The following is a 104984-nucleotide window of genomic DNA, read 5'->3' as shown; positions in this document are numbered from 1 at the left end:
CGCACCCACCCCATACGACAACGTCGGTCTTCAAGACCACAACCAGGTCTTGAAGACCGACGTCACGCACGGCCCCGGATTAACCAACAGCATCCGGTGGGGCGGTCGGGGCGTAGTGAGGGCGGGCCGGAACCCGGTCAGCGGCTTTCGAGCCGGAGGTGGAGATCCCTCTCCTGATCGCCGGAGGCCGTGCAGGTCTCGTGGACGGTGAACATCGTGTCCAGCGTGTGCCGGAACCGGTCGACGGCCCAGTAGCCGCCCTGCACGTCGGCGAGAACCGGCGAGGACAGCCTGACCGGCGAACAGGACTCGGCGTGGGAGTCCGCGACGTCGTAGGTGCCGAGCCACACCATGGGACGGGTCTCATGGAGCTGCTGGGGCACCTCCTCGGGACCTCGGTCGGAGGAGAAACAGTGGCTCAGGGCGTCGAAGACGACCCGGGCGTCCTCCTTGGAGCACCCGCTGATCTCCACCGAGACGGTTTCCGGATGCGACCGCTCCGCGTTCATTTTGATCGCTCCTTTCGTGGCCGCGCTGCGGTGGAACGGGGTACCCCGCCGAACCGCGTCCATCCTCAGGAAAGCACTACTCGCGCGGGAGCACTACGCCGGAGAGCCGGTGTGGGCGCGGTAGAACGTGCGAGCGCGGTAGAACGTAGAACGGAGAGAGGCGGCACTGGGGAACGCGTGCCGTGCGGACGGCAGGAGGCGGTGCGTGGCATGAGTGCAGCCGAGGCTCCCATGGGCGGGAGCGGGGAGACCCCGCGCGGGCCGGTGCGGCCCAGCGGTCTCCTCGACGTGCTGGGTGTGGCCTCGGTGGTGCTGGACCTCCGTGGGCGCGTCGTGCTGTGGAGCCCCCAGGCGGAGGAGCTGTTCGGCTACTCGGCGCGGGAGGCGCTCGGGCAGTACGCGGCCCGCCTGATGGTGCACGAACAGCACATCGAGCTGGTCGGCGAACTCTTCGCCGACGTGCTGCGGACCGGTCAGAGCTGGGCCGGGGGTTTCCCCGTCCGGCACAAGGACGGCAGCACCCGTCTGGTGGAGTTCCGCAACATGCGGCTGCTCGACGACCGGGGCAACGCGTACGCGCTCGGTCTGGCCGCCGACCAGTCGACGGTCCGCCGGCTGGAGCAGGACCTGGCGCTGTCCCAGCGCATGGTGCGGCAGTCGCCGATCGGTCTGGCCGTGCTGGACACCCGGCTGCGGTACGTCTCGGTCAACCCGGCGCTGGAGACGATCAACGGTGTGCCCGCCGCGGAGCACACCGGACGGACCATGCGCGAGGTGGTGCCGCGGCTGGACGCCGACGCGCTGGAGTCCGCGGCCCGCGAGGTCCTGGACACCGGGACGCCCGTCGTCGACCGGTCCACCGTGGGCCGCACCCCTGCCGACCCGGACGAGGACCATGCCTGGTCGGTGTCGCTGTACCGGCTGGAGGACGCCACGGGCACCGTGCTGGGCGTGGCGGCGTCGATGGTGGACACCACCGAGCAGTACCGGGCGGGCGTCGAGGCCGAGGCCGCCCGGCGCCGCCTCGCCGTGATCGCCGACGCCTCGGCCCGGATCGGCACCACGCTGGACCTGGACCGCACCGCCCGGGAACTGGCCGACGTCGCCGTGCCGGAACTCGCCGACGTGGCCGCCGTGGACCTGCTGGACGCAGTCGTCGAGGGCCGCCGCAGCACGCTCGGGCCGGCCGAGCCGGCGCTGATCCGCGCCCTCGCCGTCCGCGCCGAGGGCGGGTCGGACGCCCTGCGCGCCGCCGACCCGCCCGGGCAGATCGCCCGGTACGCGCCCGACCGGCTGGTCACCGAATGCGTACGGACCGGCAGCCCGGTCCTGGTGGCCCAGGTGAAGGACGAGGACCTGCCCCGCATCGCCCGCTCCGCCGAGGCGGCCGTCCTGCTCGGCCGGGCCGGCCTCCACTCGTATCTGGCGGTACCGCTGATCGCGCGTGGGGAGGTGCTCGGCGCCCTTGATCTCAAACGCACGCGGAACCCGGAGCCCTTCGGCGAGGACGACGTGCTGCTCGCGCGGGAACTGGCCGCCCGCGCGGCCGTGCAGATCGACAACGCCCGCTGGTACCAGAACGCCCGCGACACCGCGCTCACCCTGCAGCGCAGTCTGCTGCCCAGCCATCCGCCGGTGACCACCGACCTGGAGGTGGCCTCCCGCTACCAGCCGGCCGGGGCCACCAGCGAGGTCGGCGGCGACTGGTTCGACGTCATCCCCCTGGAGGACGGCAAGACGGCACTGGTCGTGGGGGACGTGATGGGCAGCGGCATCAGCGCCGCCGCGACCATGGGCCGGCTGCGGACCGCGACGACCACGCTGGCCGCGCTCGACCTGGATCCCGCGGCCCTGCTGGAGCACCTCGACAAGACCACCTCCGGGCTCGACCACTCCATCGCGACCTGTGTGTACGCCGTGCACGATCCCCGTCTGCACCAGTGCCGGATCGCCAACGCGGGGCACCTGCCCCCGGTGCGCGTGCGGGCCGGCGGTTCGCCCGAACTGCTGGAACTGCCGACGGGCGTGCCACTGGGTGTCGGGGGCGTGGGCTTCTCCACGGTCACCGTCGACTTCGCCCCGGGGGACGAGCTCGTGTTCTACACCGACGGTCTCGTCGAGACGCGCCGGCACTCGCTCGACGAGCGGCTGGACGCCCTCCTGGCCCTGCTCGACGGACCCGCCCGTCCGCTGGAGGAGGTCTGCGACCTCCTGCTGCGGACGATGCACCACCCCGACAACCACGACGACGTGGCGATCCTCATCGCGCGGGCGCAGGAGCCGGCGTAGGCCCGTGATGGGTGTGTACACCGATCACGACATGGGCGTACAGCTCCTCCGACACGGCCAGACGCGTGGTCAGACCGGCGCGGGCGAAGGCGTCGACGGCCGCCGGGGACTGGTGTTCGCTCGTCTCGACGAGCAGACAGCCGCCGGGGGCGAGCCAGCCGGTAGCCGCCGCGGCGACCCGGCGCAGGACGTCCAGGCCGTCCGGGCCGCCGTCGAGGGCGACCAGGGGTTCGTGCTCGCGTGCCTCCGTGGGCAGGAGTCCGACGTCCGCGGTGGGGACGTAGGGCACGTTGGCCGCGAGGATGCCGACCCGGCCGCGCAGCTCCCCGGGGAGGGCCGCGAACAGGTCGCCCTCGTGGACGTGACCGCCGTAGGGGACGACATTGCGGCGGGCGCAGCGCACCGCGGCGGGGTCGATGTCGGCGGCGTGCAGCTCCACCTGCCCCAGGGCGGCGGCCAGGGCCGCGCCGACCGCGCCCGAACCGCAGCACAGGTCGACGACGACGGCCGCCTGCGGGGCCTGGGCGAGGGCCTGTTCGACGAGGAACTCGGTGCGACGGCGGGGTACGAAGACGCCCGGCTCCACGGCGACCCGCAGCCCGCTGAACTCGGCCCAGCCGAGGACGTGTTCCAGGGGCAGCCCGGCGACGCGCCGGTCCACCATCGTGGCGAGCTCCTCCGGGTCGCGGGCGGTGGCGAGGATCAACTCCGCCTCGTCCTCGGCGAAGACGCAACCGGCGGAGCGCAGCGCCGTGACGACGGCGGCGGGGGAAAAAGGAGGAAGAGGAAAAAGAGGTGACATGGAAGCAGAGAGCCTTTCGACGGACCTGGGGCCGTAGGGCGCTCTCGCGACGCGGTCACCGGTGGCGGTGACCCGTGCCGTCATCAGGAGAGAGCACCCGGGCTGACACAGCGGTAATGGGTCCCACCTCCTCGACAGCCTGCGGCCGGGGACTGTCCTCGGCCGGACGGCAACCTTACCCCAACGCCCCGGACGGCCCGTCGGCCGCGGCGAGTTCACGCCGGTGCGAAACTGCGTGGCGCGTGCTGCGGGGGCCCGCTACGCTCCCCGCGACGACAACCCACTCCGCTTCCGGATCAGGGGTCCCGTACGCGCGAGGTGAGTGCTGACGCTCACTGCGACCGTGTACGGGGATTCCCGGATTTCCCCGCCGCCGTGCCGGGGATCGGGCGGGGGCGTGCGCCGCCGCCGGTGTCGACGTCGACTTCGATCTGCGTTCCGTCACCCGCCGCCACGGCCGTGAACTCGCGGCTCGGCTCCGGGCCGACCTCCGCCGTCTGGCGCCCGACCTGCTGCGCCGGCACGTGCCGAGGGTCGCACCCGACGGGCTGCTGCGTCCGGGGCTGCCCCTGATGCCGGCCCGGTACGTCGGCACAGGACGTGCCGCGGCCGACGCGCCGCATCTGGTGGCCCGGACCCCGCCGGCCTGGACGGACGCCGGTCAGCGGATCGGCCTGGCGCTGTGGGACGCGCGCAGGTCGGACGAGCTGCGGGTCCGCTCCGGTGCCGACCGGCCACCGCACACCGACGGCGGATCCGCCGCAGCCTGAACCGGGAACCTCCTCCACCACTAGTTGTAGAATGCAACCAGAGTGGCGGAGGAGGTACACCCGTGACAGCAGCCGAGACGGCCGTCGAGACGATCCAGCGCGAGATGACCATCTTCGCCCGCCGGGCCCGGGCCTCGGCGGGGCGCATGCATCCGGAGCTGTCACTGGTGTCGTACACGCTGCTCGGGCATCTCGAGGAGGTCGGCGGCTGCCGGGCCACCGACCTGGCCGCGCACTACGCCCTGGACAAGTCCACGGTCAGCCGCCAGGTGGCCGCGCTGGAGCGGGCCCGTCTCATCGAGCGGCGCCTGGACCCGGAGGACCACCGGGTCAGCCTGCTGCACCTCACCGGGGCGGGACAGGAGATCCTCGCCCAGGTCACCCGGCGTCGCCGGGCGGTCTTCCGGGAACGGCTCGCGGGCTGGCCCGAGGAGGACCTGAGGCGCTTCGCCGCGTACCTGGAGCGGTACAACGCGCGGTCCCCGGAGACCGGCGGCGCCGGGTGAGCGGATCTCCAGGTCACGCGACCGGCACTGCCTCCCGGCCGTCGGCGAGCGGGGCGGGTGCCCGGGCCGCGAGGAAGGCGGTGCGGCGGCGGAGCCGGAAGCCGAGCGACTCGTACAGCCGTATGGCACCGGTGTTCTCGGCGCTGGTGTGCAGGAAGGGGGTCTCGCCGCGTTGTCGGATACCGTGCGCGACCGCGAGGATCAGCCGGGTCGCCAGGCCCTCGCCGCGGAAGGCCGGGTCGGTGCAGACCGCGCTGATCTCGGTCCAGCCCGGCGGGTGCAGCCGCTCCCCCGCCATGGCGACCAGCGTGCCCTCGCGCCGGATGCCCAGGTAGGTGCCCAGCTCGACGGTGCGGGGCAGGAAGGGACCCGGCCTGGTCCGTTCGACCAGGTCGAGCATCTCGGGTACGTCGGCGGGGCCGAGGCGGACCGCCTCCGCGTCCGGTGCGGTGGCCAGTCCGTCGTCGACCAGCTGGACGCCGTCGATCCGGAACGTGATCTCCCAGCCGTCCGGGACCTCTCCCCGGAAGCCGGGCAGCGGCACCTCGGCACCCGGTCCGGCCAGCGCCGCGAGGTCCGCCCAGTCGTCGGCGTCGGGTTCGTCGGGCAGGGCCAGCCACGGGGACACGTCGACGGGGTAGCGCAGGACCCGGCCGCGCCGCTCGGCGAAGTGGGCGTGCGGGCCGGTCAGTGAGGCGAGGGCGGGGTTGTCGAGGACGGCCTGGCCCACGGTGCTCATCGGACGACCTCGATCACGATCTTGCCGCGCGCGTGCCCGCCCTCGACGGCGCGCAGGGCCTCCCCGGCCCGTTCCAGCGGGAAGGTACCGGTGACGTGCGGGTTCAGGTCGCCCTTGATCACGAGTTCGGCCACCGCCTCCAGGACGGCCGCGGTGCGGGCGCGGGCCACCCGGGCGCCACCGAGGTCCGCGACGGTCCGCTCCGGGGCGCCCGCGGTGATCAGCTTCGACCTGTCGGTGAGCAGCCCGGCCGCCTCGGCCAGCACCTCGCCGCCGACCAGGTCGTACACGCCGTCGACCCCGTCGGGCGCGGCAGACCGCACCCGGTGGGTCAGGCCCGGCCCGGAAGACACGTGCACGGCGCCCAGCGACCGCACGAACTCCTTCTTGCCCTCGCTCGCCACGCCCACGACCCGCACCCCGAGAGCGCGGGCGATCTGCACGGCGGCGGCCCCGACCCCGCCGCCGGCGCCGGTGATCAGCAGGGTCGCGCCCGCGGGCAGACCGAGCTGGTGCACACCGTCGTAGGCGGTGGCGGCGGCGACCGGCAGGGTGGCGGCGTCGGCGAAGGAGAGCCCGGCCGGCTTGTGCGCGGTCACCTCGACCGGCAGCAGTGCGTACTCGGCGTATCCGCCGGCGACGGTGTTGCCGAAGACCTCGTCCCCGGCGGCGAAACCGCTCACTCCCTCCCCGGTCGCCTCGACGATGCCGGAGACCTCGTTGCCGAACACGGCCGGGAACACCCGGTCGCCGCTCTCCCCGGGGCGGCGGAAGCCGGTGCGCAGTTTCCAGTCGACCGGGTTCACGCCCGCCGCGCGGACGGCGACCAGGAGCTGACCGGGGCCGGGGCTCGGCCGGTCGACGTCCACGAGTGCCTCGGTCTCCGGTCCGCCGTACCGTGTGAAGACGTACGCCTTGGGCATCTTCTGCTTCCTCACTCTCCTTCGCGCTGCCGACGCCAGGACACCGGCGTCGGCACTCAGCGGCAAGGAGTGGCGCGCGAGGGCTATTCCCGGGCCCGTGCGGAGTTCAGCAGAGTTCATACGGCCGCAATGATCGGCGGGACGGGTCCCGTGGGCGTCCAGCGCCGCTGTAGGGGGCTTTGCCACCCTCACTTCGGTGTGCCTGGCTCAAGTGGTGGTCCGCGAGGTGAGCGAGCTGGGCCGTACGGGGTACGAGAGCGATGTGGACGCTCGCATGCGTGCGACGTGCGCGGGGAGGAACGAGCCGGCTCCGGCGAAGACCGGCCCGCCCTTCTGCTCGGGTGACGGCGAGGAGGTCGAGATGCGGACCCGGGTGCGCGGATGGCGCTGGCGGCGCAATCCGCTACGACGCCGGTCGGACGTCGTGGAGGCGTGGACGGTACTGGCCGTCGCCGTACTGCTGCTGGTGGGCGCGCCGCTGGCCGGAGCGCTGGCGGGGCTGTGGGCCCATGACGAGGCGCGGACGGTGGCCACGGCACAGCGTGCCGAACGCCACCGCGTCCGAGCCGAGGTGATCGGCGAAGCGCCCGAGCAGCTGCCCTCGGTGGGCGACCGGCACGCCTACCTGACCACCGTGCGCTGGACGGAGCCCGGCGGGGAGACCCGTACGGTGTCGGCGCGGGTTCCGGCGGGGGCACGGCAGGGGGACGTGGTGGACGTGTGGTTCGACTCCCGGGGCCGCAGCGTCGCACCGCCGCCGAACGACGTCGCGGTCTGGCAGCACACCGTCGGCATCGGCCTGTGCGTGGCGGGCGGCGCGGCGGCCGTGGTCCTCCTCGGCCACGGCATCGCCCACCGCGTGTCGCTGCGGCACCGCATGGACGAGTGGGAGCGGGAGTGGGCCCGCACGGGGCCGGACTGGACCCGGCGGAGGGCCTGACTCGGGCTCGGGCACCGACGCGTGGGCCTGGCGGGTCCTCCGACCACCCACGTACGGTGTGATCATCCGCACGCTCTCACTCAAAGGCGGTTGTTGATGGCCCTGTTCGACCTGCCCCTCGACGAACTCCGCACGTACCGCAGTGAGTCCGACGCGCCCGAGGACTTCGACGCCTTCTGGTCCAAGACCCTCCAGGAGGCTCGCGAGTACGACCTCGACGCCCGCTTCGAACCGGTCGACACCGGACTGTCTACGGTTTCGGTGTACGACGTGACGTTCGCCGGATTCGGCGGCCACCCGGTGAAGGGCTGGCTGACCCTGCCCGCCGGTGCCGAGGAGCCGCTGCCGCTGGTGGTGGAGTTCCTGGGGTACGGCGGCGGGCGCGGGCTGCCCCACGAGCACCTGCTGTGGGCGTCGACCGGCCGGGCGCACTTCGTGATGGACACCCGCGGCCAGGGCAGCGCCTGGGGCGGCGGGGGCGGCACCGCCGACCCGGTGGGCGGCTCGCCCGCGTACCCGGGCTTCATGACGCGCGGCGTCGACGCCCCCGAGAACTACTACTACCGGCGGGTGTTCACGGACGCGGTACGCGCGGTCGAGGCTGCCCGCTCGCACCCGCTGACCGACGCGGCGCGGACCGTGGCGACCGGCGGCAGCCAGGGCGGCGGCATCGCCCTCGCGGTGGGCGGCCTAGTCCCGGACCTGTTGGCTGTCGCCCCGGACGTGCCGTTCCTGTGTGACTTCCCGCGGGCGGTGACCCTGACCGACCGCCACCCGTACCGGGAGATCGGCCTCTACCTCCAGACGCACCGGGGCCGCACCGAGGACGTCCTGCGCACGCTGTCCTACTTCGACGGCGTGCACTTCGCGGCCCGCGGCGGGGCGCCCGCCCTGTTCTCGACGGCCCTGGAGGACCAGACCTGCCCGCCGTCGACGGTCTTCGCGGCGTTCAACGCCTGGACGGGCGACGACAAGGAGATCGAGGTCTACGACTTCAACGACCACGAGGGCGGTGGCCCGTACCAGCAGGCGGCCAAACTGCGGTGGCTGCGCTCGTACGCCTGAGCCGCCACGCCCCATCGCTTGCCCCGGGCCGCAGTGTCGCGGCCCGGGCTCGTGCTACGGGTGCACGGTGCCGACGGCGGGGTGAGGGCCGCTGCGCGCCACCACGAGCCGGGCGCGGGGGCTGCCGTCCGGGCGCCGCCCGAACCCGGGCAGGGTGTGCAGGTCCACCACGAACCCGGCGCGCTCCAGTTCCCTCAGCAGGTCCCCGAACCGGACGGCGCGGTAGTACATGACGAACGGCGGACGCCACACGGCGTTGCGCACCCGCATCACCATGTCGAAGCCGAGCAGCATCCAGTAGCCGAGGGACGACGGCCGGGGCGGGGCCATGACGGGGAACGCGAACCGGCCGCCCGGGCGCAGCACCGAGTGCACCTGGGCGAACAGACCGGGCAGTTCGCGGGGCAGGAAGTGGCCGAGCGCCCCGAAGCTGACGACCAGGTCGAAGGCGGGACCGAAGGGCAGGGCACGGGCGTCGGCGCGGACCAGCCGGACGGATGCGCCGGTCCGCCCGCGCGCCTCGGCGAGCATGCCCGCGCTGAAGTCGACGCCGGTGACGCTTCCCCGGCACACCTCGGCGAGGACGTCGAGGCCGGCGCCGGTGCCGCAGCACAGATCCAGCCCGTCCTCGTAGGGCGCCGTCCGCCGCAGCGCCGCGGCCACCGCGTCGAGTACCGGGCCGGGAGTGCGGAAGGGGGTGTGGTCGAACTTCGGGGCGAGCAGGTCGTAGCCGCGCTCGACCGACGAGAGCGCCTGGACGGCGAGTTCACGCAGCGTGGGCCCTTCGGGGCTGAACATCCGGGTCAGCCTAGGGCAACGCGCTGCTTCAGGATCGCCAGCACCCGCTCGCACCAGCGGATGTTCTCCTCCTCGAAGGCGATGCCGGCCATCAGGGTCAGGAACGGGCCGATGCGGTCGCCCTCGCTCAGGTACTCGTCCTCGGTACGGCCGTCGAGGAGACGGTCGCGCGTACGCAGATAGCGGTCGAGTTTGCCGCGCGCCCAGGACATGCGCTCCTCGACCAGATCGCGGGTGACGGCCGGGTCCACGCCGTCCATCGCCTGGACCTTGATGAGGAGTTCGTCCCGGAGGGCAGTGGGCCTGCGGGGCGGCTCGGCGGCGAAGGACCGCAGGTCCGCGCGCCCCGCCTCCGTGAGGGTGAACATCCGCTTGTTGGGCCGCCGCTCCTGCTGCACCACCCGGGCCGCGACCAGACCGTCCGCCGCGAGCCGCTCCAGCTCGCGGTAGAGCTGCTGCGGGGTCGCCGGCCAGAAGTTGGCCAGGGAGACGTCGAAGACCTTGGACAGTTCGTAGCCCGAGGCCTCACCCTCCAGGAGCGCGGCCAGGACGGCGTACTTCAGCGACATGTGGACACGGTAACAGCGGGTGTTTATTCTCGTCAGCACCTATTCAATTAATTGACTATGAGGTGGTCCGATGCGTGCGTTCCGCGAGGCGGTCGAGGCGGGCGACATGGACGCAGTGGAGGCGCTCCTGGCCGAGGACGTCGTCTTCACCAGTCCGGTCGCGTTCAAGTCGTACCCGGGCAAGGCGATCACGGCGGCGATCCTGCGCGGGGTCGCACGGGTCTTCGAGGACTTCCGGTACGAGCGGGAGCTCACCGGCGGCGACGGGCGCGACCACGCACTGGTCTTCGCCACCCGGGTCGGCGACCGCGAGCTGACCGGCTGCGACTTCATCCATCTGAACGAGGACGGCCTGATCGACGAACTGACGGTCATGGTACGGCCGTTGTCGGGCGCGCAGGCGCTGGCGGCGGCGATGGGCGCGCAGTTCGAGGAGATCGCGAAGGAGGCGGAGGCCCGGTCGGCCTCCGCCTCCTGACGTCGGACTGGGTCAGCCCTTGAGGTTCTCCAAGGTCGCCTTCGTGTCCGTCTTCAGCCAGTCGGTCACCTCGGCGAGCTGCGGAGGGTCCTTGTCCTTGTCGTACGAGGACAGATAGGCGCTGTAGCTCATGGTGTACGTCATCCAGCCGTCCCGTACGGCCAGCGTGGCGTACCGGGAGCCGCTGGAGGAGCCGCTGGTGGTGTCCTCGGTGACGAGGTAGGCCTCGTCACCGATGCCGCTCACGGCCTCCACGTCGTAACCGGAGTGGCTGTCGTCGTAGTTCTTCCAGGTGGCCGTGAACTCCGGCCCGGGGTCGGTCTTCTTGTGCAGGTCCACCTGGGTGGTCAGGTAGGCGTCCGCGTAGCTCGAACCGGTCTTCTTCAGGCTGAGGCTGCAGTAGCCCTCGTCGAGGGCGGCGGCCTTCAGGGAGTTGTGGGCCGGGGCGGTGTCGTTCTCCGGGTACTCGTCCTTGAAGGAGGAGTAGTCACCGCCCGAGCAGAGGTTCGAGGGCGCGGAGTAACCGCGCAGGTCCGCGCCGTCCTTGGCGCCGACCACGAAGACCCCGACCGCCCAGGCCGCGGACGCCACCACGGCGCCCACCGCGGCCCAGAGAACCGCCCGTCCGACGCCACTGTCGCCGCCGCCGGGCGGCGGGGCCGGCACGGGACCGTAAGGGCCCTGCTGCACATACGGATTGCCGGGCTGCGGTTGCGGCGGACCGCCCGGCTGCGGCTGGGCCGGCTGGCCGACCATGGTCGGCTGGGCGTAGAAGCCCTGGGCCGGGAGCGTCGGGGACGCCGGGGGCGGGAATCCGGCCGGCCCGACGGGCGGCGGCGACTGCGGTGCCGGATAGGGGTACGCGGTGGGCTGACCGGGTGCTTCCGACGGCTGGTCGGGGTGCTGCGGCGGCGTGGACATGACGTGAAGATAGAGCATGTGGCCGGTCAAGTCCCGCCCCGTCCGGGATCGTTATGGTCTGGGGACATCTGGTGCGGACCGGTGACGGCACGGGTGAGGCCGGGGTGTTCACCCGTGCCCCACCGATGCCGCCGGTCTCACGCCGCCCGCATCGACGATGGCGAGCGGGCCGGCGGCCACCTCCAGCCTCGCGTCCACGCCGTTGGCGGTCATCGCGTGGGGTACGGCGTTCCGAACGCCGCGGGCGGGCGCACGGGGAATGGATCCGGTCGACGCCATGTTGACGGACGCGGGACCACTGGTACAGTGCGATCAGCACCGAGGCGCGACCTCTGTTCGGCGCCGGTGCCGGTTCCCTTTCGTTCAGCCGCTTCGCCCGTCGCTCTCCGACCGGCACACCGGCTTCTCCGCACCACCTCGTGAGCAGGGCTTCCGTGCCCCTGGCGCGTCGTTCCCCCAGCCACCCGAGGTGCTGCTCCCACCGCCGAGGCGTGTTCCTGCGCCCCTCCCGCGCGGTCCGATCCCCCCATGCCTTTTTCCCACCGTCCGGAAGGACCCCATGACCACCACGATCGAACACCCTGCCGCACGACAGCGGCCTCAGGCCGACCAGCTCGTCACCGGTGTCCTCGACATCGACGCGCACGGGAAGGGGCACCTGCGCGCCGAGAGCTGCCTGCCCTCGCCCGCCGACCCCCAGGTCTCCCCCGCTCTGATCCGGCGCCACGGCCTGCGCCGGGGCGACCTCGTCGAGGGCGTCCGCGGAGAGCGGCGCGCACTGACCGACGTGGCTCGCGTGGGCGGACGCACCCCGGGTGCGCTGCGCGGACGCCGCCACTTCCGTGACCTGACTCCGCTGCACCCGCGCGAGCGCATCCGGCTGGAGCACCCGGCGTCCGGCCTCGCCGGACGACTCGCCGACCTGTTCACGCCCGTCGGCAAGGGCCAGCGCGGGCTGATCGTGGCCCCGCCGAAGACCGGCAAGACCGTGCTGCTCCAGCAGATCGCCGCCGCCGTCGCGGGCAACCACCCCGAGTGCCGGCTGATGGTGGTGCTGCTCGACGAGCGCCCCGAGGAGGTCACCGACATGCGGCGCTCCGTACGCGGCGAGGTGTACGCCTCGACCTTCGACCGGCCGGCCAAGGAACACACCGCGCTGGCGGAACTCGTGATCGAGCGTGCCAAGCGGCTCGTCGAGGACGGCGAGGACGTCGTCATCCTGCTCGACTCCCTGACCCGGCTGTGCCGGGCCCACAACAACGCGGCCTCCGCCGGCGGCCGCACCCTCAGCGGCGGTGTCGACGCGGGCGCGCTGCTCGGCCCCAAGCGGTTCTTCGGCGCGGCGCGGAACGCCGAGGAGGGCGGCTCGCTCACCATCCTCGCCACCGCGCTGGTGGACACCGGCTCCCGCGCCGACGGCCTGTTCTTCGAGGAGCTGAAGAGCACCGGCAACATGGAGCTCCGCCTGGACCGGGAACTGGCCTCCCACCGGCTGTTCCCGGCCGTCGACCTGGACCAGTCCGGCACCCGCCGCGAGGAACTCCTGCTGTCCCCGGCCGAATCGACCGTCGTACGGGGCCTGCGCCGCGCACTGCGGTCGCGGGACGGCGGTCCGGCGAACCTGGAGACCCTGCTGCGGCGGCTGCGCGAGACCCCCGACAACGCGACGTTCCTGCGGCGGGTCCTGCCGACGCTGCCGGCCGACTGACCCGCGTGCGGCATCCGGGTTGCTCCCCGGCGCCCTCCGGCCCGGGCAACGCGGTCCACGGCACCTCCGTTCCTACGTTGATTCATATGATGATCGGACTCTCTTCCCGGGTGGCCGCCTCGACCTGCGCCCTGTGTGCGGCGGGCGTGCTCGCGCTGATGCCGGCGGTGGCGGATCCCGCCCCGCCCGGCCGGCCGGGGGCGGCGGTCCCGCAGCCGTCGCTCCTGTACCGCTCCGGCACCCAGGTCCGGCCGCACCCCGGGGCGCCCGGGGTGCCGTACGTCTCCGCGCTGTCGTGGCTGGTGGCCGACGCCGGCAGCGGCGAGGTGCTGGCCGCGTCCGACGCGCACCGCCCGCTGCCGCCCGCCAGCACGCTGAAGACACTGTTCGCCCTGACCGTGCTGCCGTCCCTGCCCGGCGGCACCCGGCACACCGTCGACGCCAGGGAACTGGCGGACGTCGGCGAGGGCAGCAGCCTCGTCGGGGTCGTCGAGGGCCACACGTACCGGGTGGCCGACCTGTGGCGGGGAGTCTTCCTCAGCTCCGGCAACGACGCCGTGCACGTCCTGGCCTCGCTCGGCGGCGGCTGGGAGGCCACCGCGGCCCGGATGCAGTCCAGGGCCCGTGCGCTCGGCGCCCTGGACACCAAGGTGGTCTCGCCGGACGGCTACGACATGCCCGGCCAGGTGTCGTCGGCGTACGACCTGGCGGTCTTCGGCCGCGCCGGACTGCGCAACCGTGACTTCGCCCGGTACTGCTCCACCGCCGAGGCCCGGTTCCCCGGTGACGACGGCGGGTCGTACGGCATCGAGAACACCAACCGGCTGCTGACCGGCGAGGACGGCGTGGAGCCGTACCCCGGCCTGATCGGCATCAAGAACGGCTACACCAGCAACGCCGGCAACACGCTCGTCGCCGCGGCGCGCCGGGGCGGACGCACGCTCGTGGTGACGGTGATGAACCCTCAGGAGGGCGGCGGCTTCGCGGTGTACGAGGAGGCGCGGGCCCTGCTGGACTGGGGCTTCGCCGCGTCCGGCCGGGTCGACCCGGTGGGCTCGCTGGACGCCCTGGCTCCGCGCCGGCCCCACCCGGCCGCGTCCGTGCCGCCCCTGGCGGCGCCGACGTCGTCCCCCGTGGACACCGGGTCCGACTGGCCCGACGCCGGCGTCATCGCGGGCGCCGCCGGCCTCGGCACGACGGCCGTGGCGTTCGCGCTGCGCGCGAGGGGCAGGCGGAAGGCGAGCGGCTGACCGGCCGGCAGGCCGAGCAGCAGACCGAGCGTGATCCACGTGTAGGTGTTGCTGCCCAGGAACCCGTCGAGGCCCGAGGCGTCGTCGTACCAGAGCCACACCACGCTGGTGCACATCACGGCGTACAGAGCGCCTGCCAGACGCCGCTGCCCGGCGCGGACCAGCACGGCGAAGGACGGCAGCAGCCACACCAGGTGGTGCACCCAGGTGATCGGGCTGACCAGGCAGGCGGTGAGGCCGGTGAGGGCGAAGGCGGCCGGCCAGTCACCGGCCGCGACCGCCCGGCGCGCCCGCCAGGCCCACACGCACAGCACTAGCAGTACGGCCGTCGCCCACACCGGGCGGCCCGGCTCACCGAGCCGGGCCAGTACGCCCTGGAGGGACTGGTTGGAGACGTAGTCCAGCCGGCCGACCCTGCCGGTGTCCCAGAGCGCCTCGGTCCAGTAGAAGCGGGAAGCGCCCGGATCCGCCCAGGCCGCGAGCGCGCTCGCCCCGGCGGCGACCACCGTCGCCAGCGCGGCGGCCCGCCACCGGCGGGCGAGCAGCAGCAGGCCGATGAAGAGGGCGGGGGTGAGCTTGATCGCGGCGGCCAGTCCGACACCGGCGCCCGCCCAGCGGCCCCGCCCGTTCGCCAGCAGCCATCCGTCGCCGAGCACGAGGGCCAGCAGCAGGAGGTTGACCTGGCCGAAGCCGAAAGTGTCGCGCAGCGGTTCGAACAGCGCCAGCAGACAGACGGTCAGGGACCAGTGGTACCAGCCGTGCCGTCGCCGGCCGGGCCCGGCCAGGATGCGCAGCACGACCGCCAGCGCGGCCAGGTTCAGCAGCACGGACGTGGCGACCGCTGCGGGCAGGCTCATCAGCGCCATCGGCAGCATGACCAGGGCGGCGAACGGGGGATAGGTGAACCCGTACGGCGTGCCCGGCATGCGGTAGTCGTAGATCCGGCCGCCGTGGTGGATCCAGCCGTCCACGGTGCCGTAGTAGACGCGCAGGTCGAACCAGCCGCGCAGCAGCGGCACGGTCGCGGTGAAGACGGTGACCGCGGCGGCGAGCGCCAGGACGAGCAGCAACCGCCCCCGGTCGGTGTCCGGCCCCCTCACGCCGCACGCCCCAGGACCGGTGTCCGGACGGCCTGGTGGGCCTGATGGGCCTGCGCCAGGACGACCACCGCGAGAACGCCACCGGAGACCGCCAGCACCAGTTGCCCGGTGTCCGCCGGGCCGCCGCCCGGCAGGACCGCCAGCGCGAGCACGCCCGTGACGGCCGCCACCCGCCGCCGTACCGAGGTGCTGGGCGCGGCCGCCGCGATCAGGAACAGGCCCCACAGGGCGTACCAGGGGCGGATCGCCGGACCGAAGGCGGCCACCACCGCGAGGCTCAGGCCCAGCGCGTACACCGGGGTGGGCCGCAGCCGCAGCCAGATGAGCAGGACGGCGGCGGCGGTGGCCGCGAGGCCGAGCACGTGCCACGCAGGGACGGCCAGCGGGGCCAGGTCGCTGCCGAGGCGCGCGAGCAGTGCGCCGCTGGCACGGCCGAGCAGACTGGTGAGCGCCCAGTTCTGCGGGGAGACGGGCGTGTCCAGGGCGGCGATCCAGCCGTACCCGGTTCCCGCGACGGCGGTCGCGACGGCAGTGGTCGCACCGGCCGCGAGCGAAGTCGTGAGGACGGCCCGCAGTGGCGTGCACCCGCCGCGCACCAGTACGACGACGACCGCCAGCAGGCCGAGCGCGGCGGGCGCCTTGACCAGGGCGGCGAGGGTGACGAGGACGGCGCCCAGGACGGGCCACCGCCCTGGGGGGCGGCGCAGCGCCGCCACCAGGCCCAGTCCGAGCAGGCCGAGCATGATGGCGTCGTTGTGGGCCCCGGCCACCAGGTGCAGCAGGACCAGCGGGTTCAGGGCGCCCAGCCACAGGGCGGCGGCCGGGTCGGCGCCGCTGTGCCGGGCGAGGCGGGGCAGCGCGGCAGCCATCAGCGCCACCCCGGTCAGCGCCACAAGCCGCATCCCGATCAGCCCGGCGGGCAGCTCGCCCCGGGTCAGCCCGGTCAGGGCGGAGGCCACTGCCATGAAGGCCGGGCCGTAGGGGGCCGCCGTGTTCCGCCACACCGGGGCGACCTCGTCGGCGAGCGGACCGCCGAGGCGGCCCGGGCCGTGCGCGTACACGTCGATGTGGGCGTCGACCATGGCCCCCTGCGCGAGATAGCTGTACACGTCCCGGCTGAACAGCGGCGGCGCCAGCAGCAGCGGGGCCGCCCACACGGCGAGGACCAGCAGCAGGGCGCGCGGGGTGGGCGGACGGTCGCCGCGCACCAGGCGGCCCAGCAGCAGCCAGGCCGCGATCAGCAGGACGACACCGAAGTACACGCCGACCAGGCCGAGGGCGGCGCGGGCGGAGGCGGGGGCGAGGAGGTCCCGGACGGGCAGGGCACCGGCCGTCTCACCGCCCAGCGCCAGGCAGGCGGTACCCGCCAGGCCCAGTGTCCGGCAGCGGCGGAGATCGACGGGAGAAACCATGGCCAACACCGGGGCAGAATCGCAACGCCGGGTGGCCGGAAAACGACGCCTCTCCTTCCGGTGGGCGGCCTGCTCGTGACCGCGGTGTGATGGCTTCCCGGGCCCTGTACGGGATCAGAACACCGAGAGTCCGGTGAGGGTCGTGAACCTGTCGAGGGCGGCCAGACCCGCCACCGAGTTGCCGCGCTCGTCGAGTCCCGGGCTCCACACGCACAGGGTGCAGCGGCCCGGCACCACCGCGATGATCCCGCCGCCGACCCCGCTCTTGCCGGGCAGTCCGACACGGTAGGCGAACTCCCCGGCCGCGTCGTACGTCCCGCAGGTCAGCATCACCGCGTTGACCTGCTTGGCCTGGCTGCGGGTGAGCAGGCGAGTGCCGTCGGCGCGGATCCCGTGCCGGGCCAGGAAGGTCGTGGCGAGCGCCAGGTCGGCGCAGGAGGCGGCGACGGAGCACTGCCGGAAGTACTGGTCGAGCAGGACCGGTACCGGGTTGTCGATGTTGCGGTAGGACGCCATGAAGTGGGCGAGGGCGGCGTTGCGGTCGCCGTGCGCGGTCTCGGAGGCGGCGACCTCCTTGTCGAAGTCGAGGGCCGCGTTGCCGCTCTCGGCGCGCAGGAAGGCCAGCAGTTCTCCGGCCGCGTCGCCGGTACGGGTCTGCAGTCGGTCGGTGACGACGAGCGCGCCCGCGTTGATGAAGGGATTGCGCGGAATGCCGTTCTCGTACTCCAGCTGGACCAGGGAGTTGAACGGGTTGCCGGAGGGCTCCCGGCCCACGTGCTCCCAGAGTTCGTCGCCCTCGCGGGCCAGGTCGAGGGCGAGTGTGAAGACCTTGGTGATGGACTGCGCCGAGAACGGCTGCCGCCAGTCCCCCACTCCGTAGACCGTGCCGTCGAGCTCGGCGACGGCCATGCCGAAGCTGCGGGGGTCGCAGGCCGCGAGCGCCGGGATGTAGTCGGCGGGACGCCCGCGGCCGGGCGTCCGTGCCATCTCCTGGGCGATGCGCTCCAGGACCGGCAGGAAAGCGGGGGACGACGTCGTTGTCATGATCACCATTGTGCTCCGGCCGGTCCGGGTATGTGAACGTGCCTGCGTCGGCGCAGGTCAGGCGAGGGGCGCCCCGCTGCCGGCGAGGACCTCCGGGCGCAGCAGCCCGGCGAGCGTCTCGGCGGGCAACAGGCCCTTCTCCAGGACCAGTTCGGCCACGCCGCGGCCGGTGGCGAGGGCCTCCTTGGCGATGTCGGTGGCGGCCGTATAGCCGATGTGCGGGTTGAGGGCGGTGACCAGGCCGATGGAGTTCTCGACGGTGGCGCGCAGGGCTTCGGTGTTGGCGGTGATGCCGCTCACGCACCGCTCGGCGAGGGTGACGCAGGCGCTCTGCAGATGGGTGATGCTCTCCGACAGGGAGTGCAGGATGATCGGCTCGAAGGCGTTGAGCTGGAGCTGCCCGGCCTCGGCGGCCATGGTGATGGCGACGTCGTTGCCGATCACCTCGAACGCGACCTGGTTGACGACCTCGGGGATCACCGGGTTGACCTTGCCCGGCATGATGGACGAACCGGCCTGCACCGGCGGCAGGTTGATCTCGCCCAGGCCCGCACGCGGTCCGGAGGACAGCAGCCGCAGGTCGTTGCAGCTCTTGCTCAGCTTGACCGCGATCCGCTTGAGCACGCCGGACATCTGGACGAACGCGCCGCAGTCCTGGGTGGCCTCGACCAGGTTGGCGGCGGTGACCAGGTGCAGGCCGGTGATCGCGGAGAGGTGGCGGCGGGCGGACTCGGCGTACCCCGTGGGGGCGTTGAGGCCGGTGCCGATCGCGGTCGCGCCCAGGTTGATCTCGTGGATCAGCTCGACGGCCTCCGCGAGCCTGCTGCGGTCCTCGTCCAGCATCACCGCGTACGCCGAGAACTCCTGCCCGAGCGTCATGGGAACGGCGTCCTGCAGCTGGGTACGGCCCATCTTCAGCACGTCCCGGAACTCCACCGCCTTGCCCGCGAAGGAATCCTGCAGGACGGCCATCGCCTTGAGCAGCCCGCGCACCGCGAAGACCGTGGCGATCTTGACCGCGGTCGGGTACACGTCGTTGGTCGACTGACCGCGGTTGACGTCCTCGTTGGGGTGCAGGTACTGGTACTGGCCCTTTTCGTGCCCGAGCAGTTCCAGCGCCCGGTTCGCCACGACCTCGTTGGCGTTCATGTTGGTGGACGTGCCCGCGCCGCCCTGGATGACGTCCACCACGAACTGGTCGTGCAGCTTGCCGTCGCGGATCTCGCGGCAGGCGGCGACGATGGCGGCCGCCTTCTCCGGCTCCAGCAGCCCCAGTTCCTCGTTGGCCAGTGCGGCGGCCTCCTTCACGGCGGCCAGGGCGTCGACCAGGTGCGGGTAGGTGGAGATCGGAGTGCCGGTGATGGGGAAGTTCTCCGTGGCGCGCAGGGTGTGGACACCCCAGTACGCGTCGGCGGGGACGTCACGGTCGCCGAGCAGGTCGTGTTCGATGCGGGTGGCGGCGGCAGTCATGCGGTGCGGGCCTCTTTCGGAGGTTCGGAGGTGATGATGGGGCTGGGTGGGGTGGGGTGAGTGCGGACGGGCTGTGCGGGCGGGGCTTCGAGAGTGCTGACTCCGGTGAGGGAAACGGAAGGTGGACCGGCCCGGACGCCTCACCCACGACGGACGGCAGCGGGTCGGCTCCGCCGACGGATCCCGGCTGCGGGCCGGTGGGCCGGACAGGCCCCCGCGGGGCCACGCCCCCGACGTGACGGACGGGCACGTCTGCCGGACGGCGGCGGCACGACGGACACCGGCTCGGCCCCGGGCCCGGACCGGCGGCACGGCCCGGCAAGAGCCCGCGACCAGGACGCCATGAAACGGCCATCGGTACGACTCGTCGCGGCCGCACCGGACGGGACCCGGACCGCTCTGTGCGACGGACCCGCGTGCCTGCCGACCGCCGGGCAGCCGCACGTACGGACACCGGCTCGACCGGGGTCCGCGGCATGACGCTGTGGAACGGCAGTCGGCGGCCCTGCCCGGCACGCCATGCACACGACTCGACGCCGTGCGACGCGGTGCCGGGTGGAAGCCGGCCCCGCCCCTGCCGAACCGCCGCGGCAGCGCCCGCACATGCCCGCCGGCGGCGGCATGGCAACCGCCACCGGCGCCACACCCGCCTCCGAGCGGCAGCCCGGGCACCGCCCGGCGACGGCACCCGACCGACACGGCCGGCACCGCACCGCGACGGCACCCGGCCGGCGCATCCGGCGCCGCACGGCGATCGGGCCCGGTCGGCGCCATGAACACCGCCCAACGCGCCGACCACCCCCGCGTCGCGGACACCCGCACCGCAGTCACCGCCGAAACCGAGCGTCGCGGCTACGCGCAGGCGGACAGCAGTGCGACCGGGTCCAGCGCGCGGACCGGCTGTACGCAGCCCACGGGCTCCCCGCCGCCGAGCAACGGCTCACCCGCGAACTCGGTGAGCAGGGCGGGGTCCACACCGGCGCGGACCAGGGCGGCGGCGGTGACCGGGACACGGGCCCGGTTGGCGCCGTCGGAGATCTTGACGGCGACGGCCCGGCCGTCCGGGAGGGCGGCGACCTCGACGCCCTCGAAGCCGTCCTTGGCCAGCAGTCCGGGGACGGCCCGCATCAGGGCGGCGACGTCGCGGCCGGAGCCCGAGGCCATCTCGGCGTGCTCGCGCATGGCGTCGGCGACCTGGCCCTCGGCCGTGCTGGGCGCCGCGGTGGTGATGCGGGCGGCGGCGCGGGCGAGGCCGTTCAGGGAGACGGAGAACAGCGGGGCGCCGCAGCCGTCGACGGTCACCCGGGCGATGCGCTGGCCCGTCAGGTCCTCGACGGTCTGAGCGATCGCCTGCTGGAGGGGGTGCGCCGGGTCCAGGTAGTCGTCCAGGGACCAGCCGTTGAGCTTGGCGGTCCACAGCATCGCCGCGTGCTTGCCGGAGCAGTTCTGGGCGAGCCGGGAGGGCAGGCGGCCCTCCCGGACCCAGACGTCCCGTACGACGGGGTCGAACGGCAGGTCGGGGACGTTGCGCAGGTCGTCCTCGGCCAGCCCGGCGAGCTCGAGGATCTGCCGGGTCCCGGCGAGGTGGTACTCCTCTCCGGAGTGGCTGGCCGCGGCGAGCGAGAGCAGGGCGCCGTCGAGCGGCAGCCCGAGCCGCACCATGGCCACGGCCTGGACGGGCTTGAGCGCCGAGCGGGGGTAGAAGGCGGCCTCGACGTCACCGAGTTGGAAGCGGATCTCCCCGCCGGTGCCGAGGACGACGACGGAGCCGTAGTGGACGCCCTCGACGATCCCGCCACGTATGAGGTGGGCCACGGGAGCGTGGAGCGGCTCGCGGGCGATGGGTGCTGCCAGGGGTGAGCTGCTGTACATCATTGCCTGAATCACTGGTCGGTGGTGTGGTGGACCGGCGCCCGGTTCACGCGTCGGCCCCCGTGGACTGGCGCGCCGTTCGGCCGCGGACGGCGTACCAGCCCGCGACCAGCGCTGCGACGATCAGCGGCAGGCACAGCACGGTGGTGCGTCCGGCGCCGCCGTCGGCGTACATCAGGACCAGGACGGAGGCGAGGAACGCCAGCGTCACGAGTTCGGTCCAGGGGGAACCCGGCAGCCGGTAACCAGGCCGGGTCAGTTCGCCCTTCTGGGTCTTCCGCCAGAAGAACAGGTGGCAGACCATGATCATGCCCCAGGTGGCAAGGATACCGATCGCCGCGAAGTTGAGCACGATCTCGAAGGCGTCGGCGGGGACGACGTAGTTGAGGCCGACGCCCAGCACACAGATACCGCTGGTCAACAGGATCCCGCCGTACGGCACCTGGCTGCGGCTCATCCGCGCGGTGAACTTCGGGGCCGAGCCGCTGACCGCCATCGAGCGCAGGATGCGGCCGGTGGAGTACAGGCCGGAGTTGAGCGAGGACATCGCCGCGGTGAGGACCACCAGGTTCATCACGCCGCCGGCCGCCGGGACGCCGATGTTGGAGAGCACGGTGACGAAGGGGCTCTCACCGGCCGAGTACTTGTTCCAGGGCAGCAGCATCGACAGCAGGACGACCGAGCCGACGTAGAACACGCCCACCCGCCACATGATCGAGTTGATCGCCTTCGGCATGATCTTCTCGGGGTTCTCGGTCTCGCCGGCCGCGACGCCCACCAACTCGACGGAGGCGTAGGCGAAGACGACACCCTGGATGATCAGCAGCATCGGCATCAGGCCGTGGGGGAAGACACCGCCGTGACCGGTGATCAGGGACGGGCCGGGGTGGTGGCCGTCGACCGGGTGCTGGGTGACCAACAGGAAGATGCCGATGCACATGAAGACCACGAGTGCCCCGACCTTGACGATCGCGAACCAGAATTCCAGTTCGCCGAACATCTTCACGGATATCAGGTTCACGGTCAGCACCACGGCCAGCGCGATCAGCGCGATCACCCACTGCGGGATGTCGGAGAACATGCCCCAGTAGTGGGTGTAGGTGGCCACCGCGGTGATGTCGGCGATGCCGGTGGTCGCCCAGTTGAGGAAGTACATCCAGCCCGCGGTGTACGCGCCCCTCTCCCCGAGGAACTCCCGGGCGTACGACACGAAGGCGCCGGAGGACGGCCGGTGCAGCACGAGTTCGCCGAGGGCGCGCACGACGAGAAAGGCGAAGACGCCGCAGACCGCGTAGGCGATGAACAGGGAGGGCCCGGCGTCGGCCAGCCGGCCGCCTGCGCCGAGGAAGAGCCCGGTGCCGATGGCACCGCCGATGGCGATCATGTTCACGTGCCGGGACTTCAGGGACTTGCTGTAGCCCGAGTCGCCGGCGTCGACGTGACGGGACGATGGGCGCGTCTCTTCTTTGAGGTGCTCGCTCACGCCTCGGGTCCGCCTTCCGTGGGGATGTCCGTGCGCGCGGAGCGCACGATGTCGGTGAGGGTCGTCTCGACGCGGTCGAGGTGGTGGGACATGGCCTCCACCGCGTCGTGCTCGCTGCCGTCGGCCAGCGCCTCGACGATCGCCCGGTGTTCGCGGTTGGACTGCTCCCGGCGGCCGCCCAGTTCGTTGAGGAAAGCCGACTGACGCGCCAGTGCGTCGCGGATCTCCTCGATGACCCGGCGGAAGACCGGGTTCTGGGCGGCCTCGGCCACGGCGAGGTGGAAGAGGGTGTCCATCGCGACCCAGGCGGTGGTGTCCGTCTCCCGCTCCATGCGGTCCAGCAGATGGGCGAGGTGGTCGAGGTTCTCCGGGGTGCGGCGCAGGGCCGCGTACCCGGCGACCGGGATCTCGATGTGCCGGCGTACCTCGAGCAGGTCACTGGCCGCGTAGTCGCCGAAGGTGGGGTCCTCGACGGCGTTCGCCACGACGAAGGTGCCTTTGCCCGTCTTGGAGACGGTCAGGCCCATCGTCTGCAGGGCCCGCAGGGCCTCCCGGAGCACGGGCCGGGAGACCTCGAGCGTGCGGCAGAGCTCCGCCTCGGACGGGAGCTTCTCCCCGATGGCGTACTGACCGCGCTCGATGGCGCCGCGGAGGTGGGCGAGTACCGCTTCCATCGCACTGACGCGCCGCGGCCCCGGACCACCTGTCTGGCTGTCTGACAGGTTCACGGGCTCGATCTTGGGGGTTACGGAACGACGCTGTCAAGACACCTGGAAAGGAAACATTCACGGGGTGTGATGCATGAATCTCTGCATCACACCCCGTGGAGATCACGGACGGCCGGCGACCGGACGCCGGTCAGCTGTCGAGCACCCCGCTGCCCAGCAGACCGAAGAGCGCGAGGCCGACGACGATCCGGTACAGCACGAAGGCGTTGAAGGAGTGCTTGGCGACGAACTTCAGCAGCCAGGCGATGGAAGCGTAGGCGACCACGAAGGAGACGACGGTGCCGACGGCCAGCGGGGCGGCGCCCACGCCCGCGCCCAGGGCGTCCTTCAACTCGTACAGGCCGGCGCCGGTCAGGGCGGGGATGCCGAGGAAGAAGGACAGACGGGTGGCGGCGACGCGGTCCAGGTCGAGGATGAGCGCGGTGGACATGGTGGCGCCGGAGCGGGAGAAGCCGGGGAAGAGCAGGGCGAGGATCTGGGAGCAGCCGACCAGCATCGCGTCCTTGAACGAGGTGTCGTCCTCGCCGCGCTTGTGCCGCCCCATCTGGTCCGCCGCCCACATCACACCGGACCCGACGATCAGCGAGCCCGCGACCACCCACAGTGAGGCGAGGGGGCCCTCGATCAGCTTCTTGGCGGCCAGGCCCACCGCGACGATCGGAATGGTCGCGTAGATCACCCACCAGGCGAACTTGTAGTCGTGGTGGTATCGCTCCTGCTTGTTGCGGATGCCACGGCCCCAGGCCGAGACGATCCGCACGATGTCCTTGAAGAAGTACACGAGCACGGCCGCGATCGCGCCGACCTGGATGACGGCGGAGAAGCCGACGACGGACTTGTCGTCGACGGGGATGTGCATGAGCCCCTCAGTGATCTTGAGGTGGCCGGTCGAGGACACGGGGAGGAATTCGGTCACCCCCTCGACGACACCGAGGACGGCGGCTTGACCGACGGAGATGGCGCTCATGGGATCCAGTTCTACTGAGGAGTTGGTCGACAGTGCTGTAGACAGTCTTACTATGCCCGGGTGTGAGTCCCGTGCCTACGCCCATACCGCCTGGGCGAGTGACACGCCGGCGAAGGCCGCACCGAGGCCCACCGCCACACTCGCGACGGCGTTGGCGGCAGCGTAGAGCCCCGCACCGGTCTCGGTCAGCCTCAGGGTCTCGTACGAGAAGGTCGAGTACGTGGTCAGCGCTCCGCACAGGCCGGTGCCGAGCAGCAGCCGCAGGTGCGCGTCGGCGGCGGACGCCCCGGTCAGCAGGCCGAGGATCAGGCAGCCGGTGACGTTCACCACGAACGTGCCCCAGGGGAAGAGCGAGTCGTGCCGGGACTGCACCGCGCGGTCGGTCAGATAGCGCAGCGGAGCACCGACCATGGCACCGAGGGCGACCAGCAGCCAGTTCACAACGACTTCTTACCCTTCCCGTCCGTGCCGCCCGAGCCGCCGCCGCGGCTCATGTACCTGATGACCTCGCATTCGTCGAGGATCACCAGGCCTTCGGTGACCATTTCCTCGAGCTGGGGCAGGAAGGCCCGTACCCGCTCCTCGGTGTCGACGATGACCACCGCGACGGGCACCTCCTCGCTCAGGGACAGCAGCCGTGAGGTGTGGATCAGGGAGGAGGCGCCGAAGCCCTCGATGCCCCGGAAGACGCTGGCGCCCGCCAAACCGGCCGCATGGGCCCGGTGGACGATCTCGCTGTACAGGGGCTTGTGGTGCCAGGTGTCGTTCTCACGGATGAAGGCGGTGACGCGCAGCGCGCCGCCGGTCAGCCTGGTCATGGCTGCCTCCGCAGCAGGACACGGCGGGCCGCCGCCGCGGCGGCCCACACCGCCGTCAGGGCCGCGATCAGGGTCGCGGCGAGATAGGCGAGCGCCGTACCGGGGTGACCGTCGTCGAGGAGCTTCTGGATGTCGACGGCGTAGGTGGAGAAGGTGGTGTATCCGCCGAGCACACCCGTGCCGAAGAAGGGGCGGACGAGGCGGTGGGCGGCCCAGACGTCAGTGATGACCACCATGAACACGCCGATCACGGCGCAGCCGGTGACGTTGGTCCAGAAGGTCGCCCAGGGGAAGCCTCCGGCGGGGGTGGGCAGGCCCAGGGACAGCGCGTAGCGGGCCGTCGCGCCGATGGCGCCGCCCAGGGCGACCACGGCGACCACGGGTCCCTGCGCACGCCAGACCGACGGCCACGCGGGGCCGGACCGGGCACCGAAGCTCTCGGCTCGCGGGGCTGTCATGGTCGTGCGTCTCCTGATTCGGCCCCGTCGTCTCGATCACTGCCGGGCACCAGAGTACCGCCGGACGCCCGCACCGGTCACTTCGCGAGGGGCGTCTCGCAGACCGCGATCCCGCGCTCCCAGAGGCTGCCCAGGACCAGGTGACCGCCGGTCTCGCAGACGCTGGTGACCATGCGGAAGCCGGACCGGCGGCGGGTGAGGTGGTGCACGGTGGTGCCGTCGTCGTCGACGGCCAGGACGCCGGCGTAGCCCGTCGGGCGGAAGGACGCGTGCGCGGCCGCGCGGGCGGCGGCGCGGCGCACTGCGTGCGGGGTGCGGTGCAGCAGGTCCAGCGGGGGGACGGGCGGTGCGGCCAGGGCCACCCAGAGCGGGCCGGACCTCCCGGCGCGCCAGATGTTGTCGGGCATGCCCGGGAGGCCGTCGGCGAGGGGCTCGGCGGTGCCCGCCCGCGGGCCGGTGAGCCGGTAGCGGGTCAGCCGGCGGGCACCGGTCTCGGCCACCACCAGGCAGGACTCGTCCGCGCTCGGGGCGAGGCCGTTGGCGAACTGCAGCCCTTCCAGCAGCACCTCGGGGTTGCCACCGCCGGGCGGGAGGCGCAGCAGGCGCCCCGTGCCGCTGTGTTCGACGAGGTCGGCCATCCAGTGGCGCAGGGGGTGACGGCGGCTGAAGACGGTGAAGCACAGGCTGCCGTCGGACAGGGCCACCACGTTGCTGCAGCCCCGCAGCGGCTCCCCCGACACCGAGTCGGCGAGTACGTCCACGGAGCCGGCGGCACGGCCGCCGAGGCCGACGCGCAGCAGACCGCGTTCGGCGTCGCAGACGACCAGGTCGCCGTCCGGGAGGAGTTCCAGGCCCAGGGGCCGGCCGCCGGTCTCGGCGAGCACCTCGACACGCGCCGTGCCGGGGTCGGCGAGGCCGTCGAGGCGCAGGATGCGGCCGTCCTCGACACCGGTCAGGACACGGCCCCGGTCGTCGGCCACCACGTCCTCGGGTCCCCGCCCGCCGATCGACACGTAGTGGCGGGGTACGAGTTCCCTGGGACGGCCCATGTGCGCCCTGCCCTTCGTGATGGGGTGCCGCGGCCGGGGAGGCCAATGTCGCAGGTGCCCCTACCAGCCCTTCTCGAACATCCGGGCCACCTCGGCGATCCGGACCTCGTCCCGCCGATAGTAGGTGCGGCGCCGGATCCGCTTGGCCCGCAGCAGACCGATCCGGGTCAGCAGGCCGAGGTGGGTGTCGGCGGCCCGGCGGGAGACGCCGAGCTTGGCGGCGATGGCGCGTGCGGTGACACCGTCCTCGACGGGGTCGGCGTGGCGCTCACGTGGGAAGTGCGTGGCGGGGTCCTTGAGCCACTCAAGGATGTCCAGGCGCCGATCGCCCGCGGGAGTCCTCAGCATCGCGTCGCCTCCGTCCGCGCCTCCTCATGTTCCGTCTTCCCACTGTCCCGCGGCCTTTACCGTCACGTACGGGACTCGCCGGCCCTTGTCCGGTACCGAACGGCCTTTCCCCACAGGGGAGTTCTGCTTCCGGCCCAGGCAAGACGCCGAAGGGCCCAGCCGCCCCCACACGGCCGGGCCCCGTCGCGGCGGTTCAGCGGTGGCTGAACCACGACATGGACGACAGCGCCTTGTCGTCGTAGCCGAACAGCGCCTGGTTCTCCCAGCCGTTGCCGGAGCCGGCGTCGGCCGGGTCCCAGCCGTTGCCGGTGACCGCGGTCCAGGTGGCCTCCCAGTAGAAGACGCCGAGGCCGCGGCCGTTCGGGACGGCCTCCACGATGCTCGCCACGTCGTTCATCCACCGGGTCTGACCGGCCACCGTCGCCGGGTAGCCGGTGACGAGCTCGCCCGTGGTGTCGATCTGGTTGGTGAGCGAGTCGTCGCTGTCCAGCCGGAAGGGGTAGGCCGTCTCGGCGATGAACACCGGCTTGCCGTAGCGGGCGGCGGCGTCGTCGAGGGTGGTCTGCGCGGCGGCGAGCGAGCCGTGCCAGTAGCCGTAGTAGGACAGGCCGATCACGTCGTAGTCGATGCCGTACGTCCTGGCGTTGTCGAACCACCAGCGGACGGTGGCGTCGTCACCGGCGTTGGCCAGGTGCAGCGCGACCCGGGTGCCGGAGGAGACCGCCTTGGTGGCGCTGTAGCCGGAGTTGATCAGACCGGCGAGCTGCGGCCAGTTGTCCGTGGAACCCTCGGACCACAGCATGCCGCCGTTGATCTCGTTGCCGATCTGCACCATGTCGGCGGTGGTGCCCTGCGCCTTCAGCGCGTTCAGGACGTCGTACGTGTGGTGGTAGACGTCGGTCTTCAACTGGCTGTAGGAGTGCGAGGCCCAGGCGGCGGGCTTGGTCTGCTTGCCCGGGTCGGCCCAGGTGTCCGAGTAGTGGAAGTCGACCAGCAGCTTCATGCCGGCCGCCTTGATGCGTCTGGCCATGGCCAGCACGCGCGTCTTGTCGTTGTAGCCGTCGGCCGGATCGACCCAGACCTTCAGACGGGCGTAGTTCATGCCGGCGTTCTTCAGGATGGTGACCGCGTCGCCGGTGCTGCCGGAGCTGTTCTTGTACACCCCGCCCTTGGCCTCGCTCTTGGCGAGGGAGGAGATGTCGGCGCCCTTGACGGTCAGACCTGTCCTGCCCGGGGCGAAGCTTAGGTCGTCGACGTTGATCCAGTTGCCCGCGTTGGCGTCCGAGTTGATGCTGATCGTGCACTGGTTGTTCGTCACGGCGATCGAGGTGACGATGCGGACCCAGCTGTTGGTGGACACCGGCAGGTCGGTGCGCTGGGTAGCACTCCCGCAGTTCTTCAGCGCCAGGTAGGCGGAGTTCTGCCCACCGCTGGAGCGCACCCAGGCGGTGAGGGTGTAGGTGCCGTTGGCCAGCCCGGACAGGTACTGGTACGTCTCCACCTTGTAGGCGGACGACGAGTAGTGACTCAGCCGGTAACTGCCGCCGTGGCCACCGGACTCGGTGTACGAGGCGCCGGTGTCGCCGTACTCCGACCAGCCGCGGGGCGTGGCCGCGCCCGTGCCGTCGGACTCGAATCCGCCGTTGGTGAGCGTGCTCGCCGCCTGGGCGGTCTGGGCGGGCAGGGCGGTGAGGGCGAGCCCCGCCGCGAGCGGCAGCAGCAGGGCTCTCAGGGTGCGTCTGGGATGGAACATCGTCGTCCGTCGTCCCTTCGACGTGGTGGGTTGGGGATGTCCTCCCCGGGGGGTGGGAGGAGAGCCCCTCCGCCCACGGCTCGTACGGCTCACGCGGGCGGAGGGGAGCCGGTGGGGCCCCAGGGGATCGCCGGGTCTTCCTCAGCCGTCGAGCCGTACGACCCGGACGGCTCCCGCGGGGACCACCAGGCGGCCCGCGGCACGTTCGCCGGTCAGCAGTTCGGTGCCGGGTGTCTCCAGGGGCACCTTGGCGTCGGTGGCCGTGTGGTTGATCGCGAAGAGGAAGGCGGGGCTGCCCGGCTCGCCAGCGCGGCGCACGACCTCCACGTCCCGGGGCAGGTCGACGCGCGGTGCGATCCGGGCGTCCGCGGCGGCCCGAGCGAGCACCTCGTCCAGGCCGTGCGTGTCGAGGCGGGTGGAGACGTACCAGGCGGTGCCCTCGCCGAGCCGGTGCCGGGTGACGGCGGGGCGGCCGGCGGTGAGGCCGTCGGCGTACGTCCAGACGGTCTCGGCGCCGCGCGGCACCACGAACTCCGTCCACACGTCGGCGGTGAGCTCCGAGCCCTCGGGGCCGGTGACGCGCACCCGCTGGTTCTCCAGCAGGGGTGAGAACTCCTCCACGGTCAGTCCGAGGACGTCGCGCAGCGGACCCGGGTAGGGGCCGTCGTGCACGGCGTCGTGCTCGTCGACGATGCCGGAGAAGTACGACACCACGAGCGTGCCGCCGTTCGCCACGTACTCCTCGAGGTTGTTCCCGGCGGCCTCGGTCATCAGGTATAGCGCCGGTACGACGACAAGGGGATATCTCGACAAGTCGGCTTCGGGGTGGGCGAAGTCGACGGTGAGGTGACGGTCGTACAGGGCCTCGTAGAAGGAGTCGGCGCGCTCCCGGGCGTCGTGGTCCTCGCTGGGGCGCCACTGGAGGTTCTGTGCCCACCAGGAGTGCCAGTCCCAGAGGACCGCCACGTCCGCCTGGGTGCGGGTGCCGCGGATCCGGCTCAGCGAGTCGATGCTCGCGCCGAGTTCGACGACCTCGCGCCACACGCGGGTCTCGGTGCCGCCGTGCGGCAGCATCGCCGAGTGGAACTTCTCGGCGCCGCGCCGGGACTGCCGCCACTGGAAGAACATGGCGCCGTCGGAGCCCCGTGCGACATGCACGAGGGAGTTGCGGGCCATCTGGCCGGGGGCCTTGGCGGGGTTGCGGGGCTGCCAGTTGACGCCCGAGGTGGAGTGCTCCAGGAGCAGCCAGGGTGCGCCGCCCGCGACCGAGCGGGTGATGTCGGCGGCCATCGCGAGGTTGACGTGGGTGCGGCGGCCGTCGGTGATCAGATAGTGGTCGTTGGTGACGAGGTCGACCTCGCGGCCCCACGCCCAGTAGTCCATGGAGTCGCACTGGCTGAGCGCGGTCATGAAGTTGGTGGTGACCGGGATCCCCGGTGAGAGACGGTGCAGGATGTCCCGCTCGGTGCGGAAGTTCTCCCGGACGGTGGCGTCGACGAAGCGTTTGTAGTCCAGCGCCTGGCCGGGGTTGCCGACCGTGGGGGTGGCGCGGGGCGGGTTGATCTGGTCGAGGCCGGTGTAGCGCTGACCCCAGAAGGCGGTGCCCCAGGCCTCGTTGACCGCCTCCACATCGCCGTAGGTGTCGGCGAGCCAGCGGCGGAAGTGGGCGGCGCAGGAGTCGCAGTAGCAGGCGGAGACGGGGACACCGTACTCGTTGTGGACGTGCCACATGGCGAGGGCCGGGTGGCCGCCGTAGCGCTCGGCCAACCGGGTCGTGATGTTCGCGGCGGCGGCGCGGTACTCGGCGTTGCTGTGGCAGATCGCGCCGCGCGAGCCGAACTCGTAGCGCACGCCCTCGGCGGTGACCGGCAGGGCCTCGGGGTGCGCCCGGTAGAACCAGGCGGGCGGCACCACGGTGGGCGTGCCCAGGTCGACGCGGATGCCGTTCTCGTGCAGCAGATCCAGGATCCGGTCCAGCCAGCCGAAGTCGTACTCGCCCGGTGAGGGCTCCAGCAGGGCCCAGGAGAAGATCCCGGCGCTCACCATCGTGACGCCGGCCTCCCGCATCAGCCGGACGTCCTCGAGCCAGACGCTCTCCGGCCACTGCTCGGGGTTGTAGTCCCCACCGAAGGCGAGCCCGGTGAGGCCGCTGGGGGTGGTCTCCGGCATGGATGTCTCCCGGGATGTCGATCATTTGGGAACGTGCACACACATCATCGGCGGTGCGAGGCCAACATAACCGCACAGCAACAACCATTGACAAGTGTCCGGGATGTTTCTCTACTGTGAACGCTCACAGAAGCAGACAGGGCCTCGCGACGGGCGGGGACCCGGGTCAGCGGGCTTCTGCAGGGCAGGTTCCCGCAGCGGGCGGGGACCCAGGTCAGGGGAGAGTTCCATGCCGCACACGAAGCGCCGTCGCCTCGTGACAACCGCCGTCGCCGTCTCGCTCGGCGCCACCGCCCTCGCCGCCTGCGGCTCCGAAGACGGCAGCAAGGCCGAGTCGGGCCCGGTCTCACTCACGTACTGGACCTGGACGCCCGGTATGGACAAGGTCGTCGACCTGTGGAACAAGGGGCCTGGGAAGCAGGACAAGATCACGGTCACGGTGAAGAAGCAGGCGTCCGGCGACACGCTGGTCACCAAGATCCTCACCGCGCACAAGGCGAAGAAGGCGCCGGACCTGGTGCAGGCCGAGTACCAGGCGCTGCCGACGCTGGTGAGCAATGACGCGCTGGCCGACATCTCCAAGGAGGTCGGCGACGTCAAGGGCAAGTTCGCCGACGGTGTCTGGCAGCAGACCACGCTCGGCACGGACTCCGTCTACGCGGTCCCTCAGGACATCGGGCCGATGATGTTCTACTACCGCGAGGACCTGTTCAAGAAGTACAAGCTGAAGGTCCCCGCGACCTGGGAGCAGTTCGCCGAGACCGCCCGCGCGTTGAAGAAGGTCGCTCCCGACAAGGACCTGACCACGTTTTCCGCCAACGACTCCGGTCTCTTCGCCGGTCTCGCCCAGCAGGCCGGCGCCAAGTGGTGGACCACCTCCGGTGACAAGTGGAAGGTCGCGATCAACGACACGGCCACCCAGAAGGTCGCCAGGTTCTGGGGCGACCTGGTCAAGGAGGGCGCCATCGACAACCAGCCCATGTACACCCCCGCCTGGAACAAGGCGCTCGACACCGGCAAGCAGATCGCCTGGGTCAGCGCCGTGTGGGCGCCGGGCACGCTGACCACGGCCGCGCCCGACACCAAGGGCAAGTGGGCCATGGCCCCGCTCCCCCAGTGGTCCGACAGCGAGAACGTCACCGGCAGCTGGGGCGGCTCCTCCACCGCCGTCACCACGGACTCGGCGCACCAGGAGGCGGCCGCGAAGTTCGCCGAGTGGCTGAACACCGACCACGACGCGCTCAACGCGCTGGCGAAGGACAGCGGCATCTACCCGGCCTCGACCTCCGCCCAGCTCTCCGGCGCCTTCACCAACCCGCCGGCGTACTTCTCCAACCAGGCGGACTTCTACACCGAGGCCGCCAAGATCGCGAACACCACCGCGCCGTCCGCGTGGGGCCCGAACGTGAACGTCGCCTACTCGTCCTTCAACGACGCCTTCGGAGCGGCCGCGAAGAACAAGTCGGACTTCGCCGCCGCCCTGGACAGGATGCAGAGCGACACGGTCGCCGACATGAAGAAGCAGGGCTTCGAGGTTTCTCAGTGACCAGCACAAGCCGGAAGGCGTACGGGGTCAAGGGGGCCCCGTATGCCTTCCTCCTTCCCGCGACGATCCTCTTCGCCCTGTTCTTCGCGCTCCCCATCGGGTACGCGGTCTGGCTCAGCTTCCGCAAGGTGCACGTCTCCGGGCTCGGCCTGGGCTCGGGTGCGCGGAAGGAGGTCTGGGCCGGGCTGGAGAACTACTCCGACGCCCTGCGCGACCACGAACTCCTCGACGGCGCCCTGCGCGTGCTCGGCTACGGCTGCATCGTCGTCCCGGTGATGCTGGGCCTCGCCCTGCTGTTCGCGCTGATGCTCGACTCCGACAAGGTCCGCCTCGCCCCGTTCACCCGGCTCGCGATCTTCCTGCCGTACGCCATCCCCGGCGTCGTGGCGGCGCTGCTGTGGGGCTTCCTGTACCTGCCGGACGTCAGCCCCTTCTACTTCGTGCTCGACAAGCTGCACCTGCCGCAGCCGAACCTGCTGGACGGCGGCCCGCTCTACTTCGCCCTGTCGAACATCGCGGTCTGGGGCGGCACCGGCTTCAACATGATCGTCATCTACACCGCGCTGCAGGCCATCCCTGCCGAGGTGTACGAGGCGGCGAAGCTGGACGGGGCCACCCCGCTGCAGGTCGCGCTGAAGATCAAGATCCCGATGGTGGCGCCCTCGCTGGTGCTGACCTTCTTCTTCTCGATCATCGCGACGCTCCAGGTGTACAACGAGCCGACCACCCTCAAACCGCTCACCAACTCCCTCAACACGAGCTGGAGCCCGTTGATGAAGGTGTACCAGGACGCCTTCCACCGCAACGACATCTACTCGGCGGCCGCCGAGGCGACGTTGATCGCCCTGGTCACGCTGGTCCTGTCGTTCGGTTTTCTGCGGGCCGCGAACCGCCGCAACAAGCAGGAGGAAGCAGCATGAGTTCTCTTGCCGTCCGCAACGCCGCCCAGGCCGCCGACACCACCCCCGGCACCGCCCAGGGCCCGCCGCTGCGCCGCCGGATCGCGCTGGTCCCGACGGTCACTCTGCTGCTCGGCGCGATCTACATGCTGCTGCCGGTCGCCTGGGTGGTGATCGCGGCCACCAAGTCCGGGCACGAGCTGTTCTCGACGTTCACGTTCCTGCCGGGCACCGGTCTCGCCGACAACCTCAAGGACCTGACCGCCTACCGCGGCGGCATCTACTGGAGGTGGCTGGGCAACTCCGCCCTGTACGCCGGTCTCGGCGCCCTGCTGTCGACGGTCGTGTCCGCGATCAGCGGCTACGCGCTGGCGACCTACCGCTTCCGGGGCCGCGAGACGATCTTCAACGTCCTCCTCGCGGGCGTGCTGATGCCGCCGGTGATCCTGGCCGTCCCGCAGTACCTGCTGCTGGCCAAGGCGAACCTCACGGATTCCTATCTGTCCGTGCTGCTCCCGCAGATCCTCTCCCCCTACGGCGTCTACCTCTCGCGTATCTACTCGGCCGCCGCCGTCCCCGGTGACGTGGTGGAGGCCGGGCGGATGGACGGCGCGAGCGAGTGGCGGATCTTCACCCGGATCGCCCTGCCGATGATGGTGCCCGGCCTGGTGACGGTGTTCCTCTTCCAGTTCGTCGCCGTCTGGAACAACTTCCTGCTGCCGTTCATCATGCTCAGCGACGACGAGAAGTTCCCGATCCCGCTCGGCCTGTACACGCTGCTGGAGCAGGGCTCCAACACCCCGGCGCTGTACACACTGGTGATCACCGGCGCCGGACTGGCCGTCCTGCCGCTGATCGCCCTCTTCCTGGTCATCCAGCGGTTCTGGAGCCTGGACCTGCTGTCCGGGGCCGTAAAGTCATGACCATGAGCAGCAATGCGGCGGGCCGGCGCAAACCGCCGACGATCCACGACGTGGCGCGCGAGGCAGGGGTCTCCAGGGGCACCGTCTCCCGGGTGCTCAACGGCGGGCACTACGTCAGCCCCGCCGCCCAGGAAGCGGTGAACGCCGCGATCCGCAGGACCGGGTACGTCGTCAACCGGCACGCCCGCTCGCTGATCACCGGACGCTCCGACTCGATCGGCTTCCTGCTGACCGAGCCGCAGGAGCGGTTCTTCGAGGATCCCAACTTCAACGTCCTGTTGCGCGGCTGCACCCAGGCACTGGCCGCACACGACATCCCGCTGCTGCTGATGCTGGCCGGTACGGAGGACGAACGGCGGCGCATAGCGCGGTACATCACCGCCGGGCACGTCGACGGGGTGCTGCTGGTCTCCAGCCACTCCGGCGACCCGGTGGCCCAGGAACTGCGCGAGGCGGGCGTGCCTCTGGTCGCCTGCGGCAAGCCGATCGGCCTGGGCTCGAAGGTGAGTTACGTGGCCGCCGACGACCGTGACGGCGCGCGTGACATGGTGCGCCATCTGCTGTCGATCGGACGCCGCCGGATCGGCGTGGTCACCGGCCCGCTCGACACACCCGGTGGTGTCGAGCGTCTCGCCGGCTACAAGGAGGTGCTCGCCGAGGCGGGCGTCGGCCTCGACGAGGACCTCGTCGTCTCCGGCGACTACAGCCGGGCCAGCGGTGAGACGGGCGCGGAGCGGCTGCTGGCGCAGGCCCCGGACCTGGACGCCGTCTTCGTCGCCTCCGACCTGATGGCGCAGGGCGTGCTGGCGGCGCTGCACCGGGCGGGGAAGCGGGTGCCGGCTGACATCGCTGTCGGCGGTTTCGACGACTCGCCGGCGGCGACCGCCGTCACCCCGGCCCTCACCACCATCCGCCAGCCCTGGGACCGGATCAGCAGCGAGATGGTGCGGGTGCTGCTCGCCCAGATCGGTGGCGAGGACCCGGCCGCGGTGATCCTGCCGACGGAGCTGGTCCGCCGGGAGTCGGCCTGACGGCGCCCGGGACGCTCACCGCTTCCCCGCTCTGACCAGCCCGGTCTCGTAGGCGAGGACGACCGCCTGGGCGCGGTCGCGCAGGTGGAGCTTGGCGAAGATCCGGGCCACGTGGGACTTGACGGTGGCCTCGCTCAGGGTCAGCTCTGCGGCCAGTTCGGTATTGGACAGGCCGCGGCCCATCAGGGTCAGCACCTCGCGCTCCCGGGGTGTGAGGGCGGCGAGCTCGGCGGGCACGCTCTCGGGTGTCCGCCCGGTGTCGGCCGCGTACCGCTCGACCAGGCGCCGGGTGATCTGCGGGGCGAGCAGGGCGTCGCCGGTGCCGACGAGCCGGACGGCCGCCGCCAGATGCTCCGGGGTGACGTCCTTGAGCAGGAAGCCGCTGGCCCCGATCGACAAGGCCCTGTAGACGTACCGGTCCAGGTCGAAGGTGGTCAGCATGAGCACCCGGCAGTCACCGGCCCGCTCCAGGATGCGCCGCGTTGCTTCCAGGCCGTCCATGGTGGGCATGCGGATGTCCATGAGCACGACGTCCGGGTGCAGCTCCCGGGCGGCGGCGACCGCCTCGGCGCCGTCGGCGGCCTCCCCCACGACCTCGATGCCCCGGGCGGTGAGGATCAGCCGGAAGCCGGTTCGGATCAGGGTCTGGTCGTCGACGATCAGGACACGGGGCGCCCGCTCGGGCGCGCCCGGGGTCACGGGCGGTCCAGGGGTATGCGGGCGCGGACCCGGTAGCCACCGCCGAGTCGGCGACGGGCGTCGAGGTCGCCGCCGTACACGGCGACCCGCTCGCGCAGCCCCAGCAGGCCGCGGCCCGCGCCCTCATGGCGCCGCGACGGCACGCTGCCGCCGGTGCCGGTCAGCACGCTGGGGCCCGTGTTGAGGACCTCCACGCGCAGCGCGTTCTCGGTGTAGCGCACCGTCACCTCCGCCTTGCCGCCGTCACCGTGCCTGAGTGCGTTGGTGAGGGCCTCCTGGACGATGCGGTACGCGGTGACGTCTATGCCCTGAGGCAGTGGGCGGGGGTCACCGGACATCCGTACCTCTACGGGCAGTCCGGCGAACGATATCCGGTCGACGAGGGGGCCCAGGCGGTCGAGGCCGGGTTGCGGGGTCAGGTCCGCATAGACGCCGGCTGGGCCCGGATCCTCGTCCTCGCCGCTCGCCGACGGCGCCAGCAGCCCCAGCAGATGGCGCAGATCGGTCATCGCGCCGCGCCCCGCGTCCTCGACGGCCCGCAGCGCGGTCGCGGCCTCCTCCGGCATGCTCCCCAGTACTTCCCGGGCTGCGCTCGCCTGGACGACCATGAGGCTGACGTTGTGGCTGACGATGTCGTGCAACTCCCGGGCGATCCGGTCGCGTTCGGCGGCGATCGCGGACTCGGCGGCGCTCTCCCGCTCACGCTCCAACAACCAGCCGCGCTCCCCCACGGCCGCCTGCCACCGGCGCCGGGTCCGCAGCAGCGCCATGGCCAGCCCCGCGACGACCGCGCACGCCACCCCCAGCAGCACCGTCAACAGCTCCAGTTCCCCCATGCCCTCACTCTGGCAGAAGCCTCTGGCCTCCGCATCGACCTGTGGATCCAGCCTTCTGCATCTACGGGATGAGACGTGGGCCGAGGTGCGATCCGGAGGGGGATGCCGGGCGACCGGTCACGCCCTTAGCGTCCTCACCATGGTCACTGAGGTGCGAACGAAAGAGGCCGTCGTGCGACTCGACGGCGTACGCAAGGAGTACGGCGAGACGGTCGCGTTGGACGGTGTGTCGCTGGAGATCCGGGCCGGGGAGGCGGTCGCGGTGATGGGGCCGTCGGGGTGCGGCAAGTCCACGCTGCTCAACATGATCGCCGGGCTTGACCGCCCCACGGGCGGCTCGGTCGTCGTGCACGGCGAGAACGTCGGCGAGTTGAGCGAGACGGGGCTCGCGCTGTACCGGCGGCGCCGGATCGGCATGATCTTCCAGTTCTTCAACCTCATCGACGACCTGTCGGCTCTCGACAACGTGGCGCTGGCCGCCCAGTTGACCGGTGCGCCTGCCCGGCAGGCCCGTCGGCGTGCGCTGGAGCTGTTCGACGAGCTGGGCATCGCGGACCGCCGCAACGCCTACCCGGGCGTGCTCAGCGGTGGTGAGCGGCAGCGCGTCGCCGTGGCCCGGGCGTTGATGAACCGGCCGGCGCTGCTGCTGGCCGACGAGCCGACCGGCGCGCTGGACAGCCGGGCCGGGGAGCAGGTGATGGACCTGCTGATCGATCTGAACCAGATCGGCCAGACGCTGATCATCGTCACGCACGACGAGCATCTCGCGCAGCGCTGCGCGAGCCGGCTGGTGCGGTTGGCCGACGGCCGGGTCACCGGCGAGCACACCCTGGAGCCGTCCGCATGAGGGCGGTGTGGAAGGCCGCTCGGGCGGCCGTACGCAGGCGGAGACTCCAGACGCTGGTGATCTGGCTGGTCACCCTGGTGTCGACGGGGTCGATCGTGGTGGCGCTGGGGCTGGTGGACGCGGCGTCGGCGCCGTTCGAGCGGGTCTTCGGCGCGCAGCACGGACCGCATGTGGTCGCCGAGTTCGACCGGGGCAAGGCGACGAACGCCCAGTTGACAAATGCGTCGCGGAAGCCCGGTGTCGAGGCGGTGGCCGGCCCGTTCCCGGAGGCCACGGTGGACGTTCCGCGCGGTATGGAGGACCTGGTTCTCGGCGGCGAGGCCACGGTCGTGGGCCGGCCCCGGCCCGGCGGCGCGGTGGACCGGGTGGATCTGTGGGCGGGCCGGTGGCCGGCCCGGCCCGGCGAGATGGTCCTCAACCGCCAGTCCGACTGGTCCCGCAACGCCATCGGTAAGACGTTCCGTCTGCCGTCCGGGCCGACCCTCACCATCGTCGGATTCGCCTTCGATCTGAGTCACACGGCGGACGTGTGGGTCACTCCGGACCAGGCCGCGGCCCTGCACCCGAACGCCACTCAGATGCTGTACCGGTTCCGGGACGCGTCCTCTCAGGACGCGCTGCGGGCGGGGCTGGCCCAGGTGACCGAGGGGTTGCCCAAGGGCTCACTGAGAGGATCGCACAGCTATCTGACGCTCAAGGACAAGGTCGGCGGCAGCGCGCGGGCGTACGCCCCGTACCTCATGGCATTCGGCGTCCTCGGCATTCTGGTGGCGGTGCTGATCGTCGCCAACGTGGTCGGCGGCGCGGTGGTGTCGGGCTTCCGGCACATCGGCATTCTCAAGGCCCTCGGATTCACTCCCGGGCAGGTGCTGGGCGTCTATCTCGTGATGGTCTGCGTGCCGGCCGTGCTGGGCTGCGCACTGGGCACGCTCAGCGGCAACCTGCTGGGCAAGCCGTTCTTCCGGTTCGTGTTCTCGGGGCCCGGTGCGGGGGTGCTGCACGAAAGCGTCGGCATCGCGCCCTGGGTGAACGTGTTGGCTCTGTGCGGCATGCCGCTGGTCTGTGGGCTCGCCGCGCTCGGCCCGTCCGTGCGCGCCCAGCGGCTGTCCGCGGCGCGGGCGATCAGCGCGGGCAGCGCGCCGCGTGCCGGGCGGGCGCTCCGTGTGCAACGGCGGCTCGCGGGGCTGCGGTTGCCGCGGTCGGTGAGCCTGGGGGCGGGGCTGCCGTTCGCCCGGCCCGCGCGCAGCGCGCTCACGCTTGCCGCGGTGGTCCTGGGAGTGACCGCGGTGACGTTCGCCACGGGGCTGGCCACGACGATGACCCTCTTCGGAGACGGCGGCAGGGATGCGTACGACGTCACGGTGTACGCGAGCGACCACGTCCATGGCAAGCAGGTGCTGCCGGTGCATGGCGACCGCCAACTCCAGCATTCGCTGGGCTCGTTGCCGGGCGTGGCACGGGTGACGGCCCGGGGTGACGAGGACGCGCGACTCGAGGGTTCCACACAGCGGGTCGTCGTCGAGGGCAGGCGCGGGCCGGACCCGTCCCTGGGCGACGTGCTCGTCCGGGGACACTGGATGCACCGTCGTGGAGAGGTCGTGGTCGGTACGTCCTTCCTGCGCCACAATGGAGTGCACATCGGTGACCACCTCCGGCTGCGCAAGAGCGGCCACGAGGAGGAGGTCACCGTGGTCGGTGAGCTGATGCAGGACAACGACGCGGTGGTCGTCGGCACCTGGCCGACGTTCACCGCGCTCATCCCGGACGGGAAGGCGTTCGCCTATCACGTCGAGCTGCGCAAGGGCGCGGATCCGGCGGCTTACGCGCGCGCCGCCAGAGCCCTCGACAAGGGGCTCAGCACCCAGCTGACCGGTCCGAGCAGCGGCGCCGAGACCATCATCGGCTCGGCGACCGGCCTCACCCTGATGCTGGCCCTGGTCGCCTCCCTCGGCGTCTTCAACACGGCCGTCCTCAACACCCACGACCGGCGCCGCGACCTGGGCATGCTCAAGTCGATCGGTATGACCCCGCGCCAGGTGACGGTGATGACGGTGACGTCGATGGCGATGCTCGGTGTGATCGGGTCGGTGCTCGGCGTCCCACTGGGCGTCGCCGCGTACGAGACGGTGGTCCCCCGCATGGCCGCGGGCATCGACATCACCCTGCCGTCGTACATGACGGACGTCTGGCACGCGGCGAGACTGGCGGAACTGGCGCTGACGGGGGTGGTGATCGCCGTGGCGGGCGCACTGGTCCCTGCCAGGCGCGCGGCCCGTCTCACCGTCGCGGAGGTGCTGCACAACGAATGACGGCAGTGCGCGGAACCGCAACCGGTCAGGATCGAAGAAGCCCGGACGGGCTCCCCGGCCCTAGCGTGAGAGCACCGACGGGGAACCCGTCGGACCGCCCACCCAGAGGAGTGAGTCTCATGACCGCCGGCCTGCAGACGATCATCTACCCCGTCAAGGACCTCGCCCGGGCCAAGGCCCTGTTCTCGGCCCTGCTGGGCGTCGAGCCCTACGCGGACGAGCCCTACTACGTCGGTTTCAAGGCCGCCGGGCAGGATGTCGGCCTCGACCCTAACGGGCACGCCAAGGGCATGACCGGACCGGTGCCGTACTGGCACGTCACCGATCTGCGGGAGCGGCTCGCCGCCCTCCTGGAGACGGGCGCCGAGCTGCTGCAGGACGCGCAGGACGTGGGCGGCGGCAGACTGATCGCCTTCGTCAAGGACACCGACGGCAACCTCGTCGGGCTCCTCCAGGATCCGGCTGCCTGAGTACCGTACGACTGCTTGGCACAAGCACTAGTTGCACACTCAACTATTGGCCGGATCGGTGTTACCGTGCAGTCATGGCAGTCAAGACGGCCGAGGCTCGGCTCGAGGAGCGCTGGCGGGACATCCTGTCCGTCCACGCGCGCACGATGTGCGAGATCGACCGGGCCCTGCATCCGCACGGGCTGGGCGCCAGCGACTTCGAGGTGCTGGACCTCCTGGTCTCGGAGTCGGGCGAGCAGGGCGACCAGTGCCGGGTGCAGAACCTGGTCGGGCGGGTCCATCTCAGTCAGAGCGCGCTGTCCCGCCTGATCGCGCGCCTGGAGAGGGACGGTCTGGTCGAGCGCTCGGTGTGTGCGGAGGACCGGCGCGGCGTCTGGGTCGCGCTCACCCGCAAGGGCCGCGAACTGCACAAGGCCGTGCTGCCGCTGCAGCGGGCGGTGCTGGCGCGGATGCTGGAGGAGCGGCGGGACTGACGGACGGCCGGGGTCGCCCCGGCCGCCGAAGCCTGCCCGCTCAGCCCGCGGACCGGGCGAGCAGGGTGCGCACCCCCTCGGAGGTGAGGGTCAGGCTGTGCTCCGAGCTGCCGTCTATGGTGAGCGAGATGTCGTCGGCCGGCCACTGGGAGGCGAGCGCGCCCAGGGGCACCAGACGGTAGCGGGAGACGAAGGGCAGCAGTTCGGCCATCGTCGTCTCCGAGGTGAACACGGGCACGACCGGGTTGTCCCCCGGCCTCTCCAGAACCGGCAGCGCCACCGCTGAGGGGTCGGTGGCGTCCTCGGCGGCGGCGTCGTCCGGCACGGGGAGCAGCACGTCGCTGCTGGCGAGCGTGTGCAGCGCGACCGAGTCCTCGGCGTTCTCGGCCAGCGCGTCAAGCGCCCGCTGGGCCGGCGTCGGCATGTCGTCGTACGCGGGTGTCTCCATGGCAGATCCCCTGCTAGCGGCGGTCTTACGTCCGCCCGGGGCAACCCGGCCCCGGGCGCGGTCCTGAGCGCGTACCCCAGTCGGCCCCGCCGCATGCCGACCGGACGGCGCCGAGTGGGTGACGGAACGGTGAACCGTGCGTCGTCCCCCAGGGTGGGCCTTCACGCCGATCCCATGGTCGGCGCCCGGGTGGCGGACTTCGTAGTCCACGATTCCCTGCTCGTACGTACCCACCGCCGAGCCCGTGGTCGTGCACGCGCGTTCCCGCAGTCGGCCGGGACGCCGCCAACCCGCTTGGACCGCCCGGCCGGCCGGGGTCTCAGCCGCCGAGGAGTTCGGCGAACCGCTGGGCGCCGATGTTGCCGCCGGAGAGGATGACACCGATCCGGCGGGGCAGCGGATCCAGGCGGTGGGACAGCAGGGCGGCCAGGGCGCTCGCGCCGCTCGGTTCCACGACGGTCTTCAGACGCTCGAAGGCGAATCGCATCGCCTCGCGGATCTGGTCGTCGCCGACCAGCGTGATGCCGTCGAGCAGCCGCCGGTTGATGGAGAAGGTGAGTTCGCCGGGGATGTCCGCGGCCTGGCCGTCGGCGATGGTGCGGGGCACGGGGATGGACACCCGCCGGCCGGCCTCCAGGGACCGCTTGGTGTCGTCGCCGGCCTCCGGCTCCACGCCGATCACCCGTACGCCCGGCAGGAGTCCCTTGGCGGCGGTCGCGCTGCCGGCGATCAGTCCGCCGCCGCCGACCGGCACCACCAGGGCGTCCAGCTCGCCGGCCTCCTCGATCAGCTCCAGGGCCGCCGTGCCCTGCCCGGCGATGACGTGGGGGTGCTCGTACGGCGGGATCAACGCCAGCCCCCGGTCGGCCGCGAGGGCCTCCCCGATCGCCACCCGGTCGCCGGTGTAGCGGTCGTAGGTGACGATCTCCGCACCGTACCCGGCGGTCGCCTCGAGCTTGGCCCGGGGCGTGTCCTCCGGCATCACGATGACCGCCGTGGTGCCGAGTTCACGGGCGGCCAGCGCGACGGCCTGGGCGTGGTTGCCGGAGGAGTAGGCGGCGATGCCCTTGGCCAGCTGTTCCGGAGTCAGCCGGGAGGCGGCGTTGTAGGCGCCGCGGAACTTGAAGGCACCCACCCGCTGGAGGTTCTCGCACTTGACGAAGACCTCGGCGCCCACCAGCCGGTCCAGGGTCCGCGAGCGCAGCACGGGTGTCCGGTGGGCGAGGCCCTTGATCCGTGCGGCGGCGTCCTGGACGTCGTACAGGCTGACGGGCGGGGTCTCGGGCAAGGGAGTACTCCGTTCTGGGCGCTGCCGACCGCTGCGGTCGCCGGATGCCCGGCCACGCCGGACTGGAACCATTGTCCAGCATCTAGACGGAAAGTCCAGAGCCCGCTTCTCGTGCGGATCCGGCAGCGCCCAGCCGTGAGTGCTTCCGTGAGCGCTTCCCGGCCAGGCTCAGTGCGTCTGACCGGGGTCGCCGGGCCGGATGCGCCCGCGCCACGCGCCGGTCTCGCCACCGCGGTGCTCGATGTAGTCCTTGAAGCGGCGCATGTCCCCCTTGACCCGCCGGTCGATCATGCCCAGCGCGTCGGCGCCCTTCTCCGCCATGCCGCCGGGCTCGACGTCCATGACGAGTTCCACGCGCGTGTGGGTGTCGTCCAGGCGTTCGAAGCGGACGCTGCCCTTCTGCTGGGCCTCACCGCCGACGGTGCGCCAGGTGATCCGCTCGTCGGGAAGCTGGTCGACGATCTCGGTGTCGAACTCCCGCTTCACTCCGCCGATCTTGGTGGTCCAGTGGTTGTGGCGGTCGTCGAGCTGCCTGACTTCCTCCACTCCCTCCATGAACTGCGGGAACTGTTCGAACTGCGTCCACTGGTTGTAGGCGGTGTGGACGGGGACTTCGACCTCGACCGTTTCCTTCACCGTGCTCATGGGTGCTACCTCCTTCGTCGGTCGGTCACGGCGACCATGGGCCGCCTTTCGTCGGCCGGCCTTCGAGTACCCCCGTGACCGGTCCGATCACAGCTGTTTCGTGCGGCCGTCAGCGGTCCAGTTCCTCCTGGATCGGCGTCTTCGGCTCCTCCCGCAGATGCTGCGACAGCCCGGGCCGGCCGCCCTCGCGGGCCTGTTCCGCACGCTGCGCGGGGTCGTGCCGGAGGTCCGAGTCCGGGTCGACCCGGACCGAGCGGGCCACGTCCTCGGGACTGCCGTACTGCTCCGGCGGGATGCCGCGCAGCGCCTTGAGCACCTCGTCCGAGGCACCGGCCGAGCGCGCCGCCGTCAGCAGCTCGTCCTTTCCGGCCGGGAAGCCGACGTCCCTGAGCGTGCCCAGCACCTCGGGAACGCTGGTGTGTGCCATGGGGGAGCCCTCCTCGTGCTACTTGTCCTCGAAGTCGTTCCGGTCGACTCCCGCCTCGTCCAGCGCCTCCCGCATGGTGCGGCTCGACGGTCCGGGGGTGCGGCGCCGCTCGTCCTGCGCCGAATCCATGACCACCTCGTCCGTGGTGTCCGTCTTCGGGCGGTTCTCCTCGGGAACGGTCATGACGGGAATCTCCTCATGCGTGCGTGCGCCTTGCGCGTCTTCGTGTGCCTGCGGTGCGGTGAGTACCCGGGAGCCGGCCGGGGACACCGGGTCACCCGCGACCCCGGAAGACCTCCTGCGTCGCGGTGAAGCGCAGCTCCTCCAGCGTGCGCAGCTGCCGTTCGGCGCGTTCGAGCAGCTCGTCCAGTTGCCGCGGGTCGAGGCGCTCGTCCGTGTCCGCCAGCGCACGCAGCATCCGCCAGCCGGCCGCCTTGCCCTCGACGCCCAGCAGCAGGAACTCGAGCTCGACGACCGTCGTGAGCGGTGAACGGCGCACGACGCGTCCGTTGGGCTTGAACCGCCCCGCCCATTCGGCCGCGGTCCCCGCGAGGACCTTGTACCGGCGCGCCGGGACCCCGAGCCGGCCCATGATGGCCAGCAGGCTCCTGCGGTCCTCCGCGATCTCCTTCGCGAGCGGTTGCAGCACCCGCCCCAGCGGGGTGCCGTGCTGGGCCTGGGCCACGTAGTGGGCGCGGCGGGTGCCGACGGTCGCCCCTGTCAGATGGTCGTTGAGATAGATGCCGAGCAGGTCCACCCGTAGCGAACCGGGCCGCCTCGCACTCGTCGCGCTCCCCCTGGGGACGTCACTGGTACTCACCGCAGCCTCCTCGTCCGACCTGGTCATTTCTCCGGCCGGCGTCCCGGGTACCCATCCGGTGCCGATATCAGCTGACGACCGATCTGCCACATAAGTCAGAAAATGAACCGTAGGACCGAAAAGGCCGAATCGTCTCCGCGCAGGGCGGGTACCTGAGCAGTCCGGCGCGCCTTCCGACGGCGTCGGACAGACCATCGTCGACAACTCACCGCCTGGAGGAACCATGGCGGCTGTCAGGCCCCCTGATCTGCAGAAGGCCCTGTCCGGAGCGGAGTACCCGGCTGACCGGGACGAGCTCCGGAAGGTCGCGGAGAAGAACCACGCGCCGAAGGAGATCACCGAGCGTATCTCCCACCTCGGCAAGAAGGAGTTCCAGAATCCGGCCGAAGTCAGCAAGGCCGTGTTCGAAAACGAGTGATCCGAAACGAGTGACAAGGACCTGTGGACAGGGCGGCCGGAACCTCGGGCTCCGGCCGCCGTCGCTGTCCGGTGTGACGTTGATCGGTAGTTGGCGGATTTGATCGGTAGTTGGCGAGCCGCGGTCCGGTGACTGTGAGTTGTGGTCGTGTACGGAGATACGTGCACGCCTCGTACGCCACGGTGCTGTGCTGGTGCCGTGAAGCCACGCGGAGACGCCCGGATCCGGTCGGACGTGTGCGGGTTGGACGGGATGGCCTCCGCGTACGACGTTGGGGATGCTGTACGCACTCGGCTGCAGCTGGACGACTCGTGGCCGCGGCGATGGTCCGCTACGTGGTGTTTCGACGGCGTCGAGGTGGCTTGGCCCGTGCGGGACCTGGCGGCGGTGCCGCTGCTGTCGTCTCAGCCGGTACGTCGGTTCACCTGGCGGGCACGTCAGCGGCACAGGCCAGGGCTGCAGTTCATGGTGTCCACCGGTCGCCATCATGGGTTCGAGTCGTTGGAGGAGGCCCGGCTGCTGCTCGCGCTGGACTTCGTGACGGTGACCGAGGTCCTCCCGCAGCCGTTCCGTCTCTTCTTCCAGCACAGAGACGGGCGGGCAGAGCACACTCCGGACTTCCTCGCCGTGATGCCGGATGGCGGGCGGTGGCTGTTCGACGTCCGGCCGCGGCAGCTGGTGCGGGAGGACGACGAGTTGAAGTTCGCTGCCGCCCAGGAGACGGCGGCCGCCGTGGGCTGGCGCTACACGGTGGTGACGGGCTGGCGTCCGCACGTTCACGGCGGGGTGGACCAGATGTCGGCTCAACGCCGGCCTCTGCAGGATCCGCTCGGTCTGCAGCGGGAACTGGACGTGGCCGTGGGCACGGAGCCGGTGGAGTTCGGTCAGCTGGTGGAGAGTACGTCGCTGCCGGCCGTCGCACGGGCCCACGCCCTGCATCTACTCTGGCATCGCCGTCTCGGCTTCGACCTGGGCAGGCCTTTGAGTGACTCCTCCCGGATCTGGCGGTCACAGCGTCAGGAGGAGCGATGACGTCCCTGCTCGATCTTGCGCCGGGCACGGCCTTGCGGATCAACGGCATCGAGTGGACGGCTGAGGAAGTGCTGCCACAGGTCGGCCAGGTCGTTCTCAGCGGCCGCGACGGGGAACGGCAGACCCGGTCGATCCGCTGGCTGATGCACCATCCCGACTGCCGGCCCGCGAAGTTGGGGCATCCGTCCGGAAGGCGGGAAGTCGCTCAGCAGCCGGTGATGAGCCGGGACTTGACCGAGGCTCAGGTGAAGCGGGCCCGGTTGCGGGCCGCCCATGTCCTTGAGGCGGAGACCGGCTACCGGTCCGGGCACCCGTCGCGGGCGCTACCGGGTGAGCCGCGGCCGGCCTACGACCCGGACAGGACCACCGTTACGGAACGGCGCCAGGCCAAGGCCGCTGAGCTGGCAGCACTCGGCCGCGAGGAGGCCGAGCTGCTGGGCCTGGCGAACATGAGCGTGCGGACTCTGGAACGGCTGGCAGCTGTCCCGAGCGGCGAGAGCCTGATCATGGCTTGCGCGGACGGCCGCTGGACGCGCAAGAGCGGTGGCCACCCGAGTATCACGGAGGAGATCCGGGAGGCGGTCTTCGCCGTCCGGCAGGAAGTCCTGCAGCGATCTCGGATCAGCATGCGGGCCCGGCACCGGCTGATGCACCAGTACGTCCGGGAGACCTTCCCTCAGTTCCCGGAGGAGAGGATCCCCGGCTACTTCACGCTGCGGAACGTCTGGAAGGAGTGGTTCGGCCCGGACGGCGCCCGCCAGCGCTACGTCCGGTCAGCGGAGACGGCGAAGGACGCCTCCGCACGGGCCGTGGTGCATCGCCCGGGCCAGGTGGTGGCGCTGGACACCACACCGCTGCCGGTCAAGGTCCGTGAGTCCGTCTTCGGTGACCCGGTGACGGTGATGCTCACCCTCGCCCTGGACCTCTACACGCACTCGATCGTCGCCTTCCGGCTGACGATGGTGTCGGACACGGCCGTGGACATCGCGATGCTGCTGCGGGACGTGATGATGCCGCTGCCGATGCGGGAAGGCTGGGGTCTGGACATGGAGTGGCCTTACCCCGGCGTCCCGGCCACGCTGATCGCCCGGTTCGCCGGCCACAAGGTTGCCGCCCTGCCGTTCTTCCCGCCCGAGACGGTGACCACCGACCACGGCGCCCCCTACAAGAACCACGATGTCGTCGAAGCAGAGCGGACTCTGGGCTGCACGATCCTGCCCGCTCGCGCTCTTCGGGCAACGGACAAGTACGCCGTCGAACGGGCCTTCGGCGCGATCAACAGCCTGCTGCTCGAGCACCTGCTCGGCTTCACCGGCGTCGATGTTGCTGACCGCGGCGCCGACCCCGAGGCCGAGTCCGTGCTGACGATGTCGCAGATGGAGCACCTGATCGCGACCTGGGTGGTGAAGGTCTGGCAGAACCGGGTGCTGGGAGAGTACGCACCGTCCTGGGGGCCGGGTGAGGAGCACAGCCCGAACTCGCTGTTCGCGGCCTCCATGCACCAGGGCGGGTTCTCCATGCAGATCCCCAGGCCAGAGCTTTACTACCAGGTGCTCAAGGCCCACCACGTCAAGATCCACCCCGGACGCGGAGTGAAGATCGGCGGGCTTTGGTATCACGACGACGTCCTGGACGAGGACCGGTTCCGCCAGCCCTCCGCCCGAGGCGGGCAGCACAAAGGCAAGTGGGTCGTCCGCTCTGACCGCCGTGACCGCCGCACCGTGTTCCTCCAGGACCCGGCCGACCATGACCACTGGCACGTCCTGCCCTGGACGGGCCTGCCGCCCAAAGGCGAGGTTCCGGCGTTCTCTGACCGGACCACGGAGGAACTGCTCGCCGAGGTGAGGAGGCGTCGTCTCGCACCGAAGTCGGATGCTGAACTCCTGCCGACCCTGTTGGACCTGCTCGGCTCAGCGATCCCGGTCGATCAGTGGCCGACGCAGATGACCAAGCGGGAGCGGACCGCACGCTCTCGCCGGGCCGCGCAGGGCCGCGCCGCCGAGCGGGACCGGACACCGGCAGCGGGAGAGGAGGAGACGCCCGCAGACGTGATGCCCTGGCCAGAGCAGGCCCGCACCGTCGCCGAAGCCGTCGACGCTGACCGGCGCCGACGCCGCGAGGCATTCGCCGGACGTCAGCCGACACCGCCGCCCAGGCTGGGCGAGGCCCTCCGCCGCCGCAGCCTGTTCCTGCTGCCTCCGGACGAAGAGGCCGGCGAGCCGGCACAGCCCAAGGAGAACGCGTGACCGACGTCCTGCCGCCGCACGTCCTTGCGGAGATGATTACGGGCAAGCCGCCGCGACGGGACACCTTCGAGGGCTGGCAGCACTACCGCACCACCCGCGGTCAGTTCGCCGCGGCGCCGAAGCTGACCTTCGCCCAGTGGCGGGCCCTGACACCCCATCGGCGGTCCCTCTATGACCTGCACCGCACGGCCATGCACGTGAACCTGCCGCTGCAGGAGACGCCGATGTCGCTGAAGGTGTCGAGACTGGTGAACCGGCGGATGCGCAACAACGCACTCAAGCAGAAGCCGGCCACCCGGGCCGGTGTGATGGTCACCGGCTGGGGCTACCAGGGCAAGACCGAGACGGTCTGCGAGGTCGCCGCCGGCTTCGAGGACGCCTGGCTGGACATGCACAACCACCTCAAACGCGGCATGCTCACAGCTGGCGGGATGCCCGAGTACCTGATGCGCCGCACCGGCGGTGTCGTCGGTCTCCTCGAACGGCTCATCGAGGACGGCGCCCAGGAAGCCATGGACAGCGGGAAGGAGCTCCTGGACGAGGGCTTGCTCGACGAGATCGTCATCAGCCTCGACGACCCCGGCCGCGACCCCGGCGCCGGTGAAGTCCCGCCGGTCCCCGGCGCCACCCGGCAGCCCAGGAAGAAGACGGCCGGTACGGCGAGACAGAAAGGCGGCCGTTCCTCCCGGAACACCGTGTTCGACGACCGCGGGCCCCGCTCCGCCGCTCGGGGATAGGCAGAGGTGGACGACCGCCCGCTCCCACGGAGCCTGCTGCCCCTGCCAGGGGAAAGCCTTCCGGGACTTCTCCTGCGGCTGGCCCACCGCCTGGACCTCTCGCCAGGGCGCCTGTCCATGGTGACGGGCCTGGTTCACGGCGGGAAGGTTCATATCGGCAGGTCGACCACCAGTCACCTGCTGATGCTCACCTCCAGCGACCGCGACCGCTTCGCGAGTTCTCTCCGCCTGCTGCCCCAGCAGGCCGACCAGCTCACCATGCGACCGCTCTTCGGGCGCTTTCCGCCCGTCGCTGAGGCCCTGACGCGGCCAAGTGACCCCTCCCAGCTGCGGCCTCGCGGCTACTTCCCTCCGTGGCTGCTGGGCGCCAGCACCCGTTACTGTCCCTTCTGTTTGGCCGGTGACGGCAGCGACATCCAACGTCGCCACGGCGGGGCTTGGAAGCTGCAGTGGCGCCTGGGTGTGGTGTTTCTCTGCACCGAGCACCGGATCTTTCTGCAGGACGCCTGCCCTGCCTGCGAGATGCCGGCTCACTGCGGACACCCGACCGGCACGCTCAAGCTCGTCGCGTCCGCGACGATCGGGGGTCTGCACCCGGCTCAGTGCCGCAACGTCGTCGGCTCCCGGGCCTCCGATCTCTGCGGTGACCGGATGGACGCCCCCGGGCACATCGCCCCCTCACCCCCGCCCAGCGTCGATGTGATCCGACTGCAGCAGCGCCTGCTGGGCCTGCTCCATCCCTCGCACGACGCCGCCAGCGCGTTCACCGCCTTCAGCGATCTCCAGGTCGTCGCTGCGATCGTCTGCGCGACCTGGCCCGCCGCGGCTACCGTCACGCCGGAGCACCCCCTTGCCACCGCCCTGGACGATCACGTCGCCGAAGTGCGCCAGGCGGATCCGGAAGCGATGACGCACATCGCGAGGGGGAACCTCTGGGTGACGCCGCCGCGGTCCGCCATTGCGACCGCTGGACTTCTCGACATCAGCTCCCGCCTTCTGGCCCTGCCCCCGGACGCGCTTGAGCATGCGCTCCGCGTGCTGCTGAGCACCGCGCCAGCCGAGCGGACGAGCGGCTGGGGAAACACCTGGCGGCTTCTGCAAGGACACGGCTCACGCCTGCTTCAAGAACGCGTGATCAGCGCGGTCCCCACGCAGTTCACCCCGGGGTCCCACTACTTCGCAACAGCCCGCCGACGGGCCCGTCAAGCCGTCATCCCGGCCCGGATCGGCCACTTCGAGCCGGATCACATTCCGCAGTGGCTGCCGGACGACTGGTTCTCCGTGATGTTCACGGGCTTATCCGTCCAGGCGATGGCCCGCAGCATCGCATTCCGCCGTTATGCAGCCGTTCAACTAGTACAGATCGCGGCCGACATGCCCTTCAACGACGCCGTTAGCTTCCTTGGTCTCCCCGAGCACTGGCACCGAGGTGACAGCAGGAGCAAAGGCCTGAAAATCCGCTACAACAGCCACTACCGGTTCTGGCGCAGCGAAGACCTGGCCACATCCTTCACCGCCCTCGCACAGCACGTCTCCCAGGTCCAGCAGCACACTGACTACCGCTCCAGACGGCTCCGCTTCGGCGGCTGGACCCTGGGCACGGACGCCTGGGCAGACATCGAAGCAGAACTTCGCCGCCGACACGGATACCACCACGTGCTCTCCTATCCGGCCAGCTTCTTGCGCGGCTGCTCCTCGAAGTTCATCTGGTCCCGCGTCACCGGCAGTGAGTGGAGCCTGGCCCCCACCAGCACTGAGCTGGCGCCAGGAGGCGACGAGCCCACATCGCAGAGGGAAACCCGGGTCCGAAGGCTCCTCCGCAACCCCACGTGCAGCATCTTCTTCAGAACGCTCAAAGCAGCCCTCATCCGCTACTCCGACTCGCTCACTGCGTGACGCTGTCGGGGGTTAGAGCGGGGCCGGCCGGAATCGGCGGGCGCCGGGTGAGAAGACGATCACTCACCCGGAAAGGGGACGTGCCTGATGGGCACCTACGCGCTTCCCGACATGCCCTACGACTACGTCAAGCTTCTCTGGGAGAAGAGATGCGGTGCGAGGCGGAGTTCATCGACTCAGTGCAGCTCAGTGCCAGTGTAGATAACGGTATCCGGTGCAACATGTGTGCGCCATCGCTGAAACGAGCGGTGGCGCCCTGTTGCAGAGCGACGGCTCACTCTGCCGCGTGCCACACCGGGGCCGGGCCCGTACGGCAGCTGGCGCAGGTGTTGTCCGAGGTCGCGAACGAACCGACCACGAACGCCGGCCGGAGCCTCGCGCTCCGCGCGCACGCGCGCCTCCTGGCAGATGCGCTCCAGGACGGCGGCTAGGGTGGTGGGGCCCAGCGCCAGACACCTGTCCGACGGGCGTCGACCGGTCAGGCGTCTGCAGATCAGCCGAGCCTGGCGGTCAAGTGGTAGCGGCCCGAGGGCAGCCGGTACGAGGCCACGCCATCCTTGTGGCCGAGGAGACGTACTCCGTCCACTCGGGCCAGCGGGGTCCGTCCTTCATAGACGGCATCGGCGGAGACGGCTGAAAGGCGCAGCGTCGCTTCGCTGTTGGCGGGCACGACCGCGTCGTACACCAGGGCCCTGCCGCCGTCCTCCACCTTCCACTCGCTCCTGATCTCGCCGTAGGGAACGCCGACGCCAGGGGCCTGCGCGGACAGACGTACACCATCGGCGTGATGCTGCCCGACATCCGTAACCCCTTCTTCCCCGAGATTCTTGACGGCGTCACCGCCTCGCTCGCGGACACCGAGTACCAGGTGCTCCTGGGCCCGGGCCGCAACGGGGAGAAGGAGGAGGCCCGCGTCACCGAGGCAATGATCGACCGCGGCATGGACGGCATCATCCTGGTTGCACCGATCTCTTCACGCGCCCATATGGAGCGCGTCGGCACCGCAGTGCCGACCGTCGTCGTCGGCCGCCACGGCTCGTCTCCTGCGTACGACACGGTGGCCGACGATGACGTCGAGGGCGCCGCTCTGGTCGTCGGCCACCTGGCCGGACTCGGACATCGCCGGATCGCCCACATCGAGCATCACGAGACCGACCCGACGCGCCTTACGGAGATGCCCAACGCCCGCCGCGCCGACGGCTATCGCCAGGCCATGCGGCAGCACGGACTGGAGGAGTGGATCGACGTCGTTTCCACCAGCTACACCCAAGACGGCGGCTACCGGGGCACGAAGGAGCTGCTGGCCCGCCCCGTCCGGCCCACGGCCGTCTTCGCCGGAGCGGACATCGTCGCCGGAGCGGACATCGTCGCCGTGGGCGTGCTCGAAGCGGTCACCGAAGCCGGGCTGTCCGTGCCCGGCGACCTCTCGGTGGCCGGCTACGACAACACCACGTTCGCCGCGTTCGGCCCGATCTCCCTCACCAGCGTCGACCAGGCCGGTCGCGAGATGGGCCAGAACGCCGTACGACTTCTCCTGGAGCGGATCGCCGACCGGCCCGTCCGTCGGTCAAGGTAACCCTCTCTCCCACGCTGGTGGCGCGCCGGTCCACGGCCGGGCCGCCAGCGTGAGGCGTCGACGCCGAGCCGCATACGGGAGGGAGACGCAGGCTCATGGAGGTTGCTTCCTGTGAATGCGGCTGGAGGACGACGGAGCGGTGCCGTAGGTCTCCGGGCCGAGCGGTCCCCCGGCCGACCATCCGGTGGCCGGGGAGGTGACTGCGAGTGGGTGACTACGAGAGCGAGTCGCGGCGCGGCATCAGGTGTCGAACCGCACCCCGCCGAGCCAGGTGACCTTTTCGGGGTCGTGGTGGTCGAAGATGTGGCTGCGGCCCGTGTCCAGGCCGGCGATGCGTGCCATCTCGTCGGAGGTGAGCTGGAAGTCGAAGACGTCGAGGTTTTCTGCCATGCGTTCGGGCCGCACCGACTTCGGGATCACGACGATCTCGCGCTGGACGAGCCAGCGAAGGGCGATCTGGGCGACGGACTTGTCGTGGGCGCGGGCGATGTCGACGAGCACGGGGTTGTCGAAGAAGCCCTGACCGCCTTCGGCGAGCGGTCCCCAGGACTCGTGCTGGACGCCGTACTCACGCATCAGCTTCTGGTCGCCCGCGCGCTGGAAGAACACGTGCGTCTCGATCTGGTTGACCGCGGGGACGATCTCGTTGTGGGCGATGAGGTCGGCGAGCCGGTCAGGGTAGAAGTTGCTGACGCCGATCGCCCGGGTGCGCCCGGCCCGGTTGAGTTCCTCCATGGCCCGCCAGGCGCCGTAGTAGTCGCCGAAGGGCTGGTGCATCAGGTAGAGGTCGAGGTGGTCGAGACCGAGGCGGTCGAGGGAACGGTCGAAGGCGCCCTTGGCGCTCTCCAGGCCGTAGTCCTGGACCCACAGCTTGGTGGTGATGAACAGCTCGTCGCGGGGGATGCCGCTGGCGGCGATCGCCCGGCCCACGGCTCGCTCGTTCTCATACGCCGCGGCGGTGTCGAGCAGGCGGTAGCCGGCTTCGAGCGCGGCCTCGACCGCCTGCTGGGTCTGGGCTTCGGGGATCTGGAAGACGCCGAAACCGAGGATCGGCATCTGCACGCCGTTGTCGAGGGAAACCTGGGGGACCTTGCTGGTCATGGGGGGCCTTTCTCGTGTACGGGTTTCAGAGATGGGGGTGTGGGACCGGAACCGGGGATGTGGTACCGGGGAAGCCGGCGCCCCCGGTTCGGTGTCAGCCCTGCGCTGCTCCCGTCGTGCGACGGGAGGCGGCCAGGAGGCCCAGTGGCAGCAGGGCTGCCAGGGCGAAGGCGAAGCCGGTCAGCGACGGGCCCTTGAGGCCCAGGCTGGTGGTCAGGGCGATGCCGCCGAGCCAGGAGCCCGTGGCGATGCCGACCTGGAACGCGGACGTGGCCAGGGCCATGGGCAGGGAGCGGCCGGCTCCGGCGATGCGGACCACCTCGCCGACCACGATGGGGTTGCAGGCGAAGCCGGCTGCGCCGAGCAGCACGACCAGGAACACGGCCAGGACGCTGCTGGTCGCCCACAGGGTGATGGCGCCCAGGAGCACGGCCGTGACCGCAGTGGCCGGGATCAGCGTGGTGTAGGGCTGGCGGTCGCCGACGCGTCCGCCGAAAGAGGTGCCGCCCAGAGCACCGAGGCCGAAGCCGAGCATCGCCAGCGGCACCACGGTCGTCGCGAGCCCGGCCCGCTCGGTGAGCAGGGGGGCAACGTAGCTGTAGGCGGCCATGATGCCGGCTTGGATGAGCGCGATGGCCAGGTAGACCAGCCACAGGCGCGGATGCCCCAGCGCTGCCGCCTCCGCGCGCAGGGAGCTGTCGGCACGTGTGCTGTCGGCGGGCACCTGGCGGGCCACCACGGCAGCGGCGGCCACCGCGAGCGCGGCGAGCGTCCAGAAGGGGGCCTGCCAGCCGCCCAGTTGGCCGGCTGCCGTACCGAGCGGGACGCCGACGATGTTGGCGAGGGTGATGCCGCCGACCATCACACCCATGGCGCGGGTACTGGCCGCCGGTCCCGCGGCGGCCGTCGCGACCACCGCGCCGACGGCCCAGAAGGTGCCGTTGCCCAGAGCGGCAGCGCCCCGGCCGACGAGCGCGAGCCCCAGGCTGGAGCTGAGCGCGCTGACGACGTGGCCCGCGGCGAAGACCAGCAGCGCGGCTACCAGGGCCGAGCGACGCGGCAGGCGCTGGGTCGCGACGGACATCACCGGCGCGCCGATCATCATGCCGACGGCGAAGGCGGTGATCAGCGTCCCGGCGCTGGAGACGCTGACACCGAGCGCGCCCGAAATCTCCGGCAGGAGGCCGGAGACGACGAACTCGCTGGTGCCCATGATGAAGGCGATGGCACCCAGCAACCACACCACCGGCGGCAGCTTGACCTTCCCGGCAGGCACTGCCCTGCTGCCGTCACCCGTGAGCGGTGCGGCGGCCGAGGTGTCCGGTTTCGTGGACGAGGGGGAACTCACTGACGATCCTTTCAAGAGAGCCTGCGCGGGCCCGGTCATCCGAAGGCGTTCCGGCAAAGCGGCATGCGCGCCCAAGGCTGTGCGGGCGGAACGCTTCAGGCCCGCTGCACTCCACGTAACCAGCAGCCAAGCCCGGCATCCAGGCACGCTTGTGAGGGGTAACAGCAGGGACCCCCTCATGCCGAGAACATGAGCGTGCATAGGGCGAATCGGGGTAAACGGCCGCAGCACAGAAGAGGGCGGTCCTGCTCGCCGGAACTGACATGACGCCGTTGTGACGGGCGTGAAGTGCAGCAGGCCGATCGGCACAGGGGCGGTACTGGGATGGAGAGGTCTGAAGGGAGGCGCCGGGCTCGGTGTCAGCGTTCGGTGTCGGCGTGCGAGGCGACCGCGTCCCGGTCCTGGCTCGCCGCCCAGCTGGAGAGCAGCTTCAGGGCGTCCGCGGCCGGGGTATCCGGATCGGCGCTGTAGACGGTGAGTGACAACCCCTCGTCGCCGGGCAGCTCCAGCGTCTCGTGGACCAGCTCCATCTCGCCCACCGCCGGGTGGTGGAACCGCTTGGTTCCCCCGGTGAAGACGTGCACGTCGTGCGCGCCCCACATCGTGCGGAAGGCGTCACTGCGGGTGGACAATTCACCGATCAAGTTCGACAGTTCACGGTCGTAGGGGTTCTTGGCGGCCTCGACGCGCAGCACGCCCACGCCTTGGCGGGCCACGCGTTCCCAGTCGGGATACATGCGGGTGGCCCGCGGGTCGAGGAAAACGAACCGGCAGGTGTTGACCGGCTCCACCTCGAACACCTCGCTGTGCAGAGCGCGGGCGAGCGGATTGGCCGCCAGGATGTCCATCCGGTTGTTGCGCACGTACGCCGGCTGGTCGTGCAGGCCCTCGACGATGCGCAGCACACTCGGCCGCACGGTGACCTTCTTCGGGCGGCGCCGGACCCGGGCCGGGCTGGTATTGGCCGCCTGGGCCAGGGCGTAGAGGTGATCCCGCTCGGTGTCGTCCAGGCGCAGGGCCTGGGCCAGGGCGTCCAGGACGCTGTCGGAGACCCCGCTGAGATTGCCGCGCTCCAGGCGCGTGTAGTACTCAACGCTCATCCCGGCCAGCATCGCGACCTCACCACGGCGCAGCCCGGGCACCCGCCGCTGCCCGTACACCGGCATGCCCGCCTGCTCGGGTGTGATCTTGGCGCGGCGGGACTTGAGGAATGCGCTGACTTCGGCCCGGTTGTCCATGGATCCCAGCGTAGGAAAACACAGTGGCCAGTGGGGGTCCCTGTCAGTACCCCTCACAGCACGGACCCCCACGACAGGGCCGAGTGGAGTTCCTCGCTACCGCGCTGTCGTCGACCCGGCCGCAGTCGGCCTGAACTTCGGGACACTCTTCTTTGCCGCTCATAGTCCGCGGGCTGGACGCGACGGTGGCCGTCGGCTCTTCGAAGGCCGTGACGGTATCGGGGTTCCCCAGCGCAAGGCCGATCGGTATTTGACTCGATCGTGTCTGTGAGGTGCGTGGGCGGCGGTGGGGGCTGTGGTGCTTAGTGTGGTGGGGTGGACAGGCAGCGGGAGATCAGGGACTTTTTGGTGTCGCGGCGTGGCCGGGTGTCGCCGCGGCAGGTGGGGTTGCCTGCGCTGGGAGCCCGTCGCAGGGTCCCGGGATTGCGTAGGGAGGAGGTCGCTCTGCTGGCCGGCGTCAGCGTCGACTACTACGTGCGCCTGGAGCGCGGCCACTTGGCGGGAGCGTCGGATTCTGTGCTGGATGCGGTGGCCGATGCACTGCAACTCGATGCAGCGGAGCGGTCCCACCTCTTTGATCTTGCTCGTGCGAGCCGCGGTGGGGGACTCGTGGCGCGGGAGGAGGGCGTGCCGGAGGGGGTGCAGCGGGTGCTGGACGCACTGACTGCGGTGCCGGCCTTCGTGTGGAACCGACGGTTGGACCTGGTGGCGGCGAATCATCTCGGCTACGCGCTGTACGCACCGGTTCTCGCGGAGGCGTCGGCGAGGCCGGTGAACATCGCGCGGTTCAAGTTCCTCGATCCGGCGGCGCGGTCGTTCTTCTACGACTGGGAGACATCGATCCGCAACACGGTCGCGCTGTTGCGGACGGGGGCCGGGATGATGTCCGACGACCAGGGAATGAAAGACCTGGTGCAGGAGCTGTCGGAGGCCAGTGAGCCGTTCGCCCGGTGCTGGCGCGATCACGATGTGCGGCTGCACTGGAGCGGGGTTAAGGAGTACCAGCATCCAGCGGTGGGGCGCCTGAGCCTGCCGTTCGAGACACTGACGCTGCCGGGGCGGCCGGATCTGATGCTGTCGGTCCTGACGCCGGATCCGGGCAGTGCGTCGGCTGAGGGAGTGCGGCAGTTGGCCGACTGGGCGGATGCGCAGCATGCGCTCTCCGCGCGCGTCGAGCCAAGCTGAGCGGGCTGGGTCGAAACGCGTTCGGCGGGCTACTGGTCAGGGACGGGGGCGTCCTGGTGGGCTTCGTCCGGGCTGGTCGCGGCCCAGGATGCGAGCAGGCGGAGCGCGTCGTGGTCGGGTGTGCCTGGTTCGGCGCTGTAGGCGGTCAGCGTGAGGCCGGGGTGTGCGGGCAGCTCCATAGTGTCGAAGTCGAGGGTGATCTCGCCGATGGCCGGGTGGCGAAAAGGCTTGCGGCCGGTGTGGTGCAGGCGCACGTTGTGCTTGGCCCAGGCCGCACGGAACTCGTCGCTGCGGGTGACGAGCTCGCCGATCAGCCCGGTCAGTTCGGCGTCGCCCGGGGCTCGGCCGGCTTCGGTGCGCAGCAGGGAGACGGTGGTGTGGACGGCGGCGTTCCAGTCGGGGAAGAAGCCGCGGCTGGTGGGGTCGAGGAACTGGAAGCGGGCGATGTTGACCGGGCGGCCCGAGCCGGTGAACAGGGGAGCGTAGAGGGCCCGCCCGAGCGGGTTGACGGCGAGGATGTCGAGGCGGCCGTTGCGGATGAAGGCCGGGGCGTCGGTCATGGAGTCCAGAACGCGGGTGAGGCTGGCCGGGACGGCAGTCTTGGCCTTGCGGGCGGCGCGGCGCGGCGGTCGGTGACGCTGGGCGGCGGCCAGATCGTGCAGATGGGCGTGTTCTGCCTCGTCGAGCTGGAGGGCCCGGCTGAGGGCGTCGAGGACCTCCTCGGAGGCGCCGGCGAGCTGGCCGCGTTCCAGGCGGGCGTAGTAGTCGATGCTGACACCGGCGAGCATGGCGACTTCCTCGCGGCGCAGCCCGGGCACTCTGCGGTTCGCGCCGCCGAAGGCCGGCAGCCCGGCCTTCTGCGGGGTGATCTTCGCGCGGCGGGTGGCGAGGAACTCTCGGATCTCGTGGGCGGCGTCCATGCGGTCCACGCTAGGCCGGGTGGAACAGCCCTGGGGGGTTCTGCCAGTACCTGTAACGGCAGTGCCTTCCGTACGGCTGTGAGCTGCGGTTGCCTCGATGGTGGCAGCGGATGCGGTCCGCATCCGCGAGGCGGGGGAAACCCTCCTGCGGATGCCCGTCGGCTTCTCTGGCCGGCAGTGGGCAACGCCGCGTCCTCGTGTTCGCACCTTTGCAGGGAGTCACCTCATGGCACAGCAGTCCGCACCTCGGGAACTGGCCGGTATCGCGCCGAAGCTGGTCGAGGTCACCGACGAAGTCCTCTTCCAGGATGTGTGGGAGCGCCCCGGGCTCGCCCCGCGGGACCGCAGCCTGGTCACGGTCAGCGTGCTGGCCGCGCTGTACCGCAGCGAGCAGCTGCCCTACCACCTGGGCGTGGCGCTGGACAACGGACTCACGGTGGAGGAGCTGTCCGAGGCGATCACGCACCTGGCCTTCTACGCCGGATGGCCCAACGCCATGACCGCGATCACCCAGTTGAAGAAGATCGCGGACGAGCGTTCTGCCTGATCACGGCACATGCTGCGCAACGATGCCCCGCACGGTCGGCGGGGCGGATCGAATCAAAGGAAAGAACGAGATGGCTGTCAACGAATTTGATCAGATGTTCCCCCTGGGGGAGAAGAACGACGCCTTCGCGCAGTACTTCATCGGCCAGAGCTACCTGGCTCCGCTCGCCTCGGGGAGCGTCCCCGTCAGCAACGTCTCCTTCGAGCCGGGCTGCCGCAACAACTGGCACATCCACCATGGCACGGGCGGCGGCGGTGACCAGATTCTGCTGTGCACGGCGGGCAGCGGCTGGTACCAGGCCGAGGGCGAGGACCCCGTCAGCATGGAGCCGGGAACAGTGATCCGCGTCCCGGCGGGCACGAAGCACTGGCACGGTGCGAAGGCCGACTCGTGGTTCTCCCACGTCGCCTTCATCACGCCGGGCGACGACGTCAGCAACGAGTGGCTCGAACCGGTCACCGACGAGGTGTACGGAGCGCTGCCGAGGAACGGAGCGAACGCATGACCATCCAGGACGAAACGTACATGCTGTCCCACGGCGTCGAGATTCCCAAGCTGGGGCTCGGCACCTGGTTCATCGACGACGACAAGGCCCCCGACGCGGTCCGCGCAGCCGTCGAGATCGGCTACCGCAACATCGACACCGCCCAGGCGTACGGCAATGAGCGCGGCGTCGGCGAGGGGGTGCGCACCTCGGGAGTACCCCGTGACGAGCTGTTCGTCTCGACCAAGCTCGCAGCGGAGATCAAGGACTACGACCAGGCGCTGGCCGCGATTGACGGCTCTCTCGCCAAGCTGGGCCTGGACCATGTCGACCTGATGCTGATCCACAGCCCGCAGCCGTGGGACGACTTCCGCGGCGGCGACTACGCCCACGGCAACCGCGAGGCATGGCGTGCCCTGGAGGAAGCCCACCAGGCCGGCAAGATCCGGTCCATCGGCGTCTCCAACTTCCAGCAGCACGACCTGGAGAACATCCTGCAGGGCGCGACCGTCGTCCCGCATGTGAACCAGCTGCTCGTGCACGCCGGCAACACCCCCTCACAGCTGCTGGCCTATTGCGAGAGCAAGCAGATCCTCGTCGAGGCGTACTCGCCGATCGCCCACGGCGCGATCCTGAAGCACGCCGAGGTCCAGGCGATGGCAGAGAGGTACGGCGTGTCCGTCCCGCAGCTGTGCATCCGCTACACCCTGCAGCTGGGCGCCGTGTCGCTGCCCAAGACGGCGAACCCCGACCACATGCGGTCCAACGCCGCAGTCGACTTCGAGATCTCCGACGAGGACATGGACGCCCTGCGGGACCTGCGCGACGTGGACTACGGAGAGCACAGCGCCTTCCCCGTCTACAGCGGCAAGTGACGCCAGACGAGCGCCACCACGCGCTGGCACGGGTCCGGTCCTGACGGCACTACCGAGCCGCTCGGACGCGCAGTCACACGTCTGCGACTGCGTTGACCGTCGCACCTGGTCGACGTGTCTCGCCAGGTGTCTCAGAGCATCCTCGGCTCTTGGCCTGCCGACCAGCACCTGCCCGCGCCAGCCCCGCCCACCTGACCCCGTCGGCGGCACTCTCGCGCCGCGAGCGGAATCCGCGCGTACAGCCCAGGTTTTCCTCACACCGTCACCGCACAAGGAGCATCACGATGCACATCCGCACACTCGGCCAGGGCCTTGAGGTCTCGGCGATCGGTCTGGGCTGCATGGGCATGTCCCAGAGCTACGGCCCCAACCCCGGCGACCGCCACGACATGATCGGCGTGCTCCGCGCCGCCGTCGACCGGGGCATCACGTTCTTCGACACGGCCGAGGTCTACGGCCCCTACGTCAATGAGGAACTCGTGGGCGAGGCGCTCGCGCCGGTGCGTGACCAGGTCGTCCTCGCCACCAAGTTCGGCTGGCACATCGAGGACGGCACGTCGGTCGGGCTCGACAGCCGGCCCGAACAGATCAAGAAGGTCGCCGACGCCTCGCTGCGCCGGCTGCGCACGGACACCATCGACCTCTTCTACCAGCACCGGGTCGACCCCAACGTCCCCATCGAGGACGTCGCGGGCACGGTCGCCGAACTCGTCCAAGCGGGCAAAGTACGCCACTTCGGGCTGTCCGAAGCCTCAGCTGCGACGATCCGCAAGGCCCACGCCGTCCACCCGGTGACCGCCGTGCAGAGCGAGTACTCCCTGTGGACCCGCGACCCCGAACCCGAGGTGCTGCCCACGCTCGCCGAACTCGGCATCGGGTTCGTGCCGTTCAGCCCGCTCGGCAAGGGCTTCCTCACCGGCACCGTCGACACCACCACCGCGTTCACCGAGGGCGACATCCGCGCCACCATCCCGCGGTTCAACGAGGACAACCTCGCCGCCAACCAGGCCCTGGTCGACCACGTCGCCACGCTCGCCCGCGCCAGGAACGCCACCTCCGGGCAGGTCGCCCTGGCCTGGCTCCTGGCCCAGCAGCCCTGGATCGTTCCGATCCCCGGCACCCGCCGCACCGAGCGCCTGGAGGAGAACGCCGGCGCGACACAGGTCGCCCTGTCCGCCGACGACATCGCGGACCTCGACGCCGTGGCGGCCCGCCTCGGCGTGCACGGCGACCGCTACAACGACCAGCACATGCGCCTCGTCGGCGGGTGAGAGGGGCGCCCGCTCTCCTGCGCCTGTGATCTGGCCCGCCTGATCCACGGGGCCCGTCGCACGCGCCATCCGCCCGCCGCCCTGGATGGGATTCCAGATGACCTATTGGTGACGGCCGTTCGCTGCGGGGAGGGGAGCCAAAGAAGCAGCTATCGCCCCGGAACATGGGTGCAACCCGCACTGGTGAAGGCCGACCGGGAAGCCAGCGGCCCGGATGCGGGCGAGCCCGAACGGAAGGACCCGGCCCGGACCGGGGCAGCCTGTCGCGCCCTCGGCATCGCGCAGCGGGCACATAGCGCCAGTCGCTGTCCCGGTGACCGAGGACCGTAACGCCGACACGGCGCAACGAACCCCTTCGCGGCGGCCGCGGTCCGCCCTCAGGGGAGCAAGCGGCCCGGTGCCGGCGCCCTTGCGATGGCGAACTCGGCGTCGAACCGCTCCTTGCCGCCCCTCTCCACCATGGTGGTCAGGTACCGCAGATGCGCGGGGGCCGACTCCGTTTCGCCTCCTCCGCACGCTCCCGCCGCGGACCGTAGATCCGCTCGTTCGCTCAAGCCCGCCGCCGACCGGGCCCCGGAGTCCTGCCCGGGTGCGCGAACCTGGGGGCACGGGCGAACCGTGCCACCAGGATGGCGACCCCGGCCTCGTAGCCCTCGGCCCAGAGCAGCCGCGTCGCCGCGTCCAGCACCTCCTCGGTGTCGAAGAAGCGAGGCCGTCCCGTTCTGGCCATCGGAGTCTGCCTGAGAAGACGCTCGCCCCCGCGATCGTGCGCCGTCTGACGACTCTTCGCAGTTGAGCCAGGCGAAAGGGACCGCGAGGGCGCCGTCCTAGCCGCAGATGACGGTGACCGCGGCATCGGCGATGCGAACCAGGTCCTCGCGCGTGCTGCCGGTCCGCGCGCGGATCGCCAGGGACTGCAGCACCGCCGAGGCGATCGCCGCTGCCGACGCGGGATCGACACCGACCTTCAGCTCGTCGGCCGAGCGTTCGAACCTTTCCCGGAAGACGCGGTCGGCGTCCGCGACGTAGCGCGCCGCGATCGTTCGCGTGTCGGCGTCCTGGAGTGCCTCGGTCACTGCGGTGCACACGATGAAGCAGCCGCGGGCACCCTCGTCGCCGGCCAGTGTGCTCTCCGCGGCGGCGAGGAGGAAGTCGTGGAGCGCCGTGGGCAGCGGGTCGTCCCCCGCCAGGTATGTCTCGATCCCTTCGATCGACACGGCCCGCATGTCCTCGAGCACGCGCAGGTAGATCGCGTGCTTGTTGCCGAACGCTGCGTACAGGCTCGGCCGGTTGACCTGTGACGCGGCTACCAGATCGTCGAGCGCCGTGGCCGCGTAGCCCTTGTTCCAGAACACGTCCCGCATGCGCTCGGCGACTTCCGCCTCGTCGAACTTCCGGGGCCGGCCCCGGGGCCGCGCGGCAACCTCTCCAGATTTTTGTACCATCTCGCATTCAATCCTTGCCTCGAGCGATTTCTATGCGCTACGGTACATAAATCGCCTCGAGGGGTCAACGAGATCACTCTGCGAGGCCTCGTCCGAACCCGGCGAGGTTCCCCGTTCAGCGAGCCCGATGGGGCCGACCAGCACTGATGGAGCCGAAAGTGAAGCAGTACCCGCTCTACGAGAACCCCTACGACGACCTCCAGGTCGACCGCGACACCGAGTTCGAGCTGCACGCCGTGACCCTCGGCCAGAGCGAGCTGGCGGCCTACGTGACCAGCCTGTCGCCGTACGCCGCCAAGCTGGAGACGTACTTCCGCCTCTTCGACGTCAAGCACAAGGTCGTCGCCGAGCCCATCCCCGACGTCGGCCCGCGCGGGAAGGTGCCGTACATCACCCTCGGGGAGACCAGGATCTCCGACTCCCAGCTCATCATCGACTGGCTGAAGCGGACGGTCTCCGACCCCGACACGCACCTCACCGATCAGCAGAAGGCCATCGGCCACGCCGTGAAGCGCACGCTGGAGGACCACCTCTACTGGATCATCATCTACTTCGAGTTCTTCGACCAGCAGGGCTTCGACTTCATCATCAGCAACACGATCGGTGACACGTCGGTGCTGCCGGCCGAGATCCAGGAAGCCATCCAGGTCCGCCGCGACGACTTCCGCAAGCGCTGCTACGACCAGGGCATCGCGCGGTACACGCACGCCGAGATCATCGACAAGGCCAAGAAGGACTTCGAGGCCATCTCGGTCATCCTGGGGGAGAACCGCTTCCTGCTCGGCAACGACGCCCCAAGCTCCTACGACGCGACGCTGTTCGGCTTCATCCAGGCGTTCTTCCAGGCCCGCGGCATGCACCCGGAGATCACCGACTTCGTGCGGACGATCCCGAACCTGGGCCGCTACGTCCAGACCATCCAGGAGACCTGGTACCCCGAGCTCAAGCTGGCCTTCGACCCCGCCTGAAGCGCCACGAGCTGACCCATCCCGGTGGGCCGGCGGGCACGGCGACGTCCACGCCGGCCCACCGGCCCCCGCCCCCCGGACACGTCAGGGTGTCCCGTGACAGGAAAGTGCCATGCCCCTCGCCGTCGCCGTCATCTCCGAGAAGCTGGGGACCTACGCCTCCCAGGACACAACCAAGATCGCCGACGAGGCGCTCGTGCGCGGCCACACGGTCCACGAGGTTGATCCCGCCGACGTCAGCCAGGTCGAGGGGCGCCTTATCGCCAAGGCCCGCCGGTACACGGGCGCCGACGCGGCCGGCAGACAGGAACACCTGCGCATCGACCTCGCGGACATGGACGTGATCCACTTCCGGCCCAACCCGCCGGTCGACATGTCCTACCTCACGACCCTGTACCTGCTGGACCGGATCAAGGACGAGGTCCTCGTCATCAACGACCCGGAGAGCATCATCCGCTTCCCGGAGAAGATCTTCCCCCTTGAGTTCCCCGAGTTCACGCCGCCCACCCTGATCAGCCGCGACGTCGACGAGATCCGCGACTTCGCCGACCGTCACCACGACGTCGTCATCAAGCCGTTGTACGAGTACGGCGGACGCGGCATCGCGAGGGTGACCTCAGCGGCGTTCGACGAGGAACTCGTCAGGGCCCGGCTGGCCGCGGGCAGCCCCCCGCTCGTGTCTCAGGCGTTCCTGCCCCGCATCACCGCGGGCGACAAGCGGATCTTCTTCATCGGCGGTGACGTGGCCGGAGCCTTCGTCCGGATCCCGAAGCGCGGCAGCTACATCGCCAACATCGCGCAGGGCGGTTCGATCCACCCGACGACGCTCACCCCGCGCGAGGAGGAACTCGCACGCCTGCTGGGGCCGAAGCTGGTCGAGCGGGGGATCTACATCTGCGGCATCGACGTCATCGACGATCACGTCACCGAGATCAACATCACCTCCTCCGTGGGGTTCTCCCAGATCGAGGAGCTGTACGGCGACAAGCCCCAGACCGCCTTGTGGGACCTCATCGAGAAGACGGCCTAGCAGCCGCGGGCGTCAGCCGCACGGCACACCGCATTTCCGCCACGGACCCCGAAAGGAGCCGGCCATGCCGGCAGCACACCGCTCGATCACGCACGAGAAGCTGCGTGAGGTCACGGACGCCATGTTCGCCGCGACCAAGGACGACCTGCTGGGACTCGAGACCGAGTGGGCTGTCCATCCGGCGGCGGACCCGGTGGCCCGCCCCGACCTGGGCCAGCTGCTGACCCTGGCCGACTCCCCGCTGCCCGAGGCAGGACGTCTCACCGTGGAGCCGGGCGGCCAGATCGAACTGTCCTCGGCCCCTCAGCCATCCGTCTCGCACGCGATCCGCGCCGTGGAAACCGACGCCGCCGTGCTCGAGCAGCGGCTGTCGCGACTCAGCCTGCGGGCCGAGAGCCGAGCCGTGGACGTGCGCGACCCCGTCCGCATCCTCGACCAGCCCCGCTACCGGGCCATGAACGAGCACTTCGACCGCCAGGGCGCCGCGGGCCGCTGGATGATGACCAACACCTCCTCCGTGCAGGTCAACATCAGCAACGATCCCGCGGACCCTCTCAGCCGGTGGCGGGTCCTCAACCTGACCGCACCGGTACTGATCGCGATGTTCGCGAACTCCCGCGCCGTCGACGCCTCCGGCGCCACATGGGAATCGGCGCGCCAGGGCATCTGGTGGAACATCGACCCCACCCGCACCCGGCCGGTCCCGATGTCCAACGATCCCAGCGGCAGCTGGCTGCGCTATGCGCTCGATGCGCTCGTGTTCTTCATCCCCACCCAGGGGCCGGGACGTCCAGGAGGCGTCGGGGTGAGCGAGCCGATGACCTTCCGTCAGTGGATGCACCGCGGCCACGAGTTGGGGTGGCCCACGATCGACGACTTCCGCTACCACCTCACCACGCTCTTCCCGCCCATCCGCCCCCGAGGCTGGATGGAACTGCGGGTCCTGGACGCCCTGCCCCGCGCCGAGCGTGCCGCCGCCGCGCTGGCGGTCGCGACCATCGGTCAGTCAGGCGTCCGCGAGGAACTCCACGCACGATTGCCCGACACCAGCGACCTCTGGCTCGATGCGGCCCGGCACGGACTGCATCACCCACGGCTCGCCGAGGCCGCGGCCATCCTGTCGAGCGTCTTGTCAGCGCACGCGCCGCACGTGGCCGACACCCGCGAACACGTCGACCTGCTCGACTCCTTCCTCGACAGGTTCACCGCGCGGCACCTCGCCCCCGGCTCCCACACGTGGCTGCCACTGCCCATCGACCTGACCGGCATGAGCGTTCGGCGATCGCCCTCCACGCCACCCATCACGACTCTCGCAGCCGCGCCCGACCTCGCCTGCACCACCTGAACCGGCACTTCGCAGTCGAGGGCGCAGAGGAGGCCGACACGTCGGCCCCGGACGTCCGCAGCGTTTCACCACCGTCCAGACCGCCGCGCCCCGCTGCCGCGTCATCACCGTCGGCTGCGTCAACGCCGACTCCGTCCCAGCGCCGGGCGTCGCTGTCTACGCGCTGACCAAGACAGCCGATGGCCCGTTCGCGGAAACCTTCAAGCAGATCGTGCCGGTCGGTGACTACGCCGAGCTGCCGGCATCGCCTACCGCGCCTGCCCGAGGCCCGGTTCGTCACCGGCACCAGCTCGAATCTCGACGGCGGCTTCGCTGTCTGAACCCACCCCGAGCCGCCGGGCGGGGCATCTCCCCCAGCCCCGCCCGGCCCCCCTCCGCCCATCCCCAAACACACGTCACAGAATGTCCCGCCCCGGCCAAGGCGAACTGCTCAAAGGAGCCCGATAACGATGACCACCTCCCCCCGCACTGCGATGCCGGTGGTCCAGATCGCGTTCAGCGCCCTCAACATCGAGGCCACCACCGCCTGGTACCGCGACGTCCTCGGCTTTCTTCCGGCCGATGGCGTCAACGGCGGCGGCGCCGGATCCGGGGCCACGATGGGGCTGCCCTCGCTGCGCACCGACCTCGTCAAGATGGTCGACAACGCCGACCTCTTCCAGCTGGAGTTCTTCCGCTTCCACGACCCGGTCTCCCAGCCGACCGACCGCCACCCCAGCGACGCCGGCTGGGCACTGGTCGGGCTCTACGTCGACGACCTGGACGCCGCCCTGTCGCGGCTGCGCGCAGCGGGAGCCCCGATCGGCCCCGTCCTCGGCGAGGGGACAGACGGCAGGGTCGTCACCCGGGACCCCGAGGGCGTCTGGCTCGAACTGCGCGAACGCACCCCCGGATTCGGCCCGCACGAGGTCCGCCGGGCCCAGGTGACCACGGGGTTCGTCCGGGCCGTCGTCAGCGACCTCGACAAGGCGAAGGAATTTTTCTCCGGCGGCCTGGGCCTGCGTGACACCGGAACCACCCTGCACGATCCGGCCGACGAGGCCCTGTGGAGCTCCCTCGCCAGCGCAACCCGGTCCGCCGTCCTGTCCACCGACGGCAATCTGGACGGCCTGCTGATCGAACTCGTGCAGTACACCGAGCGGATCCCGCGACCGCTCCCAGCGAACTACCAGCTCTCCGACCAGGGTTTTGTGAACGTCGCCTTCGGATCCCGCAGCGTCGCGGACTACGAGACCGTGACCGAGCAAATCAGCAACGGCGGCTACCGGCTGCTCCCCGAGATGTCACACGGGACGGCCCGCGCCCGCTATCTCCTCGGCGCCGACGATCTCAGCGTCGAGCTGATCACCATCCCCGACAGGGATCTGGAAAAGATCCACGGATTCGAGCCGACGTCCGACAGAGAACCGACCACGCGGTCGCGACCCTGACGCCGCCGCCTCCAACAGCGCCCCGGCCCGAAGAAGAGACACCGCCCGCCCTCATCCGGGCGGGCCAGGAGACCGGGCGGCGGGCAGAGGGGACATCACCCTCCGCCCGCCGCCGATCCCGACCATACGCACACCAATCATCAACAGGTCCTCGCCATGCGACGGCCGCATCACCATAGAGAGCAGAGCACCCATGCCCAGCCAGCCCAGCACTGACGCCGTGCCGAACACCGTCGACACCGTTCCGCACCTGCCACCGGGCTTCACCGACACCTTCACCAGCCGCATCGTCAACGTCGACGGCGTCGCCGTACACGCCGTCGTAGGCGGCGAGGGCCCGCCACTGCTCCTGCTCCCCGCCTGGCCCCAGTTCTGGTACGGCTGGCGACTGGTGATGCCCGCACTCGCCGAGCACTTCACCGTGATCGCCGCCGACATCCGCGGTGTCGGCGCCAGCGACAAGCCCACCACCGGGTACGACTGCGCCACCCTCGCCGACGAACTGGCAGGACTCATGGCCGCGCTGGGCCACGACCGCTACGCCGTCGCCGGCTACGACCTGGGCATGATGATCGGGTACGCACTCGCGGCCAAACACCGTGAGCGCGTCACCCGCCTCGCCGTCGCCGAGGCGATCCTGCCGGGCATCTCCCAGTCCCCGCCGCTCGTCGCGGACGCGGCCACCAACGAGATCTTGTGGCACTTCGTCTTCAACCGCCTGTCGGACATCAACGAACGCATGGTCGCCGGACGCGAGGAGATCTACTTCGGCCACCAGTTTGCCTCCAAGGCCGCCACACCCGACGCCATCCCGCCCCACGCCGTCGACGTGTACGTCGACGCACTGCGCGACCCGGCCGCACTCCACGCCAGCTTCGAGTTCTACCGCGCCGACCACGCACCCCTGCTGACCGCCTGGCAGCAGGAGGGACCACTGGACATACCGGTGCTCGCCATCGGCGGAGAGTTCTCGGTCGGCGCCGGCGTCGAAAACGTCATGCGGGAAGTCGCCACCGACGTCACCGGACTGATCATTCCCGGCTCCGGCCATTTCGTCACCGAAGAAGCCCCCGACGCCATCACCAAGGCACTGCTCGACTTCTTCCGCTGACCGATACCGTCCCCGCCCTCGTGCCCGTTGCGGGAACGCGACGGGTGAGGGCCTCCTGGAATGAGTGATGAGCCATGTGACGGCCTCCCACCGGGCGAGTGCTGCCCTGTTTCGGGCGGCGCCCCTGCCCCCAGCAGATCCACCGTGGCTGGCAAGCGCATCATCGCAGTCGGCGCCAGGGATGCTGGCCGGAACCCACTGGCTGAACGGGCGTCGGGAACGGACGGCAGTTCACGTCTGGCCGCGGACGGGTGCGGAGTGGTTCAGCGACCGGGTCAGCTCCCGGTTAGCTGCGCGGGCCGCGTCGAGCTCTTGAGAGCGTTCGTCGAGTTCACCCTGCTTGTCGGCCAACTGCTGTTCCAGCAGGGTGATACGCCGTTGGAGCTGATCGATATCTGTGGGAGCTGCGAGCCGGGCGTGCTCGCCTGGGAACCCCTCGGCAAGCGCCTGATCGTCGAGCAGGTCTACGACCACCACGGCAACGTCGGCCAGGGCAGCACCCCGCTCCTGGTCTTCGACGCCTGGGAACACGCCTACTACCTGCAATACAAGAACGTCCGCCCCGACTACGTCACCAAGCTCTGGGACCTCGTCAACTGGGAAGATGTCACCGCCCGCTACACCGCAGCAACCAGCGCCTGACCCAGCAGCACAGCACCACCCGGCGGGCCGGGAAGCCACCACGGCTTCCCGGCCCGCCTCGTTCGGCGACCGTCCAGCCAAGATCAGAAACGCATCCGCTCAAGATCCCCCACAGCGTTACGCACTCATCCTCACGAGCAATATGTGAACCCCTGATTCGCCACAGAACGTGACCACCACACGCCCGGACTCGCCAACTAACGTTCAACAGGCCCGCCAACAAGGAATCAACGAAACGCTCCCACCTTGTGCTTCGGGAGCTCAGCCTCGCCATCTATCGATCAAAGTCACATCCGGCCTCACTCCCCCGGCGCGAGCGTGCGGGCGAGCACGCGTGCCGTGTCGGCGATCAGCGCGTCGTCCACCGTCGCGTCCGGTGCGGCCCTCGACGACAGCACGGCCAGCACGAGGGGTGTTCTCCTGCTGGTCCAGGCGACGCCGATGTCGTTGGCGGTGGCGTAGTCACCGGTCCCCGTCTTGTCGCCGACGACCCAGTTCCGAGGCAGCCCGGCGCGGAACCGCTCGTCGCTCGTCCGGTTGCCCTTCAGCCAGGCGACGAGTTGTCCGCGGTCGGCGTCCGCCAGGGACCGGCCCACGGTCAGCCGCGTGAAGCTGCCGCCGATCGCCTCCGGCGTGGTGGTGTCGCGCAGGTCGCCGGGAACGGCGGAGTTCAGGTCGGGCTCCCAGCGGTCGAGCCTGCTGACCGGGTCGCCGATCGAACGGAGGAACCGTGTGAGGCCGGCCGGTCCGCCGATCTCACGCAGCAGCAGGTTTCCCGCCGCGTTGTCGCTGTACTGGATCGCGGCGGCGCACAAGTCGCCGACCGTCATGCCGGTCTCGACGTGCTCCTTGGTGACCGGGCAGTTGTTCAGTTCCACGTCGGCCGGCGGATAGTGGATCACCTTGTCCAGCGGCGCACAGCGGTCGTGGTCGCGCAGGACCGCCGCCGCGGCGAACGCCTTGAACGTGGAGCACATCGCGAACCGCTCCCCCGCCCGGTGGGAAACGACCTGCCCGGTGCGGAGATTGCGCGCGAACACGCCCAGGCGCGCCGAGTACCTCTGTTCGAGGTCGCGCAACTCGCCTTCCATGTCGCTCGATGCGGAGTTCTGCGCGGCCGACGCGGTCGGTGCCGACGCGGTGGAGGCGAGAACGGCGGTGGACACGGCGAGCCCGGCCTTGAGCAGGCCACGTCGCGGAAAAGGGGTTGCAGTGGTCATGCGCACAGCGAAACAGCCGGACCTCTCCCATGTCCAAGAGTGAACTTTCAACGCTCCATAACTAGTTGATATGACTGCAGGGTGGATCTGCTCGCACATCTGGAGGCGTACGTGGCGGCCGTCGACGAGGCCGGCTTCTCCCGCGCGGCCGACCGCCTCGGTATCGCACAGCCGCTCCTGAGCCGACGCGTCAAGACGCTGGAGGAACACTTCGGCGGCCTGCTGTTCGACCGTTCGCGGCGGCAGGTCACGGTCACCGAGTTCGGCCGGCTCCTCCTGCCGTACGCGAGGGACGTGCTGGACCGGGCCGAGCGGTTGCGACACGTCGCGGGATCGGCCCGGCAGACGGCGGTACGCGGCGTGGGCGTCCCCGCGGACTGCGGCCCGGCGGCGCTGGCGCGGGTGATCCGAGCCGGTACGCAGCACGGCATTCCGCTCGGCGTGCACGAACTGCCCCCGGCCGAGCGGGTCGCGGGCCTGGCCGCCGGGTCCCTGACGTACGCGCTGCTGCGCGTCCCCCCGGAGAACGCCGCCCTGCGTGTGCCGCTCGGTCTGGCTTCGGCGCCGCCGAACGCGCCGGACGAAGCGCCTCCCGGCGCGGCAGGGCTCCGGCAGCAGTCCCGTCGGCGCACGGTCCACCTGGAGGATCTGCGCCCGGCACGCGGTCGCGGCGCGCCGCGCGAGCGGCGGGCCGCGCAGCCGATCCTCACCATGGCGGAGGACCAGGTCCCGCACGCCCAGGACCGGTTGCGTCGTGCGGCGGCCAGGGCCGGGCTGCCGGAGCACGTGGTCCGTCCGGCCGGGCCGTCCGCCACCGCGCTCGCCGAGACCCTCGCCGGGCGGGTGACGCTGCTGTGCGCGGAGTCGTTCGCCCGTCGGAACGGTGCGCGGTGGGCGCGGCTGGCCGACGCGTCGCTGCACCGGGGGTACGAGCCGGGGTCGGACCGGAGTCAGGGTGCGGCGGCCGTGCCGGACTGGCTTGTCGCACTGCTGGCGGCCGCGATCGGCGCATCGGCGGACGAGGGGCCCGCGTCGTCCTGGGCGTCCGCGGAGGGCGCCTCGTCGCGGCTGGCGGCGCGCGGATGAGCGCCGGGCCCGGTCGGCGTCCGGCCTGCGTCGGGGACGACGCCGTCCTCCTCGACGTCGCCGAGGCGATCGCCGCGGACTGGGCGGAGACCGGTGTCCGCGGCTCGTTCCTCGCCCGTCACATCGACACCGGTGAGCAACTCGGCTTCGACGCCGACGAGCCGGTGCCCCTCGCCTCGGTGGTCAAGGTCCCGCTGGCGCTGGTCGTGCTGGACCGGATCGCGGCCGGGGAACTGGACGCCGGCCGGCAGGTGACCGTCGACCCGGCCACCAGCAGTGTCGGGCCCACCGGTCTCGCGGCCTTCCGGCACCCGGCCACCGTGGCCGTCGGCGACCTGGTCTTCCTCATGCTCTCGGTGAGCGACAACGCCGCCGCCGACGCACTGCTCGACCTCGTCCCGGTGGCGGACGCCGACGCCCGCCTGGGCGCCTGGGGATGCCCCGGGATCCGGGTGCGGCACCGGCTCGACCGCATGTACCGATGCGCGGCGGGCGCCGCGGGCAACGACTTCTCGCTCGCCCTGGAGCTCGCCATCCGCGACGACCGCTCGGGGCGGCACACCATCGAGACTCTGGACCCGGCCCACGCCAATCTGGGGTCCGCCACGGCGCTCGTCACCCTGCTGCAGCGCGTCTGGCGGGACGAGATAGCCCATGGCGACGCCACGGCGGAACTGCGCCGGCTGATGGGGCTGCAGGTCTTCGCGCACCGGCTGGCGAGCGAACTGCGCGCGGACACCGTCCGGGTGAGCGGCAAGACGGGCACGTTTCTTCATCTGCGGCACGAGATCGGCGTGGTGGAGGCAGAGTCCGGTGACCGGGTGGCCATCGCCGCGCTCACCCGCTCCGACCGGCGGGCGAGCCTGGCACCCGACATCGACCTCGCCATCGGGATCGCCGCCCGGCAGGCCTTCGAGGCGCTGCGCCGCTGAGGCGCCGGCGGTCACCGGGCCCGCAGACGTCACCCGGTGGCCGCGGCCTTCTTGATCGCTTCGCGGATCCGGGAGTAGGTGCCGCAGCGGCACACGTTCTCGATCCGGTCGATGTCGGCGTCGGTCGGGTCGGCCGTCTTCTTCAGCAGGGCCGCCGCGGCCATGATCTGGCCCGGCTGGCAGAAGCCGCACTGGGCGACGTCGCGGTCGAGCCAGGCCTGCTGCACGGGGTGCAGGGTGTCGCCGTCGGCCAGGCCCTCGATGGTGGTGACCTCGCGGTCCGCGCAGTCGGCGACCGGCACGACGCAGGGCTGGACCTCCTCGCCGTCGAGATGGCTGGTGCAGGCGCGGCAGACACCGACACCGCAGCCGTACTTGGGTCCGGTGACGTGCAGCAGGTCCCGCAGCACCCACAGCAGCGGCATGCCGGCGGGCGCCTCGACGGTGACGGGCTTGCCGTTGAGGACGAAGGAGTAGGAGGGCATCGGCACCTTCTCGCGAGTGTCAGAAGTTCAGGGGGAAGCGGCGGGGCTTGGTACCGGTGGCCCGGGCGTAGGCGTTGGCGACGGCACCGGCCGCGGCCGGAACGCCGAGCTCCCCCGCGCCGCCCGGTTCCCGCCCGGAGGGCATGACGTGCGCCTCGAAGTGCGGCGGGGAGTGCCGCTGGCGGGCGTAGTGGAAGTCGGCGTAGCTGCTCTCGCGTACCGCGCCGCGGTCGATGTGGAGGCCGGCCTGGAGGACGGTGGAGATGCCGTCGATCGCGGTGCCCATGAGCTGGGCCTGAAGGCCCCTGGGGTTGACGGCGATTCCGACGTCGGCAGCCATCACCACCTTGGTCACCCGGGGGTTCTTCGGGTCGGTGGCGTCGATCTCGGCCAGGCAGGCGACGCAAGAGCCGTACTCCTCGTGGACGGCGACACCCTGTGCCTGGCCGGCCGGCATGGCCCGCCCCCAGTCCCCGGCGGCGGCGACCTTGTCGAGTACGCCTCTGACGGCCTTGTTGCGGAGCGTGGCGCGCCGGAAGGCGACCGGGTCCTCGCCCAGGCTCGCGGCCACCTCGTCCACGAGGACCTCCTCCGCGGTGCGCATCGTCCCGGAGTCCACCGACCGCCACGCGCCGAGCGGCATCGCCAGTTCGACCGAGCCCGAGTCCCCGGAGACGCGGCCGAAGTTGTACAGGCCGCTGTCGCTGGGCAGCGGGCCGGCGGCACGGACTCCGACCGGGGCCCTCCCGCCCTGGGCCGACAGTCCCCGCCCCTCGTACGACTCGCTCACCGAAGCCATGGTGTGGGTGAACGCCACCACCCTGCCCGCGGCGTGGCTGGCCCGGATGCGGTGGTGGCTGGCCGGGCGCATCCTGCCGTGCCGGATGTCGTCGGCGCGGCTCCACATCAGCTTCACCGGGCGGCGTGCCGCCTTCGAGATGAGGGCTGCCTCGATCGCCACGTCGTAGTTCAGCCTCCGGCCGAACGAACCGCCGCCCCGGATCACATGGACCCGTACTCTCCCCTTGGGCAGCCCGATCGCCGAGGCGATGCTGTCCCGCGCGTCCATCGGTGTCTGGGAGGAGAACCAGATCTCGGCACGGCCGGGGCGCACGTCCGCCACCGCCGTCAGCACCTCCATCGGCGCATGACTGACGAAGGCGAACTCGAACTCGCCCTCGACCTGCGTCGTTCCGCGTGGCGGGGTCCCCTGCCGGGGCACGGCGGCCCGCAGCCGCGAGCGGATGCCGGCGTCCGACAGCGCCACGAGCGGACCGGGGGCCCAGGTGATCCGCAGGGCGTCCCTGGCCTGGAAGGCGTGGTGGAAGGTCTCCGCCACCACGGCGACCCCACCGGCGGTCCTGACGACCGCGTGCACACCGGGCATCGTGCGGGCCACCCGGTCGTCGACGGACACGGCCTTGCCGCCGAGCGTGGGCGGCCGGGCCACCACGGTCGGTTTCGCTCCGGCCACCGTCAGGTCGCCGGTGTACTTCGCCTTGCCGGTGACGATGTCCCTGGCGTCGATACGGGTGGTGGGCCGGCCGATCACCCGGTGCCGGGAGGCGGGCTTGGGTCTGCTGGAGACGGCGGGACGGCGGATCCGGGCGGCGCTCGCGGTCAGGGATCCGAAGGTGGCCGAACGCCCGTCCGGCGCGACCACCTTCGTGTCCTTGGTGTGCAGCGACCGCGCGGGAAGGTTCCAGCGCCTGGCCGCCGCGGTCACCAGTTTGGCGCGCGCCGTGGCCGCGAGCTCGCGGGCCGGGCCGTACAGCGAACTCACCGAGCTGGAACCGCCGGTGTACTGGTTGCCCTTGGCGCGGGCCTCGGCGAGCGGCACGTCGACGTCGGCGAGCCGGGCGTCCAGTTCCTCGGCGATCATCATGGCGACGGCGGTGGTGACGCCCTGGCCGACCTCGACGCGCGGCAGCCGTACGACGACCTTGTTCGCTTCGGTGACCTCGAGGACCAGCATCTCCTCGTCGGTGCCGGTCACGAGGACGTCGGAGCGCCCCGGACGCCCGGCGGGCTCGGCGCCTTCCGCGGCCGACGCGTCGCAGGCGAGGGGGGCCGCGACGGTCAGGGTGGACGCGGCGAGCGAGTAGACCATGAACCTGCGACGGGACAACTGGCGGGCCAACAGGCGCTCCTTACAGGTTCCGGTTCGGTACGGCGCTTTCGCCGACTGGTATGAGGGGTCAGCGCCCTCCGGGGTTGCCTGCGCGGGCCCGTGGACCCCCGAGACCCGCGAGAAGACCGCGTAGGCACTCGGAAAAGACGCCACCGGCGAAATACGGGAAATTCACACCACCCGCTCCTTGATGATTCCGTGGCGGGCTTGTGTGGATGGCGTGGCAATCAGCCGTGAAGTGTTGGCGTATAAGCCTGTCGGTACGGATTCTGACCGCTGATGATCCCGGAGAAGGCTTGCGGGGATATCTTCGGTGCAGTAACTAGGTGAATCATGAACTTGTTCAACCGCGGTGCGTCCCTGCGCCGCTCGGCTTCCGCCACATCCTCCCAACTCACCGCCGAACCAGAGGCCTTCGCCGCTTCCGGCCTGCAGGACCCCTCACTGGCGGCGCTGACCGGAGAGTGGATGATCGACCCGGCGCACAGCCGGATCGGCTTCTCCGTGCGGCACGCCATGGTGACGACGGTGCGCGGGGCATTCACGGAGTACCAGAGCCGGCTCTACTTCGACGGGCGGAATCCCGCGCGTTCGAAGGCGGAGATCGTACTGTCCACCGGCAGCGTCGACACCGGCGTGGAACAACGCGACGCCCACTTGGTGGGCCGTGACTTCCTGGACGCCGCGGCCTATCCGCGCATGCGTTTCGTGAGCACCGCCGTGGAACTCGCGGGCACCGACGTCTACCGCATGACCGGCGACCTCACCATCAGGAACGCCACCCGTCCCGTCGTCCTGGAACTCACCTACATCGGACGGGTCACCGACCCCTTCGGCTACGAGCGGGTCGGATTCGACGGGACGACCACCATCAACCGCTCCGAATGGGGCCTGACGTACAACGCCAGACTGGCCGAGGGCGGAGCCATGGTCAGCGAGAAGGTACGCCTCCAGTTCGACATCGCCGCCATCCGGTCCACGCCCGTCGGCTGACGGAGGGCCGGACGCACCGGTCACATCACCAGGAGTCCGGGTCGTCGGCGCCCGGATCGGTGAGCAGCGTCAGATGGGCCAGGTCCCCGGGCGGCGGGGTCGTCACCGACCACAGCGGTGGGGGGCTGCCATCGGCGACCGCGGCCGGGGCGTCGGTCAGGTTCATCCGCTCGCGCAGCCGGCCGTAGAAGTCCATCGGGCCCAGCCGGACCGCCCGCAGCCGGCGCGGCGCCGCGTACACGCCGATCCAGTCCCCCGGATCCAGCACGCCGCGCAGCTGGCCGTCGATGCTGACCGCGGCCTGCCCCGACCGCTCCAGCACGCGCAGCCCGACGGGCTCGTCCGGCGCCGTCACGACCGACCTGTCGAACGCCATGTGCGGGGCGACCGGCGTGAACACCAGTCCCTCGGCTCGCGGCGAGACCACGGGTCCCCCGGCGGCGAAGCTGTACGCGGTCGAGCCGGTCGGGGTCGCCACCAGCAGGGCGTCGGCGGAGTAGGACGCCAGGAGCCGGCCGGAGACATAGACCCCGACCGACACCTGACGGTCCCTGGACAGCTTCTCCAGGACGATGTCGTTCAGCGCGTAGACGTTCAGGGGGATGCCCCATTCGTCGTCCACCTGGCAGTCGGTGCGCACCCGGGGAGGCGGCAGGAGCGGCCCGCGACCGTACCGCATCAGCGCCTCCATCTCCGCCGGTACCTTCAGCCGGCACGAGGCGCGCAGGGTCAGCAGCATGCGGCTCTCCACGTCGACCCGGTCCTCCCGTACGGCGTCCAGGGCCGCGCGCACCTCCGCGAACGGCACCTCCGTCAGGAAACCCACCCGTCCCAGGTCGACACCGAGGACCATGGCGTCGTGCTCGGCGGCGAGCCGGGCGCCGCGCAGGAAGGTGCCGTCGCCGCCCAGCGTGACGATGAGGTCGGGATCACCGGCGGCGTCGACCTCCTCCCGGGCGCTGTGCCGCCCGCCGTCCCGCCACACGTCGATGTCCGCGCACGGCACGCCGTGTTCGGCGCACCACTCACGTACGGTGCGGGCGGCCTCCGCGGCTCTCTCACGCCCGCCGTGCACGACCAACCCGAGCCGGCTCACCGTCACGTCTGCCTCCCGAAAACCTCAGGAACGGCCACCAGTACACCGTAAGCGGCACACCGCCGCGGATGCCACGCTCGTCCTGGGCCGGCGGCTCGTGAGCGGTGACTCCCAGCTCCAGCTGTGGATCATGGACGCGGTGTCCCCCGGGCGCTGTGCCGGTCGCCGCGGTGACCGTCGGTGGCAGGTTCCGCCGGCCGCTGACCCCCGACGGGGCCGGCCAGGCGGCCGGCGCCCGGGCGAGGCCGCGGCCCGGTACCGTGCCGACGCAGGTCACCCGGCCCGCTCCGGGGCGGCGGGTGGTGACCGCGGGCCGGCGGCCGAAGTGGGGGTGGCGGTACTCGGCCAGTACGTCGGCATCGGTCACGGTGAGGCCGTCCACCCACCGGGTGGCGGTCGCGTCCTCGGGCAGCCGCAGCGGGCCGTCGGCCACGGCGCGGACCGGAATCTCGCGCCGCAGGTTGCCGAACTCGTCGTAGCCGACGCCCGCGGCTTCGGTGAGGCGGCCGGGCGCCGGTTCACGCCGGGTCCGGGCCTCGTGGTCGGCGTAGCCGGTGCGCGGGCCGAGGATCAGGTGGCCGCCCGCGTGGGCGTAGGCGGCGAGCCAGTCGAGCGTCGTGTCGTCGGTGGCTCCTCTCCGCGCCGCATGACTGCGCAGACATGTCTACGCAGTCATATGGGGGGCGCCAATACCTCGCGCGGTATTCGCGCTGGGCGGGCCCGGCTGGGGGCTCCGGCCGAACCGAGGACTGACTGGTCCACGTAGGGTCGCCCGGCTCGCCGGCGTCCGTGCGCTGATCACCGACTTCGAGGCTGCTCCCGCGTGGCGATCCACTTCCGTGTCGACGCCGTCGACGCGGGAGAAGGCGCCCTCGACCTCGGCAAGGTCCCATCACCCGGGACGCCCTCCCTGTCCAGCGGGTACCGCCCGGCTTCTCCCCCGTCGGCGACTGAACGGGCCGCTCAGCCGCCCGTCAGCAGCCGGACCGGGGTGCCGGCGAGGAAGGCGGTGATGTCCTCCACCGCTTGCGTGTAGAAGGTGCGGTAGTTCCGTTCGGTGACGTAGCCGAGATGCGGGGTGGCGAGCACGTTCGCCAGGGACCGCAGGGGGTCGTCGGCGGGGAGCGGCTCCGTCTCGAAGACGTCGAGCCCCGCCCCGGCGATCCAGCCCTCCCGCAGAGCGCGCAGGAGTGCCGATCGGTCGACGATGGGGGCGCGGGAGGTGTTGACCAGGAAGGCGTGCGGGCGCATGGCGCGCAACTCCGGCTCACCGAGCAGGCCGCGGGTGCGGTCGGACAGGACGAGGTGGACGGAGACGAAGTCGCTGCGGCGGAGCAGGTCCTCCTTGCCGGAGGCGAGTCGGGCGCCTGCGTCGGCCGCCCGTTCGGCGGTGAGGTTCTGGCTCCAGGCGAGGACCTCCATGCCGAAGGCGGTGGCGACACGGGCCACCCGGGACCCGATCTTGCCGAGTCCGAGCAGACCCAGGGTCCGGCCCTCGAGGTCCTGGCCCACGGTGGACTGCCAGGGGCCGCCCCCGCGCAGGGCCCGGTTCTCGGCGGTGACGTGCCGGGCGAGACCGAGGAGCAGCGCCCAGGTCAGTTCGACGGGCGGGGTGGAACTGCTCGCCGTCCCGCAGACGGTCACGCCCTGCGCAGCCGCCGCGGCGAGGTCGATGGAGGCGTTGCGCATGCCGGTGGTCACCAGCAGACGCAGCCGGGGCAGGCGGCGCAGGAGGCCGGCGTCGAAGGGGGTGCGCTCCCGCATGGCCACGATGATCTCGCAGCCGGCGAGTTCGGCCACGAGCCGGTCCCGGTCGGTGATGTGTTCGCGGAGCGTGCGCACCTCGACCTTGCCGACGAGGGCGCTCCAGTCCGCCAGGGTCAGGGCGACGCCCTGGTAGTCGTCCAGCACAGCACAGTTGAGGGTCATACGATCATTCTGCCGGGAGCACCCATATCCGTTCACAGTCGCTCTTTACGCGGCGCTTTCCTGAAGGTCGTACCATCCGACCGAGCACCATCGGTGGAGCGTTCGCCCACGCCTTCGACGCCGTCACCGGACCGAGCGTCCACACCGGCTGAACCACCGAACCAGCACACCGGAAAGAGAGATCCGCATGACCGCCGTACGTGGCACCACCGTCGACGTCCCCACCCAGGACGGCTCCGCCGACGCCTACTTCGCGTACCCGGACGACGGCGCCGCCCACCCCGCCGTGCTGCTCTACATGGACGCCTTCGGTCTGCGCCCGCAGCTCAGGACGATGGCCGACCGGCTCGCCGGAGCGGGCTACACGGTGCTGGTCCCCAACGTCTTCCACCGGCACGGGCGGGCACCGGTGTTCGCCCTGCCCGAGTTCATCAGCGATGCCGACCGGCCGGCTCTGTTCGAGCAGATCGTCCCGGTCGCGGGTGGACTCACCGGGGACGTGGTGGCCCGCGACGCCGCCGCGTATCTCGACTGGCTGGCCGCGCGTCCCGAGGCCGCCGACGGACCGGTCGGCGTGTCCGGCTACTGCCTGGGCGCCCGCCTGGCCCTGCTCACAGCGGGCGCCCACCCGGAGAGGGTGGCCGCCGCGGCCGGCTTCCACGGCGCGGGCCTGGCCACCGACGCTCCCGACAGCCCCCACCTGCTCGCCGACCGGATCACCGCGGAGGTGTACTTCGGCCACGCCGACCAGGACCCCTCGATGCCGCCCGAGCAGATCGAGCGCCTCGACAAGGCCCTCACCGAGGCGGGCGTCCGGCACCACAGCGACGTCTACGCCGGTGCCGACCACGGCTACACCATGGCCGACACCGACCGCTTCGACGCCGAGGCCGCCGAACTGCACTGGACCGTGCTGCTGGACCTGTTCGGCCGCACCCTCTGACTCACCGTCCCCCTCTGGCCGTTCCACCATCAACAGTCCGCAGGACAGCTCGCCGGACGACCCCGTCACGGGCGCCGGCGGCCAGGCCCGTGTCTCCTACGAGGACTACGCGGTCGCGCTGGTCGACGAGATCGACCACCCACGGCACCTCGACCGCCGTTTCAGGGTCGGCTACTGACAGGGACGCACGAGCGGCCGGACCCGCCCGTCCGCGGCGGATCAGCGCTCCGGCAGCTGGAGCGTGCGGGTCTCCCCGGGTGCGACGGTGACGGCCCGATCGGCCAGTATCACGCGGATCGGTGACTCCTCGGAGTCGGGCACACCGATCTCCAGCCGTCCGCTCCGGCGCCGGACGCCGACTCCCCAGTGACCGCGGTAGCGCAGCGAGAAGCCGTACTCGGAAAGCGCCGGGAGGGGGACCGGGTCCAGCCACAGCGCGTCCTCGCGGGCCTGAAGTCCCGTGAGGCCGCGCTGGACGAGATCGAGGGTCCCGGCCATGGCTCCGAGATGGATGCCCTCACCGGTCGTGCCGCCCTGGATGTCGGCGACGTCCGCCTCCAGGGCCTCGCGGACGTAATTCCATGCCTCGGCTCGTCTGGCCCTGGCGAGGACGAGGCCGTGGACGAGTCCGCTGAGCGTGGAGCCGTGGCTGGTGCGCCGGAGGTAGTAGTCGACGGTTCCGCGCCAGATCTCGTCGTCCAGGCCGTATCCGAGACGCCGGAACAGGCTCCGCAGCTCCCCGGGGGAGAACAGGTAACCGAGCATGAGGACATCGGCCTGTTTGGACGCCTTGTAGCGGTTGACCGTGTCACCCTCGGCCTCGAGGATCCGGTCCAGCCGCCGGATGCCGCCGTAGCGGGCCCGGTACGCCTCCCAGTCGAGCTCGGCGAGGTCGTCGTAGCCCTCGAACTGGCTGATGACACCCCGGTGGAAGGGCACCCGCAGCCGCCTGGAGACCTCGTCCCACTTCAGGAGTTCGCCGCCGTCCAGCCGCAGCCGGTCGAACAGCTCCTCCCGGTGCCACACGGGAAGCCGCCGTACGAGGTCCAGGGCGCGGGCGAGGACCCAGGCGGCCATGACGTTGGTGTACGCGTTGTCGTCCAGTCCAGGCAGGGCGGCGCCCGGGTAGCCGTCGTGGTACTCGTCGGGACCGACGACGCCCCGGATGCGGTAGCGGTCAGTGGCGGGGTCGAGGACCGCGACGTCCGCCCAGAACCGGGCGATCTGCAGCAGCGTCTCGGCTCCCTTGGTGTGCAGGAACTCGGTGTCCCCGGTGGCCTCGCAGTACTGCCACACGTTGTAGGCGACCGCCGAACCCACGTGGTGCTGCAGCCGGGACCGGTCGGGCAGCCAGCGCCCCGAGTGCGGGTTGAGATGCCATTGCGGGGTCTCCTCACGGCCGTCGCTGCCGCTCTGCCACGGGTACATCGCACCGGCCCGCCCGAGCTCGGCGGCGGCCCGGCAGGCCCGCGGGAGGCGGCGGTGGCGGTAGTTCAGCAGCGCCCGGGAGACCTCCGGGAAGCGCAGGTTGAGATACGGCAGGACGAACAGCTCGTCCCAGAAGACATGACCGCGGTAGGCCTCGCCGTGCAGCCCCCTGGCCGGGACGCCCACGTCCAGGTCCGCGGTGTGCGGGGACAGCGTCTGCAGGACGTGGAAGAGGTGGAAGCGCAGGACGCGGCCGGCCTGGCCGGGTACCTGGATGTCCGCCCGCCGCCACAACCGCTCCCAGGCCGCGACGTGGGACTCCAGCAGGGTGGGGAAGCCCGCCGCCGCGGACACCCGGTCGACCGCTTCCGCGAGCGGGTCGCTGATCGCCGTGTCGCGTGAGGTGTGCAGCGCCACGGTCTTCTCCACGGCGACGGGCCGGCCGGAGGCGACCGGCACCACCAGTCGGTGGACGGCGCGGCGGCGGGCGGGACGAAGCTCCGACGAGGCCGCGGTGGCGCCGGCCACGACCGTCCGGGCGGCCAGGGCGACACCGATGTCCGAGGCGCTGGTCCGGCACTTCAGCCAGACGGTGTGGGGTTCCCGCGCCGCCGTGCGCACACGGTTCACATGGCGGCGGTCCAGGGCGCGGTAGCGGTGCACGTTGCCGTTGATCACCTCTGCGTCGAGGGAGGACTCGATCTCGATCTCCCCCGACCAGTCCTCGGCCGTGAACACCGTCCGCAGCGCGGCCAGATGCGGGTCTCCCATGTGCACCAGGCGGGTCTGTTCGACCCGGAGCACGCCCGCCTCGTCGTCCCGGTGGCGGAAGGTACGGGTGAGCGTGCCACGACGCAGGTCGAGGGTGTGCCGGTGGTCGAGAAGGACATGTCTGTCCGGGGAGAACCACTGGCCCCACGCTCCCCCGGTGCGGCGCAGCCGGAACCGGAGAAGCAGCCAGTTCGGGAGGTTGACCAGGTCCTCGTTCACCACCTGCCGCCCCGCCACGGTCGACTCCAGGCGGTTGTAGCACCCGGCCACGTAGGTGCCCGGGCAGTGCACCAGGCTCGCCCGGCTCTCCGGTACCGCGCCCCGTGTGGCGAAGTAGCCGTTGCCGAGCGTGCACAGCGATTCACGCAGCCGCTCGGCGGCGGGTTCGTAGCCCGTCCACTCCCAGGTCCACTCCGTCATCCCTCAGACCTGCTGGGGGACGACGGCGACCGGGCACTGGCGTGGTGCAGCAGGGTGTGGGCGACCCTGCCCAGTTGCAGCCCGAAGTCACCTTGGCGCCGCCGCGCGCCGACGACGACGAGGTCGGCGTCGGCGGATGCCTCCAGCAGGACCCGATGGGCGGAGCCTTCCACCGGGTGACGGTGGACGACGACCCGGGGGTGCTCCGTCACGGCCTTTCGCAGGGCGTCGTCGAGGCCGGCGGAGGCCTGGTCCTCGCGCGACCGGGCGGCAGCGTCGGCGATCAGCATGTGGTTCAGGGGTTTATGGGCGGGAATGCGCCAGGCCCGCGCGGCCGTCAGGGCGCAGCCCCGCACCTCGGCCTCGCGGACGGCGAAGCGCACGGCGCCCGCGCCCCCGGCCGGCTCGCCGATGCCGACCACGAGCCGGCCGGGGGTTCCGCGCAGACCGGGTTCCGCTCCGCGCACGACGACGACCGGGCACACGGCACGCGCCGCGACCGCGAGGCTGACCGACCCCAGGAGCAGACCGGCGATCCTGCCCCGCCCACGAGAGCCGGTGACCAGGGCGAACGCCTCGGGTGCCGCTCGCAGCAACGCGGTCACGGCATCCTCGGGCAGTACCTCGCCCGACGCCTTCACCTCGGGATCGCGGAGCCCGACGGGTTCCGTGCAGGAGGCGACGACGTGCTCGGCCACGACCTCCTCGGCCGGGCGGGCGGTGCCGAAGGACGGCAGGGCTCCCTCGTGACGCTCCCACAAGGAGGCGTGCACCAGGCGCAGGGACAGTCCGTGCCGTGCCGCTTCGTCCACCGTCCAGTCGACCGCCCGCAGGCTGGAGTCCGATCCGTCGACGCCCACGACCAGCGGGAGTTCCATCGCCGCCACCACCCTGTGCATCCGGTTGCCGAACGGCCCCCTGTGAACACGGTCGCACCGCCGACGAACCACCGCGACACACGGACCGGCGAAACACGACCAGGTGGTGCGGACGCCGGTCCGGGCGGCCCGCCACCACCCGTTGATCACAAGGGCCACCCGGCGGCCTGGCGGGGACCCGGCCGGGGCGCACCCATGCCCTCGATGTCCCGCTCAGCGGCGCTCAGCAGCTGGTGCGCGAGGTCCACCATGGCCCGGCCCGCCGCGAGTTCGTCACCGATCTCCGGCACGTTCGCGTCCGCCGGATGACAGTGTGCGGATCCGTGTCCGGTGAGCGCCGTGGTACCGGTGTCCAGCACCGCGTGGGCCTTCGTCGTTCCGTCGTCGTCCTCGAAGAGGTGGAGGCGAACCTTCCACTCAGCCGTGTGCGACATCGCTTCTCCTCTGTCTGGCCACCTGTGCGCTCGATGCGCCACGGACATCGACCGCGAGTACGCCGCACATGCGCCGCGGAGGGGATTGGGGTACTCCTCGAAGGAGAGGGCACCGCACCCGGCACGCCCGCGACGTCCGCGGGACCGGGTTCCGGCGCCTACGACGATGGCCACGGGCCGGACTCCGGCAGGTGCCGGAAATGCTCCGCACATCCAGCTTGTGCGGTGTTGAACGACCGCGCTTGGGCCGTTCGGCCCTCCTGCGCGGCCGGACGGCGCCCGTCGGTGGGTGCTCCGCCCGGGGCGACGGTCGGCCGTGCGCGCGGAGCGGCAGCGGTCATGCGGTGAGCAGGTTCTTCACCTCGACCACGTCGGCGATGCCGTCGACCTCCGCCACCAGCCGGGCCGCCGTCGCCGGGGACATCCGCCCGGTCAGTTCCACCACGCCGTCGTGCACGGCCACCTCCACGCTGTCCCGGTCCCCCGGCGGGCAGCAGGCTGCGATCCTGGCCTCGGCCTCGGCCCGTATCCCGGCGTCGTCCCTGATGAGCACCTGCAGCAGCGCTTCCCGGCGTACGACGCCGACCAGTCGGCCCTCGCGGTCGGTGACCGGGATCCGCTTCAGCCGGGACAGCGCGGCGAGCCAGGCGGCCTCGGCGACGGTGGCACCGGGCAGCACCGTGATGGCCGGGCTGGTCATCAGGTCGGCCGCGGTCTCACCGCGGGCCTTGCCGTGCAGCCGCCGCTCGCGCAGCCTGCCGATGGGTCCGGGCCGGTGGCCGGAGGCCTCGAAGGCGACCTTCGCCAGCAGGTCGTTCTCCGAGACGACACCGACCACGTGGTCCTCCGCGTCCACGACCGGGACGGCGCCGACCTGCTCACGGGCCAGCAGACGGGCGATGTCCCGGTACGGCAGTTCGTCGCGGAGGGAGGCGGCGGGCACGTCCATCACGTCGCGCACCAGCGGCAGCCCGGGTTCGGGCGTGGGCTCCGATCTCGGCGTCCGGCCCGCCGGGGCCGCCGGGGTCCACTGGGTGCCGGCGTGTGCGGCCGCGGCCGTGGCCACGGCGCCCAGGTAGCGGACAAGCGTGTCCTGTCGTGGGGGCTGCCCGGAGCCCCGGGGGCGGGAGGGCAGGTCCCGCCGGGCCTCGGCGTCCGAGGTGAGGTTCTCGTGCTCGTTCACAGCGGCCTCCGGGTTCCGCCGCATCGCCTACGGTCCCATTCTTCCGCGCGTCCCGGCCCCACCCAAGCCGGACGGCCCGGGTGCGAGGGGGTGCCGGTAGCGCGGGGGTCGAGTACGCCCCCGGACCGGACGCCTTCGTCGGGCACCCGACGTCCGTGTACCGGCCGTGGAGTGGTCACCGCCGGTCTGTGGGAGGACGCTGGAGGGAGATCGCCGTAAGGGCGTGACCCCGTGGTGCGAGGCGCGCCCCCATGGTGTGACCGGTGCGAGGGAGGAAGCCATGAAGGTCGGAGTGCTGACCGGCGGCGGCGACTGTCCCGGTCTGAACGCGGTGATCCGCAGCGTCGTCCGCAAGGGCGTCCAGGAGTACGCCTTCGACTTCGTCGGGCTTCGGGACGGCTGGCGCGGCGCGCTCGGCGGCAGCGTCGTCCCGCTGGACATCTCCAGCGTGCGGGGAATTCTCCCGCGCGGCGGCACCATCCTCGGCTCCTCCCGCACCAACCCCTTCAAGCACGACGACGGCCCGCGCCGGGTACGGGACACCCTCGCCGCGCACGGCGTGGACGCGCTCGTGGTGATCGGCGGCGAGGACACGCTCGGTGTGGCCGCCGAGCTGAGCCGGCAGGGGGTCGATCTGGTCGGTGTGCCGAAGACCATCGACAACGACGTGTACGGCACCGATTACACCTTCGGGTTCGACACGGCCGTGGGCATCGCGACCGAGGCGATAGACCGTCTTCACACCACGGCCGAATCGCATATGCGCACACTCGTGGTGGAGGTGATGGGGCGGCACTCGGGATGGATCGCCCTGCAGGCCGGCGTCGCCGGCGGCGCGAACGCGATCCTCATCCCTGAACGGCCGTTCGACGTCGATCAGGTCTGTGCGTGGGTGCAGAGCCGATTCAAGATCAATTACGCGCCGATCGTCGTGGTGGCCGAAGGGGCCGTCCCCAAGAACGGGCAGATGGTCCTGAGGGACCAGACGGTGGACGAGTTCGGTCACGTCCGCCTGTCCGGTGTCGGCGAGTGGCTGGCGCGCGAGATCTCGCGGCGCACCGGCACGGACGCCCGCACCACGGTACTCGGCCACGTCCAGCGCGGCGGCACCCCCAGCGCCTTCGACCGGTGGCTGGCCACGCGCTTCGGGCTGCACGCCATCGACGCCGTCAGGGACGGCGACTTCGGCAAGATGGTGGCGCTGACCGGTACCCGCGTCGTCCGCGTACCCCTCACCGACGTCACGGGCCGGACCAAGAAGGTCGATCTGCCGCTCTACGACGAGTTCGAGGTGTTCTTCGGCTGAGCGCTTCAGTGACGCGAGAGGCATTGACGTCTGCGACGGGACTCCTATCATCCTGAGAGTCCGAAGTGCCGAGCACCGTTCGGGATTTCGGCCATTCTGTCAGGGAACGGCCGACCGCGACGCATCCCTCGGCTCCGCGACAACAGGCAAAGCGCGACGGCTCACCGCACCCGCATCCGCTCGTCAACCTGACCGAGGAGTCCGGCATGCCTGCGAACGCGCCACAGACTCGCCCTGTACGCCGGCTCCCTCCCCGCACGCGGTTCTGACGCCCCCTCCCGTCACCGCGCGAGAGTCACCCCCCACCACCGAAGGAGCTCACTCATGCCCGTCCGACCAGGCTTACGGCCCCTGCAGCGCGCCCTGCTCGCCACCGGAGCGGCCGCCGCGCTCAGCGCCGGCGTGCTCGCCGGCACCGCACCGGCCGCCCCCGCCGTCGCGGCCGCCACCTCGGCACCGTGCGACCTGTACGCCGCGGGCGGCACCCCTTGCGTAGCGGCGCACAGCACGACCCGCGCGCTGTACGCCTCCTACAACGGCCCGCTGTACCAGGTACGCCGCGCCTCGGACAACGCCACCCGGGACATCGGCGTTCTCAGTCCCGGCGGGGTCGCCAACGCGGCCGCGCAGGACTCCTTCTGCGCCCGCACGACCTGCCTCATCACCGTCGTGTACGACCAGTCGGGCCGGGGCAACCGCCTCACCCAGGCACCCCCCGGCGGCTTCTCCGGCCCGGCCGCGGGCGGCTACGACAACCTAGCCAACGCGACCGCGGCGCCGATCACGGTCGGCGGCCGCAAGGCGTACGGCGTCTACGTGGCCCCCGGCACGGGCTACCGCAACAACAACACCAACGGTGTCGCCAGAGGTGACCAGCCGGAGGGCATGTACGCCGTCCTCGACGGCACTCACTACAACGGCGGCTGCTGCTTCGACTACGGCAACGCCGAGACCAACAGCCGGGACAACGGCAACGGCACCATGGAGGCCATCTACTTCGGCAACATCAAGGTCTGGGGCTACGGCAGCGGCAACGGCCCCTGGATCATGGCCGACCTCGAGAACGGCCTGTTCTCCGGCGTCAACCAGCACTACAACGCGGGCGACCCGTCGATCAGCCACCGTTATCTGACCGCCGTCATCAAGGGCGGACCCAACCGCTGGGCCATCCGCGGCGGAAACGCCCAGTCCGGCGGCCTGTCCACCTTCTACAACGGGGTCCGTCCCAACGTGGCGGGCTACAACCCGATGAAGAAGGAGGGAGCCATCATCCTCGGCATCGGCGGCGACAACAGCCACGGCGCCGCCGGCACCTTCTACGAAGGCGTGATGACGTCCGGCTACCCCTCCGACGCCACCGAGAACGCGGTGCAGGCCAACGTGACGGCGGCGGGCTACGGAAGGTAGGTCACGGTTGCGGCTCCGGCCGAAGATCGGCGGAGCCGGTCTTGACCGTGGTCGACGGGCGGCGTTCAGCGCCAGCCGGCGTGTGCTCTCAGCCCTCCAGTGGCTCGTAGTCGAACCAGTCGAAGTGGACGGTGCCCGCCGAGGCGTACAAGCCGATCACACGGCCGGTGAAACCGCCGGCCACCTCGGTGGACAGGTACCGGCCGTCGAGCGCGGCGAGCTCGACGAACGTGCCCTCCGCGTTCTCCACGCCGAGCGAGACGGTGTCGGGTCCCTGGCGCGCGTCGGTGACGTGCTGTGCGACGGACGTCTCGATCCTGAGCACGACCGGGCCGCCGGTCACCGGGTGGGACGCGACCACCGATCGCAGCGGACCGATGCGGGCGATCACCCGCACCTCTGCCGGCGTCGTCTCGATCTCGTAGTGGTGCTGCTCGTCGAGCCGGACGGCCAGACCGCCACGCCCCTCGGCCGGATCGACCAGGGCCCGCGCGCGGCAGGACAGGTGCTGCTGGCGGCGGCCGACGAACACGGCCTCCGGGTCGTCGAGCGATCCGCCCCGGGCGCGCAGACTCAGCCAGCCGGTTCGTTCCTTGGTGGTGCAGTTCTCCTCGGAACGCGAGCGCGGCGAGATCCAGCCCGGGGCGAGTTCGCTGAGCTCGAAGTCGTCCCGGACCGGCACGACGGCAGGCTCCTGAAGCGGCCAGGGCGGCCGGGGCATGGCGGGTGACACCTCGCCGACGACCGGCCAGTCGTCGACCCAGGTCACCGGGGCCAGGAACGTCTCCCGGCCGAGCACGTGCCAGCCCGGCGTGCCACCCTGCGGCCGGACTCCGAGGAACACCATCCACCAGGAACCGTCCGGGCCCTGCACCAGATCGCCGTGTCCGGTGTTCTGGACGGGGTGGTCGGTGCCGCGGTGCGTCAGGATCGGGTTGGCCGGGCAGGGTTCGAACGGGCCGCATGGGGTGTGGCCACGGGCGATCGAGACACCGTGGCACCGCTCGGTGCCGCCCTCGGCGATGAGCAGGTACCAGTAGTCGCCGATGTGGTACAGGTGCGGCGCCTCGGGCGCCTTGGCACCGGGCGCTCCGGACCACAGGCGCCGCGGCTCGCCGAAGGTCTCCCCGGTGCGGGGGTCGATCCGGATCTGGCTGACTCCGGCGACGGTGCACCAGCAGTTGCCCTCCTCGTCCCAGGCGAGGTCCGGGTCGATGCCCTGCACTCCGGGCAGCCGGATCGGTTCGGACCAGGGGCCGGCCGGATCGGTGGCGGTGAACAGGACGTTTCCGTCACCGCTCACGTTGGTGACGATCAGCCAGAAGCGACCGTCGTGATGACGCAACGTGGGGGCGTAGAGACCGCCCGACGAGGTGGAGTCGGGCGGCAGGCGCAGTTGGCTCGGCCGGTCCAGGGCGTTGCCGATCTGGGTCCAGTGCACCAGGTCTCGGCTGTGGAAGACGGGCACGCCGGGGAAGTACTCGAAGCTGGAGCACGCGAGGTAGTAGTCCTCGCCGGCCCGGCAGACGCTGGGATCGGGGTGGAATCCGGGGATGACGGGGTTGCTGACGGTGTTGTCCCTCGCGGACGTGCTCGGCAAATCGAGTCCCTTCACTTCGGACTTTCACCGGAAAGAAACTTTCGTCGAGTAAGCTCGGATAGTTTCCAGAGGAGGCTAGCGACAGCCCTCGCGGGGGTCAACGGCTCGGCGGTGCCGTGCTCTCCCGCACCGTCAGGGTGGTAGCGATCTCCAGCCCGACCTGGGGGGCCTTCTCGCCGCGGCCGAGGGTGAGCGCCAGCTCGGTCGCGGCCACGGCCATCTCGGTGAGGGGCTGATGGACGGTGGTCAGGGGCGGCTCCACCCAGGCCACGACCGGCAGGTCGTCGAAGCCGACGACGCTCAGGTCGGCCGGAATACGCAGGCCCGCCTCGCGCGCCGCCTGGTACACGCCGAGGGCCTGGAGGTCGTTGGCCGCGAAGATCGCCGTCGGGCGGTCGGCCATGGCGAGCAGGGTGCGCGCCGCGGCGCAGCCGTCCTCCCTGGTGAGGCCGGCGTGCACGACGATCTCCGGATCGATCGGCAGGCCGGCGGTCCGCAGCGCGGAGCGGTAGCCGTCCAGCCGGGCCGCGCAGCACAGCTGGTCCTCGGGCCCACCGATCATCGCGATGCGCCGGTGCCCCAGTTCGGCCAGGTGACGGGTCGCGGCCCGGCCGCCGGACCAGTTGGTGGCGCCGACGAACGGGACGTCGTCCGGCAGCTCCATGATGGGATCGAAGACGACGAACGGGATCCCCTTCGCGGTGAGTTGCTCGCGTTCGGCCTCGGAGAGCTGCGCCACGGACAGGACGCAGTTCGGGCGCCGGGACACCGTGTCCTCCCAGGCGGGCGCGGTGGTGTCGTGCAACCCGAACTCCGACACCATGACCCCCACGCGGTGCCGGCGGGCCACCCGTTCCACCCCCCGGATGATCTCCACCGCCCACATGTCCCTCAGCTCGCGGAACACGAGTTCCACGACGTTGCTGCGGCCCGCTCCGGCCGGCTTGCGGTAGCCGTAGCGGTTGATCAGCTCCTCGACCCGGGCGCGCGTGTCCGCGGACACCCCCGACTTCCCGTTGAGCACCTTGGACACGGTCGGGACCGACACCCCCGCCGACTCGGCGATGTAGGCGATGGTGACGGACTTCGGAGCGCCCTTCGCGCTGCCGTCCCCGTCGGCCCGCGCGTCTGCTGTGTAGTCCGCCAAGGTCGCCTTCCCGATCATCGAACCGCTCGCCGTGGGCGTGTCGGACATTCTGACACCTCTTACCGACAGGCCTGTGGCCTCGCACACATCTTCATGTTAACTTCTCCGCCGCGCCCAACGAAACTTTCTCTCATCGAACCCTGCAGGGTCCCGGCCGCCGACCAACCGGAAGGTGCACGTGATGACGAGGAGACGGACAAGGTTTCTGCCGCGACGGCACCGGTCGTCGCGCCCCTCGCGAAGACTGGCGGCGCTTCTCCTGTCGATCGCCCTGCTCGCGCTGGTGCCGCCCGCCGCGGCACAGGCCGCCGGTCCTCCGGCGCCACCGCCCAGTGCCCCGGCCGCCCGGTCCGCGGTGGCGGCCATGCAGCCCGGCTGGAACTTGGGCAACACCTACGACGCCATCCCCGACGAGACGTCCTGGGGCAACCCACCCGTGACCCGGGCACTCCTCAGAAAGGTCAGGTCGCAGGGGTTCAAGAGCATTCGCCTGCCCGTCACCTGGGGCACCCATCAAGGCGCCGCGCCCGGTTACACCATCGACCCGGCCTGGATGGCGAAGGTACGGCAGGTCGTCGACTGGGCGCTGGACGAGAACCTGTACGTGATGCTGAACATGCACCACGACTCGTGGATGTGGGTCGACGACCTCGCGACGGACCACGACACCGTCCTCGCCCGCTACACCGCGACCTGGACCCAGATCGCGACGGAGTTCCGTGACGAACCGTCCAGGCTGGTGTTCGAGAGCGTCAACGAGCCGACGTTCAGCGGCACTTCCGGTGACGACGAGAACTACCGGCTGCTGGCCGAACTCGACAAGGAGTTCCACGGCATCGTACGAGGCTCCGGAGGCGGAAACGCCAAGCGCCTCCTCGTCCTGCCCACCCTGTACACGAACGCCGACCAGGGTCGGCTCGACGCCCTGGCCGGCGAACTGGCCGATCTGCGCGACCCGATGGTGGCCACGACGATCCACTTCTACGGCTGGTGGCCGTTCAGCGTGAACATCGCCGGGTACACCCGCTTCGACACCACGTCGGAGCACGACCTCACCCAGACCTTCGACCGCGCGTACAACACCTTTGTCGCACACGGCATCCCGGTCGTCATCGGCGAGTACGCGCTGCTCGCCTACGACCACAACCGTCCCGGCATCATCGAACGCGGTGAAGTGCGCAAGTACTTCGAGTTCCTGGGCAACTACGCCCGCGAGCGGGGGCTGACCACCATGCTGTGGGACGCCGGTCAGTTCCTGGACCGCGACACCCTGCGATGGCGTGACCCCGAGCTGTTCGCCCAGATCAAGTCGAGTTGGACCACCCGTTCCGGAACCGCCTCCAGCGACCAGGTGTTCCTGCCGAAGTCGAGCCCCGTCGCCAGCCGGACACTCACGCTGAACGACAACGGCACGGACTTCCAAGGCCTGCGGCAAGGCTCCCGGAACCTGGTGAAGGGCAAGGACTACACCGTCTCCGGCGACCAGCTCACGCTGACGGCCGCAGCACTCACCGAGTTGGCCGGCGACCGGGCGTACGGGGTCGACGCGACCCTCGAGGCCAGGTTCTCCCGCGGCGTCCCATGGCGCATCGACGTGATCACCTACGACCCTCCGGAGCTGTCGAACGCCTCGGGGAACACCGACGGCATGGCGATCCCCACGCGGTTCCGCGGTGACCGGCTGGCGACCATGGAGGCCACGTACGACGACGGCGGCGGCAACGCCGGCCCGGCGAGCTGGACGCCCTACCAGCAGTGGGACGCCGCCTTCTCGGCTTACACCGACGACTCCGTCAAGCTGACCTCCGACTTCGTCAAGTCGCTGGGGGACGACTCCCCGGTCACGCTCACCTTCCACTTCTGGAGCGGCACCTCGGCGACCTACCACGTCGTGAGGAGCGGCGGTACGGTGACCGGCACGGCGGCCTGACCTCGCCACCCGGGGTGTCCGGGCTCACCGGCTCGGCCGGCGAGCCCGGCAGGAGGCCGGACTGCCGGCCCTTCGTCGGGTCAGTTGACGCGGACGATCCTCCAGAGCTGGTCGTCGACACTCACGTCGTTCCATTGGATGACGGAGGCGCCGTTGGCGGTGGACGACTGGGCCACGCCTGCCGGTAGACCGCTGCCCGCGTTGACGAGTTTGTAGTAACCGCCGCCCGCGCTGGTCAGGGTCCACTTCTGGGAGCCGCCGCCGGAAGCGCTGTTCTGGACGACGGCCGCGCCTGCCGTGGTGGAGGAGTTGCTGACGTCGAGCTTGAGTCCGCTGTGGACGTTCTGGAGTGTCCACGCGCCGCCGCTCTGGGACTGGAAGGTCCACAACTGGCAGTCGCAGGCCGAGTTCTGCCACTGGTCCGCTGCCGTGCCGGCGGTGGTGGAGGCGGCGGGGATCTCCAGGTACTTGCCGCTGTTCTTGTTCACCAGCTCGTACTGGCCGCTGGACAGCGACGGCAGCGCGGTCTGGGCGAGATTCCAGCGCTGGCAGGCGCAGCCGGTGCCGTCCCACTGCCCGGCGACGGTGCCCGCGGTGGTGGAAGCGCCAGGGATTTCGAGGTACTTGCCGGTGAGCCGGTTGACGGCGGTGAAGCCACCCGACGGGCTGGGTGCGACGGCCCAGTCATGGTCCAGGGTGCCGTTGTCGTCCCACTGCAGCACCTTGGCACCGTTGGCGGTGGACTGGTTCTCCACCCCCAGCACCTTGCCGCTGGCCACGTTGAAGATCCTGAAGTAGCCGGACGGCTGGAGGACGAACTTCCACTGCTGATCGCTGGTGTTGTCGGTGTTCTGCTGGGTGGCGTAGGTCCCGTTGGCGGTCGTACCGCCCGCGATGGTCAGCGGCAGGTTGCTGCCCGCGTTGGTGACGGTGTAGGTGGCGCCGTCGCTGATGCCGCCGCCCAGGTCGATGGTGCTGTAGGTGACCGGGTTGAGGGAGCTGCCGTTGTAGCCGCCGCTGAGGACCTCCAGGCTGTGGCCGTCGGGCAGCGGGAGCATGCCGCGGCTGTAGCCGCCGGCCACGTCGGACTGGATGCGGGTCCAGGCGTTCGCGGCGCCGTTCTGGGTGTTGAGGAACAGGTCGCCGGTGCTGTTGGCGCTGACGACGAGAGTGCCGTTGGCCCCGCCGGTCGGAAGCCAGGTGATGTACGGGGCGCTGGAGGGGACGTAGCCGTCGGTCGACTTCAGCACCTGGCCGGTGACCGAGCCGAAGGCCTCGGGATCGGACGAGATCTTGTAGTAGACCGCGAAGTTCTTCTCCGGCGCACCGCCGTACTCGTAGGTCATCACGTACTTGCCGTTCGGCAGTTGCGCGACGGTCGCCATGCCGGGGCGGTCGCTGTAGGTGGGCATCGCCACGTCGTCCACGACTTGGCCCCAGTCGACGCCGTCCGTGCTGACCTGGTGCACCAGCTTCTGACCGTGGGTGGTGTCGCGCTGGTCGGAGTAGTAGACGACCAGCCTGTTGCCGCTCATCAGGAAGAAGGGCTCCCACACGGGGGTGTAGCCGTTGTCGGAGATGGCCCTGCCACCGGTCGCGATGTTGCTGACGAAGGTCCAGGTGAGCCCGTGGTCCCTGCTCGCATACATGTCGATCTTGGTTGCGGACCGGTCACCGGGGACGGAGTCGCCGGCGATCAGGAGGGTCCCGGCGGGGAAGTTCCCCAAAGCGGTGGGCAGTTCGAACAGCTGCGGCTCCCAGCGCATGCCCCAGCCGTTCTGGGTGTCGGCGACGTCGGAGAGCTTGGTCCAGGAGTTGCCGTTGTCCGTGCTGCGGTAGACCGGGAAGACGGGCGTGCCGGACGTGTACTGCTCGAAGGTGGCGAGCATGGTGCCGTTGGACGAGCCGCTGTGCTCCAGCCGTATCGCCCTCGGGTACAGCGAACCGGGGGCGGGTGCGTTGGACGGAGGGGTGTACATGGTCTGCGACGGGCGGGACAGGGCGTGGGCCCTGCCGGCGGCCGGGAGGAGGACCGTGCCGAGCGCCGCGATCAGGGCGAGCAGCAGGAGGAGAACGGGGGCGGGGCGGCAACGTGGAGCGGCGCCGGGTCTGGCGCCTGGCTGAGCAGGGGACATGTGCGGCTCCCTGGCGGGGAAAGGGCGGGTGTTTCGGGGCCGCCGTCCCCCCGGGCAGCCGGGGCGTGGAACGGCGGAGTGCAGTGGACGCGCGTCAGGTGTGATCGGCGCTCAGGTGGTGCGGGACAGCGGTCGGCCTCGGTGGGACGGTGGGGGCGCGGTCGAGCCGCGGAGGACGAGTTCGACCGGGGGATCGCCCGCCTGCGGCAGGTCGGCGTCGGGTTGTTCGATGGCGTGCACGAGAAGCCTGATCCCTTCCCGTGCCGCGGCTTCGAAGGGCTGACGCACGGTGGTCAGGGGCGGGGAGACGTAGGCGAAGACCGGATTGCCGTCGAACCCGACGACGCTGACGTCCTCCGGCACCCGTCGTCCGGATTCCCGCAGCGCGTGGATCAGGCCGATGGCCATCTCGTCACCCGCGGCGAACACCGCGGTCACGGAGGTGTCCGCCGCCAGCGCGCGACCCGCCGCGTATCCGGAGGCGGCCGACCAGTCACCGCCGAGCAGCGGCGGCTCGTGCGCGCCCCGCGCGGCGAGCGCCGCCTGCCACCCCTCGATCCGGTCCTTGGTGGCGTACCACTGCCGCGGGCCGGCAAGGTGGTGGACGGTCGTGTGTCCCAGGTCCAGCAAGTGTTCGGTGGCCGTCCGCGCCAGTGCACGGGCGCCCACGCTCACGGTCAGCGTCCGGGCGGCGGCGAAGGAAGGCGGCGCCCCGAGGAAGAGGACGGGGACGTCGACGCGGAGCGGGACTTCCCCTGTCACGACGGGTTCGGAGACGACGACACCGTCCACGCCCTGTTCCAGGAGTGACTCCAGTGCGCCGGCGATGCCTTCCGGGTCACCGTCCGGCGTGTTGATCACGCGGAGCGCGTACCCGGCGTCCCGTACGGCCTGCTCGATGTGCACGAGCAGGGACGCCGTTCCGTACCCGGCCGTTCCCAGGGCGACGACGCCGAGGGAGCGGTTACGCCCGGAGGCCAGCGCCCTGGCGGCGTGGTTGAGCCGGTAGCCGAGTTCCTCGGCGGCCGCGAGGACACGGCTACGGGCTTCGTCCGAGACGTACGGCTCGTTGTTGAGAACCCGGGAGACCGTCTTGCGCGACACCCCGGCCAGCCGTGCGACGTCCGCACTGCGCGGCGCGGATGCCGCGTCACGCCCCACACCTGGTGTCATGAAGTCTCCCCAGCGCCGTGTCCGTGAACGAACCAGTTCAGCGACTATGACCGCGCGGTCTGATCGCGCGGTCATATCTACGCAGCCGACGGGCTCGCGTCAAGACTTCTCACCGTGGAGACCGCACGCATCGGGCTGCGCTTCGCGATGTGGCTGCTGCCCGCATGCCCGCTCCTGCCCCGTTCCCGGGCCTGGCTCGCCGCCCAGGCGTGCCGGCCCTCCGCCGTCTGAGGAAAACCTGCACGACGGCGGGAGCGGGGCCGTTCAGTGGGCCGTCCAGCCGCCGTCGAGGACCAGTGAGGTACCGGTGACGAAGGACGCCTGCGGACTGCACAGGTACGCCACGGCCTCGGCGACCTCCTCCGGCTCGATGAGCCGTTTGACGGCACTGTCCTGGAGGAGCACCTCGGACAGCACGCGCTCCTCGGGGATGCCGTGCGCCTGCGCCTGGTCGGCGAGTTGCTTCTCGACCAGTGGGGTGCGCACGTACGCGGGGTTCACGCAGTTCGAGGTGACGCCGTGGGGCGCACCCTCCAGGGCGGCCGTCTTGGACAGGCCCTCCAGGCCGTGTTTGGCGGCCACGTAAGCCGACTTGTAGGCGGAGGCGCGCAGTCCGTGGACGGAGGACACGTTGACGATCCGGCCCCACCCCTGCCCGTACATGTGCGGCAGGGCGCCGCGGATCAGCCGGAAGGGTGCCTCCAGCATCACCGTCAGTACGGTGTGGAAGGTGTCGGGCGGGAACTCCTCGATGGGGCGTACCAGTTGCAGCCCGGCGTTGTTGACCAGGACGTCGGTGCCCGCCGCGGCGTGTTCCGCGGCGTCCAGGTCGGTGAGGTCCAGCACCTGCGGTTCGACGGTGCCCGCCAGGTCCCGGGCCCGCTCGGTCAGTGCGTCGAGGCCCGCCGCGTCCCGGTCGACGGCTCTGACCTCGGCCCCGGCGGCCGCCAGCCGCAGCGCGCAGGCTCGCCCGATGCCACCGGCGGCGCCGGTGACGAGGGCGGTGCGGCCGCCGAGGTCCAGGGAAAGGGCATGGGAGGCGGGCGGGATGCCGGGCGAGGTCATGAACCCACCCTAGGCAGCGTCCGACCGCCACTGCGCATCAGTGCGGGGCGATGGCGTCGGACGCCATGGGGTCGAACCACGTGGGTGCGTCGGACATGGCCTGCTTGATCCGGAACAGTCCGAACTCGGGGAGCTCCGGCAGGGCGTCCACCTCGAACCAGCCCACCTCGAGCGACTCGTCGTCATTGACCCGCGCCTCGCCGCCCACGGCCCGGCAGCGGAAGGTGATGTCCATGAACTGGCAGACGTCACCGTTGTCGTAGGTGATGGGGTCCAGGGCCTGCACGAGGACCACCCGTTCGACGACGCAGTGCACCGCCGTCTCCTCGTGGACCTCCCGCACCGCGCAGACCGCCGGCTGCTCACCCGGCTCCGGGATGCCGCCGATCACGGCCCACTTGCGGGTGTCGGACCGGCGGCCCAGCAGCACTCTGCCCTCGTCGTCGAAGACGATGGCGGTGACCCCGGGGAGCCACAGCAGCTGCTGACCGGCCGAGGCGCGGAGCGTACTAATGAACTCAGGAGTTGCCATGGCCCGACCCTAGCGGGCCGGTTCGGCCCGCTCCGGTTGTTCCGACACGGCGCACAGCCGGGGTACGGCTACACGTCGGCGGCGCGCCGACCGCGCACACCGGCTCCGATCGCCCAGCCGAGCCCGCCCGCGGCGACGATCACCAGGGCGATCTCGGGGAGGATGCCCAGCCGGGTGGCAGGTGTCTCGGTGCTGCGCAGCGGCACCTTCTGGACCAGGTAGGCGGGGACGAACATGCCGGTCCTCTGGGTGATCCGCCCGTCCGGCATGATGATCGCACTGACACCGCTGGTGACCGGCACGGTCACCGTCCGGCTGTGCTCGACGGCCCGGATGCGGGACATCGCGAGCTGCTGGTAGGTCATCTCACTGCGGTCGAAGGTCGCGTTGTTACTGGGCACGGAGATCAGCTGCGCGCCGTCGGTGACCTCGGACCGTACGGCCCAGTCGAAGGCGGCCTCGTAGCAGGTGACGAGGCCGACCTTGGCGCCGTCGATGTCGAACACGCCGGGCTTGGTGCCCCGGCTGAAGTCCTGGCGGACCATGCTGGTCCAGTTCTTGTTGATCGCCCCGATGAGCGACCGCAGCGGGAGGTACTCGCCGAACGGCTGGATCTGCCGCTTGTCGTACGTCTGGGTGGGCCCCTTGGCCGGGTCCCACAGGATCTGCTCGTTGTAGAGCTTGCCGCCCCGCTCGACGACGCCGCCCACCGAGATGGGGACCCCGACCTCCCGGGCCGCCTGGTCGATCTCGATGGCCGCGTCGGCGTTGGCGAACGGGTCGATGTCGGAGGAGTTCTCCGGCCACAGCACGAAGTCCGGCTTGGGGACCTTGCCGGCCTTGATGTCGGCGGCCAGCTTCTTGGTCTCGCGGGCGTGGTAGTCGAGCACGGCGCGCCGCTGGGCGTTGAACTCCAGCCCGGAGCGCGGAACGTTGCCCTGGATGACGGCGACGGTCGCGGTGCCGTCCTCGGCCTTGTCGCTCACCAGCGGCCGGGCGGCGACCGCGCCCACCACCGGGACGGCCACGCTCAGCAGGGCGGCGGCAGCGGCCCCGCGCCGCACCGCACGGGTACGGCGTCCCTCGGCGGCCAGTCGCCCGGCCTCGTACAGGCCGAAGCCGCACAGCACCACCGCGAAGCCGAGCACCGGGGTTCCGCCGACAGCGGCGAGCGGCAGGAAGACGCCGTCGGCCTGACCGAACGCGATCTTGCCCCAGGGAAAACCGTGGAACGGTACGCGCGCGCGTATCGCCTCCCCCGCCGTCCATACGGCGGCCGCCCAGATTGGCCAGGCGGGCAGCCTGGACACCGCGGCGACGCCGACACCGACCAGCGCGACGAAGATCGCCTCGATGGCGACCAGCGCGAGCCAGGGCCCGGGACCGACCTCCACGCCGGTCCACACCAGCAGTGGCAGCAGGAAGCCGAGCCCGAAGAGGTAGCCGAGCCCCAGGGCGGACTTCCACCCGCGGCCGCGCAGGACCCAGGCGAAGCCCGCGAAGGCGGGAAGTGCCAGCCACCACAGAGTGCGCGGCGGGAAGCTGAGGTAGAGGACCACTCCACACAGCGCTGCGGTGGCGGCCGGGATGAGACGGGCCGGCCGGCGGCCGAGCCAGGTGGGCGGGGTCCGCGGCTCCAGCTGGTCGGGCTGGTCCATGGAAGTTGCGGTGACGGTCACTCCGGGAGTGTACGGCGGACCAGATCGCCCTTGACAGGACGGTCCGGAGGGCGGCGCACGACATACCTACGGTCAGGAACCGCATCTTTCCTGTCCAACTCATCCACAAAAGGGTCATCAGCCGCTACGGTGTGCCCAGCCTTTGTCGTGTGGGCCTGTTGTGGCCCGGCGGCCGGGGCCTGCCACAGGCCGGGGGGCCGGGCACGGGGGCGGGTACGGGGGGCGACGGTTGGGATCCACGCAGACGGCGTCCGCTGCGGGCGCGGAGGCGGACAGCGGCAGACGAAACGTTTCCGACGCGGCGGGCGTGATCGTCCTGGGGGGCTGCGCCGTATGGTCCCTGATCAGCGCGGCGGCACATGACGGCCGGCCGGAGGGCGTCCTCCTCGCGGTGCTCGCGGTGGCCGCCGGCTACGCCTCCGGCCGGATCAGCGGCTCGCTCCTTCCGGTCGCGGCGCCCTGTGCGGGGGCACTGGCCGGGCTCGGGCTGGCGGTGACCCTGCCGCACCTCGCCGCCGGCCCCGAGGTCAGCACCCCGCTCGGGCACGCCGGTGCCGCCGCCGCGCTGCTGACGCTGGCCACCGGAGCCGCCTGCTGCGCGGCCTGGGCCACTCCCGCACCGGCTCTGCGTTTCGCCCTGCGGCTGCTGGCCATGGTCATGGTGGTGACCGGGGCCGCCGTGGGCTCGGCCACCGGATGCCTCATCAGCGGCACCGTACTGCTGTGCTCGCTCGCCGCCGCCCGGCTGCGCTCCCGGGGCCCCGGCATCGCGGGCCTGGCTCTGACGGCGGCCCTGGTGACCGGGACGGTATGGGCACTGACCGGGAACGTCCTGCCGGGCGGGCCGGCCACCTCCCTCGAGGGCCGGCTCACCGCGTACCGCGTCCAGTTGTGGCACGACGCGCTGCGCCTGGCCCACCGGGATCCAACTCTGGGGGTGGGACCCGGCCGGTTCGGCGAGCTGAGCCCCACCGCGTCCCAGGCGCTGTGGCCCGACGGAAAACCGCACTCGGCGCCGTTGCAGCAGGCCGCGGAGCAGGGGCTCGTCGGGGTGCTGCTGCTGGCGGCGGCGTTCTGCTGGATGCTGTTCGCCCTGTGGCGCTCGCCCCGCTCGACGCCGCTCGCGCTCACCGCGGGCGCGGCCCTCACCGGGCTCGCCGCGATCGCCGCGGTGGGAGACGCGCTGAGTTTCACCACGGTCTCGGCGGGCGCCGGACTGCTGGCCGGGCTGGCCACGGCCCGGCCGCTCGCACCCGACGGCGCGGAAGGCGACCAGGAACCCCGCGTACGGTGACGAGGCGATTCGATGTCGGTGGACCGCTCCCGGCGGGGTGGTCGACGTGCTGGTCAACAACGCGGGCGTCGGCCTGTCCGTGACCGTGCCGAGGCGGTCGGGGTCAGTGGGCCGTGCCCGGGGTGACCGTGCGGAGCCGGTCGCGGATGACGCGTACCGCCGACTCCGCGTCGTCCACGGTGATGGTGAACGTGTGGCCGTCCCACAGCCGCAGCACGATCCCCTCTCCCCGGCGCACCACGACCGCGGTGCCCTTCTCGGGCCGCCAGCGGTACCCCCAGCCGCCCCAGTGTCGCGGGGTAACATGCGCGGCGAACTCGGCGCCGGCCACGTGGGACAGCGGGATGCGGCGGCGCGGCAGGCCGATGTGGCCGCAGCGCACCTCCAGGCACTCCCGGTCGACCTTCAGGGCGACGTGCACGAACGCGAGGGTGCCGAAGAGGACCAGCAGCCCGGCGGCGATGCACCCGACGACGGACATCGCCAGCGGGGCGACGCCGGACGTCCAGGTGGAGTCCACGGCCAGTTCGATGCCGAGTGCGAGACAGGCCGCGCCGACCAGGGCCAGCAACCACTGGACGCGGTTCGTGGCGCGCCCGGTCCACACGTCGGCGTGGTGCGCGCTCTCGTCGTGGGTGTGGTGCCTCATGCCTATGAGACTACTCAGGTTTCGCTGCGGGGGTACCTCGTCGCGCAGCGTGACCGACTTGCGTCCCCGCATGGCGGGCCGGAGGAGTCCGGCCCGCCATGACCGGTCAGCGAGCCGGGGTGGCGGCCTGCAGGAGCCGTCCTTCGGCGTAGTTCAACGCGGGTTCGGGCAGCGCCCCCTCCCGGCCGCTGAGCAGCACCGTCAGGGTGCCCTCGGCCGGGGCCCCGGGAGCCGGCCGGGCACCGATCCGGCGCAGCGCCTGGGCGGCCACCGCGCCGGCGGAGCCGTGCAGGACGAGCGGGGCCGCGCCGGGCTGCTGCACCGCGGCGCGGATGCGTTCCGCGACCAGCTCGTAGTGGGTGCAGCCCAGCACGACGGTGGTCACGTCGTCCGGGGTGAGTCCGGCGGCCGCGGCGACCGCGGCGTCGATGGCGTCCTCGTCCGCGTGTTCGACAGCCTCGGCCAGTCCCCAGCAGGGCACCTCGGTGACGGGCACGCCGTCGGCGAAGTCCTCGATGAGTCCCCGCTGGTAGGGGCTGCCCGTGGTGGCCGGCGTCGCCCAGATCGCGACATGGCCGCCGCCGGCCGCGGCCGGCTTGATCGCCGGGACCGTGCCGATGACCGGGATGTCCGGTTCCAGGCGCAGCCGCAAGGCGGGCAGGGCGTGCACGGTCGCCGTGTTGCAGCCGATGATGAGCGCGTCGGGCCCGTGCGCGGCGGCGGCCTCGGCGACGGCGAGCGCCCGGCGGGTGACGTCCTCGGGGGTGCGGGGCCCCCAGGGCATGCCGTCCGGGTCCAGGGAGAGCACGAGGTCCGCGTCGGGTCGCAGGCGCCGTACCGCGGCGGTGGCCGCCAGCAGCCCGATTCCGGAGTCCATGAGCGCGATCTTCACCCGGCCACGATAGACGATGCGCCCTTGGGGGGCCTTCCCGTGGGGCAGACTGCGCGCGTGAGCGCCATCGCGTGGACCGCCGTCGTATCCCTCGCCGCCTGGCTGTGGTTGCTGCTGTGTCAGGGCTTCTTCTGGCGCACGGACGTCCGGCTGCCGCCCCGCCGGGACCCACAGGTGTGGCCCCCGGTCTGTGTCGTCGTACCGGCTCGCGACGAGGCCGCCGTCCTGCCCGCGAGCCTGCCGTCGCTGCTGGCACAGGACTATCCCGGGCGGGCGGAGGTCTTCCTGGTCGACGACGGCAGTTCGGACGGCACCGGCGAGCTCGCCCGCGAGCTGTCCCGGCGCCACGGCGGACTGCCGCTCACCGTGGACTCCCCCGGCGAGCCGCCCCCGGGCTGGACGGGCAAACTCTGGGCGGTCCGTCACGGCATCGCCCTGGCACGCGCGCGTGACCCCGAATACCTGCTGCTGACGGACGCGGACATCGCGCACGCGCCGGACAGCCTGCGGGAGCTGGTCGCGGCGGCGCGCACCGGGCACTTCGACGTCGTCTCCCAGATGGCCCGGCTGCGGGTGGAGAGCCTGTGGGAGCGGCTGGTGGTGCCGGCGTTCGTCTACTTCTTCGCCCAGCTGTATCCGTTCCGGCGGATCGGCGTACGGGGTGCGCGGACGGCGGCCGCGGCCGGTGGCTGTGTCCTGCTGCGCGCGGAGACGGCCGAGCGGGCGCGGATTCCGGACGCCATCCGGCACGCCGTCATCGACGACGTGGCCCTGGCGCGCGCGGTGAAGGCCGGCGGGGGCCACATCTGGCTGGGCCTTGCCGACCGGGTGGACAGCGTGCGCCCTTACCCCCGGCTGCACGACCTGTGGCGGATGGTCTCGCGAAGCGCGTACGCGCAGCTGCGGCACAGTCCGCTGCTGCTGCTCGGTACGGTCGCCGGGCTCGTCCTGGTCTATCTGGTGCCCCCCGCGGCCGTGGTGGCGGGCGCGGCGGCGGGGAGCACGGCGGCCGCGGTTACCGGCGCGGCGGCATGGCTGGTGATGACGGCGACGTACCTCCCGATGCTGCGTCACTACCGGCAGCCGCCCTGGCTCGCTCCCCTGCTGCCTTTCACCGCGTCGCTGTACCTCCTCATGACGGTCGATTCCGCGGTGCAGCACTACCGGGGACGCGGCGCGGCCTGGAAGGGCCGTACGTACGCCCGGCCGGACGCCGTGCCGGACGAGGGCTGACGCCGCCGGAGCGCTATTTCCGTCCGGGCGTCCAGTCCATGCCCCATCCATAGGCGCGGTCGACCGTCCGCTGCGGGCTCACCCCGTACTCCGGTACGAGGTAGCGGGCCTCGCGGCGGACGATCAGGTCGCCGCCCGTGTTGGTGATCAGGGCGAGTGCGCACACGGTCGAGGGGACCGTGCACTCGTCGAGCGAGAACTCGATCGGGGCTCCGTGCTGGGGCTGGAGGGTGACCGTGGCGTGCAGGTCGGCGAAGGAGTCGGCGCCCTCGTAGACGGTGACGAAGACGAGGATGCGCCGGAAGTCGCGCTGGTGGTCGAGGTTGATGGTGAGGTTCTCGCCGGCGGTGACGGCGCCGGTGCGGTCGTCGCCGTCGAGGTGGATGTACGGCGGCCGGTGCAGCGATCCGAAGGCGTTGCCGAGGGCCTGTACGACCCCCTTGCGGCCGTCGGCGAGTTCGTACAGGGCGCACAGGTCGAGATCGAGGTCCGTCGCGCCGCGCCGGCCGGCCCGGCCGGGGAACTGCTTGCGGGTCTGCCAGTTGAGGTTGACCCGCACGGCGCCGGAGGTTCCGCCCTGCTTGGCCAGGGAGACGGTGGGAGCGGCCTTGGTGAGCGTGACCTTGGTGAGCCGCACGGGCCGGGCCGTGGGAGCCGGCGGGGGCGGCGCGGTGACCGGCGGGGCGGCGGGCGGCGCGGTGGGCATCGGCGGGGCGGCGGGCGGCGCGGTGGGCATCGGCGGGGTGGCGGGCGGCGCCGGATGCCGGGGCGGGGCCGGGGGCGCCGGGGCCGGTGGAACCGCGGAAGGTGCGACGGCGGGCTGCGCGGGATGCTGCGGCTCGTCCACCGTGATGCCGAAGTCCGTGGCCAGGCCTTCCAGTCCGCTGCTGTAGCCCTGGCCGACGGCGCGGAACTTCCAGCCTCCCTGGCGCCGGTAGAACTCCCCGAGGACGAAGGCCGTCTCCACGGTCGCGCCCGGGCTGTCGAAGCGGGCGACCACCGTGTCCCGGTCGGCGTCCCGGACCTCGATGTAGAGGCCGGGCACCTGCCCGAACGTACCGCCGTCCGCGGAGGCGGCGAGGACCACCCGCTCGATGACGTTCTCCACGCGCGCGAGGTCGACGAGAAGTGTGTCCGTCACCCGGTCCCCGGCGTCCCGCTTGCCCTCGTGCCGGACCGCGCCGGAGGAGTGCGCGGGCTGGTTGTAGAACACGAAGTCCCCGTCGGAACGGACCTTTCCGGCCGCGAGAAGCAGCGCCGAGGCATCCGCGTCGGGGACGCCCGGTCCGTGGCGCCAGCCCAATTCGACACGCAGGGCCGTCGTGGGCACCGGCGTATTCGATCCTTTCGCCATTGACATGTCCGCCCCCATCACGGTTCACCGCCGGGCCGCGTCCCGGCCCGGCCTCGGCATCGCTGGCTCATCCCTGCCCGGTCAACCTATTCGCGGGGACGGCGAACACCATGATGGGCACGGAAGATCGAGGTCAACCATCGGTAACCGGCCCGGAACTCGGCCTTTACAAGATCGATGCTTCGAGTGGCGTCCTATTTTGCCGAGTTCGCTCG

At 71.2% G+C, this 104984-nt stretch carries 94 protein-coding genes and 6 pseudogenes; 42 read left to right on the top strand and 58 right to left on the bottom strand.

The window, feature by feature from the left end:
• Positions 1–137: 137 nt before the first annotated feature.
• On the bottom strand, positions 138–509 hold the full coding sequence (locus ACFYZQ_RS14220; protein WP_389146191.1) for a hypothetical protein: 372 nt from the start codon (positions 507–509) through the stop codon (positions 138–140).
• A 210-nt stretch (positions 510–719) separates the two neighbouring features.
• On the opposite strand from ACFYZQ_RS14220, the gene ACFYZQ_RS14215 reads away from it, so the two are divergent.
• Positions 720–2798 (top strand): SpoIIE family protein phosphatase, encoded by a 2079-nt coding sequence (locus ACFYZQ_RS14215; protein WP_389146188.1) that lies wholly within the window; start codon positions 720–722, stop codon positions 2796–2798.
• On the opposite strand, the gene ACFYZQ_RS14210 is transcribed toward ACFYZQ_RS14215, so the two are convergent.
• Together ACFYZQ_RS14210 and ACFYZQ_RS14205 are read right to left on the bottom strand one after the other, a co-directional pair.
• Positions 2770–3600, bottom strand: a complete 831-nt coding sequence (locus ACFYZQ_RS14210) for a putative protein N(5)-glutamine methyltransferase (protein ID WP_389146185.1) — start codon at positions 3598–3600, stop codon at positions 2770–2772. The two genes, ACFYZQ_RS14215 and ACFYZQ_RS14210, sit on opposite strands and share 29 nt — an antisense overlap.
• A gap of 332 nt (positions 3601–3932) precedes the next feature.
• Positions 3933–4124 (bottom strand): hypothetical protein, encoded by a 192-nt coding sequence (locus tag ACFYZQ_RS14205; RefSeq protein WP_389146182.1) that lies wholly within the window; start codon positions 4122–4124, stop codon positions 3933–3935.
• Here ACFYZQ_RS14205 and ACFYZQ_RS14200 point away from each other — a divergent pair, their 5' ends adjacent.
• Together ACFYZQ_RS14200 and ACFYZQ_RS14195 are read left to right on the top strand one after the other, a co-directional pair.
• Positions 4125–4370, top strand: coding sequence for a hypothetical protein (locus ACFYZQ_RS14200; RefSeq protein ID WP_389146180.1), 246 nt, complete (start codon positions 4125–4127; stop codon positions 4368–4370).
• 104 nt (positions 4371–4474) lie between these two features.
• Positions 4475–4876 (top strand): MarR family winged helix-turn-helix transcriptional regulator, encoded by a 402-nt coding sequence (locus tag ACFYZQ_RS14195; RefSeq protein WP_389146271.1) that lies wholly within the window; start codon positions 4475–4477, stop codon positions 4874–4876.
• 13 nt (positions 4877–4889) lie between these two features.
• Here the strand turns inward: ACFYZQ_RS14195 and ACFYZQ_RS14190 are convergent, their stop codons facing one another.
• Positions 4890–5615, bottom strand: coding sequence for a GNAT family N-acetyltransferase (locus ACFYZQ_RS14190; protein ID WP_389146177.1), 726 nt, complete (start codon positions 5613–5615; stop codon positions 4890–4892).
• Complete coding sequence (locus ACFYZQ_RS14185; protein ID WP_389146268.1) at positions 5612–6538, bottom strand: NADP-dependent oxidoreductase; 927 nt, start codon at positions 6536–6538, stop codon at positions 5612–5614. The genes ACFYZQ_RS14190 and ACFYZQ_RS14185 overlap by 4 nt, the downstream gene beginning before the upstream one ends.
• A 361-nt stretch (positions 6539–6899) precedes the next feature.
• On the opposite strand from ACFYZQ_RS14185, the gene ACFYZQ_RS14180 reads away from it, so the two are divergent.
• Both ACFYZQ_RS14180 and ACFYZQ_RS14175 read left to right on the top strand, forming a co-directional pair.
• Positions 6900–7478 (top strand): hypothetical protein, encoded by a 579-nt coding sequence (locus ACFYZQ_RS14180; protein ID WP_389146265.1) that lies wholly within the window; start codon positions 6900–6902, stop codon positions 7476–7478.
• Between the two features lie 96 nt (positions 7479–7574).
• The gene (locus ACFYZQ_RS14175) at positions 7575–8543 is read left to right on the top strand and encodes an acetylxylan esterase (protein ID WP_389146174.1); all 969 of its coding nucleotides are present in this window, start codon (positions 7575–7577) and stop codon (positions 8541–8543) included.
• A gap of 54 nt (positions 8544–8597) precedes the next feature.
• Here ACFYZQ_RS14175 and ACFYZQ_RS14170 read toward each other — a convergent pair whose 3' ends face one another.
• Positions 8598–9341 (bottom strand): class I SAM-dependent methyltransferase, encoded by a 744-nt coding sequence (locus ACFYZQ_RS14170; RefSeq protein ID WP_389146172.1) that lies wholly within the window; start codon positions 9339–9341, stop codon positions 8598–8600.
• Between the two features lie 5 nt (positions 9342–9346).
• Entirely contained in the window at positions 9347–9910 is a 564-nt protein-coding gene (locus ACFYZQ_RS14165; RefSeq protein WP_389146169.1) for a PadR family transcriptional regulator, read from the bottom strand.
• A 70-nt stretch (positions 9911–9980) separates the two neighbouring features.
• Between ACFYZQ_RS14165 and ACFYZQ_RS14160 the strand changes: the two genes are divergently transcribed.
• On the top strand, positions 9981–10388 hold the full coding sequence (locus tag ACFYZQ_RS14160) for a nuclear transport factor 2 family protein (protein WP_389146166.1): 408 nt from the start codon (positions 9981–9983) through the stop codon (positions 10386–10388).
• 12 nt (positions 10389–10400) lie between these two features.
• Here ACFYZQ_RS14160 and ACFYZQ_RS14155 read toward each other — a convergent pair whose 3' ends face one another.
• On the bottom strand, positions 10401–11309 hold the full coding sequence (locus tag ACFYZQ_RS14155; RefSeq protein ID WP_389146163.1) for a hypothetical protein: 909 nt from the start codon (positions 11307–11309) through the stop codon (positions 10401–10403).
• Positions 11310–11868: 559 nt separating this feature from the next.
• Between ACFYZQ_RS14155 and rho the strand changes: the two genes are divergently transcribed.
• Both rho and ACFYZQ_RS14145 read left to right on the top strand, forming a co-directional pair.
• Entirely contained in the window at positions 11869–13017 is a 1149-nt protein-coding gene (gene rho, locus ACFYZQ_RS14150) for a transcription termination factor Rho (RefSeq protein ID WP_389146161.1), read from the top strand.
• Between the two features lie 86 nt (positions 13018–13103).
• Positions 13104–13922: pseudogene (locus ACFYZQ_RS14145) on the top strand (D-alanyl-D-alanine carboxypeptidase family protein); the annotation flags it as partial.
• 59 nt (positions 13923–13981) lie between these two features.
• Here the strand turns inward: ACFYZQ_RS14145 and ACFYZQ_RS14140 are convergent.
• From ACFYZQ_RS14140 to ACFYZQ_RS14070, 15 genes and pseudogenes are all read right to left on the bottom strand, one after another.
• Positions 13982–15367, bottom strand: coding sequence for a glycosyltransferase family 87 protein (locus tag ACFYZQ_RS14140; RefSeq protein WP_389146158.1), 1386 nt, complete (start codon positions 15365–15367; stop codon positions 13982–13984).
• A pseudogene (mptB, locus tag ACFYZQ_RS14135) lies at positions 15364–16866 on the bottom strand (polyprenol phosphomannose-dependent alpha 1,6 mannosyltransferase MptB); the annotation flags it as partial. The pseudogene mptB and the gene ACFYZQ_RS14140, both read right to left, overlap by 4 nt.
• A 27-nt stretch (positions 16867–16893) precedes the next feature.
• On the bottom strand, positions 16894–17832 hold the full coding sequence (locus ACFYZQ_RS14130; protein WP_389146156.1) for a glutaminase: 939 nt from the start codon (positions 17830–17832) through the stop codon (positions 16894–16896).
• 48 nt (positions 17833–17880) lie between these two features.
• Positions 17881–19293 (bottom strand): aspartate ammonia-lyase, encoded by a 1413-nt coding sequence (aspA, locus tag ACFYZQ_RS14125; protein ID WP_389146153.1) that lies wholly within the window; start codon positions 19291–19293, stop codon positions 17881–17883.
• Between the two features lie 852 nt (positions 19294–20145).
• The gene (locus ACFYZQ_RS14120; protein WP_389146262.1) at positions 20146–21165 is read right to left on the bottom strand and encodes an asparaginase; all 1020 of its coding nucleotides are present in this window, start codon (positions 21163–21165) and stop codon (positions 20146–20148) included.
• A gap of 46 nt (positions 21166–21211) precedes the next feature.
• A complete protein-coding gene (locus tag ACFYZQ_RS14115) occupies positions 21212–22648 on the bottom strand; it encodes an amino acid permease (protein ID WP_389146150.1) in 1437 nt (478 codons plus the stop codon).
• Positions 22645–23322 carry a FadR/GntR family transcriptional regulator gene (locus ACFYZQ_RS14110; RefSeq protein ID WP_389146259.1) on the bottom strand — a complete coding sequence of 226 codons (678 nt, stop codon included), beginning with the start codon at positions 23320–23322 and terminating at the stop codon, positions 22645–22647. Before ACFYZQ_RS14110 ends, ACFYZQ_RS14115 begins: the two co-directional genes overlap by 4 nt.
• Positions 23323–23506: 184 nt before the next feature.
• The gene (locus ACFYZQ_RS14105; protein ID WP_389146147.1) at positions 23507–24343 is read right to left on the bottom strand and encodes an undecaprenyl-diphosphate phosphatase; all 837 of its coding nucleotides are present in this window, start codon (positions 24341–24343) and stop codon (positions 23507–23509) included.
• A 75-nt stretch (positions 24344–24418) separates the two neighbouring features.
• The gene (gene crcB / locus ACFYZQ_RS14100; RefSeq protein WP_389146143.1) at positions 24419–24784 is read right to left on the bottom strand and encodes a fluoride efflux transporter CrcB; all 366 of its coding nucleotides are present in this window, start codon (positions 24782–24784) and stop codon (positions 24419–24421) included.
• Positions 24781–25161 carry a DUF190 domain-containing protein gene (locus ACFYZQ_RS14095; protein WP_389146140.1) on the bottom strand — a complete coding sequence of 127 codons (381 nt, stop codon included), beginning with the start codon at positions 25159–25161 and terminating at the stop codon, positions 24781–24783. The genes crcB (ACFYZQ_RS14100) and ACFYZQ_RS14095 overlap by 4 nt, the downstream gene beginning before the upstream one ends.
• Entirely contained in the window at positions 25158–25619 is a 462-nt protein-coding gene (gene crcB / locus ACFYZQ_RS14090; protein ID WP_389146137.1) for a fluoride efflux transporter CrcB, read from the bottom strand. The genes ACFYZQ_RS14095 and crcB (ACFYZQ_RS14090) overlap by 4 nt, the downstream gene beginning before the upstream one ends.
• Positions 25620–25696: 77 nt before the next feature.
• Positions 25697–26668 (bottom strand): SMP-30/gluconolactonase/LRE family protein, encoded by a 972-nt coding sequence (locus ACFYZQ_RS14085; RefSeq protein WP_389146134.1) that lies wholly within the window; start codon positions 26666–26668, stop codon positions 25697–25699.
• 60 nt (positions 26669–26728) lie between these two features.
• The gene (locus ACFYZQ_RS14080; RefSeq protein ID WP_389146131.1) at positions 26729–27016 is read right to left on the bottom strand and encodes an ArsR family transcriptional regulator; all 288 of its coding nucleotides are present in this window, start codon (positions 27014–27016) and stop codon (positions 26729–26731) included.
• Positions 27017–27209: 193 nt separating this feature from the next.
• Entirely contained in the window at positions 27210–28769 is a 1560-nt protein-coding gene (locus ACFYZQ_RS14075; protein ID WP_389146129.1) for a glycosyl hydrolase 53 family protein, read from the bottom strand.
• A gap of 141 nt (positions 28770–28910) precedes the next feature.
• Entirely contained in the window at positions 28911–30938 is a 2028-nt protein-coding gene (locus ACFYZQ_RS14070; RefSeq protein WP_389146126.1) for a beta-galactosidase, read from the bottom strand.
• A gap of 229 nt (positions 30939–31167) precedes the next feature.
• Here ACFYZQ_RS14070 and ACFYZQ_RS14065 point away from each other — a divergent pair, with 229 nt between their 5' ends.
• From ACFYZQ_RS14065 to ACFYZQ_RS14050, 4 genes are read left to right on the top strand one after another with little or no spacing between them, the layout of a single operon-like run.
• The gene (locus ACFYZQ_RS14065; RefSeq protein WP_389146124.1) at positions 31168–32484 is read left to right on the top strand and encodes an ABC transporter substrate-binding protein; all 1317 of its coding nucleotides are present in this window, start codon (positions 31168–31170) and stop codon (positions 32482–32484) included.
• Positions 32481–33404, top strand: coding sequence for a carbohydrate ABC transporter permease (locus ACFYZQ_RS14060; protein WP_389146121.1), 924 nt, complete (start codon positions 32481–32483; stop codon positions 33402–33404). Before ACFYZQ_RS14065 ends, ACFYZQ_RS14060 begins: the two co-directional genes overlap by 4 nt.
• The gene (locus ACFYZQ_RS14055) at positions 33401–34306 is read left to right on the top strand and encodes a carbohydrate ABC transporter permease (protein ID WP_389146119.1); all 906 of its coding nucleotides are present in this window, start codon (positions 33401–33403) and stop codon (positions 34304–34306) included. The genes ACFYZQ_RS14060 and ACFYZQ_RS14055 overlap by 4 nt, the downstream gene beginning before the upstream one ends.
• Positions 34303–35337 (top strand): LacI family DNA-binding transcriptional regulator, encoded by a 1035-nt coding sequence (locus tag ACFYZQ_RS14050; protein ID WP_389146116.1) that lies wholly within the window; start codon positions 34303–34305, stop codon positions 35335–35337. The genes ACFYZQ_RS14055 and ACFYZQ_RS14050 overlap by 4 nt, the downstream gene beginning before the upstream one ends.
• A gap of 15 nt (positions 35338–35352) precedes the next feature.
• Here the strand turns inward: ACFYZQ_RS14050 and ACFYZQ_RS14045 are convergent, their stop codons facing one another.
• Positions 35353–36036 carry a response regulator gene (locus ACFYZQ_RS14045; protein ID WP_389146114.1) on the bottom strand — a complete coding sequence of 228 codons (684 nt, stop codon included), beginning with the start codon at positions 36034–36036 and terminating at the stop codon, positions 35353–35355.
• Positions 36033–36872, bottom strand: a complete 840-nt coding sequence (locus tag ACFYZQ_RS14040) for a sensor histidine kinase (protein ID WP_389146111.1) — start codon at positions 36870–36872, stop codon at positions 36033–36035. Before ACFYZQ_RS14040 ends, ACFYZQ_RS14045 begins: the two co-directional genes overlap by 4 nt.
• Positions 36873–37011: 139 nt before the next feature.
• Between ACFYZQ_RS14040 and ACFYZQ_RS14035 the strand changes: the two genes are divergently transcribed.
• From ACFYZQ_RS14035 to ACFYZQ_RS14020, 4 genes are all read left to right on the top strand, one after another.
• The gene (locus ACFYZQ_RS14035) at positions 37012–37719 is read left to right on the top strand and encodes an ABC transporter ATP-binding protein (RefSeq protein WP_389146108.1); all 708 of its coding nucleotides are present in this window, start codon (positions 37012–37014) and stop codon (positions 37717–37719) included.
• Complete coding sequence (locus ACFYZQ_RS14030; RefSeq protein ID WP_389146105.1) at positions 37716–40028, top strand: FtsX-like permease family protein; 2313 nt, start codon at positions 37716–37718, stop codon at positions 40026–40028. Before ACFYZQ_RS14035 ends, ACFYZQ_RS14030 begins: the two co-directional genes overlap by 4 nt.
• Positions 40029–40147: 119 nt before the next feature.
• Positions 40148–40498 carry a VOC family protein gene (locus ACFYZQ_RS14025; RefSeq protein ID WP_389146102.1) on the top strand — a complete coding sequence of 117 codons (351 nt, stop codon included), beginning with the start codon at positions 40148–40150 and terminating at the stop codon, positions 40496–40498.
• 74 nt (positions 40499–40572) lie between these two features.
• Entirely contained in the window at positions 40573–40971 is a 399-nt protein-coding gene (locus ACFYZQ_RS14020; protein ID WP_389146100.1) for a MarR family winged helix-turn-helix transcriptional regulator, read from the top strand.
• A 40-nt stretch (positions 40972–41011) separates the two neighbouring features.
• On the opposite strand, the gene ACFYZQ_RS14015 is transcribed toward ACFYZQ_RS14020, so the two are convergent.
• From ACFYZQ_RS14015 to ACFYZQ_RS13990, 6 genes are all read right to left on the bottom strand, one after another.
• Positions 41012–41419 carry an SseB family protein gene (locus ACFYZQ_RS14015; protein ID WP_389146098.1) on the bottom strand — a complete coding sequence of 136 codons (408 nt, stop codon included), beginning with the start codon at positions 41417–41419 and terminating at the stop codon, positions 41012–41014.
• 319 nt (positions 41420–41738) lie between these two features.
• Positions 41739–42707, bottom strand: a complete 969-nt coding sequence (locus ACFYZQ_RS14010) for a pyridoxal-phosphate dependent enzyme (RefSeq protein ID WP_389146095.1) — start codon at positions 42705–42707, stop codon at positions 41739–41741.
• A 168-nt stretch (positions 42708–42875) separates the two neighbouring features.
• Positions 42876–43352: an SRPBCC family protein gene (locus tag ACFYZQ_RS14005; protein WP_389146092.1), complete on the bottom strand. Its 477-nt coding sequence runs from the start codon at positions 43350–43352 to the stop codon at positions 42876–42878.
• Between the two features lie 109 nt (positions 43353–43461).
• Positions 43462–43779, bottom strand: coding sequence for a DUF2795 domain-containing protein (locus ACFYZQ_RS14000; RefSeq protein ID WP_389146089.1), 318 nt, complete (start codon positions 43777–43779; stop codon positions 43462–43464).
• 18 nt (positions 43780–43797) lie between these two features.
• Entirely contained in the window at positions 43798–43962 is a 165-nt protein-coding gene (locus ACFYZQ_RS13995; protein ID WP_389146086.1) for a hypothetical protein, read from the bottom strand.
• 91 nt (positions 43963–44053) lie between these two features.
• Positions 44054–44599 carry a hypothetical protein gene (locus ACFYZQ_RS13990; RefSeq protein WP_389146083.1) on the bottom strand — a complete coding sequence of 182 codons (546 nt, stop codon included), beginning with the start codon at positions 44597–44599 and terminating at the stop codon, positions 44054–44056.
• 223 nt (positions 44600–44822) lie between these two features.
• Here ACFYZQ_RS13990 and ACFYZQ_RS13985 point away from each other — a divergent pair, with 223 nt between their 5' ends.
• The 5 genes from ACFYZQ_RS13985 (at position 44823) to ACFYZQ_RS13965 (ending at position 50928) form a co-directional block, all read left to right on the top strand.
• Positions 44823–45017 (top strand): DUF2795 domain-containing protein, encoded by a 195-nt coding sequence (locus tag ACFYZQ_RS13985; RefSeq protein WP_388790844.1) that lies wholly within the window; start codon positions 44823–44825, stop codon positions 45015–45017.
• Positions 45018–45386: 369 nt separating this feature from the next.
• Positions 45387–46049 (top strand): TnsA-like heteromeric transposase endonuclease subunit, encoded by a 663-nt coding sequence (locus ACFYZQ_RS13980; protein WP_382570372.1) that lies wholly within the window; start codon positions 45387–45389, stop codon positions 46047–46049.
• Complete coding sequence (locus ACFYZQ_RS13975; RefSeq protein WP_382570374.1) at positions 46046–48295, top strand: transposase; 2250 nt, start codon at positions 46046–46048, stop codon at positions 48293–48295. Before ACFYZQ_RS13980 ends, ACFYZQ_RS13975 begins: the two co-directional genes overlap by 4 nt.
• Positions 48292–49032 carry a hypothetical protein gene (locus ACFYZQ_RS13970; RefSeq protein ID WP_389146079.1) on the top strand — a complete coding sequence of 247 codons (741 nt, stop codon included), beginning with the start codon at positions 48292–48294 and terminating at the stop codon, positions 49030–49032. Before ACFYZQ_RS13975 ends, ACFYZQ_RS13970 begins: the two co-directional genes overlap by 4 nt.
• A 6-nt stretch (positions 49033–49038) precedes the next feature.
• Entirely contained in the window at positions 49039–50928 is a 1890-nt protein-coding gene (locus ACFYZQ_RS13965; RefSeq protein WP_382570379.1) for a TniQ family protein, read from the top strand.
• Positions 50929–51421: 493 nt separating this feature from the next.
• Here the strand turns inward: ACFYZQ_RS13965 and ACFYZQ_RS13960 are convergent, their stop codons facing one another.
• Positions 51422–51637, bottom strand: coding sequence for a hypothetical protein (locus tag ACFYZQ_RS13960; protein ID WP_382570381.1), 216 nt, complete (start codon positions 51635–51637; stop codon positions 51422–51424).
• Between the two features lie 78 nt (positions 51638–51715).
• On the opposite strand from ACFYZQ_RS13960, the gene ACFYZQ_RS13955 reads away from it, so the two are divergent.
• Positions 51716–52504 (top strand): substrate-binding domain-containing protein, encoded by a 789-nt coding sequence (locus ACFYZQ_RS13955; protein ID WP_389146074.1) that lies wholly within the window; start codon positions 51716–51718, stop codon positions 52502–52504.
• Between the two features lie 240 nt (positions 52505–52744).
• Here the strand turns inward: ACFYZQ_RS13955 and ACFYZQ_RS13950 are convergent, their stop codons facing one another.
• From ACFYZQ_RS13950 to ACFYZQ_RS13940, 3 genes are all read right to left on the bottom strand, one after another.
• Complete coding sequence (locus tag ACFYZQ_RS13950; protein ID WP_382570386.1) at positions 52745–53605, bottom strand: aldo/keto reductase; 861 nt, start codon at positions 53603–53605, stop codon at positions 52745–52747.
• 94 nt (positions 53606–53699) lie between these two features.
• Positions 53700–54953, bottom strand: coding sequence for an MFS transporter (locus ACFYZQ_RS13945; RefSeq protein WP_389146071.1), 1254 nt, complete (start codon positions 54951–54953; stop codon positions 53700–53702).
• Positions 54954–55312: 359 nt separating this feature from the next.
• Entirely contained in the window at positions 55313–56191 is an 879-nt protein-coding gene (locus ACFYZQ_RS13940) for a helix-turn-helix transcriptional regulator (RefSeq protein ID WP_389146069.1), read from the bottom strand.
• Between the two features lie 315 nt (positions 56192–56506).
• Here ACFYZQ_RS13940 and ACFYZQ_RS13935 point away from each other — a divergent pair, with 315 nt between their 5' ends.
• Positions 56507–57376 (top strand): helix-turn-helix domain-containing protein, encoded by an 870-nt coding sequence (locus tag ACFYZQ_RS13935; protein ID WP_389146066.1) that lies wholly within the window; start codon positions 56507–56509, stop codon positions 57374–57376.
• Positions 57377–57405: 29 nt separating this feature from the next.
• On the opposite strand, the gene ACFYZQ_RS13930 is transcribed toward ACFYZQ_RS13935, so the two are convergent.
• Positions 57406–58296: a helix-turn-helix transcriptional regulator gene (locus ACFYZQ_RS13930; protein WP_389146063.1), complete on the bottom strand. Its 891-nt coding sequence runs from the start codon at positions 58294–58296 to the stop codon at positions 57406–57408.
• A 226-nt stretch (positions 58297–58522) separates the two neighbouring features.
• Here ACFYZQ_RS13930 and ACFYZQ_RS13925 point away from each other — a divergent pair, with 226 nt between their 5' ends.
• The 4 genes from ACFYZQ_RS13925 to ACFYZQ_RS13910 all read left to right on the top strand — a co-directional run bounded on the left by ACFYZQ_RS13925 (position 58523) and on the right by ACFYZQ_RS13910 (position 61473).
• Entirely contained in the window at positions 58523–58843 is a 321-nt protein-coding gene (locus ACFYZQ_RS13925) for a carboxymuconolactone decarboxylase family protein (protein WP_382570399.1), read from the top strand.
• Positions 58844–58913: 70 nt separating this feature from the next.
• A complete protein-coding gene (locus tag ACFYZQ_RS13920) occupies positions 58914–59348 on the top strand; it encodes a cupin domain-containing protein (RefSeq protein ID WP_382570402.1) in 435 nt (144 codons plus the stop codon).
• On the top strand, positions 59345–60202 hold the full coding sequence (locus tag ACFYZQ_RS13915; RefSeq protein WP_382570404.1) for an aldo/keto reductase: 858 nt from the start codon (positions 59345–59347) through the stop codon (positions 60200–60202). Before ACFYZQ_RS13920 ends, ACFYZQ_RS13915 begins: the two co-directional genes overlap by 4 nt.
• A gap of 284 nt (positions 60203–60486) precedes the next feature.
• On the top strand, positions 60487–61473 hold the full coding sequence (locus tag ACFYZQ_RS13910) for an aldo/keto reductase (protein ID WP_389146058.1): 987 nt from the start codon (positions 60487–60489) through the stop codon (positions 61471–61473).
• Positions 61474–62023: 550 nt separating this feature from the next.
• On the opposite strand, the gene ACFYZQ_RS13905 is transcribed toward ACFYZQ_RS13910, so the two are convergent.
• Both ACFYZQ_RS13905 and ACFYZQ_RS13900 read right to left on the bottom strand, forming a co-directional pair.
• Positions 62024–62203 (bottom strand): hypothetical protein, encoded by a 180-nt coding sequence (locus ACFYZQ_RS13905; protein ID WP_389146055.1) that lies wholly within the window; start codon positions 62201–62203, stop codon positions 62024–62026.
• Between the two features lie 97 nt (positions 62204–62300).
• On the bottom strand, positions 62301–62918 hold the full coding sequence (locus ACFYZQ_RS13900; protein WP_389146052.1) for a TetR/AcrR family transcriptional regulator: 618 nt from the start codon (positions 62916–62918) through the stop codon (positions 62301–62303).
• A gap of 158 nt (positions 62919–63076) precedes the next feature.
• On the opposite strand from ACFYZQ_RS13900, the gene ACFYZQ_RS13895 reads away from it, so the two are divergent.
• From ACFYZQ_RS13895 to ACFYZQ_RS13870, 6 genes and pseudogenes are all read left to right on the top strand, one after another.
• Positions 63077–63886 (top strand): glutathione S-transferase family protein, encoded by an 810-nt coding sequence (locus tag ACFYZQ_RS13895; protein WP_389146049.1) that lies wholly within the window; start codon positions 63077–63079, stop codon positions 63884–63886.
• Between the two features lie 112 nt (positions 63887–63998).
• Entirely contained in the window at positions 63999–64916 is a 918-nt protein-coding gene (locus ACFYZQ_RS13890; RefSeq protein ID WP_389146046.1) for a hypothetical protein, read from the top strand.
• 64 nt (positions 64917–64980) lie between these two features.
• Positions 64981–66261 carry a glutamate-cysteine ligase family protein gene (locus tag ACFYZQ_RS13885; RefSeq protein ID WP_389146044.1) on the top strand — a complete coding sequence of 427 codons (1281 nt, stop codon included), beginning with the start codon at positions 64981–64983 and terminating at the stop codon, positions 66259–66261.
• Between the two features lie 449 nt (positions 66262–66710).
• Complete coding sequence (locus tag ACFYZQ_RS13880) at positions 66711–67691, top strand: VOC family protein (protein WP_389146041.1); 981 nt, start codon at positions 66711–66713, stop codon at positions 67689–67691.
• Between the two features lie 193 nt (positions 67692–67884).
• Positions 67885–68802 carry an alpha/beta fold hydrolase gene (locus ACFYZQ_RS13875; protein WP_389146038.1) on the top strand — a complete coding sequence of 306 codons (918 nt, stop codon included), beginning with the start codon at positions 67885–67887 and terminating at the stop codon, positions 68800–68802.
• A gap of 414 nt (positions 68803–69216) precedes the next feature.
• Positions 69217–69444, top strand: a pseudogene (locus ACFYZQ_RS13870) (Fe-Mn family superoxide dismutase); the annotation flags it as partial.
• A gap of 299 nt (positions 69445–69743) precedes the next feature.
• Here ACFYZQ_RS13870 and bla read toward each other — a convergent pair.
• Positions 69744–70664, bottom strand: a complete 921-nt coding sequence (gene bla / locus ACFYZQ_RS13865; protein ID WP_389146035.1) for a class A beta-lactamase — start codon at positions 70662–70664, stop codon at positions 69744–69746.
• An 81-nt stretch (positions 70665–70745) separates the two neighbouring features.
• On the opposite strand from bla, the gene ACFYZQ_RS13860 reads away from it, so the two are divergent.
• Positions 70746–71750: a LysR family transcriptional regulator gene (locus ACFYZQ_RS13860; RefSeq protein WP_389146032.1), complete on the top strand. Its 1005-nt coding sequence runs from the start codon at positions 70746–70748 to the stop codon at positions 71748–71750.
• On the top strand, positions 71747–72682 hold the full coding sequence (locus ACFYZQ_RS13855) for a serine hydrolase (RefSeq protein ID WP_389146029.1): 936 nt from the start codon (positions 71747–71749) through the stop codon (positions 72680–72682). The genes ACFYZQ_RS13860 and ACFYZQ_RS13855 overlap by 4 nt, the downstream gene beginning before the upstream one ends.
• Before the next feature lie 29 nt (positions 72683–72711).
• Here the strand turns inward: ACFYZQ_RS13855 and ACFYZQ_RS13850 are convergent, their stop codons facing one another.
• The gene (locus tag ACFYZQ_RS13850; protein ID WP_389146026.1) at positions 72712–73167 is read right to left on the bottom strand and encodes a (2Fe-2S)-binding protein; all 456 of its coding nucleotides are present in this window, start codon (positions 73165–73167) and stop codon (positions 72712–72714) included.
• A gap of 19 nt (positions 73168–73186) precedes the next feature.
• The gene (locus tag ACFYZQ_RS13845; protein ID WP_389146256.1) at positions 73187–75277 is read right to left on the bottom strand and encodes a molybdopterin cofactor-binding domain-containing protein; all 2091 of its coding nucleotides are present in this window, start codon (positions 75275–75277) and stop codon (positions 73187–73189) included.
• Between the two features lie 354 nt (positions 75278–75631).
• Between ACFYZQ_RS13845 and ACFYZQ_RS13840 the strand changes: the two genes are divergently transcribed.
• Entirely contained in the window at positions 75632–76291 is a 660-nt protein-coding gene (locus ACFYZQ_RS13840; RefSeq protein ID WP_389146024.1) for a YceI family protein, read from the top strand.
• Between the two features lie 25 nt (positions 76292–76316).
• Here ACFYZQ_RS13840 and ACFYZQ_RS13835 read toward each other — a convergent pair whose 3' ends face one another.
• The 3 genes and pseudogenes from ACFYZQ_RS13835 to ACFYZQ_RS13825 form a co-directional block, all read right to left on the bottom strand.
• Positions 76317–77393 carry an NAD(+)/NADH kinase gene (locus ACFYZQ_RS13835; RefSeq protein WP_389146021.1) on the bottom strand — a complete coding sequence of 359 codons (1077 nt, stop codon included), beginning with the start codon at positions 77391–77393 and terminating at the stop codon, positions 76317–76319.
• 102 nt (positions 77394–77495) lie between these two features.
• A pseudogene (locus ACFYZQ_RS13830) lies at positions 77496–78012 on the bottom strand (beta-galactosidase trimerization domain-containing protein); the annotation flags it as partial.
• Between the two features lie 338 nt (positions 78013–78350).
• Complete coding sequence (locus ACFYZQ_RS13825; RefSeq protein ID WP_389146018.1) at positions 78351–79316, bottom strand: D-2-hydroxyacid dehydrogenase family protein; 966 nt, start codon at positions 79314–79316, stop codon at positions 78351–78353.
• A gap of 187 nt (positions 79317–79503) precedes the next feature.
• On the opposite strand from ACFYZQ_RS13825, the gene ACFYZQ_RS13820 reads away from it, so the two are divergent.
• Positions 79504–80259, top strand: coding sequence for a dienelactone hydrolase family protein (locus ACFYZQ_RS13820; protein ID WP_389146015.1), 756 nt, complete (start codon positions 79504–79506; stop codon positions 80257–80259).
• Positions 80260–80478: 219 nt separating this feature from the next.
• Here the strand turns inward: ACFYZQ_RS13820 and ACFYZQ_RS13815 are convergent, their stop codons facing one another.
• From ACFYZQ_RS13815 to ACFYZQ_RS13800, 4 genes and pseudogenes are all read right to left on the bottom strand, one after another.
• Positions 80479–82878 carry a glycoside hydrolase family 65 protein gene (locus ACFYZQ_RS13815; RefSeq protein WP_389146012.1) on the bottom strand — a complete coding sequence of 800 codons (2400 nt, stop codon included), beginning with the start codon at positions 82876–82878 and terminating at the stop codon, positions 80479–80481.
• Between the two features lie 3 nt (positions 82879–82881).
• A pseudogene (locus tag ACFYZQ_RS13810) lies at positions 82882–83756 on the bottom strand (universal stress protein).
• Positions 83757–83902: 146 nt separating this feature from the next.
• Entirely contained in the window at positions 83903–84190 is a 288-nt protein-coding gene (locus ACFYZQ_RS13805; protein WP_389146009.1) for a DUF1876 domain-containing protein, read from the bottom strand.
• 337 nt (positions 84191–84527) lie between these two features.
• Positions 84528–85373, bottom strand: a complete 846-nt coding sequence (locus ACFYZQ_RS13800) for a CBS domain-containing protein (protein WP_389146006.1) — start codon at positions 85371–85373, stop codon at positions 84528–84530.
• 280 nt (positions 85374–85653) lie between these two features.
• Here ACFYZQ_RS13800 and ACFYZQ_RS13795 point away from each other — a divergent pair, with 280 nt between their 5' ends.
• The gene (locus tag ACFYZQ_RS13795) at positions 85654–86679 is read left to right on the top strand and encodes a 6-phosphofructokinase (RefSeq protein ID WP_389146003.1); all 1026 of its coding nucleotides are present in this window, start codon (positions 85654–85656) and stop codon (positions 86677–86679) included.
• A gap of 324 nt (positions 86680–87003) precedes the next feature.
• Positions 87004–88077: pseudogene (locus ACFYZQ_RS13790) on the top strand (arabinofuranosidase catalytic domain-containing protein); the annotation flags it as partial.
• Positions 88078–88174: 97 nt separating this feature from the next.
• Here ACFYZQ_RS13790 and ACFYZQ_RS13785 read toward each other — a convergent pair.
• Positions 88175–89686 (bottom strand): glycoside hydrolase family 43 protein, encoded by a 1512-nt coding sequence (locus ACFYZQ_RS13785; RefSeq protein WP_389146000.1) that lies wholly within the window; start codon positions 89684–89686, stop codon positions 88175–88177.
• Between the two features lie 97 nt (positions 89687–89783).
• Positions 89784–90881 (bottom strand): LacI family DNA-binding transcriptional regulator, encoded by a 1098-nt coding sequence (locus ACFYZQ_RS13780; RefSeq protein WP_389145997.1) that lies wholly within the window; start codon positions 90879–90881, stop codon positions 89784–89786.
• Positions 90882–91014: 133 nt separating this feature from the next.
• On the opposite strand from ACFYZQ_RS13780, the gene ACFYZQ_RS13775 reads away from it, so the two are divergent.
• The gene (locus tag ACFYZQ_RS13775; protein WP_389145994.1) at positions 91015–92763 is read left to right on the top strand and encodes a cellulase family glycosylhydrolase; all 1749 of its coding nucleotides are present in this window, start codon (positions 91015–91017) and stop codon (positions 92761–92763) included.
• Between the two features lie 80 nt (positions 92764–92843).
• On the opposite strand, the gene ACFYZQ_RS13770 is transcribed toward ACFYZQ_RS13775, so the two are convergent.
• The 5 genes from ACFYZQ_RS13770 to lnt all read right to left on the bottom strand — a co-directional run bounded on the left by ACFYZQ_RS13770 (position 92844) and on the right by lnt (position 99326).
• A complete protein-coding gene (locus tag ACFYZQ_RS13770) occupies positions 92844–94898 on the bottom strand; it encodes an RICIN domain-containing protein (RefSeq protein ID WP_389145991.1) in 2055 nt (684 codons plus the stop codon).
• 111 nt (positions 94899–95009) lie between these two features.
• A complete protein-coding gene (locus ACFYZQ_RS13765; protein ID WP_389145989.1) occupies positions 95010–96071 on the bottom strand; it encodes a LacI family DNA-binding transcriptional regulator in 1062 nt (353 codons plus the stop codon).
• A 264-nt stretch (positions 96072–96335) separates the two neighbouring features.
• Positions 96336–97136 (bottom strand): 3-hydroxybutyrate dehydrogenase, encoded by an 801-nt coding sequence (locus ACFYZQ_RS13760; protein WP_389145986.1) that lies wholly within the window; start codon positions 97134–97136, stop codon positions 96336–96338.
• 37 nt (positions 97137–97173) lie between these two features.
• Entirely contained in the window at positions 97174–97668 is a 495-nt protein-coding gene (locus tag ACFYZQ_RS13755; RefSeq protein ID WP_389145984.1) for an NUDIX domain-containing protein, read from the bottom strand.
• Positions 97669–97736: 68 nt separating this feature from the next.
• A complete protein-coding gene (gene lnt, locus ACFYZQ_RS13750) occupies positions 97737–99326 on the bottom strand; it encodes an apolipoprotein N-acyltransferase (RefSeq protein ID WP_389146253.1) in 1590 nt (529 codons plus the stop codon).
• A gap of 250 nt (positions 99327–99576) precedes the next feature.
• Between lnt and ACFYZQ_RS13745 the strand changes: the two genes are divergently transcribed.
• Complete coding sequence (locus ACFYZQ_RS13745; protein WP_389145981.1) at positions 99577–100641, top strand: O-antigen ligase family protein; 1065 nt, start codon at positions 99577–99579, stop codon at positions 100639–100641.
• 103 nt (positions 100642–100744) lie between these two features.
• Here the strand turns inward: ACFYZQ_RS13745 and ACFYZQ_RS13740 are convergent, their stop codons facing one another.
• Together ACFYZQ_RS13740 and ACFYZQ_RS13735 are read right to left on the bottom strand one after the other, a co-directional pair.
• Positions 100745–101290, bottom strand: a complete 546-nt coding sequence (locus ACFYZQ_RS13740) for a hypothetical protein (protein WP_389145978.1) — start codon at positions 101288–101290, stop codon at positions 100745–100747.
• Between the two features lie 106 nt (positions 101291–101396).
• Entirely contained in the window at positions 101397–102182 is a 786-nt protein-coding gene (locus ACFYZQ_RS13735; protein ID WP_389145975.1) for a glutamate racemase, read from the bottom strand.
• 57 nt (positions 102183–102239) lie between these two features.
• On the opposite strand from ACFYZQ_RS13735, the gene ACFYZQ_RS13730 reads away from it, so the two are divergent.
• A complete protein-coding gene (locus tag ACFYZQ_RS13730; protein WP_389145972.1) occupies positions 102240–103415 on the top strand; it encodes a glycosyltransferase in 1176 nt (391 codons plus the stop codon).
• A gap of 13 nt (positions 103416–103428) precedes the next feature.
• On the opposite strand, the gene ACFYZQ_RS13725 is transcribed toward ACFYZQ_RS13730, so the two are convergent.
• Entirely contained in the window at positions 103429–104769 is a 1341-nt protein-coding gene (locus ACFYZQ_RS13725) for a TerD family protein (RefSeq protein ID WP_389146250.1), read from the bottom strand.
• Positions 104770–104984: the final 215 nt, after the last annotated feature.

Origin of the sequence: Streptomyces sp. NPDC001843, from assembly GCF_042891955.1 — a bacterium.
GTDB lineage: Bacteria > Actinomycetota > Actinomycetes > Streptomycetales > Streptomycetaceae > Streptomyces.
This window is presented reverse-complemented; position numbering and strand designations above follow the sequence as displayed.

Coding starts and splice junctions, on each gene's coding strand:
- ACFYZQ_RS14220 (WP_389146191.1), bottom strand. CDS start 509: ATGAACGCGGAGCGGTCGCATCCGGAAACCGTCTCGGTGGAGATCAGC.
- ACFYZQ_RS14215 (WP_389146188.1), top strand. CDS start 720: ATGAGTGCAGCCGAGGCTCCCATGGGCGGGAGCGGGGAGACCCCGCGC.
- ACFYZQ_RS14210 (WP_389146185.1), bottom strand. CDS start 3,600: ATGTCACCTCTTTTTCCTCTTCCTCCTTTTTCCCCCGCCGCCGTCGTC.
- ACFYZQ_RS14195 (WP_389146271.1), top strand. CDS start 4,475: ATGACCATCTTCGCCCGCCGGGCCCGGGCCTCGGCGGGGCGCATGCAT.
- ACFYZQ_RS14190 (WP_389146177.1), bottom strand. CDS start 5,615: ATGAGCACCGTGGGCCAGGCCGTCCTCGACAACCCCGCCCTCGCCTCA.
- ACFYZQ_RS14185 (WP_389146268.1), bottom strand. CDS start 6,538: ATGCCCAAGGCGTACGTCTTCACACGGTACGGCGGACCGGAGACCGAG.
- ACFYZQ_RS14180 (WP_389146265.1), top strand. CDS start 6,900: ATGCGGACCCGGGTGCGCGGATGGCGCTGGCGGCGCAATCCGCTACGA.
- ACFYZQ_RS14175 (WP_389146174.1), top strand. CDS start 7,575: ATGGCCCTGTTCGACCTGCCCCTCGACGAACTCCGCACGTACCGCAGT.
- ACFYZQ_RS14170 (WP_389146172.1), bottom strand. CDS start 9,341: ATGTTCAGCCCCGAAGGGCCCACGCTGCGTGAACTCGCCGTCCAGGCG.
- ACFYZQ_RS14165 (WP_389146169.1), bottom strand. CDS start 9,910: ATGTCGCTGAAGTACGCCGTCCTGGCCGCGCTCCTGGAGGGTGAGGCC.
- ACFYZQ_RS14160 (WP_389146166.1), top strand. CDS start 9,981: ATGCGTGCGTTCCGCGAGGCGGTCGAGGCGGGCGACATGGACGCAGTG.
- ACFYZQ_RS14155 (WP_389146163.1), bottom strand. CDS start 11,309: ATGTCCACGCCGCCGCAGCACCCCGACCAGCCGTCGGAAGCACCCGGT.
- rho (WP_389146161.1), top strand. CDS start 11,869: ATGACCACCACGATCGAACACCCTGCCGCACGACAGCGGCCTCAGGCC.
- ACFYZQ_RS14130 (WP_389146156.1), bottom strand. CDS start 17,832: ATGGTGATCATGACAACGACGTCGTCCCCCGCTTTCCTGCCGGTCCTG.
- aspA (WP_389146153.1), bottom strand. CDS start 19,293: ATGACTGCCGCCGCCACCCGCATCGAACACGACCTGCTCGGCGACCGT.
- ACFYZQ_RS14120 (WP_389146262.1), bottom strand. CDS start 21,165: ATGTACAGCAGCTCACCCCTGGCAGCACCCATCGCCCGCGAGCCGCTC.
- ACFYZQ_RS14110 (WP_389146259.1), bottom strand. CDS start 23,322: ATGGAAGCGGTACTCGCCCACCTCCGCGGCGCCATCGAGCGCGGTCAG.
- ACFYZQ_RS14105 (WP_389146147.1), bottom strand. CDS start 24,343: ATGAGCGCCATCTCCGTCGGTCAAGCCGCCGTCCTCGGTGTCGTCGAG.
- ACFYZQ_RS14095 (WP_389146140.1), bottom strand. CDS start 25,161: ATGACCAGGCTGACCGGCGGCGCGCTGCGCGTCACCGCCTTCATCCGT.
- crcB (WP_389146137.1), bottom strand. CDS start 25,619: ATGACAGCCCCGCGAGCCGAGAGCTTCGGTGCCCGGTCCGGCCCCGCG.
- ACFYZQ_RS14085 (WP_389146134.1), bottom strand. CDS start 26,668: ATGGGCCGTCCCAGGGAACTCGTACCCCGCCACTACGTGTCGATCGGC.
- ACFYZQ_RS14080 (WP_389146131.1), bottom strand. CDS start 27,016: ATGCTGAGGACTCCCGCGGGCGATCGGCGCCTGGACATCCTTGAGTGG.
- ACFYZQ_RS14075 (WP_389146129.1), bottom strand. CDS start 28,769: ATGTTCCATCCCAGACGCACCCTGAGAGCCCTGCTGCTGCCGCTCGCG.
- ACFYZQ_RS14070 (WP_389146126.1), bottom strand. CDS start 30,938: ATGCCGGAGACCACCCCCAGCGGCCTCACCGGGCTCGCCTTCGGTGGG.
- ACFYZQ_RS14065 (WP_389146124.1), top strand. CDS start 31,168: ATGCCGCACACGAAGCGCCGTCGCCTCGTGACAACCGCCGTCGCCGTC.
- ACFYZQ_RS14055 (WP_389146119.1), top strand. CDS start 33,401: ATGAGTTCTCTTGCCGTCCGCAACGCCGCCCAGGCCGCCGACACCACC.
- ACFYZQ_RS14050 (WP_389146116.1), top strand. CDS start 34,303: ATGACCATGAGCAGCAATGCGGCGGGCCGGCGCAAACCGCCGACGATC.
- ACFYZQ_RS14040 (WP_389146111.1), bottom strand. CDS start 36,872: ATGGGGGAACTGGAGCTGTTGACGGTGCTGCTGGGGGTGGCGTGCGCG.
- ACFYZQ_RS14035 (WP_389146108.1), top strand. CDS start 37,012: ATGGTCACTGAGGTGCGAACGAAAGAGGCCGTCGTGCGACTCGACGGC.
- ACFYZQ_RS14030 (WP_389146105.1), top strand. CDS start 37,716: ATGAGGGCGGTGTGGAAGGCCGCTCGGGCGGCCGTACGCAGGCGGAGA.
- ACFYZQ_RS14025 (WP_389146102.1), top strand. CDS start 40,148: ATGACCGCCGGCCTGCAGACGATCATCTACCCCGTCAAGGACCTCGCC.
- ACFYZQ_RS14020 (WP_389146100.1), top strand. CDS start 40,573: ATGGCAGTCAAGACGGCCGAGGCTCGGCTCGAGGAGCGCTGGCGGGAC.
- ACFYZQ_RS14015 (WP_389146098.1), bottom strand. CDS start 41,419: ATGGAGACACCCGCGTACGACGACATGCCGACGCCGGCCCAGCGGGCG.
- ACFYZQ_RS14005 (WP_389146092.1), bottom strand. CDS start 43,352: ATGAGCACGGTGAAGGAAACGGTCGAGGTCGAAGTCCCCGTCCACACC.
- ACFYZQ_RS14000 (WP_389146089.1), bottom strand. CDS start 43,779: ATGGCACACACCAGCGTTCCCGAGGTGCTGGGCACGCTCAGGGACGTC.
- ACFYZQ_RS13995 (WP_389146086.1), bottom strand. CDS start 43,962: ATGACCGTTCCCGAGGAGAACCGCCCGAAGACGGACACCACGGACGAG.
- ACFYZQ_RS13985 (WP_388790844.1), top strand. CDS start 44,823: ATGGCGGCTGTCAGGCCCCCTGATCTGCAGAAGGCCCTGTCCGGAGCG.
- ACFYZQ_RS13975 (WP_382570374.1), top strand. CDS start 46,046: ATGACGTCCCTGCTCGATCTTGCGCCGGGCACGGCCTTGCGGATCAAC.
- ACFYZQ_RS13955 (WP_389146074.1), top strand. CDS start 51,716: ATGCTGCCCGACATCCGTAACCCCTTCTTCCCCGAGATTCTTGACGGC.
- ACFYZQ_RS13950 (WP_382570386.1), bottom strand. CDS start 53,605: ATGACCAGCAAGGTCCCCCAGGTTTCCCTCGACAACGGCGTGCAGATG.
- ACFYZQ_RS13940 (WP_389146069.1), bottom strand. CDS start 56,191: ATGGACAACCGGGCCGAAGTCAGCGCATTCCTCAAGTCCCGCCGCGCC.
- ACFYZQ_RS13930 (WP_389146063.1), bottom strand. CDS start 58,296: ATGGACGCCGCCCACGAGATCCGAGAGTTCCTCGCCACCCGCCGCGCG.
- ACFYZQ_RS13925 (WP_382570399.1), top strand. CDS start 58,523: ATGGCACAGCAGTCCGCACCTCGGGAACTGGCCGGTATCGCGCCGAAG.
- ACFYZQ_RS13920 (WP_382570402.1), top strand. CDS start 58,914: ATGGCTGTCAACGAATTTGATCAGATGTTCCCCCTGGGGGAGAAGAAC.
- ACFYZQ_RS13915 (WP_382570404.1), top strand. CDS start 59,345: ATGACCATCCAGGACGAAACGTACATGCTGTCCCACGGCGTCGAGATT.
- ACFYZQ_RS13910 (WP_389146058.1), top strand. CDS start 60,487: ATGCACATCCGCACACTCGGCCAGGGCCTTGAGGTCTCGGCGATCGGT.
- ACFYZQ_RS13905 (WP_389146055.1), bottom strand. CDS start 62,203: ATGGCCAGAACGGGACGGCCTCGCTTCTTCGACACCGAGGAGGTGCTG.
- ACFYZQ_RS13900 (WP_389146052.1), bottom strand. CDS start 62,918: ATGGTACAAAAATCTGGAGAGGTTGCCGCGCGGCCCCGGGGCCGGCCC.
- ACFYZQ_RS13890 (WP_389146046.1), top strand. CDS start 63,999: ATGCCCCTCGCCGTCGCCGTCATCTCCGAGAAGCTGGGGACCTACGCC.
- ACFYZQ_RS13885 (WP_389146044.1), top strand. CDS start 64,981: ATGCCGGCAGCACACCGCTCGATCACGCACGAGAAGCTGCGTGAGGTC.
- ACFYZQ_RS13880 (WP_389146041.1), top strand. CDS start 66,711: ATGACCACCTCCCCCCGCACTGCGATGCCGGTGGTCCAGATCGCGTTC.
- ACFYZQ_RS13875 (WP_389146038.1), top strand. CDS start 67,885: ATGCCCAGCCAGCCCAGCACTGACGCCGTGCCGAACACCGTCGACACC.
- bla (WP_389146035.1), bottom strand. CDS start 70,664: ATGACCACTGCAACCCCTTTTCCGCGACGTGGCCTGCTCAAGGCCGGG.
- ACFYZQ_RS13855 (WP_389146029.1), top strand. CDS start 71,747: ATGAGCGCCGGGCCCGGTCGGCGTCCGGCCTGCGTCGGGGACGACGCC.
- ACFYZQ_RS13850 (WP_389146026.1), bottom strand. CDS start 73,167: ATGCCCTCCTACTCCTTCGTCCTCAACGGCAAGCCCGTCACCGTCGAG.
- ACFYZQ_RS13845 (WP_389146256.1), bottom strand. CDS start 75,277: ATGGTCTACTCGCTCGCCGCGTCCACCCTGACCGTCGCGGCCCCCCTC.
- ACFYZQ_RS13840 (WP_389146024.1), top strand. CDS start 75,632: ATGAACTTGTTCAACCGCGGTGCGTCCCTGCGCCGCTCGGCTTCCGCC.
- ACFYZQ_RS13825 (WP_389146018.1), bottom strand. CDS start 79,316: ATGACCCTCAACTGTGCTGTGCTGGACGACTACCAGGGCGTCGCCCTG.
- ACFYZQ_RS13820 (WP_389146015.1), top strand. CDS start 79,504: ATGACCGCCGTACGTGGCACCACCGTCGACGTCCCCACCCAGGACGGC.
- ACFYZQ_RS13815 (WP_389146012.1), bottom strand. CDS start 82,878: ATGACGGAGTGGACCTGGGAGTGGACGGGCTACGAACCCGCCGCCGAG.
- ACFYZQ_RS13805 (WP_389146009.1), bottom strand. CDS start 84,190: ATGTCGCACACGGCTGAGTGGAAGGTTCGCCTCCACCTCTTCGAGGAC.
- ACFYZQ_RS13795 (WP_389146003.1), top strand. CDS start 85,654: ATGAAGGTCGGAGTGCTGACCGGCGGCGGCGACTGTCCCGGTCTGAAC.
- ACFYZQ_RS13780 (WP_389145997.1), bottom strand. CDS start 90,881: ATGTCCGACACGCCCACGGCGAGCGGTTCGATGATCGGGAAGGCGACC.
- ACFYZQ_RS13775 (WP_389145994.1), top strand. CDS start 91,015: ATGACGAGGAGACGGACAAGGTTTCTGCCGCGACGGCACCGGTCGTCG.
- ACFYZQ_RS13770 (WP_389145991.1), bottom strand. CDS start 94,898: ATGTCCCCTGCTCAGCCAGGCGCCAGACCCGGCGCCGCTCCACGTTGC.
- ACFYZQ_RS13765 (WP_389145989.1), bottom strand. CDS start 96,071: ATGACACCAGGTGTGGGGCGTGACGCGGCATCCGCGCCGCGCAGTGCG.
- ACFYZQ_RS13760 (WP_389145986.1), bottom strand. CDS start 97,136: ATGACCTCGCCCGGCATCCCGCCCGCCTCCCATGCCCTTTCCCTGGAC.
- ACFYZQ_RS13755 (WP_389145984.1), bottom strand. CDS start 97,668: ATGGCAACTCCTGAGTTCATTAGTACGCTCCGCGCCTCGGCCGGTCAG.
- lnt (WP_389146253.1), bottom strand. CDS start 99,326: ATGGACCAGCCCGACCAGCTGGAGCCGCGGACCCCGCCCACCTGGCTC.
- ACFYZQ_RS13740 (WP_389145978.1), bottom strand. CDS start 101,290: ATGAGGCACCACACCCACGACGAGAGCGCGCACCACGCCGACGTGTGG.
- ACFYZQ_RS13725 (WP_389146250.1), bottom strand. CDS start 104,769: ATGGCGAAAGGATCGAATACGCCGGTGCCCACGACGGCCCTGCGTGTC.